This is a genomic window from Kitasatospora sp. NPDC056731, from assembly GCF_040687675.1.
Taxonomy (GTDB): domain Bacteria; phylum Actinomycetota; class Actinomycetes; order Streptomycetales; family Streptomycetaceae; genus Kitasatospora.
On record NZ_JBFBNR010000023.1, the window covers coordinates 1 to 115,343 of the forward strand.

The window sequence follows — 115,343 nt, forward strand, 5'->3', positions numbered from 1 at the left end:
GGATGTCAACATATCTGGCGTTGACTTTTGGCACGCTGTTGAGTTCTCAAGGAACGGACACTTCCTTCGGACCGCCTTCCAGCGGGCCCTCCGGGTGCTTCGTTCTTTCGTGTTTCAAGCTTATCAGATGTTTTCCGCTCCGTTTTCCGGAGTTTCATTCATCGGAATTCGCTTTCCGCTTGCCCCCGCTCTCTCGCGGCGACTCCGGAACTGTACGGGGACAGGCCCGCCACATGCAAATCGCCCCCGCCCGGGGTCTCGGGCAGGGGCGATCAGTGCGACACGGACCAGGTCAGCGGACCTCGGTGATCTCCGGACCGCGGGCGAACGGGTCGAGGGCCGCGCCGCCGAAACGGTTGTCGCCCTCGCCGGCCGCAGCCGCAGCCGCACCGCCCCCGTCGGCGACCATCTGGGCGTCCTCGGGGAGCTTCAGCACGATCGGGTCGCGGGGCGCCATCGGGCTCTCGCCCCGGACGACGACCGTCTGCTGGAAGACCTGCTCCAGGATTCCGGCCATTTCCGGCTGCACGGCGGCCTGGCCCGAGATCACACCGCGCAGGAACCAGCGCGGGCCGTCGCAACCGACGAAGCGCACCAGCTGTACGCCCTGGGTGCCGTCCGGCAGCTGCACCGGAACCTGCGCGCGGAGGTGCCAGCCGAGCGGGCCCTCCTCCTCCTCGATGAGGCCGCCCTGCGCGGTGATGCCGTTGGCGATCTCCTCCCGGACCTCCCCCCAGATGCCCTCCGACTTGGGAGCGGCGAAGGCCTGCAGCTGGATGGCGCTGTTGCCGAGGACCAGGGTCGCGGCGACGATCGCGTCACCGGCGACCTCCACCCGCAGCTCCATGCCCTCGACACCGGGGACCAGCAGACCCCCGAGGTCCACTCGCCCTTCCTCGGGGTTCTCCAGCTCGGAGTGGTCCCACGGACCGTCCGGCCGCGGGGCCGGCGGCAGGCCGACCTTGTCGGACGGGTCCAGCTCGGTCACGTTCTCGCTCTCGGCGGAACCTTCGACGTCATCGGCCGTCTCGTCGGCGCTGATGGCGTCGTCGGCGAGCTGCTCGACAGCGTCCTCGCTCTTCTGGCGACGACGGAACACGGTCACTGTCCTTCCCGGTCCAAGACCGATGCGAATACCTGCTCGGCTTCCTGCGAGGCCGCGGGAATGCTAGACCGCGGCGTGGCCGCCGGTCGACCCGAACCCGCCCTCGGCACGTGCCGACCCAGGCAGCTCGGCCACCTCGTGGAAACGGGCCTTCTCGACCTGCTGGATCACCAGCTGGGCGATCCGGTCCCCTCGGCGGAAGCTGACCCCCTCGCGCGGGTCCAGATTGACGACGATCACCTTGATCTCTCCACGGTACCCGGCATCGACCGTCCCCGGGGCGTTCACGAGGGCAACTCCGCAACGAGCTGCCAGCCCGGACCGGGGGTGGACGAAGGCCGCGTAGCCGTCCGGGAGGGCGATCGCGATGCCGGTGGGCAGGACGGCCCGCTCACCGGGGGCCAGCTCGGCGTCCACGGTGGTGCGCAGATCGGCTCCCGCGTCGCCGGGCTGCGCGTAGGCGGGCAGCGGCAACTCGGGGTCGATGCGCCTGATCAGGACGTCCACCGGCGGGCGGGGGGTGTTGCTCAAGGGTTCACCTCAAAGGCTCGTGCGCGCTTCATCAGATCCGGGTCGTCGAGGACCTTCTCGATGTCCTCGGGACGACCGTGCGTGGTGAAGTGTTCCAGCTTCACCTGGATGAAGAGCGCCTGCGCCCGCACCGCGACCGGTCCGTCGGGGCCGCCGATGCGCGCCTCGGCGGCGCTGTAGATCTTGCGGCCGTGGACACCGGTGACCCAGGCGCGCAGGTGCAGCACCGAGTCGACCGGGACGGGGCAGAGGAAGTCGGTCTCCAGCCGGCCGGTGACGGCGGGGGCGTGCAGCAGCCAGTTGAGCGTGCCGAGGGTCTCGTCCATGGCGGTGGTCAGCACTCCGCCGTGGGCCAGGCCCGGGCCGCCCTGGTGGACGTCCCGGACGGCGAACTCGGCGGTGACGTCGAGTCCCTCGCCGGCGACCGCGTCGATCCGCAGCCCGCCAGGGTGTTGCGGTCCGCAGCCGAAGCAGTGCTCGTAGTGGGAGCCGAGCCGGGTGCCGGGGGCGGGCGCCTCGGGGGCGCGCGGCGGCAGTACGGCGTCCGGCGGCGGGGTGGTCGGGGACGGCGGCAGCGCGGGCGCCGGCCGGTCGGCGGGGGCGGTGGGGGTGGTCGAACCGGTCACGGGGCCCCAGCCTACCCAGGGGTAGGCGCGCGGCCGGTGGGGGTGGCGTCCCGGTGCCGGCGTCAGGGCGCCCACAATGGGGGCATGTACGACGAACGCCTCACGGTGCCGCGCTCCTGGTGGCTGCTCCCGGTCGCGACCGGGCTCACGCTCGCCCTGATCCTGCTGCGGGTCGGCGGTCTGGCCGCGCTGGTCGGGCTGGTGGTCGGCATCGCCGCCGGCTCGGTCGCGATCAGCAGCTACGGCTCGGTCCGGATCCGCGTGGTGCAGGGCTCACTGGTGGCCGGGCCGGCCCGGATCCCGGTGGACGCCCTGGGCACCGCGCACCCGCTGAGCCCCGCCGAGGCGGTGGCCTGGCGCGGGCCGAAGGCCAACCCGCGCGCCTTCATGCTGCTGCGCAGCTACGTCCCGACGGCGCTGCGGATCGAGGTGACCGACCCGTCCGACCCGACGCCCTACCTCTACCTGTCGACCCGCTCGCCGATGAAGCTGGCGGAGGCGCTGGAGGAGGCCCGTCGCGGCGCCCGCACCTAGGGGGCTCTCCGGCCGATCGTGCCGGACAGCACCTGGCGGAGGGACCCGCGCACGCCCGGGGGCAGCCCCGGAACGCGCACAGGCCCGAAAAACGGAGAGGGACGGTTCCGCTGATGCGGGACCGTCCCTACGACTTTGTGCCGGCCGACGTGCTCATGGCCGACTCCGTCCTCCCGGTGCCGTCCGTCAGGACGGCTCCCGGACCTGCCGTCCGGCCCCGCTGCCCGGGGCCGGAAGGGGCGCTGTGCCGGCCCCGCGGAAGCCGCGGGTGCCGGGCCCTGTCCGCCGCGGTGCTCAGGCGCCGCAGTCCCGGCAGATCGGGTTGCCGTTCTTCTCGCTGTACAGCTGACTGCGGTGGTGCACCAGGAAGCAGCTCATGCAGGTGAACTCGTCGGCCTGCTTCGGCAGCACCCGGACCGCGAGCTCCTCGTTCGAGAGGTCTGCGCCCGGGAGCTCCATGCCCTCGGCCGCGTCGAACTCGTCGACGTCGACAGAGCCGCCGCCCTTGTCGTTCCGCCGAGCCTTGAGTTCCTCGATGCTGTCTTCGTTGAGCTCGTCGTCGGTCTTGCGTGGGGTGTCGTAGTCCGTTGCCATTGTTCGCTCTCCCCCTCCGGGTTTGTGCGGTGTGTGCGGTATCTCCAGCGCACGTAACGCATGGGGGGTCGGTCTTGTGCCCGACCCGAGGCGGAGATTTTGCCTTACTTCAAGCCCTGTTACTCAATCGACACTCAGCCAGGGGTCCGTTGGGGTGATCCACCAGGCTGCGGGAGGCCTCACGCTGGGCCATCGCCAGCCTCCTCCAGCATCCGCTCGGCGGCCACTCACAGTGAGCACGGGCCGCGCTGACGCTCGTCCATTCCCTTGCCCACCTGGGGTGCCGACCAATCATCCGGCCGGGTACTGACCCGAAATCCGGTCACGGACTGCGATCGGCACCCCAGCTCGGACGATCACTCTCCGAGGTCGGGTGAAGTCGCGGAGCGACACGATGTGAGCTTGGTCACGTTCAGAATCTTCCAGGGCAAACCACGGAAAATCCACCCACTTCGACTGCTCCGCCGAACACCCTACTCGGCGCTCCTGCGCGCGGCCCGGCGGGCCAGGATCGCGGCCTGGCGCTCCTCGAACTTACGCGCCTGGCTGTCCAGCCCGTCCAGGAAGACGCCGAGCTCGTTCTGCGCCAGCAGGCCCTCCGGGCCGAGGCCGCCGATCTCCATCACGCGCAGGTGGCGCAGCACCGGCTGCAGCACGTCGTCGTGGTGGATGCGCAGGTTGTAGACCCCGCCGAGGGCGATCTGCGCGGCGGCCCGCTCGAAGCCGGGGATGCCGTGGCCGGGCATCCGGAAGTCGGTGACCACGTCGGCCACGGCCCGCATGGCCTGGTCGGGGGCGATCTCCAGGGCGGCCTTCAGCAGGTTCCGGTAGAAGACCATGTGGAGGTTCTCGTCGTTGGCGATCTTCGCCAGCAGCTGGTCGCAGAGCGGGTCGCCGGCGTACTTGCCGGTGTTGCGGTGCGAGATGCGGGTGGCGAGCTCCTGGAAGGCCACGTACGCGACCGACTGCAGCATGCTGTGCGCGTTGTCGGACTCGAAGCCCTCGGACATGTGGCTCATCCGGGCCCGCTCCAGCTCCACCGGGTCGACGGCCCGGGTGGCGAGCAGGAAGTCGCGAATGGCTATCCCGTGCCGGCCCTCCTCGGCGGTCCAGCGGTGCACCCAGGTGCCCCAGGCGCCCTCGCGGCCGAACATGCTGGCGATCTCGTGGTGGTAGCTGGGGAGGTTGTCCTCGGTCAGCAGGTTCACCACCAGCGACACCCGGCCGAGCGGCGTCACCTGGGACTGCTCGACGGCCCAGGCGTCGCCGCCCAGCACGCCGTCGAAGTCGCGGCCCTGGCTCCACGGCACGAACTCGTGCGGCATCCACTCCTTGGCCACGGCGAGGTGGCGGTTGAGCTCCTTCTCCACGACCTCTTCGAGGGCCAGGATCAGCCGGGCGTCGGTCCAGCCGGTCGATCCGAGGGAGGCGCTGCTCTGCACAGGGGCGATGGTCACGGTCTTGCTCCTGGGGGACGGCACGCGCGGGACGGGCGCGTTGGGCGGGCACGTCTGCGGACGCACTTACGGTTCCGTAGGTTACGACACCGTAAGTTGCTCGGGCAGGAAATGACAAGCCGCCCCCGCCAGGCCTTATGTCGTCTTGACGGGCCTGACGGGGGCGGCGGTGAACGGTCGCTTACGGAGCGCGGCGGCGGGGAGGGCGCGGCGGGGCCGGGAGGGGCCCGGCGGGCGGGGTCAGGGGTTGGGGATCCGGACCCGCATGGTGAGGCCGCCACCGGCGCGCGCAGTGGCCTCGATGGTGCCACCGTGGGCACGCACCACCGAGCGGACGATGGACAGGCCGAGCCCGACCCCCTTGTCGCTGCGGGTGCGGTCGGCGCCCTTGACCCGGCGGAACGGCTCGAAGATGTGCTCCAACTCGTAGCCGGGCACCACCGGGCCGGTGTTGGACACCACCAGCTCGCCGCCGCCGGGCACCTCGGCGGTGGCCAGCTCGACCCAGCCGCCGGGGGTGTTGTACCGGACGGCGTTCTGCAGCAGGTTGAGCGCCAGCCGCTCCAGCAGCACGCCGTTGCCCGCGACCACGGCCGGAGCGAGCTTGGAGCGCAGCTCGACCTCGCGCCGGTCCGCCTCGGCCCTGGTCTGCTCCAGGGCTCGGGTGGCCACCTCGGAGAGCTCCACCGGGCGGCGGTCGGTCAGCTCGTTCTCGCTGCGGGCGAGCAGCAGCAGGCCCTCCACCAGCTGTTCGCTGCGCTCGTTGGTGGCCAGCAGGGTCTTGCCGAGCTGCTGGAGGTCGGGCGAGGCGGCCGGGTCGGAGAGCTGGACCTCCAGCAGGGTGCGGTTGATCGCCAGCGGGGTGCGCAGTTCGTGCGAGGCGTTGGCGACGAAGCGGCGCTGGGAGTCGAAGGACCGGTCGAGCCGGTCCAGCATGTCGTCGAAGGTGTCGGCGAGTTCCTTGAGCTCGTCGTCCGGCCCGTCCAGCTCGATCCGCCGGTGCAGGTCGGAGGAGGCGACGTCGCGGGCGGTGCGGGTGATCCGGCCGAGCGGGCGCAGCACCCGGCCGGCCAGCGCGTAGCCGGCCGCGAAGGCGATCACGGCGAGGCAGACCAGCATCGTGAGCGACTTGCGCAGCAGGGTGTTGAGCGCCGAGTTGGAGCGCAGCAGGTAGTCGCCGGCCTGCTCCTGGTTGAACTGCGCGCTGTTCATCGGGACGCCGTTGACCCGCAGGCTGCCGTCGAACTGGAACGTGCGCGGCGCCAGGTTGTTCACGGCGTCCTGGAAGAACACGTACATCAGCAGCAGCAGGACCACGCCGGCCATCAGGAACATGCCGCCGTAGAGCAGGGTGAGCCGCATCCGGATGGTCGGCCGGAAGGGCAGCCAGGCGAGCATGCCGTCGCCGGGGGTGTAGCGACCGGGCTGGGGCGCGCGCGGTGGGTGCTGGGGCTTGGGCGGTACGGCGCGCGGGCCGCCGGCGGGCGCGCCGGAGGGCCCGCCGGCCGGGGGCGGGGTGGTCATGATGGTCCTCTCGGGGCGTCCGCCGGGGCGGGCGCGGGGTGGGTGGAGTCCGACCGGGTCCGGCGAACGGATCCGGTCCGGTCCGCTCGGATCCGGTCAGGTGGTCCGGCGGGTCCGGTCAGATCCGGTAACCGGAGCCCGGGACGGTGACGATCACCGGCGGGTCACCGAGCTTGCGGCGCAGCGTCATCACGGTGACGCGCACGACGTTGGTGAACGGGTCGGTGTGCTCGTCCCAGGCCTTCTCCAGCAGCTGCTCGGCGGAGACGACGGCGCCGCCGGCCCGCATCAGCACCTCCAGGACGGCGAACTCCTTGGGGGCGAGCTGGACGGTGCGGCCCTCGCGGATCACCTCGCGGCGGCCCGGGTCGAGCGAGATGCCGGCCCGCTCCAGCACCGGGGGCAGCGGGACGGTCGCGCGGCGGCCCAGCGCCCTTACCCGGGCGACGAGTTCGCTGAAGGCGAACGGCTTCGGAAGGTAGTCGTCCGCGCCGATCTCCAGGCCCTCGACCCGGTCGCTGATGTCGCCGGAGGCGGTCAGCATGATCACCCTGGTCGCCAGGCCCTGTTCGACCACCTTGCGGCAGACGTCGTCGCCGTGGACCAGCGGGAGGTCGCGGTCCAGGACCACGACGTCGTAGTCGTTGACCGCGATGCGCTGGAGCGCGGCCTCCCCGTCGTACACCACGTCGACGGCCATCGCCTCGCGGCGCAGGCCGGTGGCGACAGCCTCGGCGAGCAACTGCTCGTCCTCGACGACGAGAACCCGCACGATCGTTGTCCCTTCTCCAGGCCGGCCCCGGAAGCGGACGCGCGGCTCCGACGGTGCCTCCATCCTGCCTGGTCCGCCGGTAAAGCAGCGATAAGCTGCCGCCCAGGCACGGAGCGTTGGCAGCGGGTGATGACCGTTCGTGTCGGGACCAGTCCGGTTGGACTGTGACACAGGCAACTTTCTCGGGCCGGAAGGTTTCCCCATCTCCCCGGCGGGGAGGACAGCTTCACACCCGCGATCTGGCTGTTGGCCGATCGCACCCACCCGCCGTGCGTTCATCCGCGCCGGCCCTGGGGCTGGGACGTCACCGGGAGCGGCCGAAGGCCGTCTCCGCGCTCGACCGGAGATTCACGACCTGCCGGACGGGGCGCTGCCGCTGGCCACACCTCCTCGGGGCGGAGAACGTACGACCGTGCACGTCCGACACAGTAAGGGGGCCCGTATGGACGCCTTCAAGGCCGGAATCCTGCAGCGCATAGCCAACGCCGAGCAGGATCTGCACCGCGCGATCGAGGCCGGGGACGAGTTCCTCGCCGAGGTGGAGCAGTCCGAGCTGGACGACCTCCGCCGGCTCGCCGCCGAGCACGGCGTGGACACCGTGCTGGAGCGCCACCGCACCGCCGCCTGATCCACCCGACCTTCCGACCCGACGCCGGACCTCCGGCACCAGCGGCCCTGCGGGGGTCGTGCGAAAACCCCAGGCCCTGGCATCCCCCGTATGCCAGGGCTCTTCGCTGTCCAGGGCCGTCCAAGGGCCCAGGGCGTGTCTTCAGTCCGCCCAGGCGCGCAGCGCGGCCAGCCGCTCCTGCAACGGCTGGTACACGCCCGGGGCGGCGGCCACGGTCAGCTCGCCGTCCGGGCCGTGCCCGGGGCGGCCGCCGACCAGGGCCCCGGCCTCGGCGGCGATCAGGCAGCCGGCCGCGCGGTCCCAGGGGGCGAGGCCGCGCTCGTAGTAGCCGTCCAGCCGCCCGGCGGCGACGTCGCACAGGTCCACCGCGGCGGCCCCGCCCCGGCGGATGTCCCGCACCTCGGGCATCAGGGACACCAGCACCTCGGCCTGGCGGGTCCGCACCGACTGGACGTAGTTGAAGCCGGTGCCGATCAGCGCCTGGCCCCACGGCGGGGCCGGGCGGGTGGAGAGCGGCCGGCCGTCGAGCCGGGCGCCGCGCCCGAGGACGGCGTGGAACAGCTCGCCGCGGGCCGGCGCGTACACCACGCCGACGACCGCCCGGCCGTCCAGCTCGGCGGCCACGCTGACCGCCCAGGAGGGCAGTCCGTACAGGTAGTTGACCGTGCCGTCGAGCGGGTCGACGACCCAGCGCACCCCGCTGGTGCCGGCCCGCTCGGCGCCCTCCTCGCCGAGGTAGCCGTCCTCGGGGCGGCGCTCGGTGATCAGTTGCAGGACGAGCTTCTCGGAGGCGAGGTCCATCTCGGTCACCACGTCGACCGGACTGCTCTTGGTGCCGGCCACCCCGAGGTCGGCGGGCCGGCCGTCGCGCAGCAGGGCGCCGGCCTGCCGGGCCGCGTCCAGGGCGACCTCCAGCAGGTCGTCGAGGAGCCGGTCGTCGGGCAGGGCGGGGGTGGGCACGGGTCTCTCCTCCGGGGGGAACGGGACGGGCGGTCAGCGCTCGGCGGCGGCCGGGCGGGGGGCTCGCGGGTTGGGGCAGCAGGCCACCGCGCACACGTCGTGGCTGGGGCCGAGCGCGCCGAGGGCGCAGCGGGTCACCGGCTCGCCGCGCTCGGCGGCGGCCCGCTCCAGGACCAGTTCGCGCACCGCGGCGGTGAACCGCGGGTCGGCGCCGACGGTCGCGGCGCGGGCCACCGGCAGGCCGAGTTCGGCGGCCTTGGCGACGGCCTCGGTGTCGAGGTCGTACTTGACCTCCATGTGGTCGGAGACGAAGCCGATCGGGACCATCACCACGGCGGGCGCGCCGTCGGCGTGCTGGGCCTCCAGGTGGTCGCAGATGTCCGGTTCCAGCCACGGCGTGTGCGGGGCGCCGCTGCGGCTCTGGAACACCAGCTCCCAGGGCCGGTCCGCGACGCCGGTGCGTTCGGCGACGGCCTCGGCGATCAGCCGGGCGACGTCCAGGTGCTGGGCGACGTACGCGCCGCCGGGGCGGCCGCGGGCCGGGTCGTCCGGGGCGCCGGAGGTCTCGGCCATGGCGTCCGGGATGGAGTGGGTGGTGAACGCCAGCCGGGCGCCGGCCCGGACGTCCTCGGGCAGCCGCGCCAGGGCGGCCAGGGTGGCGTCGACCATCGGCTCGACGAACCCGGGGTGGTTGTAGAAGTGCCGCAGCTTGTCGACCCGCAGCTCGGGCAGGCCCTCCGCGGCGAGGGCGGCCAGCGCGTCGGCCAGGTTCTCCCGGTACTGGCGGCAGCCCGAGAAGCCGGCGTAGGCGCTGGTGACGAGGACGGCGACGCGGCGGTGGCCGTCGGCGGCCAGTTCGCGCAGGGTGTCCACCAGGTAGGGCGCCCAGTTCCGGTTGCCCCAGTAGACCGGCAGGTCCAAGCCGTGCTCGGCGAAGTCCTTGCGCAGCGCGGCGAGCAGTTCGCGGTTCTGCTCGTTGATCGGGCTGACCCCGCCGAACAGGAAGTAGTGCTTGCCGACCTCCTTCAGCCGCTCCTTGGGGATGCCGCGGCCCCGGGTCACGTTCTCCAGGAACGGAACGACGTCCTCGGGGGCCTCGGGCCCGCCGAAGGAGAGCAGCAGCAGGGCGTCGTACGGCTGCGGTGCTGCCGGGGCGGCGCCGGACGGTGAGGGTTTGCGCGCGTCGGACATGGCACCGATCCTGCCATTGAGGGGCCGGAGACCCCCGTCGGGGCTGCGAGGATGTCCGGAAAATACTGTTTGCCAAGGTACGTAAGCTGTGTTCGCCAGCCTCGTTCCTTACCCCCGCGGAGCTCCCGTGCTGTCCAGCTACCGCCAGATATTCGCCTCCCCCGGCAGTCTGGCCTTCTCCTCCACCGGCTTCGTCTCCCGACTGCCGATCTCCATGACCGGCATCGGCATCGTGACCATGCTCTCCCAGCTGAGAGGCTCCTACGGGGTGGCGGGCCTGGTGTCGGCGACCCTGGCGATCTCCGCCGCGCTGCTCGGCCCGCAGGTCTCCCGGCTGGTGGACCGGCACGGGCAGCGCCGAATAATCGTCCCGGCCATGGCGCTCACCATCGTCGCCGTGGTCGGCCTGCTGCTGTGCGCCCGGTTCAAGGCGCCGGACTGGACACTCTTCGTCTTCGCGGCCGGCATGGGCGTCATGCCGAGCACCGGCGCGATGGTCCGCGCCCGCTGGGCCCACCTGTACCGCGACGACGCCCCCAAGCTGCACACCGCGTACTCCTTCGAGGCCGTCGTCGACGAGGTCTGCTTCATCGTCGGCCCGATCCTCTCGATCGGCCTGGCCACCTCCGTCTTCCCCGAGGCCGGCGTCCTGCTCGCCGGGGTCTTCCTCGCCGTCGGCGTCCTGCTGTTCGCCGGGCAGCGCGCCACCGAACCGCCGATCCACCCGGGCGCCCGGCACGTCGGCGGCTCGGTGATCCGCAACCGCGGCCTCCAGGTGCTGATGCTCACCTTCGTCGCCACCGGCGCGATCTTCGGCTCGGTCGAGGTCGTCACCGTCGCCTACTCCGAAACCCAGGGGCACAAGTCCCTCGCCAGCGTGATCCTCGCACTGTGGGCGCTCGGCTCCTGCCTGGCCGGCGTGGTGTTCGGCACCCTCAAGCTCACCGGCTCGATGGCCGGCCGCTTCTTCGCCGGCGTCCTGTTCATGGCGCTCAGCATGGCGCCGCTGCTGCTGGTCGCCGAGTCGGTGCGCGGAGTCGGCGGGCTGATCGCGGTCGGCGGCGCGCTGCTGATCGCGGGCATCGCCATCTCCCCCACCCTGATCACCGCGATGGCCCTGGTCGAACGGCTCGTCCCGGCCGCCCAGCTGACCGAGGGCATGACCTGGACGACCACCGGGCTCGCCCTCGGCGTCGCCGTCGGCTCCTCCGCCGGCGGCTGGGTGGTGGACGCCGCCGGCTCCGCCGCGGGCTACTGGGTGCCCCTGACCGCCGGGGTCTTCGGCGTGGTCACCGCGCTCGCCGGGCTCGGCCGGCTGCGCGCCGGACTCGCCGTCGACGAGCCCGCCGAAGCGGCCGAACAGACCGTAGACCTCGAACGGTGAACTGACTAATCTCTCCCTACCCGCGGGCCTACCCGCGGGTAGGGCGGCCCCCACCGCCCCGGACCGCGCCGACCCCGGTCGGCCACGGAGCAGGAGGCGGCGCCATGCCCCAGGCCAGTACCGCGACCCCCACCCGGTGGACCAACTGGGCCGGGAACCAGAGCGCCCGGCCCGCCCGGGCCGCCACCCCCGGCACCGCGGAGGAACTGGCCAAGGAGATCCTGCGCGCCGCCGAACAGGGCCGCACCGTCAAAGCCGTCGGCTCCGGCCACTCCTTCACCTCGATCGCCTCCGCCGGCGACGGCGTCCTGCTCCGCCCGCACGCGCTCACCGCCGTCCGCGAGATCGACCGCGAGGGCGGCACCATCACCGTCGAGTCCGGCCTCCCGCTCGCCCGGCTCAACCGGATCCTCGCCGCCGAGGGCCTCTCCCTCACCAACATGGGCGACATCGAGGTGCAGACCGTGGCCGGCGCCACCAGCACCGGCACCCACGGCACCGGCCGCGACTCCGGCTCGCTCGCCGCCCAGATCCGCGCCCTGGAGATCGTCCTCGCCGACGGAAGCGTCCGGCGCTGCTCCCCCACCGAGCACCCCCGGCTCTTCCAAGGCGCCCGGCTCGGCCTCGGCGCCCTCGGCGTGATCACCGCCCTGACCTTCGCCGTCGAGCCGGCCTTCCTGCTCACCGCGCACGAGCAGCCGATGGCCTTCGACGAGGTGCTGGAACGGCTGGACGACCTCACCGCGGTCAACGAGCACTTCGAGTTCTACTGGTTCCCGCACACCGACCGCTGCGCCACCAAGCGCAACAACCGCAGCCAGGGCCCGGCCGCCCCGCTGCCCCGGTTCAAGGAGTGGCTGGAGGACGACTTCCTCTCCAACACCGTCTGGGAGGGCGCCTGCCGGGTCGGCCGGCGCTTCCCCGCCAGCATCCCCGCCATCGCCTCGCTGGCCAGCCGCGCCTGGTCCGACCGCAGCTACACCGACACCGCGCACCGGGTGTTCACCAGCCCGCGCAAGGTGCGCTTCGTGGAGATGGAGTACGCGGTGCCGCGCACGGCCGTCGCCGGGGTGCTGCGCGAACTGAAGGCCCTGGTCGAGCGCTCCGACTGGAAGATCGGCTTCCCGGTCGAGGTGCGCTTCGCCCCCGCCGACGACCTCTGGCTCTCCACCGCCTCCGGGCGGGACAGCGCCTACATCGCCGTCCACCTCTACCGGGGCACCGCCGACCAGGGCTACTTCACCGGCGTCGAACAGCTGATGTGCGCCCACCAGGGCCGCCCACACTGGGGCAAGCTGCACACCCGGGACGCCGAGTACCTGTCCAGCGCCTACCCGCACTTCGGCGACTTCACCGCCCTGCGCGACGAGGTCGACCCGCAGCGCGTGTTCGGCAACGACTACCTGCGCCGGGTCCTCGGCGCCTGATCACGGGGTGGCGCCCTGGGTCGGCGCCGCGGGCTGCGGCGGGGCCACGGAGGCGGGGGCGTTGCTCGGCACCGGCGGCTGCGGGCTCGCCCCGCCGGAGGTGCCGGAGGGCTTCCCGCCGTCCGCGGTCGGCGACGAACCGGCCGACGGCGTCGCGCTCGGGCCCGCCGAGGGCGAGGCCGTACCGCCGCCGTGCTCACCGGCCCCACCGCTCGGGCTCGTGCTCGGGCCCGCGCTCGGCTCCCGGCTCGGCCGCGTCGTCGCCGGGGCCGAGGCACCGCCGGACGGCGAGGGCTCCGAGCCGTGCCCGCCGCCGGTGGAGGGCCGCTCCGTCGGCGGCGCCTCCCGCGGGGAGGGGGACTTCGGGCTCACCACGCCACCGAAGGAGGTGCCGTTGCCCGACTCGCCCTTCACCGTCGCCGACACCGGCTGCCCGGTGGCCAGTTCGAACGCCAGGATCGGCGTCATCGCCACCACGAACACCAGCCCCGACACGGCCGCGTAGGTCTTCCAGGTCCACCGCCGACGCGCCCGGACCACCTGCGGCTCGTTCCACTCCGAGGAGATCGCCGACGGCGCCGGCTCCACCGGGCGCTCCGGCACCTGGCGCAGCCCGTTCACGGCGTGGCCGGGCCCCCGGTCCACCACCGCCTCACGCAGCTGCTCGCCGGTACGCCGGAAGATGTGCTGGAACACCGCACCGCCGGTGGTGGCCCCGACACTGACCACCGCCGCACCCAGGATCGTTCCGTACACGCCGAGTTCGGAGGCGAACAGTGCCCCCACCACCGTGGCCAGCGCACTCGCCGCGACCTGAGCCACACTCAGATCGATCCGCTTGCGCTCCTTCTTGCCGCCCCCCTCGGCGGGGCTCCGCTCCGGCATCAACATCCCTCGGTCCGTACGACTGTTCCTCGAACAAGTCACTCCATCTTGCCCAAAGAAGGACACAAGGGACGAAAATGCGGTTCTCCGGCCCCGATATATGTGAAGATGATCACCGTTCACCCGTCGGTGGTCCGCCGTTGGGGGCATGCGCTCTTGAGATTCCCGTGAATCGCGGGAGACTTGAGCGGCGAGCCGCCCCTTCGGATGCCACGAATGGAGTACTGTTCGTAAAGCCTGAGCCTTGGGTCGACTTGTCGACTGCGCCCACACCGGCAGCTTGACGAAGAGCCACGGAACAGGCACGCACGGCGACGCCCGTCCCGGACCGTCGCGAACACTCCGCGTGCGAGGACGGCCGGGGCACCCAGGCGCGACGTCGACGGATGGCGTGGCAAAAAGGCAACCGTGCCACAGCGGCGTGACCGGGCGTATGCCCGACACGCCGGGGAACTCAGCAAGGTTGTGGCCAGTCGCGAGTGGGCAGGCCACACTCAGTACGGGAGCAGCGACGCAGGTGACGTCGGCAGGCACCACCCGGGAGGTAACCGTGCCCGAACTGCGGGTTGTGGCCGTCAGCAACGACGGCACACGGCTGGTGCTCAAGGCTGCCGACAGCACGGAGTACACCCTTCCCATCGACGAGCGGCTGCGCGCCGCCATCCGCGGGGATCGTCCGCGCCTCGGCCAGATCGAGATCGAGGTCGAGAGCCATCTGCGGCCCCGGGACATCCAGGCCCGGATACGAGCCGGTGCCTCCGCCGAGGAGGTCGCCCAGGCCGCCGGCATCTCCGTCGACCGGGTCCGCCGCTTCGAGGGTCCGGTCCTCGCCGAGCGCGCCTTCATGGCCGAACGCGCCCGAAAGACCGCCATCCGCCGCAACGGCGAATCCACCGGGCCCCAGCTCGGCGAGGCCGTCGCCGAGCGGCTCGCGCTGCGCGGCGCCGAGAAGGACACCGAACGCTGGGACTCCTGGCGGCGCGACGACGGCACCTGGGAGGTCATCCTCGCCTACCGTGCCGACGACGAGGGCCGCAGCGCCTCCTGGACGTACGACCCGCCCCGGCGCCTGGTCCAGCCCAACGACGACGAGGCCCGCGCGCTGATCGGCGAGAACGTCGAGCGCGAGGAGGAGTCGGTCTTCCCGTTCATCCCGCGGATCGCCCGGCTCCCCCAGGACCGGCCGCCCCGCCCGATGATCGACCGGCCCTCCGCCGACCGCATCATGTCCGCCCGCGAAGTCCGCGAGTCCCGCGAGGCCACCGCCGAGTCCAGGGACTCCCTGACCAGCCTGCTCGACGTGGTCCCCGCCTTCCGCGGCGACCTCGCCGTCGGCCCCGCCCCGATCGAACCGGTGCCCGCAGAGGTCGCCGAGGAGAGCGAGGAGGCGGCCGCGGCCGCCGCACCGGCGGTCGGCGCGGGCTCGGCCTACGCCGACATCCTGATGCCGCGGGCCGTCGCCCCGCACCGCGAGCGCCTGGTCGGCACCACCGACCGCCAGGCCGAGGCGGACGGCGTCCGGCCCGGCCGCCGGGCCACCGTGCCCAGCTGGGACGAGATCGTCTTCGGCAGCCGGCGCAAGAAGCAGGAGTAACAGCCCATACGTCAGGGGCGGGAGGCCCGGCCTCCCGCCCCTGACGTATGCCCCGGCTCAGCCCGGCTGGTCGGTCACCGCCACCGGGCGGGCCTCGTCGCTCGACCACTCGCTCCACGACCCCGGGTACAGCGTCGCCGACAGGCCCGCCACCTCCAGCGCCAGGATCTGGTGCGCCGCCGTCACCCCCGAGCCGCAGTACACCGCCGTCTCCCGTTCACCCGCGCCCAGCGCGCGGAACCGCGCCGTCAGCTCCGCGGCCGACCTGAACCGCCCGTCGGCCGCCACGTTCTCGGCCGTCGGCGCCGACACCGCGCCCGGGATGTGCCCGGCGCGCGGGTCCACCGGCTCGCTCTCGCCCCGGTAGCGGTCCCCCGCCCGGGCGTCCAGCAGCAGCGCACCGCGCGCCCAGGCCGCCGCGCCGTCCGCGTCCACCACGGGCAGCTGCCCCGGGACCGGCTTGAAATCACCCTCCGCCAGCGCCGGGACCTCCGCCGTCACCGGCAGTCCGGCCGCCGACCAGGCCGCGTACCCGCCGTCCAGCACCCGGACGTCCCGGTGCCCGGCCCAGCGCAGCAGCCACCAGGCGCGGGCCGCCGCCAGCGAGGCCGCGCCGTCGTACACCACCACCGGGCGGCCGGAGTCCACCCCCAGGCGGCGCATCGCCGCGCCGAACTCCTCCGGCTCCGGCAGCGGGTGGCGGCCGCCCCGGCCGGGGGCGCCCGGCGGGGCCGCGAGGTCCCGGTCCAGATCGACGAAGCGGGCGCCGGGCAGGTGCCCGGCCCGGTACTCCTCGACGGCGGTCGGGCCGGACTGCGCGGCACCGACCAGCCGGTAGCGCACGTCCAACAGCACCGGCGGGCGCGCGGAGGCGAGCGCCTGCACCAGCCCGGCCGCGGAGATCAGCGGGGAACCGTCGTTGTAGGTGGTCATGGCGGCCATTGTCGCGCAGCGCCGCCACCCCGCCGCTCTTTGTGCGCTCTTTGCCGGAATTTCCGCGCGGCCCGAGGGTTCGACGCGCGCCAGAGTGGAAGCATCACCCTCGCGCGCGAGGATTTCCGTGCGCCAACCACCCATTGCGCCAACCACCCATGAGGAGGCCCGCATTGCCCGCGGTGGAACTCCGACTGGCCCAGGGCACCCCCTGCTGGGTCAGCCTGCTGACCGACGACCTGGCCGGCGCCCGCGCGTTCTACGCCGACCTGCTCGGCTGGACCTACACCCCGGGCCCCGGCCAGCTCGGCGCCTACGTCCGCGCCGAACTCGACGGGGCACCGGTCGCCGGCCTCGGCGTCTCCACCGCCACCGGCTTCCCGGTGCAGTGGACCACCTACTTCGCCGTCGACGACGCCGACCACACCGCCCAACTGGTGCGCTCCTGCGGCGGAACCGTGGCCGTCGGGCCGCTCCAGGCCGAACGCGCCGGGCGGATGGCCATCGCCGCCGACGTCTCCGGCGCCGTCTTCGGCCTCTGGCAGGGCGAGGAGCACACCGGCCGGGAAGCCGGGCCCGAACCCGGCGGACCGGCCTGGACCGAACTGCTCACCCCCGACACCGACGGCGCCGTCGCCTTCTACACCGCCGTACTCGACCGCCCCGTCCGGCACGCCGACGACGAGTCCGCGCTACTCGTGCACGGGCAACCGGTCGCCGGCATCCGGCACCGCGCCGAACTGCGCGGCCATCCGCCCCGCTGGCGGGTCCACTTCGCCGTCCGCGACGCCGACGCCACCGCCCGGCACGCCGTCGGACTCGGCGGCCGCGTCCTGGTCCCACCGCACGACACCGCCCGCGGCCGCGCCGCCCGGCTGTCCGACCCGCAGGGCGGGCACTTCTCGGTGCTGGAACTCCGCTAGCGCGCCCAGGACAGGACTCAGACCTGCTGCTCGAAGGGCAGCACGTCCGGGGAGAGCACCGAGGCCCGGGCCGTCGCGGCGGTCAGCCGGCGACGGTGGTGCCGGCGGCAGAGCACCTCGTACCCGACCTCGTCCTCGTTCACCGAGATGTCGCCGACCACCACCTGGGCGCCCTCGACCACCATCACCCCGCCCACCGTCCGGGCGTTGTGCGTCGCCCGCGCACCGCACCAGCACAGCGCCTCGACCTGGAGCACCTCCACCCGGTCGGCCAGCTCGATCAGCCGCTGGGAGCCGGGGAAAAGCCGGGTGCGGAAGTCCGTGGTGATCCCGAACGTGTAGGCGTCGATGTCGAGTTCGTCCACCACCCGGGCCAACTGGTCGACCTGCTCGGCGGCGAAGAACTGCGCCTCGTCGCAGATCAGGTAGTCCACCCGGCCGCCCGCCGAGAGCCGGTGCACCACGTACGCGTGGAAGTCGAAGTCGTCCGTCACCTCGACCGCGTCCGCCCGCAGGCCCAGCCGGCTGGAGATGGTCGCCGCACCGGCCCGGTCGTGGCGGGTCAGGATGAGGCCCTGCCGGCCGCGGGCGGAGTGGTTGTGGTCCATCTGCAGCGCCAGCGTCGACTTGCCGCAGTCCATCGTGCCCGAGAAGAACACCAGTTCAGCCATGGGTGGAGCAAAGGCCTTTCACATCAGGGGAGTTCGGGCACAGAAGAGTCAAGGACCGGGCTCAGCCGCGAACTTCGAGCAGCGGCACGAACTGCTCGACCGGAGTCATCGAACCGTGCAGACCGATCATCGCGGACTCGCCCGGCTCGTTGCGGGAGGCGGTGATCGCGATGTCGTCCCGCGCCGCGGCCACCACGTCGCCGATCCGCCCGTACACCCGCTCGTCCACGACCGGACCGAACCAGCCCGCCGCGATCGCCTGGTCCCGGGTGGCCACCCACATCCGGTCGCCCAGCACCTCGCTCCAGACCGCGAACACGTCGGCCGCCGCACCGGGCACCGCGTACACGTGCCGGGCCCGGCCCTCGCCGCCCAGCAGGGCCACGCCGGCGCCCAGCTCCCAGTCCTCGTCGAAGTCGATCCGGTCCTCCGGCGCGATGTCGATCATGCCGTGGTCGGCGGTCACGTACATCGCCGACCGCGGCGGCAGCCGCTCGGCCAGCCGGCGGGCCAGCCGGTCCACCGCGTCCAGGGTCATCCGCCACTCGTCCGAGTCCACCCCGAAGCGGTGGCCCGCACCGTCCAGCTCGCTGACGTACGTGTAGACCAGCGCCCGGTCGTGCTCGGCCAGCCAGGAAGCCGCCAGGTCCATCCGCTCCTCGCCCGTGGTCCGGCCCAGGAAGGTGCCGCCGGACAGCGCCACCCTAGTCAGCGGCGTCTGCGAGAACAGCGGGGAGGACACCTGCGCGGTCGCCACCCCGGCGGCGTCCGTCCGCTCGAAAACCGTCGGGTACGGCTGCCAGACGTGCGGGTCGGTGTGCGGCTGCCAACGCAGCTGGTTCATCAGATAACCGGCGCCCGGCACCGCGACCGTGTACCCGGCCAGACCGTGCAGCCCCGGCGGGGTGCCGGTGCCCACCGAGGCCAGCGAGGTCGCCGTGGTCGACGGGAAACCAGCGGTCAGCGGGCGGCCCGAACCACCCATCGAACTCCCGGCCAGCGAGGACAGGAACGGCGCGTACTCCGGGTGCCGCAGCAGCAGCTCCCAGCCCAGGCCGTCCACCAGGAACACCACCACCCGGTCCGCCGGGGCGATCGGCAGGGTCGCGGTGAAACCCGGAACGCCCAGGCCCGCCGCCACCGAGGGCAACAGGTCGCAGAGCGAACCGCTGCCGTACGGGGGCGCGGGAGCCGCGGCCGGGTCGAGGATCTCGAAGGCGTCGAAGCCGCCGGAAGGTGCGAAGGACATGAAACCGGATTCGTAGCAGTCGAAGGCGGCGGCGCTCAGACCCGCGGGCCGTTGCTGATCGTCGCGTCGGAGAGCGCGCGGGCGAACACCAGTGCCTGGGCCACCGTCTCCGGGCCGTCACCGGCCTCGCTCACCCGCAGTGAGAGATCGTCAGCCGTCGCCGAACCGGTGTAGCCGTGGTCAGCCTCGCAGTTCGGGTCCGAACAGCCCGCGGGCTCCAGGTCCAGCCGCTGCACCGCACCCCAGCCGATCGTCAGCACCACCTCGCGCGGCAGCGTCCCCGGCGTGTACGTCTCCGGGTTCGCGACCATCCGGCTCAGCACGACCGAACCGATCCGGTCCAGCCGGACACTCTCCGTCGACGTCGTCGCGAACGGCACCGCCGGACTGCCCGCGTCCCCCGACTGCTCGTCGGTGTGGCTCACCACGAACCGCGTCGGGGTCAGCACCAGCACCGTCACGTGCCGACGCACCTCGTTGGCGTCGAAGGTCGTCTCCTGGTGCACCAGGTAGGAGCTGATCGGCTCCGGGCCCACCGCGGCCTCGACCGCCTCGGACACCAGGGCCGGGTAGTAACCGCTGCGCTCGATCGCCGAGCGCAGGTCCTGAGTGCTGGTGGTACCGGTCTTCGCCATAACTCCATCCTGGCATGGTCCGCCGACGAAGCGGGCGGCACGGCGCCGAGCTTCGGACAACAGCGCCCACAGGCAGGCGCAACCAAGGAAGGTTACAGGGTGCTCATCGCGCGCGGGCCCAGATCGCTACGGACGGGCAGCGGCGCGATCCGCACCCGAGCCCCCAGGATCGCCAGCCCGTACGGGGCCACGACCACCGGTTCGAGATCCACCGAGGCGATCTCCGGCACATCGTCCACCAACTGCGACACCCGCAGCAGCAACTCCTCCAACGCGCCGGTGTCCACCGCCTCCGCACCCCGCCAACCGAACAGCAGGGGCGCCGCCCGCACCTCCCGGACCAGCCCGGCCACCTCCTGGTCGGTCGCCGGGACCAACCGGTGCGCCACGTCGCCCAGCAGCTCGGCGGGCGCCCCCGCCAGGCCGAACGACAGGATCGCGCCGACCGCCGGATCCACCGTGGCACCGATCACGGTGTCCACCCCGCGCGGCGCCAGCCGCTGCACCACCAGCTCCGCCTGCGCCGCACCGCCCAACAGCGCGTCCAGCTCGCGGTGCGCCCGGCGCAGCCCGGGCTCGCCGGTCAGATCCAGCCGCACGCTGCCCAGGTCCGGGCGGTGGCGCAGATGCGGGGCGGTGGCCTTCAACGCCACCGGATAGCCGAGTGTCGCCGCGGCCCGCACGGCCGCCTCCTCGTCCGGCGCCGGCAGCGCCGGGAAGACGTCGATGCCGTAGCGCGCCAGCAGCTCGCGGGCCCCGGCGTCCGGCAGGGTGATCCGGGCGCCGCCCGGCTGCGTCCGCGCGGCGACCGCCGTCCGGGTGCTCAACGCCGCCTCGACCAGCGCGCGGGCGCCCGGCTCGTCGATCCGGTCCAGCTCGGGCACCCGGGCCGTCTCCTCCGCCTCGGCCGTCCGGCGCCGCCACTGCGCGTAGTGCACCGCGTGCGCCAGCGCCCGCACCGCCCGCTCCGGCGCCGCGAACGCCGGCACGCCCCCCGGGCGCAGCCGGACCGGCAGATCGGTCAACGCCAGATGGGCGAGCACCAGCGGCTTGCCCAACTCCCTTGCCCTTCGGCTGGCTTCGAGCAGCGCGTCGGCGATCTCCGGATCGTCCGAACCCATCTCCGGATCGTCCGGACCGGTCAGCCGGCCGCCCATGAAGGCGTGCGCGGACGTGCCGATCGGCGGGATCGCCACCGCGATCACCGCGTCCACCGCCGGATCGGCCAGCGCCACGTCCAGCGCGATCCGGAAGTTCTCGCCCGTCGCGGCCGTGGTCAGGTCCACCGGCGTGCGCGGCCGCAGGCCCGCGCTCAGGCAGGCGTCGTAGGTCAGCAGGCCCAGCGAGTCCGAGTTGCCGACCACCGCGACCCGGTCCCCCGGCGGCAGCGGCTGCAGGGCCAGCAGCTCCCCGGTGTCGTACAGCTCGGTGATCGTCTCCACCCTGATCACGCCCGCCTGCTCGAACAGCGCGTCCACCGTCGCGTCACGCAGCCCCGTCGCGGTCGCCGGCACCGCGTGGCCCGGCGGCAGGCTGCCGGTGTGCCGGGCGCCCTTCACCACCACAACCGGCTTCACCGCGGCCAGCCGGCGCGCGATCCGGGTGAACTTGCGCGGGTTGCCGAAGGACTCCAGGTAGAGCAGCACCACCTCGGTGGCCTCGTCCTCCGCCCAGTACTGCAGGAAGTCGTTCCCGGAGACGTCCGACCGGTTTCCCACCGAAGCGAAGGAGGACACCCCCAAGCCCCGGCGGTGCGCCGACTCCAGCAGGGCCACCCCGATCGCGCCGGACTGGCAGAAGATCCCGAACCCGCCCCGGCCCGGCAGCTGCGGGGCCAGCGAGGCGTTCAACGGGCGGTCCGGATCGGTGTTGATCAGGCCGAAGGCGTTCGGGCCGATCACCCGCATCCCCGCCGCCCGCGCCTGGCGCACCAGCGCGCGCTGGCGGTCCCGGCCCTCCGGACCGGTCTCCGCGTACCCGGCGGTCACCACCACCAGGCCCTGCACCCCGTGCGCACCGCACTCGGCGACAGCCGCCGGGACGGCCCCCTCCGGGACAGCGATCACCGCGAGATCCACCGGCCCCGGAATGTCCAGAACCGAACGGTGCACCGGGACGCCGTCCAGCCCGGTGCCCGGCGGGGCGTTGCGGTTCACCGCGTACACCGGGCGCGTGTCGTCGGCACTGCCCAACAGGTCCCGCAGGATCGCCCGGCCCACCGTCTGCGGATTGCGCGACACCCCGATCACCGCCACCGACCGCGGGGTCAGCAGCCGCTGCACCGACTTCGCCTCCGCCCGGTGCTCGCGCGCCCGCATCACCGCCAGCGAACGGTCCGTCTGCTCAAGATCGAACTCCAGGTGCACCACACCGTCGGTGAAACTGCGGCGCTGCGTGTAGCCGGCATCGGTGAAGACCTTCACCATCTTCCGGTTCTCCGGCAGCACCTCCGCCTGGAACCGGCGGATCCCACGCTCCTGCGCCACCGCCGCGATGTGCTCCAGCAGCGCCGAGGCCACCCCGCGGCCCTGATGGGCGTCCTGCACCAGGAACGCCACCTCAGCGTCCGTCCCGGCCTCGGACGGACGGCCCTGCGCGTCGATCCGGTCGTAGCGGACGGTCGCGATGAAACGGTCCCGGACCACCACCGCCAGCGCCACCCGGTCCACGAAGTCGTGGTGGGTGAAACGGCGGACGTCCTTCTCCGACAGCCGGGGATAGGGGGCGAAGAAACGGAAGTACTTGGACTGGTCCGACACCTGTGCGTAGAACTCCACCAGACGCTCCGCGTCCTCCGGCGTGATCGGCCGGATGCGGGCCGTACCGCCGTCCCGCAGCAGGATGTCGGCCTCCCAGTGCTGGGGGTAATCCGGTCCGGATTCCCCCCGGTCACCGGGGTCCTGCTCGGGCTGCGCCACTGCGGAGTCGTCCACATTCGTCAGGTTATCCGGCAGCGAGCCGAATGGCGCCGGGCGCACACTGGCAGCAGGGTGGGCAGGGCCGCTGGCCGGGCCTTATGCCCCGAAAAGAAACAATCACAAGTCCCGAACGCGGCGGCTCGCAGGGGCCGCCTGCGTGCAACACTGGTCTAGACAACATGGCCGCTTCCCCGAGCACGGCCGTAACCAGCTTCACCGGAAAGGCACGTCTCATGGCTGAGCGCCGCGTCACCATCGGTTGGGCCGAGGGCCTGCACGCCCGTCCCGCCTCCGTCTTCGTCCGGGCCGTCACGGCAACCGGCGTGCCGATCACCATCGCCAAGCCGGGCGGCAACCCCGTCAACGCCGCCTCCATGCTCGGCCTGCTCGGCCTCGGCGCCCAGGGCGGCGACGAGGTCATCCTCGCCTCCGACGCCGACAACGCCGACGACGCCCTGGACCGCCTCGCCAAGCTCGTCCAGGAAGGCCTCGACGAGCTCCCGGCCGCGGCCTGAACCAACTCGACCGACAGAAGCGCCCGGCAGTCCTAGCACTGCCGGGCGCTTCTGTTCGCGGAATCGATCGCATCCACACCATTGAGCGAACTGGTGAGCGATCGCGCTCCTTCGGCGATCGATCGCACAGATGCTCGCCGCATGACGTTCTTCGACCTCGAACGACCCGAGCACGCCTACATGTTCGCCTTCCTCCAGGCGGACGGACACCTCACCGAGCAGTCCCGCAACCGCGGCCGGCTCTCCGTGGAACTCTCCGCGCGCGACGCGCCCATCCTGGAGGAGTTCCAGCGGCTCTGCCCGTACAACAGCAGCATCCGGTACCGGACGCGCAGCACGAACTTCAAAGCGGAGCACACCTCGGCGATGTGGACCGTCTGCGCCCGCGAGTTCCGCGAGGAACTGCGGGACCTCGGCCTGCCGGTGGGGCGGAAGTCCGAGATCATCGCACCGCCGACGGTGCCGTTCTCCGAGCGCGACTACCTGCGCGGCCTCATCGACGCCGACGGCTCGGTGGGCCTCACGTCCAAGGAACTGCCCTTCGTCGGCCTGGCCACCAAGAGCGACGCGACGGCCGCCTTCACTGCCCTCTATGCAGAACGCCTCTGCGGAGCCCGGCGCAAGCTCAACCGCAACAAACGCGACAACATCTACAACATCCTCTTCCTCAACGAGGCCGCCGTGGCCCTGGCCACCGACCTCTACTACCCGGGCTGCCTGGCGCTGCTCCGCAAGCAGGCCGGTGCCGATCGAGTCAGCGGGTGGGTTCGTCCATCGACCATGGGATTCGCACCCCCTCGGCGCAGCTGGACCCCGGAGGAGGACGAGGTGATCCTCACCGCACCAAGCATGGAGACGGCCTCCGCGCACTTGGGGCGAACGCTCAAGAGCTGCAAGGTCCGTCACTGGCGACTTGTCGGCCCCAAACGTCCGAGAGTCTTTCCGCAGCGGTGAAGGCGGCCCCCGGATTCGTCGGGGGCCGCCTCATTCGATCACCCCTTGACGCAGACGACCTGCATGAGGTGGGCGATCGGCTCGACGAGATCGGTCTGCTGTGCCATGACCTTCTCGATCGACTTGTACGCGCCCGGGATCTCGTCCACGACGCCGCTGTCCTTGCGGCACTCCACGCCCTTGGTCTGCTCCACCAAGTCCTGCGTGGAGAACCGCTTCTTCGCCGCGCTGCGGCTCATCTTGCGGCCGGCACCGTGCGAGGCCGAGTTGAACGACGCCTCGTTGCCCAGCCCGCGCACGATGTACGAACCGGTGGCCATGGAGCCCGGGATGATGCCGTAGTCGCCGGTCCGGGCGCGAATCGCGCCCTTGCGGGTCACCAGCAGGTCCTGGCCGTCGTACCGCTCCTCCGCCACGTAGTTGTGGTGGCAGCTGATCTCGTCCTCGAAGGTCACCTTCGCCTTCGGGAGCTCGCGACGTACGACGTCCTTGAAGAGAGCCATCATGATCGAGCGGTTGTGCAGCGCGTATTCCTGCGCCCAGAACAGGTCCTGCCGGTAGGCCGCCATCTGCGGGGTCTCCGAGATGAACACCGCGAGGTCACGGTCGATCAGCCCCTGGTTGTGCGGCAGCGACCGGGCCACACCCATGTGGTACTCGGCCAGTTCCTTGCCGATTCCACGAGAACCGGAATGCAGCGTCAGCCAAACGCTTTTCTTATCATCGACACATAGTTCAATGTGGTGATTTCCTCCCCCGAGCGTCCCCATCTGCTGCATCGCCCGCTCGCGGCGCCACTTGACCTCCCCGGCCACGTCGTCGAAGCGGTGCCAGAAGTCGTCCCAGCCCGCCGTCCGGAGGCCGTGCAGCTTGGTCGGGTCGACGGGGTCGGTGTGGAGGCCGCGGCCGACCGGGATGGCCTGCTCGATCTTGGAGCGGAGGCGGGACAGGTCGTCGGGGAGGTCCTCGGCGGTGAGGGAGGTCTTCACCGCGCTCATGCCGCAGCCGATGTCGACGCCGACCGCCGCCGGGCAGACGGCACCCTTCATGGCGATGACGGAGCCGACGGTCGCGCCCTTGCCCAGGTGGACGTCGGGCATCACGGCGAGGCCGTGCAGCCAGGGCAGGGAGCTGATGTTGCGCAGCTGCTGCAGGGCCTGGCCCTCGACGGTGGCCGGGTCGGTCCACATCCGGATCGGGACCCGGATTCCGGGCACCTCGGTGTACGTCATGGTTGAACGACCTCCAGCGGTCGGGTGGTTCGGGGAAGGGGGTGCCGCGCGAAGAATCCCGGTGCGGCTCGGGGAAGTTCGGGGGCGGGGCTCAGGCGCCCTGGGCACAGGGGGAGGACGGCCTTGGGGAGCGTCGGCGTATGGCTCGCTCGACCCGCATGGTGACCGCCTCCCTTCGTTCGTCGTCGTTCGTCGTCGTTCGTCCGTGTGTGCCGGGGACATCTATCCACGGAACGCCGCTGGCCCGCAACGGATTTAACAACACGACGGCCCGGCGGAGCGGGTGCTCCACCGGGCCGCACGGGAACCGCGGGGTCAGCTGACGACGGTGACCTCGCCGATGCCGAGGGCCCGCACGTCGTCGGCGATGACGGAGGCGTCGCCGACCAGCACGGTGACCAGGCGGTCCGGCGGGAAGGCGGCGACGACGGCCTCGGTGGCGGCGGCGGTGGGCAGTTCGGCGAGCTGCCGGTAGACCTCGGCCTGGTAGTCGTCCGCGAGGTACTGCTCGACCTGGTCGGCCAGGGTGCCGGCGACCGAGCCCGCGGTCTCGTACTTCAGCGGGGCGACGCCGACCAGGAACTGCACGGCCTCGTCGCGCTCGGCGTCGGTGAGGCCCTCGGCGGCGAGGGTGCGCAGGATGGTCCAGGTGTCGGCGAGCGCCGGGGCGGTGGAGGCGGTGTCCACCGAGCCGCTGATGGCGAGCAGCGAGCGGCCGCTGCCGTCGGCGGCGGAGCGCAGCGGCTGGGCGAAGGAGCGGACGCCGTAGGTGTAGCCCTTCTCCTCGCGCAGGACGCGGTCGAGGCGGGAGGTGAGGGTGCCGCCGAGGCAGTAGGTGCCGAGGATCTGGGCGGCCCAGAGGGGGTCGTGGCGGTCGGGGCCGATGCGGCCGATGAGGAGTTGGGTCTGGACGGAGCCGGGGCGGTCGACGATGACGACGCGGCCGCGGTCGTCGGCGGTGACGGGGGCGTGGGCGGAGGGTTCGGCGGTGTTGCCGGTCCAGGTGCCGAGGGTGCTCTCCAGGAGGGCGGGCAGGTCGGTGCCGGTGAGGTCGCCGACCACGACGACGGTGGCGGTGGCGGGGCGCACGTGGGCGTCGTAGAAGGCCTTGACGGCGGCCCGGTCGATGGCCTTGACCGTGTCGGCGGTGCCGCTGCGGGGCCGGGAGAGGCGGTCGGCGCCGTCGAAGAGCTCGGCGTAGAGGGCCTTGGCGGCGCGCCGCGCGGGGTTGGCCTGCTCGTGGACGATCTCGTCGAGGCGGTTGGCGACGAGGCGCTCGATCTCGTCCTCGGGGAGGGCGGGGGCGCGCAGGGCGTCGGCGAGCAGGGAGAGGCCGCGCTGCAGGCGGGAGGCGGGGACCTCCAGGGAGACGCGGATGCAGGGGTGGTCGGCGTGGGCGTCGAGGGTGGCGCCGGCGCGTTCGAGTTCGGCGGCGTACTCCTCGGCGGTGAGGGTGTCGGTGCCTTCGCTGAGGGCGCGGGCGAGGATGGCGGCGATGCCGTCGAGGCCGTCGGGTTCGGCGGCGAGCGGGGCGTCGAGGAGGACCTCGACGGCGACGAGCTGCTGGCCGGGCCGGTGGCAGTGCAGGACGGTGATGCCGTTGCCGAGGGCGGCGCGCTCGGGGGCGGGGAAGGCCCAGGGGCCGGGGGTGCCGGGCTCGGGCTGGGGGTGGAACGTCATGGCGGGGACGTAGTCGGTGCTCATGCGGCGGCACCCTCCTCATCGGTGGCGGCGGGGGCGTCGGTGTCGTCGGCCGTGGTGGGCTCGTAGACGAGGACGGCCCGGTTGTCGGGGTGGAGCCGGGCCTTGGCGACGGCCTGGACCTCCTCGGCGGTGATGTCGAGGACCTTGGGGAGGGCGTCGTTCAGGAGCTTGGGGTCACCGAACAGGACGGCGTAGCGGCAGAGTTCGTCGGCGCGGCCGGCGACGGTGGTGAGCCGGTCGAGCCATTCGCGCTCGATCTGGGCCTGGGCCCGTTCGAGTTCCTCGGGGGTGGGGCCTTCGGCGGCGAAGCGGGCGAGTTCCTCGTCGACGGCGGCGTCGATCTGCTCGATGGTGGCGTCGCCGGAGGTCTTGACGTCGAGCCAGCCGAGGCTGGGGGCGCCGGCGAGGCGGAGCAGGCCGAAGCCGGCGGCGACGGCGGTGCGGTCGCGGCGGACGAGCCGGTTGTAGAGGCGGCTGGACTCGCCGCTGCCGAGGATGGTGAGGGCGAGGTCGGCGGCGTCGGCGTCGCGGGTGCCGTCGTGCGGGAGGCGGTAGGCGGCCATCAGGGCGCGGGAGGGGACGTCCTCGTGGACGTGCTCGCGCAGTTCGCTGCCGATGGTGTCGGGGAGTTCGCCGGAGCGAGGCGGCTGCTTGCCGTCGTGGGAGGGGATGCTGCCGAAGTACTTCTCGACCCAGGCGATGGTCTGCTCGGGGTCGATGTCGCCGACGACGGTGAGGACGGCGTTGTTGGGCGCGTAGTAGGTGCGGAAGAACGCGCGGGCGTCGTCGAGGGTGGCGGCGTCGAGGTCGGCCATGGAGCCGATCGGGGTGTGGTGGTACGGGTGGCCGTCGGGGAACGAGAGCGCGGTGAGCTTCTCGAAGGCGGTGCCGTAGGGGACGTTGTCGTAGCGCTGGCGGCGCTCGTTCTTGACGACGTCGCGCTGGTTCTCCATGGACGTCTCGTCGAGGGCGGCGAGCAGCGAGCCCATGCGGTCGGCCTCCAGCCAGAGGGCGAGCTCCAGCTGGTGGGCGGGCATGGTCTCGAAGTAGTTGGTGCGCTCGAAGCTGGTGGTGCCGTTGAGCGAGCCGCCGGCGCCCTGGACGAGCTCGAAGTGCCCGTTGTTGGAGACGTTGGCGGAGCCCTGGAACATGAGGTGCTCGAAGAGGTGGGCGAGGCCGGTGCGGCCCTTGACCTCGTGCCGGGAGCCCACGTCGTACCAGAGGCAGACCGCGGCGACCGGGGTGAGGTGGTCCTCGGAGAGGACGACGCGCAGGCCGTTGGCCAGGCGGTGCTCGGTGATGGCGATGGCAGCGCCATGTCCTCCGGTGGAGGCGGATGCGGGGGCCGGGTTGGCCATGCGCTCGGGTCCTTCCCGTCGTCGATGTCGGGGTTCGTGTGGCGTCCCCCATTGTGGTGCAACGCGCGGGGGGCGTGTTCGTGTCCCGCGCAGACGGGGCGTTCGCCAGGGGCGGAAGAGGGGCGCTGGCCGGGAGTGTCGGCGCGAGGGTCCACAATGGGGGCGCCGAGCCCTGTTGACGGGGGTCGGTGGATGGACGTCAGAGACTGACCGAGACACAGCAAGCGAGACGTAAGGGAGCCCCGCCGCGATGGCCCGCCGCAGTTCGCAGACCCCGCCGCCCGGAGACTTCGAGGAGCGGATCCTCGATGTCGACGTCGTGGACGAGATGCAGGGCTCCTTCCTGGAGTACGCCTACTCGGTGATCTACTCGCGTGCGCTTCCGGACGCGCGGGACGGTCTGAAGCCGGTGCACCGCCGGATCCTGTACCAGGCCAACGAGATGGGCCTGCGGCCGGACCGCGCGCACGTGAAGTGCGCCCGTGTGGTGGGCGAGGTGATGGGCCGGCTGCACCCGCACGGCGACGCGTCGATCTACGACTCGGTCGTCCGGATGGCGCAGCCGTTCTCGATGCGGCTGCCGCTGATCGACGGGCACGGGAACTTCGGTTCGCTGGGCAACGACGACCCGCCGGCGGCGATGCGCTACACGGAGTCGCGGCTGACGGCGGCGTCGATGGCGATGGTGGAGTCGATCCACGAGGACACCGTCGACTTCGGTCCGAACTACGACGGCAGCGAGCAGGAGCCGTTGGCGCTGCCGGCGGCGTTCCCGAACCTGCTGGTGAACGGCGCGACGGGCATCGCGGTCGGCATGGCGACGAACATGCCGCCGCACAACCTGTCCGAGGTGGTGGCGGCGGCCCGGCACCTGATCAAGCACCCGACCGCGGACCTGGACACGCTGATGCGGTTCGTGCCCGGTCCGGACCTGCCGACGGGCGGGCGGATCGTGGGCCTGTCGGGGATCCGGGACGCGTACGAGTCGGGCCGCGGCACGTTCAAGATCCGGGCGACCACGACGGTGGAGGCGGTGACGGCGCGCCGCAAGGGCATCGTGGTGACCGAGCTGCCGTACAACGTCGGCCCGGAGAAGGTCATTTCGAAGATCAAGGACCTGGTCAACGCGAAGAAGCTGCAGGGCATCGCGGACGTCAAGGACCTGACCGACCGCGAGCACGGGCTGCGGCTGGTGATCGAGGTGAAGAACGGCTTCGTGCCGGAGGCGCTGCTGGAGCAGCTGTACAAGCTGACGCCGATGGAGGAGACCTTCGGCATCAACAACGTGGCGCTGGTGGACGGCCAGCCGCTGACGCTGGGGCTGAAGGAGCTGCTGGAGGTCTACGTCGACCACCGGTTCACCGTGGTGCGGCGGCGCAGCGACTTCCGCCGGCGCAAGCGGGAGGAGCGGCTGCACCTGGTCGACGGTCTGCTGGTCGCGCTGCTAGACATCGACGAGGTCATCGCGATCATCCGGTCGAGTGACAACGCGGGGCAGGCGAAGGAGCGCCTGATGGAGCGCTTCTCGCTGTCGGACACGCAGACGGCGTACATCCTGGACACTCCGCTGCGGCGGCTGACCCGGTTCGACCGGGTGGAGCTGGAGCAGGAGAAGGCGAAGCTGAACGCGGAGATCGCGGAGCTGACCGAGATCCTGGACTCGGACTCCCGGCTGCGCAGCGTGGTGTCGTCCGAACTCGGCGCGGTGGCGAAGCAGTTCGGGACGGAGCGGCGGACGGTGCTGCTGGAGGCGGGGGCGGCGCCGTCGGCGGCGCTGTCGGTGCCGCTGGAGGTGGCGGACGACCCGTGCCGGGTGCTGCTGTCGTCGACGGGCCTGCTGGCGCGGACGGCGGACGGGGAGCCGTTCGAGCTGTCGGAGAAGCGGTCGAAGCACGATGTGATCGTGTCGGCGGTGCCGGCGACGGCGCGGGCGGACGTGGGTGTGGTGACGTCGGCGGGCCGGGTGCTGCGGCTGCCGGTGATCGATCTGCCGGCGCTGCCGCCGACGCCGTCGCCGACGCTGGCCGGCGGGGCCGCGGTGGGCGAGTTCCTGCGGCTGGAGGCCGGGGAGCGGGCGCTGGCGCTGACCACGTTGGACGAGTCCTCGCCGGGGCTGGCGCTGGGCACGGTGCAGGGCGTGGTGAAGCGGGTGGTGCCGGAGTGGCCGGCGAACAAGGACGAGTTCGAGGTGATCGCCCTCAAGGAGGGTGACGAGCTGGTGGGCGCGGTCGAACTGCGCACCGGCGAGGAGGACTTGGTCTTCATCGCTTCGGACGCGCAGCTGCTGCGCTATCCGGCGGGCCAGGTGCGCCCGCAGGGCCGTCCGGCGGGCGGCATGGCGGGGATCAAGCTGTCCGACGGGGCGCGGGTGCTGTCGTTCACGGCGGTGGATCCGGCGGCGGACGCGGTGGTGGTCTCGGTGGCGGGGGCATCGGGGACGCTCGCCGGCGAGGAGCAGACGTCGTGGAAGGTGACGCCGTTCGAGCAGTACCCGCGCAAGGGCCGGGCGACGGGCGGCGTGCGCTGCCAGCGGTTCCTGCGCGGCGAGGACGGTCTGACGTTCGCCTGGGCGGGCGTGGCCCCGGCCCGGGCGGCGTCCGACAAGGGCGCGCCGGTGGACCTGCCGGAGCGCGACCCGCGCCGTGACGGTTCGGGCACGCCGGTGACGGCGCCGATCGCGGTGGTGGCCGGGCCGGCGTAGGGCGCAGGCGTGGTGGAGGAGGGGTGCCGGAGTCGTCCGGCACCCCTCCTCCGTCGTTCGGGGGCGCGGCGGGTGCCGAGGGTAGCCTTGCCCGGGTGAGCACCTGTGCGACGTTGTCGCGTGAACTGTCGGAGCCGCTGACCGCCACCGCCGCGGTGGCGACCACCTGGCTGCTGGTGGAGCAGAACGGGCCGTGGGGCGCGAAGGCACTCGGGGAGAGCCATCTGGACCCGGCGACGGGGCGGGCGCTGGACGCGGCCGCGGCGGGCACCGGGGTGCGGGTGGCGCTGATCCGGCGGCCGGGGCGGCACGCGGACTGTCTGCCGACGGCGCGGCACGAGGTGGTCGTGGCGCACACGGTGCCGGGTCGCGGCTGGGTGCGCCGGGCGGAGGTGGCCGATCCGGCGGAGCTGCTGGAGCTGGACTTCGCGGCGCTGGGCGTCGGCGACCACGGCGGTTTCGGGGTGGAGCACGTCGGCGGCCCGTTGGCGCTGGTGTGCACCAACGGGCGGCGGGACCGCTGTTGCGCGCTGCTGGGCCGCCCGTTGGCGGCGGAGCTGGCGGCGGCCGGGCACAGCGAGGTGTGGGAGGTGACGCACCTGGGCGGGCACCGCTTCTCCCCCACGATGCTGGTGCTGCCGTACGGCTACGCGTACGGGCGGCTGACGGCGGAGGCGGCCAAGGAGGTGCTGGCGGCGACGGCGGCCGGGCACATGGTGCCGGCCTGGTCGCGGGGCTGTTCTGGCTGGGAGCGTCCGGGTCAGGCGGCCGAGCACGCGGTGCGGCTGGCGACCGGGGAGACCGGGGTGGACGCGCTGACGCTGTCCCAGCGGCCGGACGGCGCGGGCCGTTGGCTGGTCTCGGTGCTGCACCAGGACGGCCGGGCCTGGGAGGTGGACGTGATCGAGGCGGTGAGCGAGCCGGCGCGTCCGGAGAGCTGCGGCAAGGCGGCGGGGACGCCGTCGCGGATGGACGTGCTCTCGGTGCGGGGCCGGTAGCGGGACGGCGGCGGGACGGCAGCGCGCCGGCAGGGTCTTCAGCAGGTCGGGAGCGCGCGGGCGGCCCCGCGCCCGTGGGGGTGAGCGCGGGACCGGAGCGCGCGGGCGGCCCCGCGCCTGCTGTCCACGGAGGTGCGCGGGGCCGTCACGTCGGGTGTCGGTTCAGCCGGTGACGGCCTTGCCGACGAACTCGGTGGTGTAGGTGCGGGAGAGGTCGATGGTGCCCTCCTTGCCCTTGACGTCCGGGTGGAAGGCGGCGAGGACGGCGAGGACGGTCTTGGGGCCGTCGGCCGGCATCACCCCGTCGGTGGTGAACATCGGCAGGGTCGCCTTGATCGCGGCCGCGTACTGCTCGGCGCCGCCCTGCGCGTAGTCGGCGGGCATCTTCGCGGCGATCTCCTCGGGGCTGTGCGTGGACATCCACTTGAGGGTCTTGACGAAGGCGTTGGCGAGCTTCTGGGTGGTGTCCTTGTTCTTCTCCACCCAGTCGGTGTTCATGTAGAGCGAGGACGACGGGTAGAGGCCGCCGAGGGCGTCGCGGGAGCCCTCGGGGGTGCGCATGTCGTAGAGGATCTTGCCGAGGCCCTTGTCGAGGACGTTGGCGACGGTCGGGTCGGTGGTCATCCCGCCGTCGATGCTGCCCTGTTGGAGCGCGGCGATGAAGGTCTGGCCCGCGCCGACCGCGATCGGGCTGAACTCGCTGACGGCGGTGCCGTTCTTGACGGCGAGGTACTTGGTGAGGAAGTCGGTGGAGGAACCGATGCTGGTGACGCCGAGCTTCTTGCCCTTGAAGTCGGCGCCGGACTTGATGGCGTCGGCCTGCTTGGTGGAGACGAGTTCGACCTCGCCGGGGGCCTGGGAGAACTGCACCACGGACTCGACGATCTTGCCCTTGGCCTGGAGGTCGATGGTGTGGTCGTAGAAGCCGACGGCGCCCTGGACGTCGCCGGCGAGCAGCGCGGTGGTGGCGTTGACGCCGGCGGGCTCGCTCATCAGCTCGACGTTGACGCCGGCGTCGGCGAAGAAGCCGAGCCGCTGGGTGAGCATCGCGGGCAGGTAGATGACCTTGTCCAGGCCACCGACCATGATCTTGACCTTGGGTCCGTCGACCTGCCGGCCGGCCGGGGCGGCGGCGCCGTGGGTGGTCGTGGCGGCGTCGTTGGCGCAGGCGGAGAGCGGGAGGAGCAGGACGGCGGCGAGGGCGGCCGCGGCGGATCTGCCGATCGGGTTCGGGCGCATGGGTGGGGGGTGCCTCTCTCTGCGAGGGGGGATCAGCGGCACAAGGGGGTTCAGCGGCGCGGGGGGTTCGCGACGCCGGAGGGTGGGGTTCAGCGACGCAGAGGGTTCAGCGACGCAGGGGATTCAGCGGCCGTCGCCCGCGTCGGCGGGCTTCCAGCGGAACAGCTTCTTCTCGGCGAAGGTCAGCAGCCCCTCGGTGAGCAGCGCCACGACGGCGAGGATGGTCATGGCGGCGTACACGCCGGCCGCGTTGAAGGTGCCCTGGGCGGCGGCGACGAGCAGCCCGAGGCCCTTGGTGGCGCCGATGTACTCGCCGACGATGGCCCCGATCAGGGCGAAGCCGAAGCTGACGTGCAGGCTGGTGAAGATCCAGGTGGTGGCGGCGGGGATGACCACCTGGAGGGTGACCTTGCGACCGTCGGCGCCGAGGATGCGGGCGTTGGAGACGAGGTTGCGGTCCACCTCGCGGGCGCCCTGGAAGGCGTTGAAGAACACCGGGAAGAACACCAGGACGACGGCGGAGGCGACCTTGGAGGCCGGGCCGAGGCCGAACCAGATCAGGAAGATCGGGGCGAGCACGATCCGCGGGATCGCGTTGAGCACCTTGATGTAGGGCCCGAACACGTCGGCCAGGAAGCGGACCCGGCCGAGCGCGATGCCGAGCAGCACACCGCAGATGACGCCGATCACCCAGCCGGTGAGGGCCTCGTAGAGGGTGTAGCCGATCTGTTCGCCGAGCGAGCCCTGCGCGGTGCCGTGGGTGATCCACTGCCAGATCTGGTCCCAGATCCTCGACGGCTGCGAGAAGTTGAACGGGTCGATGACGTCGGTGCGGGCGCAGACCTCCCACAGTCCGAGGAAGGCGACCAGGACCGCGACCCGGGCCCCGTAGACGGTCAGCCTCCGGTTGCGGGCGGCCCGTTCGCGGGCCTCGGTACGGCTGGCGGGGGCGGCCGCCGGGGGCTTGCCGGCGACGGCCGATGCGGTCTCAAGCGGCACGACCCGCTCCTCTCTCCCGGGTGATGCGCACCTCTTCGCCGAGCGAGGCCCAGATCTCGCGGTACAGCTCGACGAACCTCGGTTCCAGCCGGACGGCCTCCACGGTGCGCGGTCGTGGCAGGTCGACGGTGAAGATCTCCTTGACGGTGGCCGGTCCGGCCGTCATGACGACGACCCGGTCGGCGAGCGCGATGGCCTCGTCCAGGTCGTGGGTGACGAAGACGACCGACGCGGCGTTCCCGGAGGACCTGGTCCCGGCCCACAGCTCCAGCAGCTGGTCGGACATCAGGGCGCGGGTCTGCACGTCCAGCGCCGAGAACGGCTCGTCCATCAGCAGGATGTCCGGGTCGTTGACGAAGGTCTGGGCGAGCGCGACGCGCTTGCGCATGCCGCCGGACAGCTGGTGCGGGTAGCGGTCCTCGAAGGCGGCGAGGCCGACGCGGCCCAGCCAGTCCCGGGCCCGTTCCCTGGCCTCGGCGGTGGGCACGCCGCGGAAGCGCGGCCCGGCCATCACGTTGGACAGGACGGTGCGCCAGGGGAAGACGGCGTCCTGCTGGAAGACGAAACCGACCTTGGGGTGGATCCCGCGGACCGGCTCGCCGTCCACCCGGACCTCGCCCTCGGTGGGCTCCTCCAGGCCGCTGACCAGGGTCAGCGTGGTGGACTTGCCGCAGCCGGTGGGCCCGACGACGGCGACGAACTCGCCTTGGGCGACGGTCAGATCGAGGTCACGGACGGCGGTGTGCAGGGCCCCGGACGGGGTGCGGAACCGTTTCGTCGCGCCAGTCAGCTCGATCGCCGGGGTTGTGCTCATTCAATCCTCCCGGGTCTGTGCTTGCCCCGGAAAGGTAGGAGCGGGCGGGGCCCGGGCGGGAGCCTTCTCGGCGTACTGCGGTTTCTCCGCATTGAGGGGTGTTCTGCTCCTTTTGCTTCCGCTACAACTGCGGGGACGCGGCTGACAGAAACACGCCGGAAACGTAGGGTGTCCCGACCCTGACGTACCCGCCCCCCACAGCCGCCGAGAGGAGGCCCGGATGAAGCTGCCCCGCTGGCCCCGCCGGGTCTTCGCGCAACTGCTGCTGAGCCAGACCGTCGTCACCGTCGGTGTCACCACCGTGACCGCAGGCCTGTTCCTGGCCCCGGTCAGCAGCGAGCTGGACCACGACGCGATGCAGCGGGCGCTGTCGATCGCCCAGGCCACCGCCACCGACGAGGCGATCGCCCGAGCGGCCGACGCCCGGGACTCGGCGACCGCGCAGCGCAACGCCGAGCAGATCCGGCTGGCCACCGGCACGAGCTTCGTGGTGGTCACCGACCTGGACGGGATCCGGCTCTCGCACACCGACCCGGAGCGGATCGGCCACCGGGTCAGCACCGACCCGGAGCCGGCGCTCAGCGGGCTCAGCGTCACCGCGATGCAGCAGGGCACGCTGGGCCGCACCGCGCGCGGCAAGGTGCCGCTGCGGGTCGCGGACGGCCGGATCGTCGGCGAGGTGTCGGTCGGCATCAGCGACGACTCGATCCGCCGCCGGCTGCTGAAGATGCTCACCGGGATCCTGCTGTGCGCGGGCGCGGGCCTGGCCGCGGGGACGGTCGCCACGCTGGCGCTGGCCCGGCGGCTGAAGCGCCGCACCCACAACATCGCGCTGGCCGACATCTCGGCGCTGCTGGTGGAGCGGGAGGCGATGCTGCACGGCATCCGCGAGGGCATGGTGGCGCTGGACGAGCGCGGCCGGATCCGGCTGGCCAACGACGAGGCGGTGCGGCTGCTCGGCCTGCCGGAGGACTGCACCGGGCGGCCGATCGACGCGGTGCTGCCGCCGGGCCGGCTGTCGGACGTGCTGACCGGGCGGATCACCGGCGCCGACCTGCCGGCGGTCCGGGACGACCGGGTGCTGGTGGTCAACCGGATGAGCACGGCCGAGGGCGGCGCGGTCGTGACACTCCGCGACCGGACCGAACTGGAGTCGCTGGTCCGCGAGTTGGACACCACCCGCAGCCTGACCGAGGCACTGCGCGCCCAGGACCACGAGCACGCCAACCGGATGCACACCCTGCTGGGCCTGCTGGAGCTGGGCCGCCACGAGCAGGCGGTGGCGTTCATCTCGGAGCAGTCCGGTTCGCACGCGGTGGTCGCGGCGCGGATCGCCGAGCAGGTGCAGGATCCGCACGTCGCGGCGCTGCTGGCGGGCAAGACGGCGGTGGCGGGCGAGCGCGGGGTGCGGCTGCTGCTGGCCCCGGCGGCGCACCTGCCGGACGCGGTGGTGGACGCGCGGGCGCTGGTGACGGTGCTCGGCAATCTGATCGACAACGCGGTGGACGCGCTCGCGGCGGGTGGGGGCGGCCGGCTGGAGGTGACGCTGGCGGCGGCCGGCTCCACGCTGCTGCTGCAGGTCGCGGACAGCGGCCCGGGCGTGCCGGAGGAACTGCGCGAGCAGGTCTTCGAGGAGGGGTGGACCAGCAAGGACGCGCCCGCGCACCGTCCGCGCGGGCTGGGGCTGGCGATGGTGCGGCGGCTGGTCGAACGGACCGGCGGCCGGATCGTGCTCGACGCGGGACCGCTCGGCGGCGCCCGGTTCACGGTCGAGCTGCCCGAGGCCCTGCTCACCCCTCAGCTCGTGGAGGCCTGATGATCGACGTACTCGTGGTGGACGACGACTTCCGGGTCGCGGACGTGCACGCCGCGTACGTGGCCAAGGTGCCGGGCTTCCGGGTGACCGGCACCGCGCACTCGGCCGGGGAGGCGCTGGCCGCGCTGGAGCGCCGCCCGGTGGACCTGCTGCTGCTCGACCACCACCTGCCGGACGAGACCGGCCTGGCGCTGGTGCGCCGGCTGCGGGAGCGGCAGGTGGCCTGCGACGTGATGATGGTGACGGCCGCCCGGGACGTGTCGACGGTGCACGCCGCGATGCAGCACGGCGCGCTGCAGTACCTGGTCAAGCCGTTCACCTTCGCCGGCCTGCGGGACAAGCTGGTCGCGTACGCGCAGCTGCGGCACGCGCTGGCCGGCCCGGCGGCCCGGGAGGCCGGCCAGGACGAGGTGGACCGGCTGTTCGCCACCCTGCGCAGCGCCGCCGCCCCGGCCGGCCCGCTGCCGAAGGGGCACTCGGCGCCCACCACCGACCTGGTGCTGGGGGTACTGCGCCAGGCGGGCCGCCCGCTGTCCGCGCAGGAGGTCGCGGACGCCACCGGGCTGAGCCGCTCGACGGCGCAGCGCTACCTCAAGCAGTTGGAGCGGGACAGCCGGCTGCGGCTGACCCTGCGCTACGGCGACACCGGCCGCCCCGAGCACCGCTACGGCCTGGCGGTCCGGGCCTGACACCACGCCCGGACGTGGGGGAACCCCGGCGGCCCCAGGCCCGCCGGGGTTCCCCGGGGCGCGGCGCTCAGGCCGCGCCCGCACCGGTGAGGGCGCGCACCTCCAGCTCGGCGAAGCGGTCCGCGTCGGCGGGCTCGGGCGAGGTGATCGTCCCGATCCAGCCGGCCAGGAAGCCGAGCGGGATGGAGATGATGCCGGGGTTCTCCAGCGGGAACCAGTGGAAGTCGACACCGGGGAAGAGCGCCACCTTGGTGCCGGAGACCACCGGGGAGAAGACGACCAGCACGATCGCCGGGACCAGCCCGCCGTACACCGACCAGACCGCGCCGCGGGCGGTGAACCGCGACCAGAACAGGCTGTACAGCAGGACGGGCAGGTTGCTGGAGGCGGCCACCGCGAAGGCCAGGCCGACCAGGAAGGCGACGTTCAGCTGCTGGGCGTAGAGGCTGATCGCGATCGCGGCCGCGCCGATCCCGACGGCCGCGAACCGTGCCACCCAGACCTCCTGGCGCTCGCTGGCCTCGCCCGTCGGCTCGGCCTCCGCCGGGTCCCCGGCCTCCCCCGGCCGGGAGGCCGGGACGGCGGCGCGCCGCCGGAAGGGGCGCCGCCGCGGCCGGCCGCGCCAGGCGCCGGCCCAGATGTCGTGGGCGAAGGCCGCCGAGGAGGCCAGGGTGAGCCCGGCGACCACGGCGAGGATGGTGGCGAAGGCGATCGCCGAGATCAGCGCGAACAGCACCACCCCGCCGGTGCTGCCGTTGCCGCCGCCGAGCACCAGGGCGAGCAGCGGGACGGCGGTGTTCCCGGCCGAGTTGGCGTGCCGCACCTCCGCCGAGCCGACCAGCGCGGTCGCGCCCAGGCCGAGCGCGATGGCCATCAGGTAGAAGCCGCCGACCAGGCCGATCGCCCACATCGTGGAGCGGCGGGCGGCCCGCGCGGTGGGCACGGTGTAGAAGCGGGACAGGATGTGCGGCAGTCCGGCGGTGCCGAGCACCAGGGCGAGGCCCAGGCTGAAGAAGTCGAGCCGGCTGGTGAAGGTGGCGCCGTACTTGAGGCCGGGTTCGAGGTAGCGCCGCCCGGCGCCGCTGTGCTGGGCGGCCTGGCGCATCAGCTCGCCGACGTCGCCGTGGAAGCGGACCATCAGCAGCACGGTGAGCAGCACCGAGCCGGCGATCAGCAGGAAGGCCTTGACGATCTGGATCCAGGTGGTGGCCCGCATCCCGCCGATCGTGACGTAGACGATCATCAGTCCGCCGACGGCGACGATGGTCCAGGTCCGGGCCTGGGCGCTGTTGGTGCCGAGCAGCAGGGCGACCAGCGAGCCCGCGCCGACCATCTGGGCGACCAGGTAGAGCAGGGTGACGACGACGCTGGCGCCCCCGGCCGCGGCCCGGACCTTGCGGCGGCGCAGCCGCAGGGCGAGCACGTCGGCGAGGGTGTACCGGCCGGCGTTGCGGACCAGTTCGGCGACCAGCATCAGCACCACCAGCCAGGCGACCAGGAAGCCGATGCTGTAGAGCACGCCGTCGTAGCCGTACAGCGCGATCAGTCCGGCGACGCCGAGGAAGGAGGCGGCGGAGAGGTAGTCGCCGGAGAGCGCGAAACCGTTCTGCAGCGGGGTGAAGTCCCGGCCGCCGGCGTAGAAGTCCTCGGTGGCGCTGCCCCGCCGGCCGACCCAGAGGGTGATCGCCAGGGTGACCAGGACGACGACGGCGAACAGCGCGATCGCGAGGTCGTGGTGGTCGCCGGTGGGGGCGACGGGGGGCGGGGTGGCGGTCGTCATCGCGGTCGTCACCGCGGTCGTGATCGTGGTCGTCATCGCAGCTGGTCCTGGGTGTCCCAGCGCAGGCCCAGGGCGGCGCGGTCGCGCTTGGTCCGGGCGTTGCGGGCGTAGAGCCAGGTGAGCAGGAAGGTGGAGGCGAACTGCAGCAGGCCGAGCAGCCAGGCCACGTTGAGCGGGCCGGCCACCTGGCTGCGCATCAGGCCGGGGGCGGCGGCCTGCGCGGCGACGTACATCAGGAACCAGCCGAGGAAGGCGCCGCTGACCGGGAAGACGAACGACCGGTAGCTGCGGCGGATGTCCTGGAAGGCGTCGCTGCGCTGGACGGCCCGGTACACCTCGGTGCTGTCGGTGGCGGGCGCCAGGGCCCGGGGGGCGGCCGCCGGTTCGGCGGCGGGTCGGGCGGCGGGGGCGGCGACCGGGACGGGCGCTCGCTCGGCCGGTACCGGCTGGACCGCGCGGGTGGGGGCCGACTGGGCCGGCACCGCCGGTTGGCCGGGCACGGCCGACCGGTCGGAGGCGGTGGCGGTGGCCGGAGCGGCCCACCAGTCAAATCGCTGCCCCTGTCCGGGACTGCTCGTCTGCTGCTGTGGCACAACTGCTCCTGGACCGGCGGGCACTCTGACCCCAACCATGATGGCGGCCGCCGGACAGCCCCTCTGACCATTGCCGATACCTTCACTCGATGAGGTGATCGATCATCCGACAGACACTCATCCGACTACTGCTGCGTACCGGTGATCCCGTGTCGAAAGGCGTACGAGACCGCCTGCGCCCGGTCCCGCACCGCGGTCTTGGCGAACAGGTTGTTGATGTGCGTCTTCACGGTGGCCTGGCTGACGAACAGCCGCTGGGCGATCTCGGCGTTGGAGAGCCCCTCGGCGATCAGCGCCAGCACCTCCGCCTCCCGGGCGGTCAGCCCGTCCGGGAGCTCCCCCGGCCGCCCGACCGGCTTCCCGGCCCCCGGCGCGGATCCGGCCGGAGGCCCTGAAAGCCTTTCCAGCAAACGGAGTTGGATCTGCGGCGAGAGCCCGGCCGCCCCCGCGCGGACGTCCGCGATCGCCCGGGCGATCTCCTCACCGCCGGCGTCCTTGGTGAGGTAGCCGCGCGCCCCGGCCTGCAGAGCGGGGAACAGCGAGTCGTCGTCGGCGTAGGTGGTGAGCACCACGACCTCGGTCTGCGGGTGCGCGGCCCGGATCCGCCGGGTCGCCTCGACGCCGTCGACGCGCGGCATCCGCAGATCCATCAGCACCACGTCCGGGTGACACCGCTCCACCAGGGCGACGGCCTCCTCCCCGTCCGCCGCCGCGCCGACCACCTCGATGCCGGGCAGCAGCCCCAGCAGCATCACGATGCCCTCGCGCACCACCGTCTGGTCGTCCACCACCAGCACCCTGGTGACCTCTGCCTCGCTCATGCGCCCGCCCCGCTTCGCTCGGCAGTCGCTTCGCGAAATCCGCACCTGCTGATGATGAGCTCGCCGCACTCGCTCATGCGCCCGCCCCGCTTCGCTCGGCAGTCGCTTCGCGAAATCCGCACCTGCTGATGATGAGCCCGCCGCGCTCGCTCATGCCGGCACCTGCAGCAGCACGCGCCACCCTCCGTCCTCGGGGCCCGCCAGCAGGGTGCCGCCGAGCAGTTCCGCGCGTTCGCGCATCCCCAGCAGACCGTACCCGCTGCCGCTGGCCGACAGCTCCCCGGACGGTTCGCCGCGCGGAGGGCGGGAGTTGCGCACCTCCAGCTCCACCGCCTCCGCCAGGTAGCGCAGTTCGACGGTGCACCGGGCGCCGGGCGCGTGCTTGCGGACGTTGGTCACCGCCTCCTGCGCGGTGCGCCGCACCGCGAGGGCGGCCTCGGCGGGGAGCGGCCGGGGCGAGCCGGTGACGGTGAGCGTGGCCCGCTCCCGCCCGGTCAGCTCCACCAGGAACTCGCCGACCGGGGTGAGTTCGCCGCGCAGCGCGGACAGCGCCTGCCGGGTCTCGACCAGTCCGTCCTGGGCCATCCGTCGGGCGGCGACGACCCGTTCGCGGATCTGCTCGCGGTCGGTGCCGGCGTCCAGCATCAGCCGGGCCGCCTCCAGGTGGACGAGCTGCGCGGAGAGGCTGTGCGCGAGCACGTCGTGGATCTCCCGGGCGATCCTGGCCCGTTCGGCGAGCGCCGCGCTCTCCGCCTCGGCGGCCCGGGCGGCGCGCTCCTGGGTGAGCAGTTGGCGGGCGGTGCCACGGGCCTCGACGTCCAGTCGCAGCAGGTAGCCGAGCAGGCCGAGCCCGCCGATGGTGGCGAAGATGCTCACCCAACTCGCCCAGCTGGCGGCGGTGTACGAGCCCAGCGCGGCCGCCGCGGTGAGCAGGCCGGGCGCGGCCGGCAGCCGGACCACCCCGATCACGGCCAGCCCGCACCAGACGAAGTCGGCCAGCAGGTAGGCCTGCCCCCAGTTGGCCAGCCAGGCACTGCCGAGCAGGGCGGCGGCCAGGCCGAGCGAGAGCGCCAGGCGCTGTTCCCGGGTGGCGTAGAGGTAGCCGGTGGCCAGGGCGGCGACCCCGAGCAGTCCGGCCGCCGCGACGGCCACCGCCCAGCCCGTGTACTTGCCGCCGGAGAACGTCCCCCAACAGACGACGACCAGCAGGACGGTGCGGCCGAGCAGGGCGAGGGCCCGCCGCGGCCATCTCCCGGCCTCGCGCTCCAGCCCCTCGCGGGACGGCCAGCGGGTCCAGTACCACTCGGCCACGGGTGCCTCCTCGACGTTCTCGGACAGCGGGCCCGGCAGGCCCCGGGCAAGGCGGTCAGCGCGGTCAGCGCGGTACGGCGGCCTGTTGCGGCAGGTCCAGGGCCCGTGCCCGCCAGTTCACCACGAACGAGCGGGTCAGCAGCAGGACCGCCAGTCCCAGCAGCAGCGCGCTGCCCGCCTGGTGGACGTGCAGTGCCGCGCCGACGCCGTACAGGGCGAGCCGGATGGCGAGCATGCCGACCCAGGCGGCCACCGTGGCCTTGGTGCCCTTGGCCCAGACCGAACCGTCCCCGGCCCGCCACAGCCGCACGGTCCAGCCCCAGACGGAGCCCATCGCGACCACCGCCGCCAGGCCGCACCCGACCAGGGTGGCGGACAGCGCGGTGTGCTGGTGGTCGATGAGCTGCGGGTCGCGCAGCGCGAGCGCGCCGAGGATCAGCGGCAGCAGCCAGAAGCGGCGCTCGGTGTCCAGGCGCTGGGCGCGCATCTGGCGCTGGACCACGAGGACCATCACCGCGATGATCACGACGATGTTGACGAGGGCGGTCATCGGACTTCTCCGTCCCGACAGGAGGCTTGTACTGACCTCTCCGACGTTACGGATCCGGCGCCCCCGGTTGATCGGCGCCGGGGTGGACCGCAGGTGGAACCGGCAGCACGAGGGCCCTCCACCCGTGGGTGGAGGGCCCTCGTGCCGGAGGGATCCGAAGGCCTCAGGCGTCGATGCGGGAGCGGTCCAGGGTGGCCGCCGAGTCCACGATGAACTCCTTGCGCGGGGCGACGTCGTTGCCCATCAGCAGGTCGAAGATCCGCTCGGCCTGCTCCAGGTCGCCCAGGTTGATCCGGCGCAGCGTGCGGTGGCGCGGGTCCATGGTGGTCTCGGCCAGCTGGTCGGCGTCCATCTCGCCCAGGCCCTTGTACCGCTGCACCGGCTCCTTCCAGCGCTGCCCCTTGCGCTGGAACTCCAGCAGGGTGGAGCGCAGTTCGGCGTCGGAGTAGGTGTAGTGGTACTTCTCCTGGCCGCGCTTGGGGCTGGTGAGCTCGATCCGGTGCAGCGGCGGCACGGCGGCGAAGACCCGGCCCTGCTCGACCATCGGCCGCATGTAGCGGTGGAACAGCGTCAGCAGCAGGGTGCGGATGTGCGAGCCGTCGACGTCGGCGTCGGCCATGAAGATGACCCGGCCGTAGCGGGCCTGGTCGATGTCGAAGGTGCGGCCCGAACCGGCCCCTATCACCTGGATGATCGCGGCGCACTCGGTGTTCTTGAGCATGTCGCTCACCGAGGCCTTCTGCACGTTGAGGATCTTGCCGCGGATCGGCAGCAGCGCCTGGAACTCGGAGTTGCGGGCGAGCTTGGCGGTGCCGAGCGCGGAGTCGCCCTCGACGATGAACAGTTCGCTGCGGTCGACGTCGTCGCTGCGGCAGTCGGCCAGCTTGGCCGGCAGCGAACTAGTCTCCAGCGCGGTCTTGCGGCGCTGGGCCTCCTTGTGCTGGCGGGCCGCGACCCGGGTGCGGGCGGCCGCGACGACCTTGTCCAGCACGGCCCGGGCCTGGAGCTTCTGGTCCTTCTTGGCCGAGGTGAGGAAGGCCTTGAGCTCCTTGGCGACGACGGCGGCGACGATCCGGTTGGCCGCCGAGGTGCCGAGCACCTCCTTGGTCTGGCCCTCGAACTGCGGCTCGGCGAGCCGGACGGTGACCACCGCGGTGAGGCCCTCGGTGGCGTCGTCCTTGGTGATGTCGTCCTCGGCGACGCGCAGCAGCTTGGCCGCGCGCAGCGCCTCGTTGACGGTCTTGGCCAGCGAGCGCTCGAAGCCGGTCATGTGGGTGCCGCCCTTGGGGGTGGCGATGATGTTGACGAAGGAGCGCAGGGTGGTGTCGTAACCGGCGCCCCAGCGCAGCGCGATGTCCACGCCGAGTTGCCGGGTGACCTCGGTGGGAGTCATGTGGCCGAGCTCGTCCAGGACGGGCACCGTCTCCTTGAAGGTGCCCTCGCCGTGCAACCGCAGCACGTCGCAGACCGGCTTGTCGGGCGCCAGGAACTCGCAGAACTCGGCGATGCCGCCGTCGAAGCGGAAGACCGACTCCTCGACCTGCTCGCTCTCGGTGAGCCTCTCGTCACGCACGACGATGGTCAGGCCGGGGACGAGGAACGCGGTCTGCCGGGCGCGGCTGTACAGGTGCTCCAGGGAGAGCCGGGCGTCCTTGAGGAAGATCTGCCGGTCGGCCCAGTAGCGGATCCTGGTGCCGGTGCGGGCCTTGGGCACCTTGCGGGCCCTGGTCAGGCCGTTGGCGGGCTCGAAGGGCGCGTCCGGGCTGGCCTCGGTGAAGATGCCGGGGGTGCCGCGGCGGAAGCTGATCGCGTGGGTGTGTCCGCTGCGGTCGACCTCGACGTCCAGCCGGGCGGAGAGGGCGTTGACCACCGAGGCGCCGACGCCGTGCAGGCCGCCGGAGGCCGCGTAGGAGCCGCCGCCGAACTTGCCGCCGGCGTGCAGCTTGGTCATCACGACCTCGACGCCGGACAGCCCGGTCTTGGGCTCGACGTCGACCGGGATGCCGCGCCCGTTGTCTCGTACCTCGACCGAGGAGTCCGGGTGCAGCAGGACCTCGATGCGGTCGCAGTGACCGCCCAGCGCCTCGTCGACGGAGTTGTCGATGATCTCCCAGAGGCAGTGCATCAGGCCGCGGCTGTCCGTCGAGCCGATGTACATGCCGGGGCGCTTGCGGACCGCCTCCAGGCCCTCCAGGACGAGCAGGTGCCGAGCGGTGTAGTTGGAACCGTCGTCGCCGGCCAGCAGTGCGGACGGCACGGTCGTTTCGGCACTCACGCGGCACTCTCCTCGGTGAAGTTCTGTCTTATCGGTCACATCCGGACGCATCCGGACCATCCGCCAGTGCAGCACGCCGCACCGACAGCCGTCGCCCGGTGTGCTCGCACCCCTCCGCTGGGTGCACAGCACGGCGGGCCGCTCCCGCGCAGCTTGTACGCGCTGCGCGAACAAGGACCGCTCCGGTATCCGGACCCCGGGGCGCCATCTCCTCCCGGTACCACCGGCCCTGGCGGATCGTGGGGCCTGGCACAGGCTCCGGAACTGCCGTTATGCAGGCTACCGGGGCCCGGGACGGGGCTTATGCTCCAACCCGGCAGAGGATTATGCTACGCGGACCTCGCACCCGGTCCCGATCGGGCGTTCGAGGGACGGGCGGATCCTGGGATTCGGTACGCATGAACCACCGGCCCCCGGGGCACGTCCTCATCAACACAGCAGAATCCTCAGAGAAGAAAAGCCACGAGCGGGAACGTTTTCGGCCTGGTTGGATGTTGACCCTGGTACGACAGCTCGTCGAGCTAGAGAAGAGGCGACGTGACTACTGTTCTGACACCTGCGAGCCCGCTCACCGCGGCTGACCGCTGCGACCGCTGCGGCGCCCAGGCCTACCTGCGCGTCGTACTCGCCAGCGGCGGAGAGCTGCTCTTCTGCGCCCACCACGGCCGGAAGTTCGAGCCCGAGCTCAAGAAGATCGCCGTGGAGATACAGGACGAGAGCGGCCGTCTCAGCGGCACCACCAACGCCCCGGCCGCCGAAGAAGAGCGCTGATCCAAGGCGCCACACCAGCAGTCGGCGTCGAGCTGTGTGTCCGGTCGCGCACCACGCGCGACCGGTGAGCCGGGCGACAGGTCCCCTCGGGGGCCGGTCGCCCGGCTCTGCTGTTCCCGGAGACCGGCACGCTCCGCAGCGATGTAGCTTCAGAACGTGACCAGTTGGCCACCGGCAACGGCCCGGGCGGCCCTCACAGCACCGAGCGCACCGCATCCGCGACGGACGCCACCCTGGTGTAGACGCCCGGGTGGGCCGCCTCGGCGCAACCCGTCCCCCAGGAGACCAGGCCGACCAGTCGGCCGCCGACGACCAGCGGGCCGCCGCTGTCGCCCTGGCAGGCGTCCTTGCCGCCCTTCTCCTCGCCCGCGCACACCATGCCCCGGGCGTCGAACTTGCCGTCCTGCCCGCCCGGGTAGGCCTGCGCACAGGTCTGGTCCGCGATGATCGGCACCTCCACCCCGCGCAGCGTGGGCGAGTAGTCGCCGCGCCCGGTGGTGTCGCCCCAGCCGAAGACCCGCGCGGCGGTCCCGGCCGCGTACGGCTCAGTCTCGCCCTGGCCGACCAGGTCGATCACCGGCCGGGAGTCCTGGGGGTCGGCGAGGGTGAGCACGGCGACGTCGTTCAGGTTCGCGGTGAAGGAGTAGTCGGGGTGGATCCAGACCGACCGCACGAGCACCTCGCGGCCGGCCGAGCTGCGCATGTCGTCCCGGCCGATGACGGCCTTGAGCCCCGGCCGGTCCACCTTGGCGCCCCGGGACTCGTCGTAGAAGCAGTGCGCGGCCGTCACCACCTTGGTCGGCGTGACCAGCGCTCCCCCGCAGAACTGGCCGGAGCGGCCGCTGCCGAACTGCTGGCGGCTGGACAGCGCCACCACCCACGGGTGGTCGGCGGTGGTCTCGGCGGTGCCGCCGACCACCCGGCGCTGCGCCCCGGCCGGACCGGCCGCACCGAGCGCGACCAGCGGGACGGGGACGGCGGCCAGCAGCGCCAGCACGGCGGCCCGTCGGCGACGGCCCGCACGGGCGGCCGCCGGGCTCGCCGGGGGCGGGGCGGGGGTCGGCAGGGCAGCGCGGTCCGGGTTGGGCAGCACCGTGACTCCAGTCGGCTCGGCAGCAGGCAACCGCCACAGCGTAGGTGATCGACTACGCGATGCGACCGCTTCCCGCCGCACCGCCACCCGGACGAGGGACAACGGCCACCCGGACGCTGACCCGCCCGGGCCCGGACAGCGGCGAAGGCCCGGAGCCGTGGGGCTCCGGGCCTTCGTCACACGCTTGCGACCGTACCGGCCGGATCAGTCCAGGTAGTCGCGCAGCACCTGGGAACGCGACGGGTGGCGCAGCTTCGACATGGTCTTCGACTCGATCTGGCGGATGCGCTCACGGGTGACCCCGTACACCTTGCCGATCTCGTCGAGCGTCTTCGGCTGACCGTCCGTCAGGCCGAAGCGCATCGAGACCACGCCGGCCTCGCGCTCGGAGAGGGTGTCCAGCACCGAGTGCAGCTGCTCCTGGAGCAGGGTGAAGGAGACCGCGTCGGCCGGGACGACCGCCTCGGAGTCCTCGATCAGGTCACCGAACTCGCTGTCGCCGTCCTCGCCGAGCGGGGTGTGCAGCGAGATCGGCTCACGGCCGTACTTCTGGACCTCGATGACCTTCTCGGGGGTCATGTCGAGTTCCTTGGCCAGCTCCTCCGGGGTGGGCTCGCGGCCCAGGTCCTGGAGCATCTGGCGCTGGACGCGGGCCAGCTTGTTGATGACCTCGACCATGTGCACCGGGATGCGGATGGTGCGGGCCTGGTCGGCCATGGCGCGGGTGATCGCCTGGCGGATCCACCAGGTGGCGTAGGTGGAGAACTTGTAGCCCTTGGTGTAGTCGAACTTCTCGACCGCACGGATCAGACCGAGGTTGCCCTCCTGGATCAGGTCCAGGAAGAGCATGCCGCGGCCGGTGTAGCGCTTGGCCAGCGAGACCACCAGGCGGAGGTTGGCCTCCAGCAGGTGGTTCTTGGCGCGGCGGCCGTCCTCGGCGATGATCTCCAGCTCGCGCTTGAGCTTGGGGGCGAGCTTGTCGGCGGCCGAGAGCTTGTCCTCGGCGAACAGGCCGGCCTCGATGCGCTTGGCGAGCTCGACCTCCTGCTCGGCGTTGAGCAGCGGGACCTTGCCGATCTGCTTCAGGTAGTCCTTGACCGGGTCGGCGGTGGCACCGGCGACGGCGACCTGCTGGGCCGGCGCGTCGTCCTCGTCGTCGTCGGAGAGCACGAAGCCCTGCGACTCCTCCTCGGGCTCCGCCTCCTCGCCGGCCTTGTCGCCGGGCAGCGCGACGTCCTCGAGCAGCTCCTCCTCGCCACCGAGCTCCTCGTCGCCCTTGCCCGCCTTGGCGGCGGTCTTCTTGGCGGCGGTCTTCTTGGCCGGCGCGGCGGCCTTCTTGGCGGCGGCCTTCTTGGCCGGGGCCGCCTTCTTCGCCGCGACCGTCTTCAGCTCGGAGGCGACACCGGTCGTCTCCGAGGTGATCCCGGCGGACACCGTGGGGGCGGACGCCGTGGCGGCCGCAACGGCCGGGGCCGCGACGGGCGCACCGGGCGCGATCCGCACGGGCGGCTTGGTCAGGGCCGTGGAGGCGGACGGGCTCCGGGTGGTGACAGCCTTGGTGGCGGTGCGCTTGGTGGGGCTCTTGGCAGCAACGCTCTTGCGCTTGGCGCCAGCCGGTTCGGCCGCGCTGACCATGAGATCCACCCCCTCCTCAATCAGCACCTGGTTGAGGCTGCGCATGACGTTCTTCCACTTGGTGACCGGGATCTGGTCCGCCTCGAACGCCTGGCGCACGTCGTCACCGGCGATCTGCCCCTGGGCCTTGCCCCGCTCGATGAGCGCCAGCAGAGCTGCGGACTCGGCGATCTCGGGGGGAAGTGAACGGGATGTGCTGGCCGACACGAACAACCTCTCGGACGATGAGTGGACTCGAACCCGTACCGGCCGCCCGAGCGGGCGGGGAAGGAAATCGCGCGTCGGACGCGCGGTGTCGATTCCGACCGACTCGGGCTTGAGGACTGGGTTTGCAGGACGGCAGCAGCGCCGCGGACCAACACAGCATTGTGACATGTTGAAGTATTCCGGAGCTGCCCCCGCTCAGGAGACATCGCTGCTACTCGTCAAGTGTTACGCATGGCCTTCGTGTCGCGGGTCACACCACTCGGCGCCCACGGCCACGGGGCCGGAATCCATCATCGCTCACCCACGCCGAAACCTGTTGTCATGGACTGGGCATTACGCGTCCGGGTCGGACCGCCGACGTGCAGAAGCCCTCCGGCTGCGCCGCGCGGGTGCGGCCGGAGGGCCCTGGAGGAACGGAGGACGGACGGGCGCCCGCTCACCGGAACAGCCCGCTCAGTGCTCCCGAGGGGCGGGGACGGACGGCTCGATCTCGGGGTGGACGGTGAGCAGCGCCCGCATCGCGGCCTCCCCCGCGGTGCCGTCACCGGTGCCCAGCGCGTCCACCAGCCGGGCGTGCAGGCTGACCGAGGACTCGGAGGCGCGCTCGCAGGAGATGGCCGGGCCGCCCGACACCTGCAGCGCGCCGGCGACGATCCCGGACAGGTGCTCCAGCATCCGGTTGCCGGCCATCTGGAGGATCAGGCCGTGCAGCTCGGCGTCGGCCCGGGCGTAGGTGGAGACGTCGGCCTGGGCGGCGGCGTGGCCCATGATCTCGACCAGCTCGACCAGCCGCTGCTGGACGTCCTCCCGGCCGTGGCCGGCGGCGAGCCGGGCGGCCAGCGGCTCGATCGCCCAGCGGAGCTCGAACAGCTCCCGGCGCTGCTCGTCCCGCTGCGGGCCGAAGGCGCGCCACTCGATGATGTCCGGGTCCAGCAGGTTCCAGTCGGCGACCGGGCGGACCCGGGTGCCGACGTTCGGCCGGGCACTGACCAGGCCCTTGGCCTCCAGGACGCGCAGCGACTCGCGGACGACCGTGCGGGACACCTCGAACCGCTGGCCGATCTCCTCGGGCACGAGCGGACGGTCGGCACCGAGGTCGCCGGAGACGATCATCTGGCCGAGCTGCTGGACCAGCTGGCCGTGCAGACCGCGACCGCGGCTGCTGGTGGTCTTGCGGCCGACCCGGGCGAGATCGGACTCGGCGCCCTCCCAGCGGGGCGCCGGCGGAGTCGGCCGGTCGGCGTACGAGAAGCGGTCCAGATCGCCGGGGCCGTGGATGGGTCCGTCGGCGGAACGGGCGGGGGTCATGGTGGGGTGCGCAAGGGTACTCACAGCTCCTTTGTCGGCGATCGGCAGGCGCAGCTTGAGAATTCTCGTGAAAAGCACACGAAAGGGTGATCGACCGCGACTGGATAATTGACTTCTTATCAGGAAGAACCGCGCATTACGGTCACTGCTGGTCGATCTTGATTCTTCGGCGCGACCACCCCCTCGGCGCCCGGCGTCAGAGCGCGCGCCGCCAGACCTGCACCAGGAGCGCCGCGAGCAGCAGGACGGCCGCGGGCGCCGCCACCGCCACGAGCAGGGTCGGATCCGTCAGCGCCGCACTCCCGGCCGCCGCCTCGTGCCCCCCGCGGTAAACCCAGCCGTAGGCCCATTCGACGCCGGACTGGAACGGCAGCAGTTCGGCCGCACGGGTCGGCCACGGCCTGCCGGTCTCCCGCAGCAGCAGCGCCACACCGGACTCCAGCAGCGGCGGCAGCGCGCACAACAGCAGCACCCCGACCGAGGCGCTGCGGGTCAGCGACGCCGTCAGCACCCCGGTCCAGCCCGCCACGACGGTCAGCAGGACGAAGGCCAGCAGAGCCGCCGGCACCCCGTGGCCGGCCGCCAGCCCCACCGGGGCGAACACGCCCGGCAGGTCGGCCAGGCCCGGCACGTCTGCCAGGCCGGACAGCCCGGTGGCGGCCAGCGCCTGCGACACCTGGTCCGACAAGGCCGAGGGCTCCGCCCAGGCGGCCACCGTCACCCCGCCCGGCAGTGCCAGCTGCACCGCCACCGCGTCGAGCAGCAGGGTCGCCAGCGCCAGCAGCCCCGCGACGGGACCGACCACCAGCAGCTTGGCCAGCAGCAGCCGCACCCGCCGCGGGTACGACACCCGGGAGGCCGGCAGCCCCGGGTGTCGCACCTCGTGCCCGTACGAGAGCGCGCCCAGCACGCCGGCCCCGAACGCGGCGAACGGCAGCGGGATCAGCGGCACGGCGGCGGTCAGCAACCGCACCCCGGCCGGGGCGGCCAGCGGGCCGGCCGGGGCCTGGCTCGCCAGGACGGCGGCCGTGACGGCGTCGCACAGCAGCACGGCGGCGAGCAACAGCCAGGTGGAACGCAGGCCGCGCAGGCGGCGCAGCTCGTAGGCCAGGACACGCACGGTTCACTCGCTCCGGTGGTCGTCGGGGGTTGCGGGGCTGACGGGACCGCCGGGGACCGGGGGCGCGACCTGGGCCTGGACCTGGGCCGGGCGGCCGAGCCGGACGGTGTCGTCGGTCAGCAGGTCGGCGGCGCTCTCGCGGCGGCCCCTGGCCGGGGCGGGCGCGGGCTCCCCGGCGCCGGCAGCGGGGGCGGGGACGGGGGTCGGGGCGAGGGCCGACGCGGATCTGGCCGGGACACCGGGGCCGCCACGGAACAGCCGCTCCACGGCGACGGTCGGGGTGGGCTCGGTGGACTCGGCGAGCTCGGCCTGGCGGGGGGTGGTACCGAGGGCGGACAGGGCGGTCGCGGCCGAGGCGGCCGGCAGGGCGCGGGTGGGCAGCGCCGCCTCGTCCCGGTGGTGGGCGGCCGCCGGCCGGGCCTCCAGGCGACGGGCGCCCCGGTGGCGCGGGACGGTGACGGCCGGGGCGTCGGAGGCCGGTTCCTGAGCGGGCTCGGGGCCGGATTCGGGGCCCGGCTCGGCAGCGGTGGGGCCGGACTGGACACGGAGGTGGCCGGAGCGGCCCGACGCGACCGGCAGGGCGGCCCGGGGCGCCGGCTGCTCGACCACCCGGTCGGCCAGCTCGTGCAGCAGGATGCCGTGACGATAGGCGAGTTCACCGATCTCGGTACGGTCGATGCCCGCCACCGCGAGGCCCGCGCCGCCGTCCCGTCGCACCTCTGCGCCCTGACTGACCAGCAGGTCGGCCAGCCGCGCCATCTGCGGCCCGCGGACGGCCACTTCGGGGCTGAGCCTGGTCCGGCGGAACTCCGCCACCAGCTGGTCTGCCACCAGTCGGCCGCGGTCCAGTGTGATGACCCGGTCGGCGAGCTGCGCGGCCTCCTGCGGGGTGCGGGTGGTCACCAGGACCGTCCCGCCGGCGACGCCGAACGAGCGCAGGAAGGAGTGGAACCACTCGACGTTGCGCGGGGACAGGCCCTCGGTCGGCGCGTCCAGCAGCAGCGTGCCGGGGTCGCCGAGCAAGGCCGCGGCCAAGGCCAGCCGGCGGTGCATGCCGGGCGAGAAGCTGCGCAGCCGCTGCCCGGCGACGGCGGCCAGCCGGGTCTGCTCCAGCAGTTCGTCGGCCCGCTGTGCAGGGGCGCCGACCGCCGCGGCCAGCATCCGCAGGTGGCCGTGCGCCTTGCGGCCCGGGTGGCCCGCCACGGCGGCCGCGCCCGGCCCGGGGCCGGGCAACAGCACGCCGACCTCCCGCTCGGGGCGGCGCAGCCGACGGTAGGTGCGGCCGTCGAAGAGCGTGACGCCTTGGCCGCGTTCGAGTTCGAGCATCAGCCGCAGCGCGGTGGACTTGCCCGCGCCCTCGGCGCCGAGCAGCACGGTCACCATGCCGGGCCGGGCGTCGAAGGTCAGATCGAGCACCGCGGGCGGCGCGCCCTTGCGGTAGACCTTGGTCAGTCCGGTGATCTGGATCATCGCTGCCTGCTCCCATGCCCTCGGCCGACCTGCCCGACGCGGGGCGCCCCCTGGTGTGTTGGCGCGTGCCGGCACGGCCCCGCGCCAGCACATTAGGGGCCGGTGGCGGAGATTCCGGGCATTACGGGAGCGGCGCGGGCCCGTCGGCCACCCACCTCACCCGATCAGGGGACAATCCGATCCTGCGATTCCCGGGTCGGGGGGAGTCGGCGACGGGCCGGGGCCGGGGGCGGGGGCGGGGGCGGGGGCCGGGTCAGGACTCCGGGCGCAGCATGGGCGGATTGAGGACGGTCGCGCCGCCCGCGGTGAACAGCTGGGCAGGACGGCCCCCCTGACGGGTCGTCGTGCCGCCGGAGGGCAGCAGGAAGCCGGGGGTGCCGGTGACCTTGCGGTGGAAGTTCCGCGGGTCCAGGACCACGCCCCAGACCGCCTCGTAGACCCGGCGCAGCTCGCCGACGGTGAACTCGGTGGGGCAGAAGGCGGTGGCGAGGGAGGAGTACTCGATCTTGGAGCGGGCGCGTTCCACGCCGTCGGCGAGGATCAGCCCGTGGTCGAAGGCGAGCGGGACGCCGTCGACCGGGCTCTGGCCGAGCAGTTCGCCGACCGGGGCCCAGCGGGCGCTGCTGGCGTCGCCGCCGGCCCGGGGGGTCGGCAGGTCGGGGGCGAGGACCAGGTAGGCGACGCTGACCACCCGCATCCGGGGATCGCGCTGCGGGTGACCGTAGGTGGCGAGCTGCTCCAGGTGGGCACCGGCCGCGCCGAGGCCGACCGCCTCGTGGCCGGGGGCTGAGTGCGCGCGCAGGCCGGTCTCCTCCGCCAGCTCCCGGGAGGCGGCCTCGGCCAGGCCCTCGTCCGGGCGGACGAAGCCGCCGGGCAGTGCCCAGTACCCCTGGAACGGCGGCTCGCCGCGTCTGACCAGCAGGGCGCAGAGCGCGTGGTCGCGCACCGTCAGCACCACCAGGTCAACCGTGACAGCGAACGGGGGGAAGGCCGACGGATCGTAGCGCGACATGGCGACGATCATAGTCGTCTCTCTGACGATAAGCACAGGCCCGTACACGGACCGCGCCCGGCCCGCCTGAGGTGTCGCCGGAGCCGGGCGGGCCCGGGCAGGGGTGTCAGCGGGCGACCAGTTGCAGCTCCGCAGAGGCCTCCTCGACCATCGCCACGCCGATCCGGCTCACCCGGACCGAGAAGGGCTCGCCGGCGACCCGCAGGCCGGTCAGCTCCAGCTCGCCGAGCGGAGCGGTGCTGGCCGGGCGGACCAGCACCCGGCCGCCCGGCACGTCGGGGCGGACCCCGGCGAGCGCGAACACCGCGTGCGCGGCGCCGGCCGCCGAGACCGCCGCCGGGCGGCAGGCGGCCGGGTGCGGCACCGGCGGGCAGCTGGGGATGCGCTGCTCCCCCGCGTACATCTCGGGCAGCCGCCCCTCGTAGTGGGCGGCCGCGGCGAGCAGGCCCTCCAGCAGGGCGCCGGCCTCGTTCTCGTGGCCGGCTTCGGCCAGCCCGGCGATCGCCAGCGCGGTCTCGTGGACCCGCACCGCGCCGCCGCGGTGGCCCAGCGGGTTGAAACGGGGGGACTTGGCGCTGAGCGTGCGCAGGCCCCAGCCGCTGTCCAGCTCCGGCGCGGCCAGGCGCTGGGCCAGCAGCCGGGTCTGTTCCCGGTCCAGCAGGCTCTCGTGCCGGCCGCCGTCGGCGGCGAGCCCGGTGTCCAGCAGGTGCACCAGGCAGGAGGCGACGGCCGGCAGTGGCTGGCCGCCCGGCGCCAGCGCAGCGGCGGGGCGGCCGCCGGAGAGGTCGTCGATCCAGAACCGCTCGCGGAAGCGCCCGCGCAGTTCGGCGGCCCAGCCGCGCCACTCCTCGGCGCCGGGGCGGCCGAAGGCCTCCAGCAGTTCGGCGCCGTGCAGGGCGGCGCGGTGGGCCTGCGCCTGGACCTCGGCCCGGGCGGCCACTGGGTGGGCGGTGCGGTCCTCCGCCGGACGGCTGAGGTCGGTGACGAAACCGTCGACCAGGCCCTCACGGAGGGCGGCCAGGGCCCGCTCGGCGGCCGGGAGCAGGTCGGCGATCTCCGCGCGGGGCAGGCCCCAGCGCCAGGCCTCGGCCAGCACGGTGACGAACAGCAGGGTGGCCTCGGTGGCGGTGCAGGTGGGCGGCAGTTCGGGGCCGCCGTGCCGGAGGGCGCCGGGCAACAGGCCTTCGGTGCGGCCCGGGGCGGCGGCGGGCTGCTGACGGCGGGCCAGCGCCCGGAGGGTGCCGGCGGCGAGCCGGGTGCCGAGCGGCAGGGTGAGCCGGGCGGCCCAGAGCGCGTCGGCCGGGGCGAGGCCGAAGCGCCAGGGCGCTCCGGAGGCCGGGTAGAGGTCGGTCGGGCGGTCCGGGTCGGCGAACAACAGCCCGCCGAGGGCGTCCAGGGAGCGGGTGACCAGCAGGGCTGCCCGGGCGTCGTCGCTGCGGACCTCCGGTTCGGCCCAGGGCAGCGGCACGCCCGTGCCCCGCCCGCCGGGCGGCCGCGGGCCGGGGGTGGTGCTCTCCAGTTCGGCGCGCAGCTCGACCGACCAGCGGGCGCCGGGTTGCACCTCCAAGTCCCACCGGAGCACCCCGGCCCCGGCCAGCACCGCGTGCGGGGAGGGCTTGGCGCTGACCACCGCGCTGTGCGCCTGGCCGGCCCAGCGCAGCCCGGCGGACTGCACCTGGCCCGGCAGGTCGGCCGGGCGGTGCCCGGCGGCGATCTCGGCGACCGGGCCGAGGTCGGTGCCGAGGGCGATCTCCATCGGCAGCCGGGCGGGCCGGCCGCCGGTGTTGCGCACGATGACGGTCTCCACTCCGTCCGCGTGGCGCAGCCGCTCGACGGTGAGCGCCGGGTCCGGGTCGAGGTCGCCGGGGAGCCGGACGGCGCCGAGGAAGCGGGCCTGCGCGGTGCTGGTCAGGGCGCCCTGGAGCGGCAGCGGCTCCATGCCGCCCAGGCGTAGCTCCATCCGGGCGAGCACCCGGACGCCGTTGCGGTAGAAGCCGTGCAGGCCGTGGCCGCGCAGCTGACCGTCCGGTCCGGAGGCGGCCATCGCGGGGGCGTTGACGCAGAGCACCGCGTGGTGGACGGCGGGAGGCTGCGGCCTTGGCGGGGCCGCGAGCCGACTCGGGCCGACGGACGCCCCCGCCGGTCCGGCCGTCTGGACCTGCTGGACCTGGTCGGGGCGGCCGACCGGTCTCGGCGCGCCGACCACGCTCTCGGCCGGCATGGCCTGTGGTGGCCTCATGGCGGTCACCGGACTCTCCTCCCCTCGGCGGTCCGGTGGCCTGGTCAGGCCGGTGGGCCGCGAGCACGCTCGATCGCGTGCTGATGGTGCCGGGCCGGCGGGGTGCCCCGTCGGCGGGTGTGCCGTGTCTGGCCGTACCCGGTGCCGGGCCGTGCCATGCGGTGCGCGGTACCGGGCCGGTACCGGCGCGCCGTGCCTTCGCGTCGGGCCCGACGCGGTGCCCGGCGCGTCGTCAGGTCCGGTGGCCCGGCCCGCCGGTGGCGCCCGGCCCGTGGGCCGCGGCAACAGCCGGGCCTGGTGACCCGAGCGGGCCCCGCACGCTCCGGTGCCCCGGCGCCGTGGCCACCCCGCTCGGCGGGCGGTCCGCCCGGAACCTGCCGCCGGACGGGCGTCGGCCGGTCGCCGGCCCCCCGGGGTGAACGCCGCGCACCGCCTCCAGGTCACGCCCGGCGACGGGTGCGGCCCGTCGAGCCCGGCCCGCCGGGCGGTCGTGCCGCAGCCGTCGAGCCGTCACGGTCGGGCCGTCACCGGGCTGCCACCAGGGCGGCGCGGTCTCGCCGTCGGGTGGCGGCGGCTGCGTCCCGGCCCGCGGCCTGCCGTGCAACCCGCCCCGGCCCGGCATCGTATGCCTGGCCGAGTGGGCGGTGGCCGTCGAACCGGTGCCCGACCGCGGTCAGGATACGGTGCGGGGGTCGCGGCGCCCGCACCCGGTGACCCCGTGAGCCGCGACCTGACCGCTGTGACCAGCAGAGACCGAGGAGTTGCATGTCCACCGTCAGCCGGCTGCCCGGGATTGTTACGACCGACCACGTCTTCCAGGCCCCCCTCGACCACGCCGACCCGCAGGGCGAGCAGATCGAGGTGTACGCCCGCGAGGTGGTGGCCACCGGCCGCGAGCAGGCCGACCTGCCCTGGCTGGTCTTCCTCCAGGGCGGCCCCGGCGGCAAGGCCGCCCGCCCGCTCGGCCGCGACGCCTGGCTGGAACGCGCCCTCGACGACTACCGGGTGCTCCTGCTCGACCAGCGCGGCACCGGTCGCTCCACGCCCGCGACCCGGCAGACCCTCGCCCGGCGCGGCGGTGCCCAGGAGCAGGCGGACTACCTGGCGCACTTCCGCGCGGACTCGATCGTGCGGGACGCCGAGCTGATCCGCCACCAGCTGCTCGGCGCGGACCGGCGCTGGAGCGTGCTCGGCCAGAGCTTCGGCGGCTTCTGCACCCTCACCTACCTCTCCTTCGCCCCCGAGGGCCTGGCCGAGGCCTTCATCACCGGCGGCCTGTCCGGCCTCGGCAGTTCGGCGGACGACGTCTACCGCGCCGCCTACCCGCGGGTGGTCCACAAGAACGAGGACCACTACGCCAGGTTCCCGCAGGACGTCGAGGCGGTACGGCGGATCGCCGCGCACCTCGCCGCCGCCCCCGCGACGCTGCCCGACGGCGGACTGCTCACCGTCGAGGCGTTCCAGGCCCTCGGTCTGATGCTCGGCGGCGGCAGCGGCTCCGGCACCCTGCACTACCTGCTGGAGGAGGCCTGGGTGGACGGCGCGGCCGGCCCCGAGCTGTCCGACACCTTCCTGGCCGGTGCCCAGGCCAAGCTCTCCTTCGCGGAGGGCCCGCTGTACGCCGTGCTGCACGAGTCGATCTACGGCCAGCGCTCGGTGGACCAGGGCGGCACCGCCTGGTCGGCCGAGCGGGTCCGCAAGGAGTTCCCGCAGTTCGACGCCCGGGCCGCGCTGGACTCCGGCGCACCGGTGCTGTTCACCGGGGAGATGATCTACCCCTGGATGTTCGACACCGACCCGGCGCTGCGCCCGCTGAAGGAGACCGCGGACCTGCTGGCCGCCCGCACCGACTGGCCCGACCTGTACGACCCGGCGCGGCTGGCCGCCAACACCGTCCCCGTCGTGGCGGCGGTCTACCACGACGACATGTACGTGGACACCGCCGACTCGCTGGCGACCGCCCGCGCGGTGCGCGGTCTGCGGACCTGGATCACCAATGAGTGGGAGCACGACGGCCTTCGGGCGAGCGGCGGCAAGGTGCTCGACCGCCTGATCAAGCTGGCGCACGGCGAGGCCTAGCGAAGCCCGCCCGGGCCGGGCGGCGAGGCTCCGGGCGGCCCCTGGCGGACGCCCGGCGAGGTCAGCGCGCGTGGTGGGCTCCCCTCGCCGCCCGACGGACGCCCCGGCACCGGTGGCGCCCTGCGGCCGACGGTACGGCGGCGGCCCGGGACACCGCTGCCCGACCGAGCCGCAGACCCCGGGCGGACCGCTGCCGGGGCACCGGAGCGCACCCGGGCGCCGGCAGCAGGGCGAGCGGGCCCGGACCGTCCGGACGCGGCGTCGGCTCAGCGGGGCCGACCAGGCCGACCGGGCCGCGCTCGGCCGCCGCCGTTGTGGCCTGAGCCGCCTTCGCGGCCTTCCGGCGGGCCGTCCGGCGGCGGCGTGACGCCCCCGCCGGCCCGGGCAGCCCCGACGGCCCACTGCGGCCCGCCTGGTCACCACCCGGGCCCTCGGTGGGCGCCGGCCCCTGTTCGCCGACGGGCGCCGGCACGGGCCCACCCGCCTCGCGCCGCCGACGCTGCGCCTCGACTGCCGCGAGCAGCGCGTCGGGCGTCATACCGTCGTTCAACGACTCGTACAGCAGCTCGGCCAGCAGGTAGGACGGGTCGAGCCGGAGGACGTGGCCCAGCACGACGCGGGCCGTCGCAGTGTCCCCCGCCACCCAGGAGGCCCAGGCCAGCAGGGTGAGCGGGGCCACCGCGCAGCTCTCGTAGGGCGGCACGGCGCGCCGGGCGAGGAAGCGCCAGAGCCGCTCGGCGGGCGCGAGCTCGGCGGGCCGGGTGTACTCGACGCCGCGATCCCGGGTGAGGCGGTCCCGCAGGGCGACCAGCAGCCGGGCCGCCCGATCCTCGTCGAGCTCCCGGGCCCCGGCCGCGAACTCGGCGAAGACCTGGTCGAGCAGGCCGGCGCCCTGCTCCTGGACGGCCGCGCCACCGGAGCCCCCAGCGCCGTCAGCGCCGTTGGCCTCGGCCGCCTCGGCCCGGGCGAGCGCCGCACGCTGGGCGTCCGCCCCCGGCGGGCCGATCGGGGCCAGCCCGCCGATGATCGCCTTCCGGCTGCCGCGCGGCGCGAGGCCGGCGAAGGCCGCAGCGGCGGCCGCCGGGCCCGGGCCGGGGGCACGGCGGATCGGGTTGCCCGCCGGATCGCAGCACCCGGCGCGGCGGCAGAGGAAGGACCACCAGCGGCCGTCCGAGACGCAGAGCGACTCCTTGACGGCCACGCCCCTGCGCCCGAAGGCCGCCCGGAGGTCGTCCGCCAGCGGCCGCAGGCCGTCCACCACGGGAGGGGCGTGCGCCGTGGTCGGATCCTGGCAGAGGTAGAGGAGCACTTGGACGGGCCGCTCGCCGTGCCGCTCGGAGAGGGCGACCAGCAGGGCGGCCGTCTCCTCCGCCGCGGCCGGCCACTGCTCGGGCGACTCCGGGATGTCCGCCCGGATCACTCCGCCCTGGTGCAGGTCGGGGCCCTGGAGGCCGACCGCGACGATGCTGTCGTCGGGGTAGAACCCCAGGAGGTAGGGCAGCAGCTCGGCCATGTCGGCCGGGCCGCGCATGGTGACCGGCCGGTGGCCGGAGGACGGGCCGAGGGACAGGGTGACGCGCTCGTTGTTCATGACGCTCCCGTTGTTCATGACGCTCCGGTTGTTCGCGGCGTTCATGACCGGAAGCGTGACGCAATCCGAGAGACGCACCGGATTTTTCTCTTTTCCTGTGGATAACTCCGCCCTCGTTTTCCGCTTCCCTCATTCGGAGCACACCGCGCCCACTCCCCTGGGTGATTAGTCGGCGGCCGTTCAGCTGAGGAGCTGATGAAATACATCCGGCCTCCACCTCTCCGCAGCCACGGCATTCGCCTCATGTCAGCGGCTCGGGGTTACATGGACGCCATGCAGCAGCCCGAGAACCACACCACCGCCACCGCCGACCGCGCCGAGGTCCGGGCGCGGGCCGAGGCCGTCCTGCGCGAGCTCGCCGGGCCCGGCGCCGTCCTGCGCGAGGACCAGTGGACGGCCATCGAGGCCCTCGTGGTCGACCACCGCCGCGCCCTGGTCGTGCAGCGCACCGGCTGGGGGAAGTCCGCGGTCTACTTCATCTCCACCGCCCTGCTCCGGGCCCGGGGCGCCGGGCCGACGGTGATCGTCTCCCCGCTGCTCGCCCTGATGCGCAACCAGGTCGAGTCGGCGGCCCGGGCCGGCATCCACGCCCGGACCATCAACTCGGCCAACACCGACGAGTGGGACGAGATCCAGGCCGAGGTCTCCGCCGGGAAGGTCGACGTCCTGCTGGTCAGCCCCGAGCGGCTGAACAACCCCGACTTCCGCGACCAGGTGCTGCCCAAGCTCGCCGCCTCCACCGGCCTGCTCGTGGTCGACGAGGCCCACTGCATCTCGGACTGGGGCCACGACTTCCGCCCCGACTACCGCCGGCTGCGCACGATGCTCGCCGAGCTCCCGCCCGGCGTCCCGGTGCTGGCCACCACCGCCACCGCCAACGCCCGGGTCACCGCGGACGTCGCCGAACAGCTCGGCACCGGCAGCACCGACGAGCACGCCCTGGTGCTGCGCGGGCCGCTCGACCGGGAGAGCCTCACCCTGGGCGTGCTGGCCCTGCCCGACCCGGCGCACCGGCTGGCCTGGCTCGCCGACCACCTCGACCGGCTGCCGGGCTCGGGCATCGTCTACACCCTGACGGTGGCCGCCACCGAAGAGGTGACGGCCTTCCTGCGCGAGCGGGGCTTCCCAGTGGCCTCCTACTCCGGCCGCACCGAGGACGCCGAGCGCCGCACCGCCGAGGCCGACCTGCTGGCCAACCGGGTCAAGGCGCTGGTCGCCACCTCCGCACTGGGCATGGGCTTCGACAAGCCCGACCTGGGCTTCGTGGTGCACCTCGGCTCACCCAGCTCGCCGATCGCCTACTACCAGCAGGTCGGCCGGGCCGGGCGCGGCGTCGACCGGGCCGAGGTGCTGCTGCTGCCCGGGCGCGAGGACGAGGCGATCTGGCGCTACTTCGCCTCGCTGGCCTTCCCGCCGGAGGAGCAGGTGCGCCGCACCATCGACGCGCTGGCCGAGGCCGGCCGCCCGCTGTCCACCGCCGCGCTGGAGCCCCGGGTGGACCTGCGCCGCACCCGGCTGGAGACCATGCTCAAGGTGCTCGACGTGGACGGCGCCGTCCGCCGGGTCAAGGGCGGCTGGACGGCCACCGGGCAGAACTGGGCGTACGACACCGCCCGGTACGCCAAGGTCGCGGCCTCCCGCGAGGCCGAACAGCGGGCGATGCGCGAGTACGCGGCGACCACCGGCTGCCGGATGGAGTTCCTGCGGCGCCAGCTGGACGATGAGCAGGCCCGTCCGTGCGGCCGGTGCGACAACTGCGCGGGGCCGCTGCACACCGCCGAGGTCTCCGCCGAGGCGCTGGACGCGGCCCGGGCCGCCCTCGGCCGCCCGGGCATCAGCTTCGAGCCGCGCCGGCTCTGGCCCACCGGGATGGACTCCCTCGGCGTGCCCCTCAAGGGCCGGATCCCGGCGGGCGAGCAGGCCGAGAACGGGCGGGCGCTCGGCCGGCTGTCCGACATCGGCTGGGGCAACCGGCTGCGCGCCCTGCTGGCCGACCAGGCCCCGGACGTACCGGTCCCCGGCGAGGCCGTGGACGCCCTGGTCGCGGTGCTCGCCGACTGGGCCCGCGGCCCCGGCGGCTGGGCCGGGCCCGCGACGGCGGACGGCACCCGGCTGGAGCGGCCGGTCGGCGTGGTGGCCATGGCCTCCTCGACCCGCCCCCAGCTGGTGGGCAGCCTCGGTGCGCGGATCGCCGAGATCGGCCGGCTGCCACTGCTCGGCCGGATCGAGTACGTCGACGGCCGGCCCCCGCACGGCGCGCGCAGCAACAGCGCCCAGCGACTGCACTCGCTGGCCGGCGCGCTGACGCTGCCGCCGGAGGTGGCGCAGGCGGTGGCCGAGGCCGGCGGGCCGGTGCTACTGGTGGACGACCTCGTCGACTCGGGCTGGACGGTCACCGTGGCCGCCAGGCTGCTGCGCCGTGCCGGGGCGAGCGCGGTGTTGCCCCTGGTGCTGGCCGTGCAGGGGTGACCGGGCGGCAGTGGGCCGCCATTCCACCCATCACTCGAATGGCCTAACGAAGGGAGAAAGCAGCCCCCTCGCGAACACGCGGGACGCCGGAGCGGGGAAAGGAGTGGTCACCGTGCCGATGGCGGTTCACCGGACCCCGCACACAGTCTGGATCAAGGTCCAACGCCGCCCGAACGACGCTCGGAACGCGGTGGAACATATCCGGCGGAACGTGGGCTTTCGGGTGGCGTTCATCGTTTCATCGTTGCCGCTCCACCCCGGATACCGCGAGAATTGGCGCGTACCCGAAACCCTGTCCGCTGGACCCGGCCTTCGGCGTACCCACGTACCCGCGTGCCAGTGGGTCAGGAAGGAGGATCGTGATCAACGGTATCGGCCGAGGTCAGCATCCCCTCGCCCGGAGTTCGGCGCCCAGACGGCTGCTGGACCTGGAGACCTGGACCACCTCGGGGATCCCGTTGCTGCGCGACCCGCGCGAGTTCGTCGTGGAGCTGCACCAGCGCCACCTGCCCCAGCCGGGCACGGTCGTGATCGCCGTCCTCAACGCGCTACACCACGTGTCCGCCTCGGCCTCGTTCACGCCCTGGCCACACGACACCGACGGCTGGCAGCACCGCAACGCCCTGCTCACACACCTGCGCCAGGTCACCCCGCACGACCTGCGGCTGGCCGAACCGACCCGCACGGCCGTGCTGTTGCGCTGCCGCGAGGGCGCGCCCGGCTGGACCGAGCAGGACGGCGCCTGGATGTGGGCGCTGCGGGACGCGGCCGTCCTGCACGGGCTGCGCTGCGGCTCGTACATCGGGCTGACCCCGGCGGGCTGGCACGTCCTCGGGGACGGCCGGAGCGGACGCGATCCGCACGCGGGCTCGTGGGCGGACGGGGTGGTGCACACCGTCACGGAACTGCCGCCGCGCTCGGCGCTGGACGCCCCGCGCGGCCAGCGCGCCCGGCACCAGGCGGCCGAACGGGCCCAGCACGCCCGGCAGTCCGAGCACCCGTGGCCCCCGGCGCGGGTCGCCGCCGTCCAGCCCGCCCGGCGCACCGGCACCCGCTGACACCCACGGGTCGCGACCACAGACGACGTCACGGTCGCGGACGACGCCGCAACCGGGGCCGACCCGAAGGCCCGACAGCCGACACCAAGACCAGGCACGGGCGGGCCCGGGCCCGGCCACGGGTCGGCCGCGCCCCGGACCGTACGCCCTCGCCGCACCGGGGTACGACGGACCCCGGGCCCGGCACCGTGCGGCGCCGGGCCCGGGGTGGCTCGGTCGTGGTCAGGCGCTGATCGAACGGCCGGGCGCGGTTCCGGCCGCCCCGGTGGCGACCGGGCCGGCGTCACCGCAGACCACGAGCAGCGCGGTCGTGTGGCCGAGCGCCTTGGCGTGGGCCTCGGCGGCCCGGGCGGCCGTCCCGCCGTTGACCACCAGGACGACCACCTCCCGGCGCACCGGGCGGGTCAGCGCGACGTCCGCGTAGAACACGTCCCCGCCCTCGGCGAGCTGCGCCCAGTAGCGCTCCTCGCCGAAGGAGAGTTCGTGCTGCTGCCAGGGGTGCGCCTCGCCGACCGTCAGCACCAGGATGTCGCCCGGGTTGCGGCCGGCGTCCAGCAGTCGGTCGACCGCGTCGTCCGCGCGTTCCAGCGCCTGCGCCGGGGTGGCGGCGACGCGCTGGATCTCGACCTGCGGTTCGGCGCCGCCCGAACGGCGCTGCGCCGGCGGGGGCTTGGGGATCAGTCGCGGCGGACCGGAGCGGTCGGCGCGCGGGGGTGTCGGGCGCGGCGGTGCCGGACGGGGGCCGGGCACCGGAACGGCGGCGACGGTGGTGGGTGCGGTGGAAGAAGCGCCGCCGTTGGCAGGCGCGCGGAGGGCTTGTGCGTCCGACTCGCGGGGGAAGGGAACGCCGGGGCCCGGGAGGCTCTCGTGAATCTCCGACTCCTCGGGGAAGACAGGCATACCCGGATATCTATCAAATGCCGCTCGAACACGCACGCGCACCCCACCCATTGGGCACCGCACACCCATCGCCCCACCCAGGCAATTCCAGACGGACCGTCAGAAACCGAGCGTCAACTGTTCGTCGGCGGAGCCTTCGGCCGCACCCGCGACGTCCCGGACGCGCTTCAGGTGCCGCCACTTCGGCAGCGCGTCCAGGTATGCCCAGGAGAGCCGGTGATGCCCGGTGGGGCCGAACTCCTCCAGCGCGGCACGGTGCACCGGGGACGGGTAGCCGGCGTTGTCCGCGAAGCCGTATTCCGGGCATTCCTCGCCGAGTTCGGCCATCAGCCCGTCGCGGTGGACCTTGGCGAGCACCGAGGCGGCGGAGACGCAGATGCAGGACTGGTCGCCCTTGATCACCGTACGCACCTGCCAGGGGCCGCCCAGGTAGTCGTGCTTGCCGTCCAGGATCACCGCGTCGGGCTCGACCGGCAGCGCCTCCAGCGCGCGGACGGCGGCCAGCCGCAGCGCCGCCGTCATGCCGAGTTCGTCGCACTCCTGCGGCGAGGCATGGCCGAGCGCGTAGGCGGTGACCCAGTCGGCGAGGACCGGGGCGAGCGCGCGGCGGCGCAGTTCGGTGAGCAGCTTGGAGTCGGTCAGCCCCTCCGGGGCCTTGCGCAGACCGGTGACGGCTGCGCCCACGGTGACCGGGCCGGCCCAGGCGCCGCGCCCGACCTCGTCCAGGCCGACGACGATCTTGGCGCCGGCGCGGCGGAGCGAGCGCTCGACGGAGTGCGTCGGCGGGACGATGGGCATCGCGAGTTCCGTTCGGCGAAGGGGCAGCCCGTTCAGCTGGGCAGCATCCAGCCTAAGCCCCTCCGCTCAGCCGCCCGGGCCGGCCGCAGGCAGCCCGCCCACCAGGCCGCCCGCCCGCACCGCTCACCCCGGCAGCCCGCCCGAGCCGCTCGGCACCAACCGTCGGCGCCAACCGGCCGGCAGCCCCGCCCGCGGAGCCTCAGCCGTCCTCAGGCGCGGATCAGCGGGTGCAGCACCTCGTCCAGCAGCCGGGCCCCGAAGTCCGGCCCCATGTTCTCCCGGCCGCAGATCTTCACCTGGTAGAGCAGCATCGCCGGGACGACGTCCGCGACCAGTGCGGTGGCCGCGCCGGGCCGGACGTCGCCCCGGTCGGCGCCGCGGCGCAGGATCGCCAGGATGGTCTCCTTGGTCGGCTCGATCACCCGCTGGCCGATGAAGTCCTTGAACACCTCGGCCCGTTCATGGTCGATCTCGCCCATCAGCGTCTGGATCGCGGCGCCCGTCGGGGAGTTCATCGCGCCCATGAACACCTCGATGAGCTGCCGCAATTCGAGATCGGCGGACCCGAGGTCGGGGGTGTCGTAGGGGCGTGGGAGAGTGGCGTCCAGGGCGTCGATGACCAGTTCGTCCTTGGACGCCCAGCGCCGGTAGAGCGCGGCCTTCCCGGTCCGCGCCGCGCCGGCGACGCCTTCCATCGTCAGCCGCGCGTATCCGCCGGAGGTGAGCTGGTCGATCGTGGCCTCGAAGATCGCGTTCTCCAACTCCCTCCCCCGGCGCCGCACCGGTCGCGTGAGGGCCTCGCGGGCGACCCGCATCGGGCAGTGAGCCGCCGGCTCGGGCGCCGCTCCCGGTGGCGCCGCGGGTGACGGGGGCGCGTCCGCCGCCTCAAGCGGTCGGGCGCCCGCCCGACCGGTCGCCCGGTCCGCCGTCAGACGCCGCACCAACCGATCCATCGCCACCATCCTTAGGGAACGCTTGCGTTCACAATCAGGCCCAGGATATCGTCCACATTAGTGAACGATCCCGTTCCTTCCTAGCCCGCGCCAGACCGTGGGCTCACGCCGGACCAGTCGGTCCGCAGCGTACGAAGCACGCAGCCAGGCACATAGCCAGCAGGGGGCACAATCGTGGCTATCTCCGACACGATCAGCAAGAACTCACCACCACAGAGCAGCCAGGGCCGGGGCAAGGGCATCACCCTGACCGTCATCGCGGCCACGCAGTTGATGGTGGTGCTCGACGCCACCATCGTGAACATCGCGTTGCCGCAGATCAGGGACGCGCTGAACTTCTCCACCACCAACCTGTCGTGGGTCATCAACGCCTACACGCTGACCTTCGGCGGGCTGCTGCTGCTCGGCGGGCGCGCGGGCGACATCCTCGGTCGCCGCCGGGTGTTCATCTTCGGGACCTTGCTGTTCGGCTTCGCCTCCCTGCTGGGCGGCTTCGCCCAGGACGGCGGGATGCTGCTGGCCGCCCGCGCGCTCCAGGGCATCGGCGGCGCGATCTGCTCACCGACGGCATTCGCCCTGATCGCCACCAACTTCGAGGAAGGGCCGGAACGCAACAAGGCGTTCGGCGTGTTCTCGGCGGTGGCCGGGTCCGGTGCCGCGATCGGCCTGCTGGCCGGCGGTCTGCTCACCGAGTACCTGGACTGGCGCTGGGTCTTCTTCGTCAACGTGCCGATCGCGGCGCTGATCGCGTTCGCCGCACCGCGCTACATCGCCGAGTCCGAGCGCCACGCGGGCCGCTTCGACCTTCCGGGCGCACTCACCTCGACGCTCGGCCTGGTCGGCCTGGTCTACGGGTTCATCCGGGCGGCCTCGGACGGCTGGTCGGACAGCATCACGCTCGGCTCCTTCGCGGGCGGTGTGCTGCTGCTCGCCGCGTTCGTCGTGATCGAGAACCGCACCGACCAGCCGATCACCCCGCTGCACCTGCTCGCCAACCGCAACCGCACCGGCGGCCTGGTGATGATGCTCTGCCTGGCCGCGGCCATGTTCGGCATCTTCTTCTACATCACGCTCTTCGTGCAGGGCCCGCTCGGCTACAGCCCGCTGAAGGCCGGTGTGTCCTTCCTGCCGATCAGCGTGTCGATCATCATCGCCGCGCAGCTCGCCTCCAGCCTCCAGGCCAAGTACGGCCCGAAGCCGTTCATGGCGGGCGGCGCCCTGCTGGTCACCGTCGGCCTCACCTGGCTCACCCAGATGAGCAAGGACAGCAGCTACCTGGACGGGGTGCTCGGCCCCACGGTCATCTTCGGCTTCGGCATGGGCCTGATCTTCGTCCCGGTGATGCTGCTCGCGGTCGCGGGCGTCCCCGGCCAGGAGACCGGCGCCGCATCCGGCCTGCTGAACTCCATGCAGCAGATCGGCGGTTCGCTCGGCCTCTCGATCCTGACCACGGTCTTCGCGCACTACGCCACCGCCGAGGGCAAGCTCCAGCAGCCGAAGTTCCTCCAGTCGGCCACTCCGGACCAGCTGGCCTACCTCCAGCAGCACCACGAGTTCCCGAAGGGCACCGACGCCGCCAACTCGGTCCTCACCCAGGGGATTTCGCACGGCTTCATCGTGGGCGCCGTGCTCGCCGGGCTGGCGCTGGTGGTCTCGGTCTTCGTGATCAAGGCCAAGGCCAGCGACCTGCCGAGCGGGGCCTCCGGCGTCGCGATGCACTGAGCCCGACCAGGGCACACCGCACCACACCGGGCCGGCCGGGAGCAGCACGCTCCCGGCCGGCCCGGCCGCGTTTCCCGGCCCCGGCTCCCGCCCCGACTCCGAGGCAGGCCCGGGCGTCAGGGCCAGAGGTCCTGGTACCTCATCCCGGCCCGCTCGCAGGAGGTACGCCCCTCCTCCAACTGGTCCACCAGCGGCCGTTGCGCCAGGATCTCCCGGGCCCGGGCGGCGGAGGCGCTGGTGGCGTACCAGGCCGGCCCGGGGTGGTTCTCCAGCCCGGCGCGGATCAGCTGCAGCGCGCAGGTCCGCTGGACGGCGGGGAGCCGGTCCAGGGCGGGGGCGGCGTCCGGCGAGAGGTCGCGGACGTTGCGCAGGTCGATCCGGGAGGTCCGCTCGAAGCGGGCGACGTTCTGCTCGGCGATGATCGCGTCCGGGCCCATCAGCCCGTACACCGCCGCCGTGAGCATGCCGCTGAGGACGACGACGCGGGGCAGCCAGCCCGCCGAGCGGGTCAGCCCGGCGGTGATCAGCAGCAGCAGGACGACACCGAGCCAGCCCTCGACCACCAGCACCCAGAGCCGCAGCCTGGTCAGGCCGGAGGCGTCGACGTAGAACCACATCCGGCCGAGCGCCGAGGCGACCACGACCAGGGCGAGCACGCAGAGCGCACCGAGCAGGATCCGCGCCACCCGGCGGTCGGCGGGCGTGCTGCGCGGGGCCCAGCGCTTGGCGACCGCCACCACGACCAGGGTGAGCGCGGTGATCACGCTCAGCTGCCAGAAACCCTGCCGGGCGTACTCGGAGCGGCTCATCCCGGTGTTGCGCAGGACGGCGTCGGCGCCACCGAGCACCACCAGGGCCTGGATCACCGCGAAGGCGCCGAACATCAGGTTGAGCGCGACCAGCGGCAGCGCCCACTCCAGTCGGCGGCGGGCCCGGCCCGGCCGGACGACGGTACGGTCCCAGCGGCGGGGCCCGGCCGCGATGTGGGCGAAGCCCAGGGCGGTGAGCGCCCCCAGCACGAACAGCACCGCGCGCAGCGGGAGCCCGCGGAGGTCGAGGCTGGGGCTGAGGCTGCCCAGCAGGTCCGCCATGGCGGCGTCCGCACCGGCGAACAGCAGGCCGAAGACGGTCAGCAGGACGGCGGCGACCGCGAGCGCCTTGAGCACCGGGACGATCCGGCCCCGGTGGGGCAGGCTCCGGCCGCGCAGCCCGTCCCTCAGCCAGAGCGCGCCGGGCGGCAGCTGCCAGAGGACGGCGGGCAGGGGGAGCAGGACGCCCGCCCAGCGGCGGCCGCCGTGCAGCGCGAGCGAGGCCAGGCCGAGTGCACACCCGATGGACAGCGTCACCGGCCAGCCCGCCTCCCAGAGCGCCGGGACGGCGAGCAGGGCGACGGCGAGCAGGCTCCACACCACCGTCCAGGGCCGGATCCGGCGGCCCGCCGACCGGGCGGCGAGACCGGCCGCGGCAGCGGTGGCCCCGGCGCAGATCAGCAGGTTGACGCCCACGCCGTCGAACAGCAGCCAGGCCGTCAGCAGGCCGGTGAGCAGTGCCAGGAGGAGGACCCGGGGCGTGGCGGCCGCCCTGCGCTCGGGGTCGCTCGGGCGCAGCCACCCGGGGTGCGGCGGCGCGGACATGCCGGACCCCCAATGAGGGCCTGGTCCGGGTCCGGGCGTCGCGGGTCCATGTGCCGCGGGTCCATGTGCCGCGGGTCCATGTGCCGCGGGTCCGGGCTCGGGTGGCAGGTCGGCCAGGGCGGGCGTGGACGGGCCGGACATGAGTCCCCCTCGGTGGTCGGTGGGCATGCGGAAGCCGCCCTTGGGGCAGTCCGCCGTCGGGCGCGCTCGGCGCCGCGGCTGCAGCCGACTGTAGACCATTCTGAACAGGTTCAAAACTCAGTTCTGAACAAGTTCAGAAACCTCGGCCCGCCTTCCCGCCACCGCTCCCGGAGCCCTCCCGCACCGCTCCCGCGGCCCTCCCACACCCCTCCCGGGGCCCCTCCACCACCCCTCCGCTACCCCTTCACCGACCCGGCCAGCAGGCCCCGGACGAAGTACCGCTGCAAGCTGAAGAAGACGATCAACGGGACGATGATCGACAGGAACGCCCCGGCCGTCAGCAGCTCCCACCGCCCGCCGAAGGACCCGGACAGCTGCGCCAGCCGGACCGTCATCGGCGCCACCTCCGGCGTGCCGCCCGCGAAGGTCAGCGCGACCAGCAGGTCGTTCCAGACCCACAGGAACTGGAAGATCGCGAACGAGGCCAGCGCCGGGGTGCACAGCGGCAGCACGATCGAACGGAAGATCTTGAAGTGCGAGGCCCCGTCCACCACCGCCGCCTCCATCAGGTCCCGCGGCAGCTGGGCGATGAAGTTGTGCAGCAGGAACACCGCCAGCGGCAGCGCGAACATGGTGTGCGCCAGCCACACCGGCGCGTAGCTGCCCTTCAGGTCCACCGCCGGGATCAGCGTCAGCGAGCCCAGGTGCGCGCCGCCGGAGAAGAGGCGCAGCAGCGGGATCAGCGCCATCTGGATCGGCACCACCTGGAGCGCGAACACCGCGAAGAACACCGTGTCGCTCCCCCGGAACCGCACCCAGGCCAGCCCGTACGCCGCCATCGCCGCCAGCACCAGCGGGAACAGGGTGGCCGGGACGCTGATCGCCAGCGAGTTCACCAGGAACGGCATCAGCCCGGTGGAGACGCCGGAGCCGCCCTCGAACAGCACCGTGTGGTAGTTGCCCAGGCCCAGATCCGGGTGGAGGAAGGCGTTCCACCAGCCGTTCGCCGTCACGTCCTGCTTGGGGCGCAGCGAGGTCACCAGCAGGCCCACCGTCGGGATCGTCCACAGGACGGTCACCGCGATCACGAAGACCGATGCCAGCGGGCTGCTGAAGGCCTTCCGGACCGGGCTGCCGTGCGGCGCGCTCATCGCGCGGGCCGGCCTGTCGTGCGGTGCGCTCATCGGACCGCACGCTCCTTCCGCAGCTGGACGATGTTGTAGGCCACCAACGGCAGCACCGCGAGGAAGAGGATCACCGCGAGGGCGCTGCCCCGCCCGGTGTTGAACTGCACGAAGGACTGCGAGTACATCTCGTTGGCCAGCACCTGGGTGCCGAAGTTGCCGCCGGTCATGGTGCGGACGATGTCGAAGGCCTTCAGCGTGATGATCATGATGGTGGTCAGCACCACCACCACCGTGGTGCGGATCATCGGCACCGTGACGTACCAGAACAGCCGCACCCCCTGCGCGCCGTCCAGCCGGGCCGCCTCGGTGACCTCGTCGGGGATCGCCTTGATCGCCGCCGACAGCACCACCAGCGCGAAGCCCGTCTGCACCCAGACCATCACCGCCATCAGCAGGAAGGTGTTCAACGGCTGCGAGAGCATCCAGTTCGGCGGATCGTCCCAGCCCACCGCGATGGCGAGTTGGCTCAGCAGGCCGATCTGCGACTGGCCCGGTCCACGCGACTCGTAGACGAACTTGAAGATGATCGAGGCGCCGACCAGCGAGATCGCCATCGGCATGAAGATCAGCGACTTGTACACCGCCTGGCCGCGCATCCGGTCCACCAGCAGCGCCAGCACCAGGCCCAGGCCGGTCGCCGCCAACGGCGCGACCACCAGCCAGAGCAGCGTGTTGACCAGCACCTTCTGCACCGAGTCGGTGGTGAACGCCCAGCCGAAGTTCTCGCCGCCGACGAACCCGCTGCCGTCGGCGTTCTGCAGGCTCAGATAGACCGTGCGGATCAGCGGCACGACCAGGCCCACCAGCAGCAGCACCGCGGCCGGGCCGAGGAACACCACCACCGACAGCGGGCGGGAGAGCCGGCCCCGGGCCCGGCCCGCGGCGAAGAAGACCAGCAGCAGGATGCCGAGGAAGCCCGCGACGGCGCCGAGGCTGTTGCCGAACTTGACCGCCGCGTCGCCCCAGGAGCCGGTGGCGAGCGCGGTGACCGGTGAAGGGGTTCCGGGTACGGACATCACGGTGCGTCCCTCCTGTTCTGGTGGGAAGGGGCGGGCGGTGCGGGTGGGTGGCCCCGCACCGCCCTCGACAGGTGGTCCTGAACGGCGCCCGGCCTGGCCCGGCACGAGTCCGGCTCGGCGCCCACTACGGCCAGGCGCCTACTGCGGGCGTCTGCCCACTGCGGCCAAGCGCCCACTACAGCCAGGCGCCCACTGCGGCCGTGCGGCTACTGCGGCCAGGCGGCGTCGATGTCGGCGGCGGTCTTCTGGATCGACTGCCCCTCGGCGAACCAGGCGGTCAGCGACTTCCACTCCTGCCCGGCACCGATGGCGGCCGGCATCAGGTCGGAGCCGTCGAAGCGGAAGGTCGCCGCCGGGTCGGTCAGCGCGTCCGCCGACAGCCGGTCGATCGGGTCGGTGTACAGGCTCTTGTCCACGCCCTGGTTGGCCGAGACCCAGCCCGTCGCGGTCTTCACCCGGCTGCTCGCCCAGTCCGAGCTGGACAGGTAGTTCTGCACCGCCTGCACCTCGGGCCGGCCGGAGAAGGCGGCCAGGAACTCGCCGCCGCCCTCGACCGGGTTGGGGATCGCCGGGTTCACCGCGGGCAGGTGGAAGGCGAACACGTCGCCGTCCGGGCCGACCTTGGTGTCCTTGGGCCACTGCGCCTCGTAGAACGACGCCTGCTGGAGCATGGCGCACTTGCCGGTGAGGACCGGCGCGCCCGCGTCCTGGAAGGTGGTGGTGGCGATCGACTTGACGTCGCCGTAACCGCCGTTGACCCAGGCCGGGTTCTGCATCCAGCCGGCGACGGTCTTCATCGCGGTGGTGATCTTCTCGTCGGAGAATTTCACCTGGTGGCCGACCCACTGGTCGTACACGTCACCGCCGTACGTGCCGAGCACCACCTCCTCCAGCCAGTCGGTGGCCGGCCAGCCGGTGGCCGTGCCCGAGGCGATGCCGCCGCACCAGGGTTTGGCACCACCGGACTTGGCGATCCGGTCGCTGAGCGCCATCAGGTCCGCCCAGGTCTTCGGCACCTCGTAGCCGCCCGCCTTGAAGGCCTTCGGCGAGTACCAGACCAGCGACTTCATGTTGGCGCTCATCGGCGCCGCGTAGAAGGTGCCGTTGACCGAGCCGTAGGTCTTCCAGATCGGACTCCACCGGTCCTCGTTGGTGACCGTCTGGGCCGGCGGCTTGACCACCTTGCCGCTCTTCACCATCTGCGCCAGCAGGCCCGGTTGCGGAATGATCGCGAAGTCCGGGGCGTTGCCGCCGGCCACCCGGACCGGCAGCTGGGACTCGAAGTCGTTCGAGCCCTCGTAACTGATCTTGATGCCGGTGCACTTGGCGAACTCGGCCCAGGACTTCTCCAGGTTGTCCGACTCCGGGCTGAGGATCGAGGCGAACATCGTCACCGTGGTGCCCGAATGCCCGGCGTACGGCTGGTACTTGGCGCAGTCACCGGACAGCGACGGGGCCGCCGCGTCACCACCGCCACCCGAACCGCCGGAGCTGTTGGAGCAGGCCGCGGTCAGGGCCAGCGCCGCGAGCAGGGCGGGTACGGCGGCCAAGCGGCGGCCGGAACTACGGTGACCAGAACCGCGATAGCCGGAACTCTCGGACGGCGCGGTCGGGTTGAGGGTCAATGCGGTCCTCCTCGCCAGGGCATGCTGCCGACGGTGGGCTGAACGACATCGCGCTGTACCGGAGACGGGCGTGCAGAGATCGCGAAGGGCGACGGACGAACCGATCCGATGACGTTAACGCAGCCGCCAGCCGCCGCCAAGGTCCACGTCGACCTTCATCCGCCGGCATCCCGGCCGCGACCTCCGCGACCTCCGCCTCCGCGCGACAGATACGACGGCCCCGCCCGGAAACCCTGGCGGGGCCACACCTCTTGACCGACCGTCAGTCCGGCCGGCGGTCGACGCAACCCTGGTTGACATCAGCGGTCGCCGAACCGCTCCGCCAACACCTCCTCGAAGCTCCCCCGGCCCACCGCCCGCTCCGGCGCGAGGTTCCCGCCCGCCCGCAGCGCCCGCCCCGAGGCCCCCGGCACCCGCACCGGCAGCAGCACCCGCCGCCGACCCGACGCCCGCAGGTACGCCTCGGCCAGCTCCCGGTACGGCCGCACCCGCGGCCCGCCCACCTCCGGCGCGTACCCGGCCGGCCCCTCCCCCACCAGCTCCGCCACCCGCGCGGCCACCTCCCGTACGTCCACCGGCTGGACCCGCGCGCCGCCGAGCACCGGGAACACCGGCAGCCGCGCCGACACGTCGAAGATCCTCAGCAACAGGTCGTGGAACTGCGTCGCCCGCAGCACCGTCCACCCCAGCCCCGACTCCCGCACCACCCGCTCACAGGCGAACTTCGCCCGGTAGTACGGGATCGACACCCGGTCGACCCCGACGATCGACACGTACAGCAGGTGCCGCACCCCCGCCCTCCCGGCCTCCGCCACCAGCGTCCGGACCGCGGCCACGTCCTTGCGCCCCACCGTGGTCGCGCAGTCCACCACCACCTCGACCCCCGCCACCGCCCCGGCGATCCCCTCCCCGGCCACCAGGTCCCCGACCACCCACTCGACCCCCGCGCCCCCGCTCCGCACCCGCCGGCTCAGCCCCCGCACCGCCACCCCGCGCGCGACCAGCAGCCGCACCACCTCCCGCCCCAGGACCCCCGTCGCCCCGGTCACCAGCACCGTCCCCATCACCACACCACTCCTTCCGCCGAACACCGTCACCCCTACCGACCGCCCACCGCCCCCATCCGTGACATCGGCGTCCGCGAAGTGCCCGGACAACGAGAAGAGGCGGGGCGAGGACGTGAAGTCCTCGCCCCGCCTCAGCGGTGGCTCACCCGCGCGGGGTCAGTACCGGCGGTCAGCTGCAGCCGCTGGTGGAGCCGCAGCCCTCGCAGAGGTAGCAGCTGCCGGCGCGGCGCATCTTGGTGCCGCAGGAGAAGCAGAGCGGGGCGTCGGCGTTGAGGCCGAGCTGGATCTCCATCAGCTCCGTGGAGTTGTGGGCCTGCGCCGGGGAGGCCTTGGGGGCCTTGGGCGCCTGGACGGCGGGGGCCGGGGTGGCGACCACCGGGGCCGACTGGGCGAGCGACTCGGTGTCGAGCTCCTCGGACTCCAGCGGCTCGTAGGAGCCCGTGTCCAGGTGGCGCTGGCGCTCCTCGACGGAGTGGATGCCGAGCGCCGAGCGGGTCTCGAACGGCAGGAAGTCGAGCGCCAGGCGGCGGAAGATGTAGTCGACGATCGACTGCGCCATCCGCACGTCCGGGTCGTCGGTCAGACCGGCCGGCTCGAAGCGCATGTTGGTGAACTTCGAGACGTAGGTCTCCAGCGGCACGCCGTACTGCAGGCCGACCGAGACGGCGATGGAGAAGGCGTCCATCATGCCCGCGAGGGTCGAACCCTGCTTGGACATCTTGAGGAAGACCTCGCCGAGGCCGTCGTCCGGGTAGGAGTTGGCGGTCATGTAGCCCTCGGCACCACCGACCGTGAAGGAGGTGGTGATGCCCGGACGGCCCTTGGGCAGGCGCTTGCGGACCGGGCGGTACTCGACGACCTTCTGGACCGCGGCGGCCGGGGCCTCCTCGGCCTTGGCCTCGGAGTCCTTCTTCTTCGCCGAGAGCGGCTGGCCGACCTTCGAGTTTTCGCGGTAGATGGCGAGCGCCTTGACGCCCATCTTCCACGCCTCGAAGTAGATCTCCTCGATGTCCTCGATCGTCGCGGAGGCCGGCATGTTGACGGTCTTGGAGATCGCGCCGGAGATCCACGGCTGGATCGCGGCCATCATCCGGACGTGGCCCATGGCCGAGATGACCCGCTCGCCCATCGCGCAGTCGAAGACCTCGTAGTGCTCGGCCTTGAGGCCCGGGGCGTCCACCACGTTGCCGTGCTCGGCGATGTGGGCGACGACCGCCTCGATCTGCTCGTCCTGGTAGCCGAGGCGCTTGAGGGCGCGCGGGACGGTGCCGTTGACGATCTGCATCGAGCCGCCGCCGACGAGCTTCTTGAACTTGACGAGCGCCAGGTCCGGCTCGACGCCGGTGGTGTCGCAGTCCATCATCAGGCCGATGGTGCCGGTGGGGGCCAGCACCGAGGCCTGGGCGTTGCGGAAACCGTTCTGCGCGCCGATCCGCAGGACGTCCTGCCAGGTGTCGTTGGCCACGGCCCAGACCGGGGCGTCCAGCTCGTCGAGCGAGACGGCGGCGAGCGAGGCGTCCGCGTGCTGCTTCATGACCAGCTGGTGCGGGGCGGCGTTGCGGGCGTAGCCGTCGTACGGGCCGACGACGCCGGCGAGTTCGGCGCCGCGGCGGTAGGCGGTGCCGGTCATCAGCGAGGTGATGGCGCCGGCCAGGGCGCGGCCGCCCTCGCTGTCGTAGGCGTGGCCGGTGGCCATCAGCAGGGCGCCGAGGTTGGCGTAGCCGATGCCGAGCTGGCGGTAGGCGCGGGTGGTCTCGCCGATCTTCTCGGTGGGGAAGTCGGCGAAGCAGATGGAGATGTCCATCGCGGTGATGACCAGCTCGACGACCTTGGCGAAGGTGTCCGCGTCGAACGAGTCGTCGTCGCGCAGGAACTTCATCAGGTTCAGCGAGGCGAGGTTGCAGCTGGAGTTGTCCAGGTGCATGTACTCGGAGCAGGGGTTGGACGCGTTGATGCGGCCGGACTCCGGGCAGGTGTGCCAGTGGTTGATGGTGGAGTCGTACTGGATTCCGGGGTCGGCGCAGGCCCAGGCGGCCTCGGCCATCTTGCGGAACAGCTTCTTGGCGTCGACGGTCTCGATGACCTCGCCGGTCATCCGGGCGCGCAGGCCGAATTCGGTGCCGTTCTCGACGGCGGTCATGAATTCGTCGGAGACGCGGACGGAGTTGTTGGCGTTCTGGTACTGGACGGAGGTGATGTCGTCGCCGCCGAGGTCCATGTCGAAGCCGGCGTCGCGCAGGGCGCGGATCTTCTCCTCCTCCTTCACCTTGGTCTCGATGAAGGCCTCGACGTCGGGGTGGTCGACGTCGAGCACGACCATCTTCGCCGCGCGGCGGGTGGCGCCACCGGACTTGATGGTGCCGGCGGAGGCGTCGGCGCCGCGCATGAAGGAGACCGGGCCGGAGGCGTTGCCGCCGGAGGACAGCAGTTCCTTCGAGGAGCGGATGCGGGAGAGGTTGAGGCCGGCGCCGGAGCCGCCCTTGAAGATCATGCCTTCTTCCTTGTACCAGTCGAGGATCGACTCCATGGAGTCGTCGACGGACAGGATGAAGCAGGCGCTGACCTGCTGGGGCTGCTTGGTGCCGACGTTGAACCAGACCGGTGAGTTGAAGCTGAACACCTGGTGGAGGAGGGCGTGCGTCAGCTCGTGCTCGAAGATCTCGGCGTCGTCCTTGGTGGCGAAGTAGCCGTGCTTCTCGCCGGCGGCGCGGTAGGTGAGCACCACGCGGTCGATGATCTGCTTGAGGCTCCACTCGCGCTGGGGAGTGCCGACGGCGCCGCGGAAGTACTTGGACGTGACGATGTTGACGGCGTTGACCGACCAGAAGTCGGGGAACTCGACGCCGCGCTGCTCGAAGTTGATGGACCCGTCGCGCCAGTTCGTCATGACGACGTCGCGGCGCTCCCAGCGGACCTCGTCGTACGGGTGCACGCCAGGAGTGGTGTAGATGCGCCCGATCGGCAGACCGCCCTTGGGGGCCTTGCCGCCGCCCTTGGCCGTGGTCTTGTCGGACTTCGACCCGCGTGCGGAACCGCTCGTGGTGTCTGTCACTTCTTCCTCCTCCTGGGCAAACGCCCGAAGTGCCCTGAAAAGTCCGGGCACCGCTGGTTCGTTCTTCCGGTGTGCGGGCAGGCGGAGACCTCGCCTGCTTGCGCACGGTTTGTTGTGTTCTGTGCCCTTTTTTCGGGCATGCGTGGGCCCCGTGGGACCCGTTGGTGCAGCAAGGCCCGCCAGGGGGCCGGGTGCCGGCGCCTCCTAGGGCGCGGCGGCGGCGACGGGCACGCAGGTGCCGTCCGCCTCGGGGACGGGCCGTTCGGCGCGGAGTTCCGCGATGGCGGCCTCGAAGTCTTCCAGTCCGTCGTACGCCTGGTACACGCTGGCGAAGCGCAGGAAGGCGACCACGTCGAGTTCCTTGAGCGGGCCGAGTATGGCCAGCCCGACGTCGTGGGTGGTCAGCTCGGCGTTGCCGGTGGCGCGCACGCACTCCTCGACCCGCTGGCCGAGCTGGGCGAGGGCGTCCTCGGTGACCGGGCGGCCCTGACAGGCCTTGCGGACGCCGGTGATGACCTTCTCCCGGGAGAAGGGCTCGGTGACCCCGCTGCGCTTGATGACCATCAGTGCGGCCGTCTCCACGGTGGTGAAGCGGCGGCCGCAGTCCGGGCACTGCCGACGACGGCGGATCGAGCTGCCGTCCTCATTGGTCCGGCTGTCGACAACACGGCTGTCGGAGTGCCGGCAGAAGGGGCAGTGCACCTGAGGATCCCTCCCTGGCAGGACGTGCGGACCTGTTGAGTCTATGCGATGCGACCCCGGCCTCGGCAAGCTGATCATGCGCCGTAACCACTAGTACTGGGCACGGAGAGGACTGTAACCACTAGATGTAGGTCTCCGGGGGAAGCGACACCCCTGGCGTGTCGGCACCGATTAGACTGCCGAAGTCGAGATCTGGTCGAACATTTACTCGACGCACAGTCTCGATGTACAGCAAAGCCTTGATCGAGTCAGCCAACTCTCGAATAATTCACTCGAACGTGTGTTTGGCGCAACCTTTCGATAGGAGGGGCGTTGGGCTGGAAAAGGGGAGAGGACAGCCGTCGAGAGGGGCCGCCGTGAACACCATCGAAAGCAACACCATCCCGGTGCAGGAACACTCCCAGTTCAAGGTGGGGCAGCGCACCACGAATCAGCAGAGCGTGGACATCAGCATGGACCGTAGCGAAGACCAGCGCCTCTCCGGCCCGGCCCTTTCCAGCACGGGCCGCGTTCCCGACCAGCCGATCGAACACTCCCCCGCGATCGACGACGCCCACCAGGCGCCCACCCGCGCGCTGCCCGGCCGCCCCCCCGGCATCCGTACCGACGAGGCCGGCCTCACCGAGCGCCAGCGCCGCGTGATCGAGGTCATCCGGGACTCCGTCCAGCGCCGCGGCTACCCGCCGTCCATGCGCGAGATCGGCCAGGCCGTCGGCCTGTCCAGCACCTCCTCGGTCGCCCACCAGCTGATGGCCCTGGAACGCAAGGGCTTCCTGCGCCGCGACCCGCACCGCCCGCGCGCCTACGAGGTCCGCGGCGTCGAGGTGGCCCGCCCGAACACCGCCGAGACGGCCGGCCGGCCGTCCACCTCGTACGTGCCGCTGGTCGGCCGGATCGCCGCCGGCGGCCCGATCCTGGCCGAGCAGACGGTCGAGGACGTCTTCCCGCTGCCCCGCCAGCTGGTCGGCGAGGGCGAGCTGTTCGCGCTCACCGTGCGCGGCGACTCGATGATCGAGGCGGCCATCTGCGACGGCGACTGGGTCACCGTGCGCCGCCAGCCGGTCGCCGAGAACGGCGACATCGTGGCCGCGATGATCGACGGCGAGGCCACGGTCAAGCGGCTCAAGCGCGAGGACGGCCGGATCTGGCTGATGCCGCACAACCCGGCGTACGAGCCGATCAACGGCGACAACGCGACCATCCTGGGCAAGGTCGTCGCGGTCCTGCGCCGCCTCTGACGCCTCGCGCGCACTCAGCGGGAAGGGGCTCCACCGCGTGGTCGCGGGGAGCCCCTCCGGCGTCTCCAGGGGGCTTCCGGGCCCCGCCTCGGCCCCGGGGGGGGGTGGACGGAGCCCCGGATCACCGCACCACTCAGCCCTGGATCACGGCACCGCTCAACCCCGCTTCACCACCGGCTTGACCGGCGGCGCCGAGGCATCGATCGCCGCCAGCGAGCGGCGCACCTGGTTGCGGTCCGTGGTGTACCAGAACTCGGGCATCGAGGAGCGGAAGAAGCTCCCGTACCGCTTGGTCTCCACCCGCGGGTCGAGCACCGCGACCACGCCCCGGTCCTCGGCCGCGCGCACCAGCCGGCCGGCGCCCTGCGCCATCAGCAGCGCCGCGTGCGTCGCCGCGACGGCCATGAAGCCGTTCCCGCCGCGCTGTTCGACGTCCTTCTGGCGGGCGCTCATCAGCGGGTCGTCCGGCCGGGGGAACGGGATGCGGTCCATCACGACCAGCTGGCAGGCCGAGCCGGGCACGTCCACGCCCTGCCAGAGCGAGAGCGTGCCGAACAGGCAGGTGGACGCGTCCGAGGCGAACTCCCGGATCAACTCGCCCAGGGTGTCCTCCCCCTGGAGCAGGATCCGGTTGTCCAGCCGCTCCCGCAGCGCCTCGGCGGCCGTCTGGGCGCCGCGCATCGAGGAGAACAGGCCCAGCGTGCGCCCGCCGGCCGCGCCGATCAGCTCCGCCAACTCGTCCAGCATGTCGGGCCGTTCGGGATCCCGGCCGGGATCGGCGAGGTGCCGGGCGACGTACAGGATGCCCTGCTTGGGGTACTTGAACGGCGAGCCGACGTCGATGCCGCGCCAGTGCGGCACCGCGTCCTCGCCGAAGCCGGACCCGGACCCGGACCCGGACCCGGACCCGGCCGAAGGATTGTCCCCGGGGGTGCGCTGGTCCGGCAGCCGGGAGTCCGAGGGCAGGCCGACGGAGGCGGCGACGCCGTTGAAGTCCCCGCCGAGCTTGAGGGTGGCCGAGGTGAGCACCACCGAGCGCTCCTTGTAGAGGCCCTCGCGCAGCAGCCCGGAGACGCTGAGCGGCGCGACCCGCAGCGAGCCGGTGCCCATGCCGAAGCGGTCGCTGCGCTCGATCCAGACCACGTCGTACTCGGAGCCCTCCAGCAGCCGCTCGGCGGTCTCGTGCAGCGACTCGGCGGAGGCCATCGCCTGCTTGCGGACGGCGTCCTCGTCGCTGAGCCCCTTGTCGCGGGTCTCGCCGAGCGAGCTGATCACCTGGCGGGCGGCGTCCCGGATCGAGGTGACCGCGTACGCCAGATACTCGGGCAGTTCCTCGACCCGGCCGGGCTGGGCGGTCTCCATCAGGCCGTGGTAGTTCTCGGCGGCGGCCTGCAAGGCGTCCACGGCCTTCTCGTTGGCGAGCCGGGCGGCGCGCTTGACCGCCCGGTTGACCGCGCCGACGGTCAGCTCGGCGGTGGCCGCGCCGGTGACCCGGTTGACCAGTTCGTGCGCCTCGTCGACGATCAGCAGCCCGTGCTCGGGCAGCACCGGCGCGCCCTCGATCGCGTCGATCGCGAGCATCGCGTGGTTGGTGACCACGACGTCGGCCAGCTTGGCCCGCTCCCGGGCCTTCTCGGCGAAGCACTCCTGCCCGTACGCGCAGCGGGTGGCGCCCAGGCACTCCTTGGAGGTGACCGCCAGCTGGGCCCAGGCCTTGTCGGAGACGCCGGGGCTGAGGTCGTCCCGGTCCCCGGTGTCGCTCTCGTCGGCCCACTCGCGCAGCCGCAGCACGTCCTGCCCGAGCTTGCTGGCGGGCCCGCCGAGCGCCTCGGCCGCGTCGAACAGGCCCTCGCCCTCGTCGCTCGGGGTGCCCTCGTTGGCCCGGTGCAGGCACAGGTAGTTGGAGCGGCCCTTGAGCATCGCGAACAGCGGGCGGCGGCGCAGCACCGGGTGCAGCGCCTCGACCGTGCGCGGCAAGTCCCGTTCGACGAGCTGGCGTTGCAGCGCCAGGGTGGCGGTGGCGACCACCACGCGGTCCCCGTGGGCGAGCGCGGGCACCAGGTAGGCGAGGGACTTCCCGGTGCCGGTGCCGGCCTGGACGAGCAGGTGCTCGGCGTTGTCGACGGCGTCGGCGACGGCCTCGGCCATCCGGACCTGACCGGGGCGCTCGACGCCGCCGACGGCCGCCACCGCGGCGTGCAGCAGGTCGGGGATGCGGGAGCGCGGAACGGCGACGGCTTCCTCGACGTCGGCGGCGGCGCCGCCGTCCTCGCCAGGGAGCTCGGTCTCGCCGGGGAGCTGGGTTTCGGAGTCGTTCGTCATGACCCTCCCAGCCTACGGGGCTGGGGTGACAATCCGGCTCCGTCGCCCGGGAAGATCCGCCTCCAGGGTCACCAGGGCGTTGGGGACGGTCCCGTACCGGGCGGCGTGCGGGCGGTGCGGGCGGTCCTGGTAGCCGTCGAGCAGCAGCCGGTTGCGGTTGAGGCAGAGCCGGTCGATCCGCGGCCGGAACAGGTCGAACAGCTCGAAGCGCTCGCCCAGGCCGGGGAAACGGTCCTGGTAGCGGCGGATCTCGGCCCGCAGCAGGGCCCAGAACTCGGCCTCGGGCAGTCCGGTCTGCGCCTCCAGCAGCGGGGCGAGGTAGCGCAGGACGCCGATGAACAGCCCGGAGTGGAGGAACTGGCAGAGCCCCTGCGGGCCGTCCCGCAGCAGGACGTCGTCGACCTCGGCGGGCAGGTCGCGCAGTTCGGGCAGGTCCTGGTCGCTGAGGTTGACGTCGTCGACGAAGTCCTTGACCGCGAGCCGGGTCGGCGCGTCGTGCTCGTCGAAGACGACGATGGCGTTCTCGCCGTGCGGGGAGAAGACCAGCCCGTACCGGTAGAGGAAGTGCAGCAGCGGCGGCAGCACCGCGCCGAACAGCCGGCCGGTCCAGGCGGCGGGGGTGAGCCCGGAGCGGGCGATCAGTTCGGCGGCGAGCGCCCGGCCGTCGGAGCCGGTCTGCAGCAGGGCGGCCAGGGTGCGGGCGCGTTCGCCGCCGGCCAGGAAGGGGCCGAGCGGTTCGCGCCAGATCGCGCCGAGGAGTTCCTTGTACTGGTAGGGCGCCTCGGGCAGCTCGCGGTAGAGCGGGTGGTCGACGGTGACGGAGGCGATCTCGCCGAGCAGGATCACCCGGCACTCGTCGCGCAGGTACGGGTCGGCGTCGCGCAGGCCGTGGATCCAGGCGGTGACGGCGGGCGCGGCGAGGGTGCGTTCGGTGGGCAGGCCGCGCCAGACCAGGGTGTTGAGGACGGACAGCGGCAGTTTGACGGTGCAGCGCTCGGGGTGGGCGGTGTTGAAGAAGGAGCGGATGGACTGCTGGGGCAGCCGTGGGTCGCCGTCGGAGGGCAGCGGGACGATCTCGCCGGAGGCGATCCAGGGCGCGAACAGCGGGACGATCGTCTCGTCCCACTGCCAGGGGTGGACGGGCAGCAGCAGGTAGTCGGCGGCGGCCGGGCCGAGGGCGGCGCGCAGCGCGTCCGGGTCGTCGAGTTCGCGGGCGTACAGCTGCTCGGGCCGCTCCAGGCCGGGCACGCCGCGGTACTCGGCGAGCCGGCGGTGGACGGCGATCCAGGGCAGCGGGCGCGGGGTGCGGGCCTCCGGGGCCCAGCGGGCGGCGTCGGTGGCGGAGAAGCCGATCCGGCCCTTGTTGGGGACGATCCAGGGGTGGCCGTCCTGGCGGCCCTCCAGGGCGGGGTGGTCGAGGTCGGCGAGTTCGGCGGCGGTGAGCGCGGTGGCGAGCTGGTGCGCGTCGGCGGTCAGGGTGGCGGTGAGTTCGCGGATCAGGTGGCCGGTGGTCTCGCCGCGCAGGCCGAGGGCGTGCCGGGCGTGCGGGAGGAAGCGCAGCGGGTCGAGGCCGTCCGGGTCGGAGCAGCGGACCGACTCCGGGTCGACCCGCCAGCTTCCGTACGCGCCGCGGCGGGCGGTGAAGCGGTACTCGGCCTCGGGCAGCCAGAGCAGGTACTCGCCGTCGGCGGCGGCGCGGACGGGGGTGAGCAGTTCCTCGTAGGCGAACTCGCCGAGCATCTTGGCCAGCAGGGTGCGCCCGGCCCGCCGCCAGTGCCCGGCGGTCAGGTGCGGGGGCAGGTACAACGGCGGTTCAGCGGCCGACGGTTGCGGCACGGGTCAGCTCCTGGGGACGGGGGATGGCGGGGGTGCTCTCGGTGGGGGTGCCCTCGGCAACAGCCGCGGCGGCGCCCGCGGCAGCGCCCGCCGGGGCGGGGGCGGTCCCGGGCGGCGCGAAGCCGGTCCAGGCGGTGCGGGCGGGCAGCCGGTGGACGGTCCGGCCGGTGACGGCATTGAGGATCACGGCGGCCCGGTGGGCGCCGAGCCCCAGGTCGGGGGCACCGACGCCGTGGGTGTGCAGTTCGGCGTTCTGGACGTAGAGGCCGCCGGTGAGTTCGGGCCGGGTGGCGACCCGATGGTCGAGGTCGACCCGGTAGCGCCCGTCCCCGTCCCAGTCGATCAGCCGGGCGAGCGGTTCGAGCGCGGTCGGCCGGGCGGCCCGGTAGCCGGTGGCGAGCACCACGGCGTCGGTGCGCAGGACGTGTTCGACGCCGGAGTCGCCGTGCCGGCAGTGCAGTTCGAGGCCGCCACAGGGGCCGGGGCGGGCTTCGGTGACGGCGGTGCCGGGGGTGATGTCGACCGGGGCGGTGTCGATCGGGCGGCCGATGGTGCGTTCGTAGAGGTGGTCGTGGATCTCGGCGAGGGTTTCGGCGCTGGCGGCCTTGTGCAGTTGCCACTGGGCGGCGACCAGCGCGTCCCGGACGGCTTCGGGCAGGCTGTGGAAGTAGCGGGTGTAGTCGGGGGTGAAGTGCTCCAGACCGAGCTTGGAGTACTCCATCGGCGCGAGCGCCCTGGTCCGGGTGAGCCAGCGCAGCCGGACGCCGTCGCCGTCGTGGCGCCGGAGCAGGTCGAGGAAGACCTCGGCGCCGGACTGCCCGCTGCCGACCACGGTGATGTCCCGGGCACCGGCGAGGTCGCCGCGGCGGTCCAGGTAGTCGGCGGAGTGGAAGGCGCGCGGGTGGCCGTCGAGGGCGGTGAAGGCCTCGGGCAGGACGGGCCGGGTGCCGACGCCGAGGGCGAGGTTGCGGGCGTGCACCTCGGTCCGCCGCCCGGTCGCGGTGTCGGTCAGCTCGGCCCGGAAGTGCGGGGCTTCCCAGTGCAGGGCGGTGACCTCGGTGCCGAAGCGGCAGTTGGCGAGCCGTTCGGCGGCCCACCGGCAGTAGTGGTCGTACTCGCGGCGGGGCAGTTGGAAGCGCTCGGCGAAGTAGAACGGGAAGAGCCGGTCCTGGTCGCGCAGGTAGTTGAGGAAGGACCAGGGGTTGGTCGGGTCGACGAGGGAGACCAGGTCGGCGAGGAACGGCACCTGCATCCGGGCCCCGTCCACCAGCATGCCGGGGTGCCAGCGGAACTCCGGGCGCTGGTCGCAGAAGAGCGTGCGCAGGCCGGGGACGGGCGCGGCGAGCGCGGCGAGCGAGAGGTTGAAGGGGCCGATGCCGACGCCGAGCAGGTCGTACGGCGGCTGGGGTGCTGGGGTGTCCACGGGGGTGTCCTAGGCGACGAAGGGGACGCGGGCACGGACCATCAGGGCGGCGCGCTTGTCGGGCAGGTCGAGTTCGGTGTCCAGCCGGAATCCGGCCTGTTCGAAGGCCCGGACGGAGCGCCGGTTGCGGACGTCCGGTTCGGCGACGACCCGTTCGCAGCGGGGCCGTTGCCGCAGGATCCGCTCGGCGAGGGCGGCCAGCAGGACGGCGCCGAGGCCCCGGCCGCGGCTCTCGGCGGGACCGATCAGGAGGTGGACGCCGGTGTCGTGCGGCCGGGCCGGGTAGTGCCGGGCGAGCGGGTCGAGGTCGGCGCGGTAGACCTCCCAGTAGCTCGTCGGGACGCCGTCGAGCAGGCCGAGGCAGGGCACGCTGCGGCCGTCGCCGTCGAGTTGGGCCCGGAGGTGCCGTTCGGTGGCGTCGGGCGGCCCGGCGAGCTGCCAGAAAGCGGCGATCTCGGGGTCGTTCATCCACCCGGCGAGCAGGTCCAGGTCGGTGGGCAGCCGGACCGGGCTGAGCCGGAACTCGCCGGCCGGGGTGGGGATCGCGCCCCATCCCGGCGGGTCGTCGAGCAGGCTCATGCGCCCGCCAGCGGGTTGGGGATGTCCACGTAGACGGACTGGGTGGCGACCGGGCCGACCAGTTCGTCCAGGCCGTTGATCCGGGTGAGCAGGTTGGCCTTGCAGGGCAGGGTGGGCGCGTCGAGCAGCAGCCCGGGCAGCGCCGAGCCGGTGGCGGCGGCCCGCGGGCCGGCCAGGAAGCGACGCAGCCCGGCCAGCAGCACGGTCTCGTCAGCGAGCCCCTGGCTGCCGAAGGCACCGACCAGGCCGAGGACGTGGTTGATGCCGAGGTAGTAGGCGAAGTGGTGGTCGATCACCTCGTCGGGCAGGAAGGTGTCGCTGTGCTCGCCGAGCCCGGGCAGCCGCGCGGTGAGCCGGTCGGCGGCGCTCTCCCGGTAGTAGTAGCCCTGGTTGTCGCGGTAGCGGCCGCCGCTGGGCCAGCCGTCGGCGTCGAGCAGGACGAGGCTGTTCTGCTGGTGCGCCTCCAGGGCGATGCCGGCCGTGCCGTCCAGCCAGAGGACGGGCAGCACGACGGCGTCCAGGTAGCGCAGGAACCATTCGGCGGCGACGGTCCGCAGCGGGCGGCCGCAGCGGACGGCGAGCGCCCGCAGGGTGTCGCCGAGCCGGGACGGCACGGTGTCGCCGGTGCCGAGCGGCTGTTCGGCGACCAGCCCGGCGACGCACAGCGCGCGGTCGGCGGGGGCGAAGGGCTGGGCGCGCAGCACGGTGTCCAGGCCGCCCGGGTCGCCGAGGGCGGGGTGGTCGACGCCGATCCAGGCCGGGTCGCGGACGATGTCGAAGCCGGGGTGGGCGCGGTGCCATTCGGCGGCCAGGCCGCTCTCCAGCAGCCGGTGCACCTCCAGGCCGCGGTGGAGTTCCTTGCGCAGGTTCTCCCGGCGGGAGTTGGTGATCCGCAGGCCGAGCGAGAGCTTGAGCATCCAGGGGGTGCCGGGGCGGTAGACGGTGCGCACCGAGGAGGTGGGGTGCCAGGGTTCGCCGGCCGGGCCGAGGTCGTGCAGCAGCCCGTCGGCGAGCAGGGCGGCGACGGCCGGGCGGTGGGCGAGTTCGCGGGCCTGCCAGGGGTGCAGCGGCAGGGCGGCGGTGCCGGGCGGCAGGGCGGCGTGGTCGCCGAGCAGGTCCGCGGTGATCCGGTCGGCGCTGTCGGTGAGGGCGGAGCCGGCGGCGAGCAGGTCGCGGTGGACCGCGTACCAGTGGAGTTGGAAGGAGCCGTGCAGTTCGGGCGAGTAGGCGGCGCTCTGGGCCGGGCCGAGGCCGTCGCGGCTCTTCGGGGTGGGGTGCAGCGGGTGGCCGAGCAGCAGGGACTGTTCGGCGGCGAGGAAGTGCGAGCGTTCCGGGCCGCCGACGGGGGCGGTGGTGCGCCGGTGGGCGAGGATGTCGGCGGTGCGGACGACCGAGTCGGCGACCCGGGCGGCGAGGTCGGCGACCTGCCCGGGGTCGGGGCGGTCGGCGGCCGCGGCGGCGAGCAGCGCGGCGGTGGTGACGGCGTCCACGGGGGCGTCGGCGGTGCCCTCCCCGGCGGAGAGGACGGCGGGGCCGAACCGGTGCCAGCCGCCGGGCGACCAGTAGCGGACGGGGGCGGACAGCCGGGCGGCGCCGCCGAGGACGGCGATCCGCAGCCGGCCGTCGGGGCCGGGGCGGGCGCCGGTCTCGCGCGTCCAGCAGCGCAGCAGGGCTTCCAGGGCGGCCTGTTCGGCGGCGACGGCGGGGTCCGGGTGCAGCAGCGGATCGGGCTCGGCCGGCCGGTCCGCGTGCAGCAGCGGGGCGGGCGGGGCTCCGGTGAGGGCGGTGCTCAAGGCTGCTCCTTGGGGCGCGTGGGGGTGCGGACGCGCGCGGGTGGTGGAGAGGATCGGCGGGCGCTCGCACCGTCGCGTCAGGTAAGGGTTACCTATCCCTGACGGGTGATCACAAGGTCGGCTCACTCGTCCGGGTGAAGATCGGGGATTGTCCGCGTCCGGCGCGCGGGGCCCTGCTGGGTCGGCGGGCCGATCGTGGCCACGTCACGGATCGGTGACCTCCGGTCAGGGCCGCAACCCGGGGGGCGGCCGCCGCCGTCCTGGTGACCGGTGGAAGACTCCACAGCGGCGAGTCGCCGCACGACAGCCCGATCGAGCACAGGGGGAAGCGCACACATGCCATCGATCCACCGGTCAGCCATGGCCGTCGCCCTCGTCACGGGGACGCTGCTCGCGGCGAGCGCCTGCGGGCCGGACGGTCCGGCGGGCGACGGAGGCGGCAGCGCCGCGCCGCCGCCCGCGTCCAGCACCGCCGCCCAGGGGGGCGGCGTGATCGGCGGGATCACCCTCCCGTCGGGCATCCCGACCAGCCTGCTGGAGGGCCTGCCGAAGTCCTGGGACGACCTGAAGAAGTGGAAGTTCGAGGACTGGGACTCGTGGGCGTCCAAGCACGTCTTCAACAACCCGGTGGTGAAGGACTTCTGGAACCCGGACAAGATGGGCGACTCCAAGCCCGCCGATCCGGCCCCGCCCACCGCCAAGCCGGCCGCCGACAACGGCGTGACGGACCCGGACCCGCCGGTGGTCAAGGCCGTGCCGGTGCCCCGCCCGTACACCAAGCAGCCGTCCGGGAAGGTGTTCTTCAGCGCCCAGGGCGGCCGGGGCAACTGCTCGGCGACGGTGATCACCGACCCGCAGCACCCGGGCAAGAGCAATCTGGTCTGGACCGCCGGCCACTGCGTGCACGCGGGCAAGGGCGGCGACTTCTTCAAGGACCTGGTCTTCGTGCCCGCCTACAACAACTCGGGCGCCTCCAGCGGCGGCAAGAAGGCCCCGCTGTCCGAACTGGCCCCGCTGGGCACCTGGTGGGCCGACCTGGTCACCACCTCGCCGCAGTGGATGGTCGAGGGCGGCGGCACCGGTGACGCCGCGAACCAGTACGACTTCGCCGTCATGCGGGTGCACAACCAGAACGACTCCGGCAAGTCGCTGGAGGAGACGGTCGGTTCGGCCGTCCCGGTCTGGTTCGACGCCCCGCGCGACAAGATGTCCGTCGCGGCGGTCGGCTACCCGCTCTACAAGCCGTTCGACGGCCAGGAGCTGTACAAGTGCGACGGCGGCAAGCCGACCCGGCTGTCGTTCGACGCCAAGCGCCCGTCGATGCTCACCATCGGCTGCAACATGACCCAGGGCTCCAGCGGCGGCGGCTGGTTCGCCACCATGCCGGACGGGAAGACCGCCCTGGTCAGCAACACGTCCATCGGCACCGAGGACCACACCTCGCTGAGCGGCCCGTACCTGGAGACGGTCGCCAAGCAGGCGCTGGACTGGATCTCCAAGAAGCCGTAGGCCCTTTCCGGTCGGACCGGACCAAGCCGTACGGGCGGCGGAGGCCGCCCCCGGGGGACGATGCAGCATGCCGAAGCACACCGGCCGCGGACCGCGGCGCCGATCCGGGCCGACCGGCGCCGCGGTGCTCGCCGTGCTCGCGCTCGCCGCAACCGCCTGCGGGCCGGACGGCTCCGGCGCCACGGCGGCCGCACCGCCGCCCGCCCTCCCCACGTCGGCCCCCACCAGCCTGGGCGACCTGACGGGCTGGAAGGTGGAGGACTGGGCCCGGTTCGTCTCCGGCAGCGGCTTCGCCAACGAGGTGGCCCCGGGCTTCTGGTCGACCACCCGGATGGCCGCCGCCAAGGGTCGGCCCACCCCGGAGTACCCGCTCACCGCCGCACCGGACGACGGCCGGCCGGACGCCCCGCCCGCAGCCGTCGCGGCCACGCCGCAGCCGCACCCGTACGGCCCGGCCACCGCCGTGGTCGGCCGGCTCTTCGTCACCACGCCCCAGGGCGACGCGGCCTGCTCCGCGACGGTGGTCTCCGACCCGGCCAACCCGGGCCGCAGCAACCTCGTCTACACCGCCGCGCACTGCCTGCACGACGGCAAGGGCGGCGGCTGGCTGCGGAACATCACCTTCGTGCCCGGTTTCAACCGGGACGGCCAGGCGGCCCGCGGCAAACCGCTCACCGAGCAGCAGGCCGCCCCGTACGGCCGGTGGGCGGCGGTGCGCGCACTGGTGTCGCCGACCTGGCTCGGGGAGGGCGGCGTCGGCGCCCACCACCAGTACGACTACGGGATCATCCGGGTGCGCGGCGAGGGCGGCTCCGGCGCGTCGCTGGAGGAGGCGGTCGGCGGCTCGGTCCCGGTCTGGTTCAACGCCCCGCGCGAGCAGATCGGCTCGGCGGCCGCCTACGGCTACCCGACCGATCGGCCGTTCGACGGCCTGGAGCTCTCCCGCTGCGAGCCCCCGGTCCCGCCGGCCAGGCTCTCCCCCGACCGGAGCCGCCCGCCGATGTACGTCACCGGCTGCACCGTGACCGGCGGCTCCAGCGGCGGCGGCTGGTTCATCACCAAGGACGGCAAGCCCAACCTGATCAGCGTCACCGCGATCGGCAGCCGCAACCCGCCCGGGTACCTGGCCGGCCCCTCGCTGCAGGACCAGGCGAAGCAGGCCTTCGACTACTTCGCCAAGAACGTGAAGTAGCCCGCACGCCCACACGGCCGCACGCCCGCAGGCCCGCACGCCCGGACGAGCCCCCGGGCGGACCCCGGAACGGACGCCCCGGCACCCCGGACGGGCACGCGAAGGGCCCCCGGACGCTCGCGCGATGCCCAGCGGCATCACGGTCACGTCCGGGGGCCCTTCGTCGGCCCGACGCCTCAGACCTGCAGCGCCACCGCGTAGCGCTCCAGCTCGGCGGCCAGCTCGGCCGGCACCTTGGCGTGCAGCAGCGTGCCCTCGCCGGTGTGCTCGGTGCCGAGCAGCTCGCCCTCGGCGTGCACCCGGGAGACCAGCCCGCCCTGGGTGTAGGGCACCAGGGCCCGCACCTCGATCGCCGGGCGCGGCAGCTCGTCGTCGATGAGCTTCAGCAGCTCCTCGATGCCCTCGCCGCTGCGGGCCGACACCACGATGGCGTGCGGCTCGCGGCGCAGCAGTCGCTGCAGCACGTGCGGGTCGGCGGCGTCCGCCTTGTTGATCACCACGATCTCCGGCACGTTCTGCGCGTCGACCGAGACGATGACCTCGCGGACGGCGGCCAGCTGCGTCTCCGGCTCGGGGTGCGAGCCGTCGACCACGTGCAGGATGAGGTCCGCGTCGGCGACCTCCTCCATGGTCGAGCGGAAGGCCTCGACCAGGTGGTGCGGCAGGTGCCGAACGAAGCCGACGGTGTCGGCCAGGGTGTAGAGCCGCCCGCTCGGGGTCTGGGCCCGGCGCACGGTCGGGTCCAGGGTGGCGAACAGGGAGTTCTCCACCAGGACGCCCGCCCCGGTGAGCCGGTTGAGCAGGGACGACTTGCCGGCGTTGGTGTACCCGGCGATGGCCACCGACGGCACCTGGTGGCGCTTGCGCTCCTGGCGCTTGGTGTCGCGGCCCTTCTTCATCTCGGCGATCTCGCGGCGGAGCTTCGCCATCTTCTCGCGGATCCGGCGCCGGTCGGTCTCGATCTTGGTCTCACCGGGACCACGGGTGGCCATGCCGCCGCCGGACGAGCCGGCGCCGCCACCACCCATCTGCCGGGACAGCGACTGACCCCAGCCGCGCAGGCGCGGCAGCATGTACTGCATCTGCGCGAGCGAGACCTGCGCCTTGCCCTCCCGGGACTTGGCGTGCTGGGCGAAGATGTCCAGGATCAGGGCCGTCCGGTCGACGACCTTGACCTTGACCACGTCTTCCAGGTGGATCAGCTGGCCGGGGGTGAGCTCACCGTCGCAGACCACGGTGTCGGCGCCGGTGGCCGCGACGATGTCGCGCAGTTCCTTCGCCTTGCCGGAGCCGATGTAGGTGGCCGCGTCGGGCTTGTCGCGGCGCTGGATGACGCCGTCCAGCACCTGGGAGCCGGCCGTCTCGGCGAGGGCGGCGAGCTCGGCCATCGAGTTCTCCGCCTCCTCCAGGGTGCCGTCCGTCCAGACGCCGACGAGCACCACGCGCTCCAGGCGGAGCTGGCGGTACTCGACCTCGGTGACGTCTTCGAGTTCGGTGGAGAGGCCGGCGACGCGGCGCAGGGCGGCACGCTCGCTGCGGTCGTACTGGTCGCCGTCGTAGTGGTGGTGGCCGTGGCCGCGGTCCTCGTCGATGGCCGCGAGGTCCTCGTCCATGAGGGCTTCCGCCCGCAGACCGTTCAGGCGGCGCGGGGCGTCGGCGTGGTCGCGGGTGTCGGACGTGGAGGTCATTCTGTCCTTTGGTCGCTGGTGCGGATGGCCTGTGGGGACCGCCTTGTGCGGTCCCACCCGGAGTCTGCCCAGCTGCCGCCCCGGTTACCGCCGGGCGAGGTGAGCTACCCCTCAGGTCCTCGAGTGCCGTCGGGGCTCCTGTGCCCTGAGAACGCCGTGGACCGGCCGTGAATTCCCCATGATGGTCCCACGCCCGGCGCGGACCGGTCATCCCCATTTTCCCCGGGGTGGCGGGCCCCGCCGGTGTCCGGGGCCTGCGGCCGGCTGACGTCGTACACCCCGGAGACCTTGAGCATGGCCCGCATCAGCGCGGGCAGCGCGGCCGGCTCGGGCAGTTCGACGGTGTAGGTGTGCCGGACCCGCAGCTCCTGCGGCGGTTCGACCTCGGCCGAGACGATGCCGACGTCCTCGGCGGAGATGGCCGCCGTGAGGTCGGCGAGCAGCCGGGGCCGGTTGAGCGCCTCGGCCCGCAGGGTGGCCCGGTGGCCGGCCGCCGGGGTGCCCTCCGGCCGCCAGCGGACCTCCAGCTCGGCGCGCCCGGCCGCGCGCATCCGCTCCCCGGCCGGGCAGCCGGTGCGGTGCACGGCGACGGCTCCGCCGCGGATCGGGTAGCCGGCCACCTCGTCCGGCGGCACGGGCGTGCAGCAGCGGGCCAGCCGGACCGGCGCCCCGGGCCGGCCGGCCACCGCGACCGGGGCCGGCCGGCGCTCGGTGGTGCGGTGCGCGGGCGGGGCGGGCTGGCCGCTGGAGGGGCCGGTACGCACCGGCGGGAGCCGGGCCGGGTGGTCGGCGAGCCAGCGTTCGATGGCCAGCCGGGCGGCCGGGGTCCGGGCGTGCGCGAGCCACTCGGGCGCGGGCCCGGAGGGTTCGGCGGGGCGCGGTCCGTCCTCGGTGAGCACGGTCCCGGTGGGCACGGCCTCGGTGAGCACGGCGAGCAGGTCGCCGTCCTGCAGGACGGTGGAGAGCGCGGTGAGCCGGCCGTTGACCCGGGCCCCGATGCACCGGTGGCCGGTCTCCTCGCCGAGCAGGTAGGCGGCGTCCACGCAGGTGGCGCCGGCCCTCAGCTGAAGCGTTTCGCCGCTCTCCGTCACGACGGTGATCTCGCGGTCGCCGGCCAGGTCGGCGGTGAGCGCGGACCAGAAGGCGTCCGGGTCGGGCGTCTCCTGCTGCCACTCCAGCAGCCGGCTGAGCCAGCCGGGCCGGGCCGGGTCGGTGCGGTCGAGTTCGTCGGCGTCCTGGACGGCGCCGGCCGGCTCCGGGTCGCCGAGCGCGACCACCCCGGTCTCGGCGACCTCGTGCATCCGCCGGGTGCGCACCAGCACCTCGACGACCGTGCCGCCGCTGAGCGCCACGGCGGTGTGCAGCGACTGGTAGAGGTTGAACTTGGGGGCGGCGACGAAGTCCTTGAACTCGCCGGGCAGCGGCGTCCAGCAGGTGTGCAGTTCGCCGAGCACGGCGTAGCAGTCGGCGTTCTCCTCGACCACCACCAGCAGCCGCCCGAAGTCGGCGGGCTGCGGCCGCTGCGGCCGCCCGTCCGGGCCGGGCGCGGCGGCCCGCTTGAGCAGCACCCGGTGCAGCGACACGCAGTGCCGGGGCCGGACGGTGACCTCGGCGGTCACCCCGGTCTCGGACAGCTGGCGGGCCAGCAGCCGGGCGAAGGGGGCCAGCTGGGTGTCCGGCTCGCCCTCGTGACCGGCCATCAGGGCCCGGGTGCGGGCGTGCTCCTCGGGGTGCAGGGTGGCGAAGACGATGTCCTCCAGCTCCGCCTTGAGCACCTGGATGCCGAGCCGTTCGGCCAGCGGGATCAGCACGTCCCGGGTGACCTTGGCGATCCGCACCTGGCTGGCCGGCTTCATGTGCCGGATGGTGCGCATGTTGTGCAGCCGGTCGGCGAGCTTGATCACCATCACCCGGACGTCGTCGCCGGTGGCGACCAGCATCTTGCGGAAGGTCTCGGCCTCGGCGGCGGCGCCGAAGTCGACCTTCTCCAGTTTCGTCACCCCGTCGACCAGGTAGGCGACTTCGGGCCCGAAGCCGGCGCTCACCTGATCGAGCGTCAATTCGGTGTCCTCGACGGTGTCGTGGAGCAGCGAGGCGACCAAGGTGGTTGTCCCGGCGCCGAGTTGGGCCAGGATCATGGTGACGGCGAGCGGGTGGGTGATGTACGGCCCGCCGCTCTTGCGCTTCTGGCCCCGGTGGCTGGCCTCGGCGAGCCGGTAGGCCCGGGCGAGCAGGCCGAGGTCGGCCTGCGGATGGTGCTCGCGGTGGACTCGGACGAGCGGTTCGAGGGCGTCCGGGACGGGCGGCCGGCCGGTGGCCAGCAGGGCGGCCCGCCCGGCCCGGCCGAGCGCGGCCCGGCCGAGCTCCCCCAGGGGCCGCCTGGCCCCGGCTTGCCGTGCGGACGTCGGCTGCCCCGTCAGGGACTGCCCGGCTTCGATGGTCATCGGCGCACCTCCGGCAGCGATCACCGGCCGCCACCCCGCCGAGGGGCGCCTTCCCGGTGGTCCATGCTACCGAGCAGAGCACGTTCCGCGATGCCTTGCTTCCCGTCCGCGACACGCGTCACTCGAACGGGCGGATTCACCGCCGCGCGAAATGGGCAAACCGGGCCGTCAGCTGCCCGAGCCGCGCCCCAGACGTGTCAGACACGCCCCAGTTCGGCCCACCAGCGGGCGTCGATCTCACCGGCGGCCACGATGACCGCCGGGCCGGTCTTCTCGATCCGGCCGTCCGGGTGCTCGGTGATGACCAGTCGGCCGCCCGGCACGTCCACGGTGTAGGTGGCCGGCTCGCCGGTGACCGCCGGGTCGACGCCGTCCCGGCGGATGGCGGCCACCGCGACGGCGCAGGTGCCGGTCCCGCAGGAGCGGGTCTCGCCGGAGCCGCGCTCGTACACCCGCATGGCGACGTGCCGCGGCCCGCGGTCCACCACGAACTCGACGTTCACGCCCTCCGGGTAGGCCCCTTCGGGGCTGGTCAGCGGCGCGGCGAGCAGGTCCCCGGCGTGGTCGAGGCTGTCCACGAAGGCCACCGCGTGCGGGTTGCCCATGTTGACGTTCAGCGCGGGCCAGCGCCGCGCGCCGACCGCGACCTCGACGCCGTCCGGCCCGGGCAGCCGGGCCCGGCCCATGTCGACGGTGACCTCGCCGGGCGTCCCGTCCCCGGCGTCCTCGGCGACCCGCACCGTCCGCACCCCGGCGCGGGTGGCGACCGCGAACTCGCCGGGCTCGGCCAGGCCGGCCTCGACCAGGTAACGGGCGAAGACCCGCACGCCGTTGCCGCACATCTCGGCGATGCTGCCGTCGGAGTTGCGGTAGTCCATGAACCACTCGGCCCGGTCGGCCTGGTCCGCGGCGGCCGGCTCGGCGGCGGAGCGCACCACGCGCAGCAGCCCGTCCCCGCCGATGCCGGCCCGCCGGTCGCACAGCGCGGCGACGGCCGCGGGGCCGATCTCCAGCGCGCCGTCCGGGTCCGGGACGATGACGAAGTCGTTCTGGGTGCCGTGCCCCTTGAAGAAGGGGACGCCGACCGGCTGCGGGGAGGATGCGCTCACCCTCCCGATGGTACTGAACGGGCGCACCGGCCACCCGGGCGGTCCGACCGGTGGATCGGCGCGGGCAGCCGAGGGGCCGGCAGGGGCGGCCGACGGATCAGCGCAGGTAGGCGACCCGCCAGACGGCCAGCGCACAGGCCACCAGCGCGATCAGGGTGTACAGCGCGATCGCCTTCCAGCCGGCCCGCTGCCCGGAGCCGCGGCGCGGCAGGCCCGGCCACTTGTACCCGGCGTGCCGGGCGGCCATCGCGCCCCAGCCGACCGAGGCGGCGGTGAGCAGCAGCCCGAGCATGCCGACCATGGTGGCGCGCGCCCCGGCCGAGCCGAAGGCGAGCGGGAAGGCGAACATCAGCGAGCCGAGGATGCCCAGCAGGGCGATCGGCAGGGTCTGCCACCAGCGGAGCCGGCGCAGCGGTCGGATCTCCCGCTCGTGCACCGCGCCCGCCGGGGTGCGGGTGTCCAGGGCCGGCAGTGCGACCGCATAGGAGGTGGGCGCCTCCAGGCCGGTCAGCACGGGGAGGTCGCCCATCGTCGACTCGTCGGCCGGTGCGGTGACACTCCCGCTCTGGCCGGGTTCGGGGCCGGTACCCGTCGACACGCGGCCTCCCCTGACAGTTCGACACGAGCGGACTCGCGGTCGGGCACGGTCGGCCCGCGCGGCCGACCCCTACGCCTTCGATGATGGCATGTCCAGACGGGCGTTCCGGGCCTGACCGGCGTCGACGGGTGATCCGTGGCCATCACGTGATCGGGCCGTGACCGCCGGTTCGTCCTGCACGGCCACCTGCGCGCGCAGGTGCACCGCCGGATTGGCCGGAACCCGCCTACCCGGCCGGACGCTCCTGACGGTCGATCAGCTCCAGGGAGCGTTCCAGCAGCTCGACGGGGTCGGTGCCGGCCGGCCGGGACAGCCAGTGGATCCGGCCGTCGCGGCGGAACCAGGACTCCTGACGGCGGGCGAAGCGCTTGGTGGCCCGGACGGTCTCGGCCCGCGCCTCGTCCTCGGTGCACTCGCCGGCGAAGTGGTCCAGCACCTGCTGGTAGCCGAGCGCCCGGGAGGCCGTCCGCCCCTCCCGCAGCCCGAGCCGCTCCAGCGCGCGCACCTCGTCCAGCAGTCCGGCCCGCCACATCAGGTCGACCCGCAGCGTGATCCGCTCGTCCAGTTCGGGGCGCGGCAGCGCGACCCCGATCTGCACCGCGTCGTAGACGGCGGTGTTACCGGGCAGGTTCGCGGTGAACGGCTGCCCGGTGATCTCGATGACCTCCAGCGCGCGGACGATCCGCCGCCCGTTGCCGATCAGGATCGCCTCCGCGGCCGCCGGGTCCAGCTCGGCCAGCCGCCGGTGCAGCGCGTGCGGGCCGGCCTCCTCCAGCTCGGCCTCCAGCCGGGCCCGGACCACCGGGTCGGTGCCGGGGAACTCCATCTCGTCGATCGCCGCCCGGACGTACAGCCCGGAGCCGCCGACCAGGACGGGCGTGCGCCCGGCCGCGAGCAGCCGGTCGATCTCGGCCCGGGCCAGCCGCTGGTACTCGGCGACGCTGGCGGCCTCGGTGACGTCCCAGACGTCCAGCAGGTGGTGCGGTACGCCGCCGCGCTCGGCGGGGGTGAGCTTGGCGGTGCCGATGTCCATGCCCCGGTACAGCTGCATCGAGTCGGTGTTGATCACCTCGCCGCCGAGGCTGCGGGCGATGGCGACGGCCAGGTCGGACTTGCCGGCGGCGGTCGCGCCGACGATGCAGACCACTCGGGGCTGGGCGGCGCGGGACTGGTCGGTACGGGAGCTGCTCACCGCTCCAGTCTCGCAAAACCGCCGCCGCACCGGTGACCGGGCTGCCCGTCGGCCCCGACTGCGCGACGATGTGACTGTGTCCGGCCGTCTCCGGCCATCTCCGGCCGTTTCCGCAGTTGAGCCGGTTTGCGAACGGTTCGGCGGTGACGGACGTTGGGCAGGAGACAGGGACGAAAGGGTGAGATCGCCATGGGTCTGATGGACAACCTCAAGGGCAAGGCCGAAGAGCTCAAGGGCAAGGCCAGTGAGCTCGCCGGCAAGCACAGCGAGCAGATCGAGCACGCGGTGGACAAGGCCGGCGGCGCGATCGACAAGGCGACCAAGGGCAAGTACAGCGAGAAGATCGAGCACGGCGCCAGCAAGGCCAAGGGCGCGGTGGGCGACTTCGCCCACAAGCCGAAGCCGGGCGAGGAGGGGCCGGCCGGCGGCAACGGCCAGGCGCCGCAGGCCTGACGCCCCGCGCTTCGATCAGCTCCAGGACGCCACGACGTAGCCGACCCCGTACGGGGCGTCCTGGTAGCCGAGCCGCGCGGTGAGGCCGGCGCCCTCCGCGGCGCCGGCCAGCACCTGCCAGGGCGCCCGGCCCTCGGCCTTGAGCTCGGCGGCCAGCCCGGCGTCCAGGGCGGCGAGCGCGGGCAGGTCGGCGGAGCCCAGGGCGGCGGCCAGGGCGGCGTCGAAGCCCTCGGCGCGCTCGTCCAGGTAACCGGGGGCCTTCACCGAGCGGCAGGCGCTGCCGTCGCCCACCACCAGCAGGCCGACCCGGTCGGCCAGCTGGGCCAGGCCCTGGCCGAGCCCGAGCATCCGGTCGGCGGGCGCGTCGGCGGGCACCGCGCAGGCGTGCGTCGGCAGCGTCACCCCGGCGCGCTCCAGCAGCCAGGCGCCGACCGTCAGCGAGGGCGCCAGCTCCGGCCCCTCGACCCGGCCGCCGGGCAGCTTGGCGACCAGCGGCACCCCGTAGCGGTGGAAGGAGCCGGCCCCGCCCTCGGTCCACACCTCGGCCTCCGGCCCGGCGCCGACCACCACGACCAGCTGCGGCCCGGCCGCGACCAGTGCCGCCAGGGCCTCGTCGCAGGCGGCCCGCAGCGGGTCCAGTTCGGCGGCCGCCCCGGCGGCGACCTCGGGGACGAGCAGCGGCGGACAGGGGCACACGGCGGCGGCTACCAGCATGCGGATCACTCTAGCCAAACGGCGACGGCGGCCCGGCCGGACTCGAAGTCCCGCCGGGCCGCCGTTCGAGGACCGGGCCACCGTTCGAGCAGCGGACCCGTTCGAGAAGCAGGCCCCGTTCGAGGAGTGGGCCGTCAGTCGCCGCAGCAGGCCCCGCCCGCCGGAGCGGCCAGGGGCAGCGCGGCCGGGGCACCGATGCCCGGCAGGCCGAGCATCACCCCGGCCGGCTTGGCCACGGGCTTGGCCTGGCGCTTCTCCCAGGCGTCGCCGGCCCGGGTGCGGCGCACCGCGAGCGACGGGCCCTCGGCGAGCAGGTGGTGCGGGGCGGCGTAGGTGATCTCGACGGTCACCACGTCGCCCGGGCGCACCGGCTCCGTCGGCCTGCTGAAGTGCACCAGCCGGTTGTCGGGGGCGCGGCCGGAGAGCCGGTCGGTCTTGTCGTCCTTCTTGCCCTCGCCCTCGGCGACCAGGATCTCCAGGACGCGGCCGACCTGCTTCTTGTTCTCCTCCCAGGAGATCTCCTCCTGGAGGGCGATCAGCCGGTCGTAGCGGGCCTGCACGACGGCCTTCGGCACCTGGTCCGCCATCTCGGCGGCCGGGGTGCCGGGGCGCTTGGAGTACTGGAAGGTGAAGGCGTTGGTGAAGCGGGCCTCGCGGACGGCGTGCATCGTCTGCTCGAAGTCCTCCTCGGTCTCGCCGGGGAAGCCCACGATGATGTCGGTGGAGATCGCCGCGTCCGGCATGGCCTCGCGGACCTTCCGGATGATCCCGAGGAAGCGCTCCTGGCGGTAGGAGCGGCGCATCGCCTTGAGGACGGTGTCGGAGCCGGACTGCAGCGGCATGTGCAGCTGGTGCATCACGTTCGGCGTCTCGGCCATCGCGGCGATCACGTCGTCGGTGAAGTCGCGCGGGTGCGGCGAGGTGAAGCGGATCCGCTCCAGGCCCTCGATCTGGCCGGCGGCGCGCAGCAGCTTGGAGAAGGCCTCGCGGTCGCCCAGGTCGGAGCCGTAGGCGTTGACGTTCTGGCCGAGCAGGGTCACCTCGATGACGCCCTCGTCCACCAGCGCCTCGATCTCGGCGAGGACGTCGCCGGGGCGGCGGTCCTCCTCCTTGCCGCGCAGCGCGGGGACGATGCAGAAGGTGCAGGTGTTGTTGCAGCCGACGGAGATGGCGACCCACGCGGCGTACGCGGACTCGCGGCGGGTCGGCAGGGTGGAGGGGAAGGTCTCCAGCGACTCCAGGATCTCGACCTGGGCCTTGCGCTCGACCGCGGCCCGCTCCAGCAGCGCCGGCAGGTGGCCGATGTTGTGGGTGCCGAACACCACGTCGACCCAGGGGGCCTTGCGGACGATGGTGTCGCGGTCCTTCTGGGCGAGGCAGCCGCCGACGGCGATCTGCATGCCCTTGTGGCGGGTCTTGACCGGCGCCAGCTGCCCGAGGTTGCCGTACAGCTTGTTGTCGGCGTTCTCCCGCACCGCGCAGGTGTTGAACACGACCAGGTCCGGGTCGCCCTCCTGCCCGGCCTTGACGTAACCCGCGTCCTCCAGCAGGCCGGACAGCCGCTCGGAGTCGTGGACGTTCATCTGGCAGCCGTACGTGACGACCTTGTAGCTCTTCAATCCGCTCTCACCGCTCACCAGACCAGGGTACGGGCAGCCGCGAAGCGCTTTTCCCCCACCGTTTCCCCTCCCGTTCCGGCGGAGCGCCTGGCAGTATCCCTGCATGACCCCCACCACCCCGTCCCGTCTCGGCGCCGCCGTCCGCACCGCGGCCCGCAGCCCGCTGTGGCGGACGGTGCTGGTGCTGGTGCTGCTGGTCGCGGGGCTGGGCGGCTGGTGGCTGTCGGCGGGCCGCTCGCCCGGCTACCCGCGCGGCGAGACGCGTTTCGCGACCGGCGTGCAGCGCGGTGTCTACGACCGGTACGGGCAGTTGCTGGAGGCCCACGTCGCCAAGGCCATGCCGGGGGTGCGGCTGGCCCTGGACAACACCGAGGGCTCGATCGACAACCTGGCCCGGGTGACCAGCGGCCAGGACGACTTCGCGATCGCCACCGCCGACGCCGTCGCCGACTACCAGGGCCCGGGCAAGGACCGGCTGCGGGCGATCGCACGGCTGTACGACGACTACCTCCAGCTGATCGTCCCGTCCTCCTCGACGGTGCACCGCACGGCCGACCTCAAGGGGCTGCGGGTCGGCGTGGGCCTGCCGCAGTCCGGGGTGAACCTGGTGACCAGGCGGCTGCTGGCCGCGGCCGGCCTGGACCCGGACCACGACATCGTCCCGGTGTCGGCGGGCGTCGGCGACGCCGCCGACCAGCTGCGCGAGAACAAGCTCGACGCCTTCTTCTGGTCCGGCGGCCTGCCGACCAGCGCCCTCACCGACCTGTCCGACCACATGCGGATGCGGGTCGTGCCGCTGGGGGACCTCGCCGGGGCCATCCACAAGATGGAGGGCGGCGGCACCGACGCCTACCGGGCGGCCACCATGCCCAAGGGCACCTACCCGAACGCCGACCCCAAGGACGCCGTCGCCACCGTGGCCGTGCCCAACCTGCTGATCACCCGGGACGAGGTGGACCCGGGCCTGGTCGAGGGCATGACCAGGGCGGTGATCGACAGCCGCGACCAGATCGGCTCCCAGGTGCACGCCGCCCAGCTGGTCGACCTGCGCACCGCCGTCTACACCGACCCGCTCCCGCTGCACGAGGGCGCGGCCCGCTACTACCGCTCGGTGAAGCCCTGAAGGTCCTGAAGGTGGAGCCCTGAAGGTGAGGCCCTGAAGCCCGGAAACCGTACGGGCGCTGCGGGCCCGTACGGGCTACCGCTTCTCCGGCCGCGGCACCGCCAGCGTCACCGCGAGCCCGGTCGGCTCGACCGGGGCGAAGGCGAGCGAACCGCCGCCCGCCGCCAGCAGGGTGCGGGCGATCGACAGGCCGAGCCCGGAGCCGTCCACGTTCTGGTGCCGCGGGCTGCGCCAGAAGCGGTCCCCGGCGCGGGGTAGCTCGTCCTCGGCGAGGCCGGGCCCGGCGTCCGTGACGGTCACCGCGACCTCGTCCCGGCGCACCGAGACCTTCAGCCGCACCCCGCTGCCGGCCGGGCCGAACTTGAGCGCGTTGTCCAGCACGGCGTCCAGGGCGGAGCCGAAGCCGATCGGGTCCGCCATGCCGACGGCGAGCGCCGGGCCCTCCCAGCGCAGCTCGATCCCGCGCTGCTCGGCGACCGGCCGCCAGGCGTCGACCCGGGCCAGGGTGAGCGCGGCGAGGTCGGTCTGCTCGGGTTCGGGGCGGGCGTGCTCGGCGGTGGCCAGGCCGAGCAGGTCGTCCAGCACCCGGGCCAGCCGGAGGCCCTCCTCCCGGACGCCGCCGAGCTCCTCCTCGTGCCCCTCGGGCAGTTCCAGCCCGAGCACCTCGACCCGCAGCAGCAGGGCCGCCAGCGGGTTGCGCAGCTGGTGCGAGGCGTCCGCGACGAAGGCCTTCTGCTGGTCCATGGCGAGCACCACGTGGTCGGCCATCTCGTTGAACGAGCGGGCCAGCCGCTGCAGCTCGGGCGGGCCGCCGCCGGGCGCGACCCGGGCGGCCATCCGGCCGGTGGCGATGTCGTGGGTGGCCCGGTCGAGGGTGCGGACCGGGCGCAGCACCCACTCGGTGAGCCGGCCGGCCAGCAGCACCGCGACGATCATCGCGGCGGCCTCGCCGGCGCCGATCACCAGCCAGCTGTGCAGGATCCGGGTGCGCAGCGCCCCGGTGGGGGACTCGCTGAGCACCACCGCGACCACGTCGCCGTCGCGCACCACCGGGGTGGCGACGGTCAGGGTGCGGTCGTCGGTCCACGGCCAGACCTGGGGCGGGTTGTGGCTGCGCCGCCCGTCCAACGCCTCCTGGAAGGCCTGCGCGCCCCAGCCGCGGGGCACCCGCCAGTCGGCGGGGGCGGCGGCGATCGGCACGCCGTCGCGCTGGAAGATGCCCAGCCGCACGCCGTACAGGTCGTGGTAGCGGCGGACCTCGGCGTCGATCGCGCGCCGGCGGCTGACGTCGCCGGGGGCGGGCTCCGGGTCGCCCTTGAGCGCGGACTCCACCGCCGAGGGGCCGGAGGTGGGCAGGTCCTGGGCGAAGCGGGCGGCGTCGTCGAGCCGGTCGACGACCACCCTGCTCTGCTCGGCCGCCGCGACCGCCGCCGCGAGCGGCAGCCCCAGGGCGGCCAGGACGCAGAGCATGAGGGCGATCAGGATGCCGAGCAGGCGGGTGCGCACGTGCGGTCAGCGCTCCGCGGGGGCGGGCGGGGCCGGGTCCGCGGCGGGCGCCGGGGACTCCGGGATCAGGCGGTAGCCGACGCCGCGGACGGCCTCGACCAGGCCGGGCAGCGCGAGCTTGTTGCGCAGCGAGCCGATGTGCACCTCCAGGGTGCGCCCGTTGCCCTCCCAGCCGCTGCGCCAGACCTCGCTGAAGATCTGCTCGCGCCGGTAGACCACGCCGGGGCTCTGGGCGAGCAGGGCGAGCAGGTCGAACTCCTTGCGGGTGAGCGGCACGTCCCGGCCGTCCACGCTGACCCGGCGGCGCTCCCGGTCGATCCGGATGCCGCGGGACTCCAGCGGGCCGCGCTGCTGCGGGACGGCGTCGGGCGCGGGCACCGCCACCGAGGCGGGGGCGGCGCCGCGGCGGGCCACCGCGTGGATGCGGGCGAGCAGCTCGCCCATGTCGTAGGGCTTGGTGACGTAGTCGTCGGCGCCCAGGTTGAGGCCGTGGATCCGGGAGCGGATGTCGGCGCGGGCGGTGACCATGATCACCGGGACGCCGCTGCCGGCCCTGATCCGGCTGCACACCTCGAAGCCGTCGCGGTCGGGCAGCCCGAGGTCGAGCAGCACCACCCGGTACGGGTCGTTTCCGTCCGGCACCAGGGCGTCTAGCGCCTCGTGCCCGCTGCGGGCGTGCCGGACCTGGAAGCCGTGCCGGCCCAGTACCGCGACCAGCGCGGCGGCCACGCGTTCGTCGTCCTCGACGAGCAGCAATCGCATCCTGTTCTCCTCCTTCCCCCACCTGATCGCCGGGATCGCCTGGTCGGGCCCCGGTCCTGCGCAGTATGAGCCAGTGGGCGGCCCGGCGCCAGGCTCGGTCGCCCGACGGCTGCCACGGGGCGGGGCTCGCCGGCTGCCACGGGGCGGGGCGCGCCGGCGCGGGCGCCCGCTGTCACATGCCCCGTTGGCGCCCCGGCGAACAGCCCGCGAGCAGCGTGTGGCCGTTTCGTGATCCTCAAGTTCCGCTCAGATCGGCTGACGGCACGTCGTCATCACTCCTATGGTCGGCCCACCGGGGGCTGCGGCTCCGCCGGTCGCGGCTCCCGGATTTCGTACCACCATTGCCGCCCAAGGGAGTTCAGACTTTCACGGGCCGACACGAGGGAGCAGGCGCGATGGCCGAGAATCCGGTCGAGGACTCCACCCCTGCAGCCGCCCCCCTGGTCGTGCTGAGCAGCGTGAACAAGCACTACGGAGCGCTGCACGTCCTCCAGGACATCGACCTGAAGATCGTCCAGGGCGAGGTCGTGGTCCTGATCGGGCCGTCCGGCTCCGGCAAGTCGACGCTCTGCCGGACGATCAACCGGCTGGAGACCATCGACTCCGGCACGATCACCATCGACGGCCGCCCGTTGCCCGACGAGGGCAAGGAGCTGGCCCGGCTGCGCGCCGAGGTCGGCATGGTGTTCCAGAGCTTCAACCTGTTCGCGCACAAGACGGTGCTGGAGAACGTCGTCATCGGCCAGGTCAAGGTGCGCGGGATCGCCCGGGCGCAGGCCGAGAAGACCGCCCGCGGGCTGCTGGAGCGGGTCGGCGTCGGCGCGCAGGCGGACAAGTTCCCCGCCCAGCTCTCCGGCGGCCAGCAGCAGCGCGTGGCGATCGCCCGGGCGCTGGCGATGAAGCCCAAGGTGATGCTCTTCGACGAGCCCACCTCGGCCCTCGACCCGGAGATGGTCAACGAGGTGCTGGAGGTCATGCGCCAGCTGGCCGCCGACGGCATGACGATGGTCGTGGTCACCCACGAGATGGGTTTCGCCCGCTCCGCCGCCAACCGCGTGCTGTTCATGGCCGACGGTCGGATCGTCGAGCAGAACACCCCGGACGCCTTCTTCACCGCGCCGCGTTCCGACCGTGCCAAGGACTTCCTCTCGAAGATCCTCCACCACTGACGCTTCGAGACCACGCGGGGCCGCCGCCGGCAAGGACGCCGGGCGGCCCTGCCCGTGCACGCACCTTCCAGACGCCAGAGCCCGGTTAGCCGTGGCCCAGCTCCCAGGAGAACAACCCTCATGAGGACTCGTCGCACCCTCGCCGTCGCGCTCTGTGCCGTCGCGCTCACCGCCACCGCCGCCTGCGGCAAGGACGGCTCCCCCGGCGCCACCGCCGCGAGCAGCGGCAACGCCCCGGCGCTGCCCACCTACACGGTCAAGACCGACGTCAAGATCGACTCGTCGATCCTCGCCGAGGCGAAGAAGCGCGGCCAGCTGATCATCGGCGCCAAGGCCGACCAGCCGGGACTGGGCTTCGAGGACGTCGCCAGCGGCGACCGCAGCGGCTTCGACATCGAGATCGCCAAGATGGTCGCCGCCGACTTCGGCTTCAGCCCGCAGCAGATCAAGTGGCAGACGCTGGTCTCCTCGCAGCGCGAGCCGGCCATCGCCAAGGGCCAGATCGACTTCTACGTCGGCACCTACAGCATCAACGACGAGCGCAAGAAGACGGTCTCCTTCGCCGGCCCGTACTACATCGCGGGCCAGGACTTCCTGGTGAAGGCCGACAACACCTCGATCACCGGCCCGGAGAGCGTCGGCGGCAAGAACATCTGCACCGCCACCGGCTCCACCTCGATCAAGAACATCCAGCAGTACAACCCGAAGATCACGCAGTTCGACACCTACTCGGCCTGCGTCGAGAAGCTGCTGTCCGGCGAGGTCGACGCGGTCACCACCGACGACGCGATCCTCAAGGGCTACGCCTCCAAGTACGCCCCCAAGCTCAAGGTGGTCGGCAAGCCGTTCACCAAGGAGAACTACGGCGTCGGTCTCAACAAGGACGACGCGGTCCTGCGCAACGCCATCAGCGACGCGCTCAAGGCCCACGAGGACAACGGCGACTGGAAGAAGGCCTACGACGCGACCCTGGGCGCGTCCGGCTCCGCCGCGCCGGCCGTGCCGGCCCTCGAACGCTACTGATCCGGTCCACGCCCGACCATCCGTCCTGACCATCTGATGAGAGGAGGGCCGCCGGATGGGGTTCCTGTTCGAGCAGGACAACTTCGCGTTGTTCCGCGACGGCTTCCTGCAGACGATCGAGCTGAGCGCGCTCAGCGCCCTGCTCGCCCTGCTGCTGGGCACCCTGCTGGCGGCCTTCCGGGTCTCCCCGGTGCCGGTCCTGCGTGCCTTCGGCACCACCTGGGTCACGCTGTTCCGCAACACGCCGCTGACCCTGCTGTTCTTCGCCGTCACCTTCGGCCTGCCGCCGCTCGGGGTGCACTTCAGCCACCTCACCTTCGCGGTGCTGGCGCTCGGCGGCTACACCGCCTCGTTCGTCTGCGAGGTGATCCGCTCGGGCATCAACACCGTGCCGCTCGGGCAGGCCGAGGCGGCCCGCAGCCTCGGCATGAACTTCGGTCAGACCCTCACCCTGATCATCCTGCCGCAGGCCACCCGGACCGTCCTGGCCCCGCTGAGCAGTGTGTTCATCGCGCTGCCGAGGAACTCGGCGATCGCCGGCGCCTTCAGCGTCAGCGAGCTGTACAGCGTGCAGCAGACCCTCTCCGAACGCGGCTACGCGATCTTCGGGATCTTCTTCTGGGTGGCCTGCGCCTACCTGGTGATCAGTGCCACGGTCGCCACGCTGTTCCGCGTCCTGGAAACCCGACTGGCGGTGGCCCGATGAGCAACCTCTTCACCCGCACCCCCACGGCCAGCGTCCTCTACGACGCCCCCGGCCCGCGGGCCCGCACCCGGTACCAGCTGCTCGGGGTGCTGGCGCTGATCGGCGTCGCCGCCCTGCTCCAGTACGTCTTCACCGCGCTCTCCGACAACGGCCAGTTCGACCCTCATCTGTGGGACGCGTTCCAGTACAACACCGTCCAGCAACGCATCGCGGACGGCCTGCTCTCCACCCTGGAGGCCTTCGGCCTGGCCGCACTGTTCTCGCTCACCCTGGGCGGCCTGCTCGCCGCCGGACAGCTCTCCGACCACAAGCCGGTCCGCTGGGCGGCCGTCGGCTTCGTCCAGTTCTTCCGGGCGATGCCGCTGCTGATCCTGATCGTCGCGCTCTACTACGCGTTCTTCGCGAAGGAGCCGATGTGGGCGCTTGTCATCGGCCTCACCCTCTACAACGGCTCGGTGCAGGCCGAGATCATCCGCAGCGGCGTCAACGCCGTCCCGCGCGGCCAGGCCGAGGCGGCCTACGCGCTCGGCATGCGCAAGACCCAGGTGATGGCCGGCATCCTGGTGCCGCAGGCGATCCGCTCGATGCTGCCCTCGATGATCGGCCAGCTGGTCGTCACCCTGAAGGACACCTCGCTCGGCTTCGTCATCACCTTCAACGAGCTGCTGTTCGTCGGCAAGGCGATCGCCAGCCAGCCGATCAACGCCGCGGGCTTCCCCTACATCCCGGTGGTGCTGGTGATCGGTCCGATCTACATCGCCATGTGCCTGCTGCTGACCGCCCTCGCCCGGTGGATCGAAGCGCGCGGCCGTCGCGGCGCGAACCGGCGCACTTCAGCTGCTGCTTGACGCACACGCAGGTGAACTGTTGCATTGCTCTTCGTGACACCTCCCGGGAGCATCCACGCGGCATATGCGGCAGCGGTAACTGACGCCGGCCCATCGGCCGGTTCGTGCCCGGAGGTCACCGCATGGACCCGGTGATCGTGGTCGGGGCCGGACCGGTCGGTCTGGCCCTGGCCCTCGCCCTCGCCCGGCACGAGGTGCCGACCATCGTCCTGGACGAGGGCTCCGGGCTCTGCCCCGAGGGCCCGCGCAGCGTCGTCCTCGGGGCCGACACCGCCGCCTTCCTCACCCGGATCGGCTACCCGCGGGCCGTCTCGGACTCCGCCCTCTGGGACTCCTTCACCGTCTGGCGCCGCCGCCAGGAGGTGCTGCGGATCGACCTCACCGACTCCCCCGCCTTCCACCTGCCCCAGCACCGCCTCCAGCGCGGCCTGCGCGACGCCCTCACGGGCACCCCGCTGGTCCGGCTGGTCCCGCTGAGCCGGGTCGTCGAACTCGAACAGGACCGCGACGGCGTCAGCGTCCGCACCCACGGCACCCAGGACGGCTCCAGCACCTGGTGGCGCGGCAGCCACCTGGTCGGCTGCGACGGCGCCAGATCCGCCGTCCGCAAGCTCCTGAAGATCCGCTTCCCCGGCCGCCCCGCCGTCGACCGCAACGCCATCGCCACTGTCCGGGTCGACCTGCCCTTCCACGAGGCCCGGCTGCACCGCGAGCCCCCGTGGCGCGGCGACCGCGAGGCCTCCGCCCGCCCGCTGCCGGACGGCGTCTGGCGGCTCGACTGGCGGCTGCCCCCCGGCCGGCCCGCCCCCACCGAAACCGTCGACCCGCACGCCACCTGGCCCGGCGTCGTCACCGGCGACACCCTGCTCACCCGGGTCACCGCCACCCTCACCGGCTGGTGCGGCGAACTCCCCCGCTTCGACCTGCTCGCCGCCGCCGACCACACCGCCCAGCAGCGCCTCGCCGCCCGGTTCCGCAGCGGCCGCTGCTTCCTCGCCGGCGACGCCGCCCACCTGCACGGCGCGCTCGGCATGCAGAACCTGGCCGACGGGCTGCGCGACGCCGACAACCTCGCCTGGCGGCTCTCCCTCGCCTGGCACCTCCACTCCGGCGGCCCGCAACCCGGCGGCTCCCTGCTGGACGGCTACGAGGCCGAACGGCGCGGCGCGGTCGGCGCCCGGCTGCGCGCCGTCGACCAGTCCATGCCGCTGCTGCGCCCGCTGCGCGGCTGGCAGCAGACCCGGCGCTCGCTGCTGGTCGGCGGCTTCCGCAAGCACGCACCGCTGCTCGCCGACGGACAGCTCGGCACCGGCCGCTTCGGCGGCGCGCCCGCCTACCCGGCCGCGCCCTCGGGCGTCCCCGGCCGGGTACCGGTCCAGCGCGGCGCCCGCGGCACCACCTCGCTCAGCGAACTGCTGCCGGCCACCGCCCCCGGCGTGCTCGTCCCGGACCTGCCGGTGCTCGCCGCCGACGGCACCCCGGACCACCTGCACGCCCGGCTCGGCGTCACCTTCCTGCTGCTGCTGGTCGCCCCCGGCACCGCCGTGTGGTCCGCCGAGCACTGGCTGGGCGCCGGCCTGATGCCCCGGCTCGCCGAGGTCGCCGCCGCGCTGCCGGTGCCCGCCGAAGTGCTGGTCACCGAGGAGTACCCGGAGGCCGGACCGCACACCGTGCTGCTGATCCGGCCGGACGGACACCTGGTCGGCGCCACCCAGGGCGCCGCCGCCGAGGACCTGCTGGCGCTCGCCGACCGCGCCCGGGGCGGGCCGGCCCCGCTCGCCGGCGCACCCGAACCCGAGCCCGACCAGAGCCCAGCGCCGGAGCCCACCACCCGCCAGGCGCCCCAGCAGGTGGACTCCCCCAGCGCGTAGGGCCTGGCGCGATCCCCGGGCGTGCACCCCTGCGCGCGCCCCGGGCGTGCGCCGGACAGGGCCTAACTCTTGGCCTAACTCGCCACCGCGATGGCCCGGCTCTCCCGGACCACCGTCACCCGGATCTGGCCCGGATAGGTCAGCTCCTCGGAGACCTGCCGGGCGACCTCCCGGGCGATCAGCTGCGCCCCGAGGTCGTCCACCTCCTCCGGCCGCACCATCACCCGCACCTCGCGCCCCGCCTGCATCGCGTACACCTCGGCCACGCCCTCGTGCGCGCGGGCGATCTCCTCCAGCCGCGCCAGCCGCCGCACGTACACCTCCAGCGACTCCTTGCGCGCCCCGGGCCGCCCACCCGAACAGGCGTCCGCGGCCTGCGTGAGCACGGCCTCCACGGTGCGCGGCTCCACCTCGCCGTGGTGCGCGGCAATCGCGTGCACCACCTCCGGGGACTCCCCGTGCCGGCGGGCGAAGTCCGCGCCGACCGCCGCATGGCTGCCCTCGACCTCGTGGGTGAGCGCCTTGCCGATGTCGTGCAGCAGCGCCGACCGCCGCACCGGCTCCGGGGCCACCCCGAGCTCGGCGGCCATCATCCCGGCCAGGTGCGCGGACTCCAGCAGGTGCCCGAGCACGTTCTGCCCGTACGAGACCCGGTAGCGCAGACTGCCCAGGGTGCGGACGAGCTCGGGGTGCATCCCGCCGACCCGGGCGTCCAGCAGGGCGTCCTCACCGGCCCGGACGCAGCACTGCTCGACCTCCTCGCGGCTGCGCTCGTGGACGTGCTCGATCCGGGTCGGGTGGATCCGGCCGTCCTCGACCAGTTGCTCCAGGGTGAGCCGGGCGGTCTCCCGGCGGACCGGGTCGAAGCAGGAGAGCTGCACCGTCGCGGGGGTGTCGTCGATGATCAGGTTGACGCCGGTGACCGCCTCGAAGGCACGGATGTTGCGGCCTTCGCGGCCGATGATCCGGCCCTTCATGTCCTCGCTCGGCAGCCGGAAGACGGTGACCGCCGTCTCGGCGGTCTGCACCGATGCCAGCCGCTGGATCGCCCCGGCGACGATGCCCCGGGCCCGGCGCTCGCCCTCCTCCCTGGCCTCGCGCTCGATCTCCCGGACCGTGACCGCGGCCTCCCGCCGGGCCGTGGTCTCGGCCTCGCGCAGGAGTTCGGCGCGGGCCTGCTCGGCGGAGAGTCCGCCGGCCCGCTCCAGCACCGCCACCCGGCGGGTCACCAGCGCCTCGGCCTCGCCCCGGGTGCGCTCCAGCTCGGCGGAGCGCGCGGCGAGTTCGTCCTCCCTGGTCCGGACCCGGCGCAGCTCCTCGGCCAACTGCTCCTCGCGCCGGGCGAGTTCGGCCCGCTGCCGGGAGGTCTGCTGCTCGGCCCAGCCGCGGACGCGCTCGGCCTCGACGCCGGCGCGCCGCTGGGCGGCCCGGAGCCGCTTGGCCAGCAGCCCGACCAGGACGGCGAGGAGCAGCAGGACGGTGCCGGCAGACCCGGCGAGTGGCAGCAGGGAGGCGTCCGGTCCGGTGCCCGCAGAGATCCTCATGCCGCCCACTCCCCGTCACCGCTGTCCGCCGCCCGGCGTGGACCGCCGTCCGGAAGCGCCCCCGCACTGAGTGCGAGGCTAGGTGCGGGTCACGAAACGGTCAAGACTCGACCTGGACTGGACCAAGAAGCGTACGCAATGGCTACCAGACGGCCACTAGTCCCTCCCGGTTCCTGACGGTTCGCCCGGCTCCTCCTCGTCCAGCGCGCTCCGCACCACCCGGAACGCCAGCCCCTCGGAGTAGCCGCGCCGGGCCAGCACGCCGACCAGCCGCCGCATCCGGACCTGCGGGTCCAGCCCCCGGGTGGACCGCAGCTTGCGGTCGACCAGCGCCCGGGCGGCCTCGGTCTCGTCGTCGTGGTCGAGCTGGGCGACGGCCTGTTCGACCAGGTCCGCGGCCACGCCCTTGGTGCGCAGTTCCTGGGCCAGCGCCCGCCGGGACAGGCCCCGGACGGCGTGCCTGGACTCCACCCAGGCCGCGGCGAAGGCCGCGTCGTCGATCAGCCCGACCTCTTCGAGCCGGGTGAGCACCTCGTCGGCGACGTCGTCCGGGATCTCCCGCTTGCGCAGGGCGTCGGCGAGCTGTTTGCGGCTCTTGGCGGCGCCGGTGAGCAGCCGCAGGCAGATGTCGCGGGCGCGGGTCTCGGGATCGGCCGTCTCCTCGGCCCCGGCCCGCTTCCGCGCGGTTCGGCCGGTACGGGCCGAGGGGTCGTGCTCGTCACCCGGAGCGCCCGCCTCGTCCGAGGCGTGCCCGGCGGAGCGCCCGGCCGCAGCGCGCCGCCCACGACGCGCGCCGGGACCGGTGCTCGGGGCCGGGGCGGTCACACCCCCGTGACCGACCGCCCCGGCCTCGCTCCGGCCCTCGCCCGCCGCCGCGGAGCCGGCCTCGTCGAACTCCTCGGCCGCCAGTGCCGAGCGCCGCCTGCGGTGGCCGGTGGGCAGTTCTGAGGCGGAGACCAGCCCGAGCTCGCCGACCGACGGCTCCGCCGGTGCCGGCCCGGGCGCCGCGCCGCGCACCGCCTGAGCTGGCTCCCGGTCGAACTCCGGCTCCGAACCGGATGCCCACTGTGCGGCGGAGGACCGCTCCCGCCGCCGCCCCTTCCGGGACTGCGACCGCGCCCGGGGCGTCGCCTCGAACGGCGGCTCCGGCTCCCCCGCCACGGCGGCGAACCAGTCCGGCGGCCCGTAGTCGTCGCCGTCCGGACCCGCCGGGCCGCCCTCACCCACTGCGTCGTGCTGCGTCAACGGTTCAGGCCTTGGCGGCCGCCGCCGTCTTCTTCGCCGCGGCCGTCTTGGCGGCGGTCGCGGTGATCGGCTTCGCGGCGCCGTCGGCGGCGGCCGCCGCCGCCTCGCCCTCGGCCGGCTCCTCGGTCTTCGGGCCGATGCCGAGCTTGCCCTTGATCTTCCGCTCGATCTCGTCGGCGAGCTGCGGGTTGTCCCGCAGGAAGTTGCGGGCGTTCTCCTTGCCCTGGCCGAGCTGGTCGCCCTCGTAGGTGTACCAGGCGCCGGACTTGCGGATGAAGCCGTGCTCGACGCCCATGTCGATCAGGCCACCCTCGCGGCTGATGCCGATGCCGTAGAGGATGTCGAACTCGGCCTGCTTGAACGGCGCGGCGACCTTGTTCTTGACCACCTTGACGCGGGTGCGGTTGCCGACCGCCTCGGTGCCGTCCTTCAGGGTCTCGATCCGGCGGATGTCCAGCCGGACCGAGGCGTAGAACTTCAGCGCCCGGCCACCGGTCGTGGTCTCCGGCGAGCCGAACATGACGCCGATCTTCTCGCGCAGCTGGTTGATGAACACCGCCGTGGTGCCCGACTGGTTCAGCGCACCGGCGATCTTGCGCAGCGCCTGGCTCATCAGCCGGGCCTGCAGACCGACGTGCGAGTCGCCCATCTCGCCCTCGATCTCCGCGCGCGGGACGAGCGCCGCGACCGAGTCGATGATGATCAGGTCGACCGCGCCGGAGCGGATCAGCATGTCGGTGATCTCCAGCGCCTGCTCACCGGTGTCCGGCTGGCTGACCAGCAGGGAGTCAGTGTCCACGCCGAGCTTCTTGGCGTACTCGGGATCGAGCGCGTGCTCCGCGTCGACGAAGGCGACCGTGCCGCCGGCCCGCTGGGCGTTGGCCGCCAGGTGCAGGGTCAGGGTGGTCTTGCCGGAGGACTCGGGGCCGTAGATCTCGACCACCCGGCCGCGCGGGATACCGCCGACACCGAGGGCGACGTCCAGGGCGGTGGACCCGGTGGGGATCACGTCGATCGGCTCGTTGGCCTTCTCGCCCAGGCGCATCACCGAGCCCTTGCCGAACTGCCGCTCGATCTGAGCGAGTGCGTTCTCAAGGGCCTTCTCGCGGTCCGTACCTGCCATGGCTTCCACCCTCGGGTTCTGTGCTGTGCGCTTCATCGTCCTCGACGCTAGCGCGTCCCACTGACAAACGAGCCCGACCCGGCTCCGCCTGTGGAAAACTCCTCGCCGGAGCGTACAGAGAACAAATGTTCGATTCAAGCTTCGCACGTCCGAACGGTGCCGCCGCCGCCGGCCGGGTCACCTCCCGTCGCCGCCGACCATCCGCCGCAGCCGCCGTGCCGCCTCCCGGCGCAGCTCCCGCCGGGCCCGCCGCTGCTCGCCCCGGTCGATCCGCGGGTCGGTGGCCACCTCGTACCGCCGCACGTACGTCCCGACGAAGCCCTGCAAGGTGGCCGCCGCCGGGATGGCGATCAGCGCGCCCACCGCGCCGAGCAGCGCCGCGCCCGCGATCACCGCGCCGAACGCGACCGCCGGATGCACGTCCACCGTCCGCGCGGTGATCCTCGGGTGCAGCAGGTAGTTCTCGACCTGCTGGTAGACCACCACGAAGATCAGCACCCAGAGCGCGTCCACCGGTTGCACGGTGAGCGCCACCAGCACCGGCAGCGCGCCGGCCAGGTACGTCCCGATGGTCGGCACGAACTGCGACATGACGCCGACCCAGACCGCCAGCGCGGCCGCGTACGGCAGGTCGAGCAGCGCGAACATCACCCAGTGCCCGGCCGCGGAGACCACCGCGAGCAGCGCCCGGGAGTACAGGTAGCCGCCGGTCTTGGCGAGGGCGATCTCCCAGGCCCGCAGCACCTCGCCCTGCTTGGCGGGCGGCAGCATCGAGCAGACCGTCCGGCGGACCCGCGGGCCCTCGGCGGTGAAGTAGAAGGTGAACAGCCCGACCGTGAAGGCCTGGAAGAGCCCGCCGATCACGGTGGAGGAGAGGCCCCAGACGTTGTCGGCGGCCTGCTGGGCGTAGCTCTCGATCGCGCCGGAGTCCTTGAGCAGCTTCTTCTGCAGTTCGCCCAGCGACAGGTCCTGATGGAACGTCCGGTTCACCCAGTTGATCAGGTTGTCGACCAGGTGCGGCAGGTCCCCGGCGATCTTCGCGACCTGATCGACCAGCAGCGTGCCGAGCGCCGCGAGGAACCCGATCACCGCGATCCCCACCGCGACGAACACCAGGAAGGTGCCGATCCCGCGACGCACCCCGCGCGCCGCCATCCGGTCGACGGCCGGCTCCAGCGCCAGCGAGAGGAAGAAGGCCACCAGCAGCATCACGAAGAGGTCGATCAGCTGGTGGAAGGCCCAGTCGGCGAGCTGGAACAGCCCGACCAGCACCAGGGCCAGCACCATCGCCCGGGGCAGCCAGCGCGGCATCCCGCCGCCCCAGAGGCCGCCGGCCGCGCCCTCCGGCAGCCGCGGTTCGGGCGGCGGGCCCGGAGCCTCGTCGGCGACCCGCGCCGTCCTGTCCGAATTCTGTGCTTCTGCGCTGCTTGTCACTCCGACAGTCTCACCCATCCCCCGGAGCCGCCCGAGCACCGGGCACCCCGCCAGGGGCGGGGTCGGTCCCGCGGGCGGGCGGTGGTCAGCGCAGCACGCCGGAGACGCCCTGGGTCTCGCAGACCACCCGCCAGACGTCCTTGGCCTCCCAGCCCGACTCCAGCGCCTGCCGCACCGTCCGCCCGCCGAGTTCGCTCATCACATGGTCGGAGGCGAAGGACTCCGCGTACGTCTCCCCGAAGTGCGCGTGCATCCGTCGCCAGAACTCCGTCAGCCTCATGGCTCCAGTATCCCGGACCGCGCGGCGCCGTCCGGGGCCCGCCACTGCCCGGCCGTCAGCGCGTACTCGACCTCGCCGTGCTCGCTGCCGGGGATCGCCTCCGGGTAGTCCTCGTGGAAGGTGCGGACGAACGACAGCCCGGTCTTCTCCATGACCCGCCGCGAGCCCGCGTTGACCGTCATCGTGTACGCCACCACCCGCCGCACGCCCAGTTCGGTGAAGCCGCGGCGGACCAGTGCCCGCGCCCCCTCGGTCGCGTACCCGAGCCCCCAGGCGGCCCGGCGCAGGCGGTACCCCAGCTCGACCTCGGAGCGGTCGCCGTCCCGCGTCGGCCGGAACTCGAACCAGCCCAGGAAGGCCCCGCCGGCCCGCTCCTCGGCCGCCCACCAGCCGAGGTCGCCGTACCGCCGGTAGTGCGCGAGGTACAGCGGCAGCAGTTCGCCCTCGACCTGCTCCCGCGCGGTCGGCCGCCCGCCGGTGAGGTGGCGCATCACCTCCGGGTCGCCGTCCAGTTCGACCAGGTGGTCGACGTCCGCTGCGGTGAAGCGGCGCAGCACCAGCCGCTCGGTGGTGAGGAAGACGGTCACGCCCCGATCCTCACCGACCCGCCCGGGCGGCGTCACCCGGTTTTCCGCCCGCCTCAGCGCGGCAGCGCGAGCAGCCCGGCACCGAAGTACTGCCGGGCCCCGCAGGCGTACGGCCCGGGCGGGCAGGCGGCCGCCGCGGTGCCGGCGAGCAGGGCGGCGAGCGGGCCGGAGCCGTAGTCCGGGTGCAGCGCGGCGGCCACCGCGACCGCGCCGGTGACGTGCGCCGCCGCCATCGAGGTGCCGGCCAGTGCCGCGTACTGCCCGCCCGGCCAGTCGGAGACGATCGCGCCCTGCGGCCCGCTGTCCGGGTCGCCGCCGGGGGCGGCCAGCGAGACCCGGCCGCGGCCGTAGTTCGAATAGCCGGACGGGCGGCCGTCCCGGTTGACGGCGGTGACGGTGACGACGCCGGGCAGTTCGCCGGGCAGCCGGATGCACTCGGTGCCCAGGTAGCGGGAGCGGGCCGGGCCGGAGACCCGGTCGTTGGGGCTGCGCTCGTCCGTCCGGGTGGCGCCGAGGTCCTGCCCGTCGTTGCCCGCCGAGGCGACCACGACGGCACCCTTGCGCTGGGCGTAGCCGGAGGCCCGGCCGACGGCGGCGATCAGCGCGGCCTGGTCCTGGTCCTCCGGGCAGTTGTACTTCCACGGGTCGGCGAAGTAGCTGTTGTTGATCGC

The 115,343-nt window shown here is 73.2% G+C and carries 93 protein-coding genes (1 of these 93 running past the window's edge); 27 read left to right on the plus strand and 66 right to left on the minus strand.

Annotated elements, in window-relative coordinates; all coding sequences use genetic code 11:
• Positions 1-292 precede the first annotated feature (292 nt).
• From AB0R04_RS23410 to AB0R04_RS23420, 3 genes are all read right to left on the minus strand, one after another.
• Complete coding sequence (locus AB0R04_RS23410; RefSeq protein ID WP_363374242.1) at positions 293-1,099, minus strand: DUF3710 domain-containing protein; 807 nt, start codon at positions 1,097-1,099, stop codon at positions 293-295.
• Positions 1,100-1,168: 69 nt separating this feature from the next.
• A complete protein-coding gene (gene dut, locus AB0R04_RS23415; protein ID WP_363374244.1) occupies positions 1,169-1,636 on the minus strand; it encodes a dUTP diphosphatase in 468 nt (155 codons plus the stop codon).
• Positions 1,633-2,211 (minus strand): PaaI family thioesterase, encoded by a 579-nt coding sequence (locus AB0R04_RS23420; protein ID WP_063351415.1) that lies wholly within the window; start codon positions 2,209-2,211, stop codon positions 1,633-1,635. The genes dut and AB0R04_RS23420 overlap by 4 nt, the downstream gene beginning before the upstream one ends.
• Before the next feature lie 135 nt (positions 2,212-2,346).
• On the opposite strand from AB0R04_RS23420, the gene AB0R04_RS23425 reads away from it, so the two are divergent.
• Positions 2,347-2,796 (plus strand): DUF3093 domain-containing protein, encoded by a 450-nt coding sequence (locus tag AB0R04_RS23425; protein ID WP_363374245.1) that lies wholly within the window; start codon positions 2,347-2,349, stop codon positions 2,794-2,796.
• A gap of 294 nt (positions 2,797-3,090) precedes the next feature.
• On the opposite strand, the gene AB0R04_RS23430 is transcribed toward AB0R04_RS23425, so the two are convergent.
• From AB0R04_RS23430 to AB0R04_RS23445, 4 genes are all read right to left on the minus strand, one after another.
• Positions 3,091-3,390, minus strand: a complete 300-nt coding sequence (locus AB0R04_RS23430; protein ID WP_030057692.1) for a DUF4193 domain-containing protein — start codon at positions 3,388-3,390, stop codon at positions 3,091-3,093.
• Between the two features lie 473 nt (positions 3,391-3,863).
• Entirely contained in the window at positions 3,864-4,847 is a 984-nt protein-coding gene (locus tag AB0R04_RS23435; protein ID WP_363374247.1) for an acyl-ACP desaturase, read from the minus strand.
• Positions 4,848-5,087: 240 nt separating this feature from the next.
• A complete protein-coding gene (locus AB0R04_RS23440) occupies positions 5,088-6,371 on the minus strand; it encodes a HAMP domain-containing sensor histidine kinase (RefSeq protein WP_063349385.1) in 1,284 nt (427 codons plus the stop codon).
• A 118-nt stretch (positions 6,372-6,489) separates the two neighbouring features.
• The gene (locus tag AB0R04_RS23445) at positions 6,490-7,143 is read right to left on the minus strand and encodes a response regulator transcription factor (protein ID WP_063349384.1); all 654 of its coding nucleotides are present in this window, start codon (positions 7,141-7,143) and stop codon (positions 6,490-6,492) included.
• A gap of 442 nt (positions 7,144-7,585) precedes the next feature.
• Between AB0R04_RS23445 and AB0R04_RS23450 the strand changes: the two genes are divergently transcribed.
• Positions 7,586-7,771, plus strand: coding sequence for a hypothetical protein (locus AB0R04_RS23450; RefSeq protein WP_030057688.1), 186 nt, complete (start codon positions 7,586-7,588; stop codon positions 7,769-7,771).
• A 141-nt stretch (positions 7,772-7,912) separates the two neighbouring features.
• Here the strand turns inward: AB0R04_RS23450 and AB0R04_RS23455 are convergent, their stop codons facing one another.
• A complete protein-coding gene (locus AB0R04_RS23455) occupies positions 7,913-8,731 on the minus strand; it encodes an inositol monophosphatase family protein (RefSeq protein ID WP_363374250.1) in 819 nt (272 codons plus the stop codon).
• A 33-nt stretch (positions 8,732-8,764) separates the two neighbouring features.
• Positions 8,765-9,922 (minus strand): ferrochelatase, encoded by a 1,158-nt coding sequence (locus AB0R04_RS23460; RefSeq protein ID WP_363374252.1) that lies wholly within the window; start codon positions 9,920-9,922, stop codon positions 8,765-8,767.
• A gap of 127 nt (positions 9,923-10,049) precedes the next feature.
• On the opposite strand from AB0R04_RS23460, the gene AB0R04_RS23465 reads away from it, so the two are divergent.
• Positions 10,050-11,306, plus strand: a complete 1,257-nt coding sequence (locus AB0R04_RS23465) for an MFS transporter (RefSeq protein ID WP_363374254.1) — start codon at positions 10,050-10,052, stop codon at positions 11,304-11,306.
• A 104-nt stretch (positions 11,307-11,410) separates the two neighbouring features.
• Positions 11,411-12,733 carry a D-arabinono-1,4-lactone oxidase gene (locus AB0R04_RS23470; protein ID WP_363374257.1) on the plus strand — a complete coding sequence of 441 codons (1,323 nt, stop codon included), beginning with the start codon at positions 11,411-11,413 and terminating at the stop codon, positions 12,731-12,733.
• Here AB0R04_RS23470 and AB0R04_RS23475 read toward each other — a convergent pair whose 3' ends face one another.
• Positions 12,734-13,618 (minus strand): hypothetical protein, encoded by an 885-nt coding sequence (locus AB0R04_RS23475; protein ID WP_363374259.1) that lies wholly within the window; start codon positions 13,616-13,618, stop codon positions 12,734-12,736. It lies immediately after the preceding gene.
• Between the two features lie 517 nt (positions 13,619-14,135).
• Here AB0R04_RS23475 and sepH point away from each other — a divergent pair.
• Complete coding sequence (gene sepH, locus AB0R04_RS23480; RefSeq protein ID WP_079135886.1) at positions 14,136-15,212, plus strand: septation protein SepH; 1,077 nt, start codon at positions 14,136-14,138, stop codon at positions 15,210-15,212.
• Between the two features lie 57 nt (positions 15,213-15,269).
• Here the strand turns inward: sepH and AB0R04_RS23485 are convergent, their stop codons facing one another.
• The gene (locus tag AB0R04_RS23485) at positions 15,270-16,145 is read right to left on the minus strand and encodes a sulfurtransferase (protein ID WP_363374262.1); all 876 of its coding nucleotides are present in this window, start codon (positions 16,143-16,145) and stop codon (positions 15,270-15,272) included.
• Between the two features lie 182 nt (positions 16,146-16,327).
• Between AB0R04_RS23485 and AB0R04_RS23490 the strand changes: the two genes are divergently transcribed.
• Complete coding sequence (locus AB0R04_RS23490) at positions 16,328-17,068, plus strand: VOC family protein (protein WP_347878564.1); 741 nt, start codon at positions 16,328-16,330, stop codon at positions 17,066-17,068.
• 17 nt (positions 17,069-17,085) lie between these two features.
• On the opposite strand, the gene AB0R04_RS23495 is transcribed toward AB0R04_RS23490, so the two are convergent.
• The 4 genes from AB0R04_RS23495 to AB0R04_RS23510 form a co-directional block, all read right to left on the minus strand.
• Positions 17,086-17,739, minus strand: a complete 654-nt coding sequence (locus AB0R04_RS23495) for a thymidine kinase (protein ID WP_063349376.1) — start codon at positions 17,737-17,739, stop codon at positions 17,086-17,088.
• Between the two features lie 61 nt (positions 17,740-17,800).
• Positions 17,801-18,988 (minus strand): nucleotide pyrophosphatase/phosphodiesterase family protein, encoded by a 1,188-nt coding sequence (locus AB0R04_RS23500; RefSeq protein ID WP_063349375.1) that lies wholly within the window; start codon positions 18,986-18,988, stop codon positions 17,801-17,803.
• Positions 18,989-19,023: 35 nt separating this feature from the next.
• Positions 19,024-19,623 (minus strand): DUF5998 family protein, encoded by a 600-nt coding sequence (locus tag AB0R04_RS23505; protein ID WP_063349374.1) that lies wholly within the window; start codon positions 19,621-19,623, stop codon positions 19,024-19,026.
• A 92-nt stretch (positions 19,624-19,715) separates the two neighbouring features.
• Positions 19,716-22,541, minus strand: coding sequence for a GNAT family N-acetyltransferase (locus tag AB0R04_RS23510; protein ID WP_363374422.1), 2,826 nt, complete (start codon positions 22,539-22,541; stop codon positions 19,716-19,718).
• Positions 22,542-22,774: 233 nt separating this feature from the next.
• Here AB0R04_RS23510 and AB0R04_RS23515 point away from each other — a divergent pair, with 233 nt between their 5' ends.
• On the plus strand, positions 22,775-23,056 hold the full coding sequence (locus AB0R04_RS23515; RefSeq protein ID WP_063349373.1) for an HPr family phosphocarrier protein: 282 nt from the start codon (positions 22,775-22,777) through the stop codon (positions 23,054-23,056).
• Between the two features lie 141 nt (positions 23,057-23,197).
• Positions 23,198-24,010, plus strand: coding sequence for an LAGLIDADG family homing endonuclease (locus AB0R04_RS23520; protein ID WP_363374267.1), 813 nt, complete (start codon positions 23,198-23,200; stop codon positions 24,008-24,010).
• A 38-nt stretch (positions 24,011-24,048) separates the two neighbouring features.
• Here the strand turns inward: AB0R04_RS23520 and AB0R04_RS23525 are convergent, their stop codons facing one another.
• From AB0R04_RS23525 to AB0R04_RS23535, 3 genes are all read right to left on the minus strand, one after another.
• A complete protein-coding gene (locus AB0R04_RS23525; RefSeq protein WP_363374270.1) occupies positions 24,049-25,242 on the minus strand; it encodes an RtcB family protein in 1,194 nt (397 codons plus the stop codon).
• Positions 25,243-25,557: 315 nt separating this feature from the next.
• Positions 25,558-26,922, minus strand: a complete 1,365-nt coding sequence (locus tag AB0R04_RS23530; RefSeq protein WP_063351412.1) for a pitrilysin family protein — start codon at positions 26,920-26,922, stop codon at positions 25,558-25,560.
• Positions 26,923-26,942: 20 nt separating this feature from the next.
• Entirely contained in the window at positions 26,943-28,304 is a 1,362-nt protein-coding gene (locus AB0R04_RS23535; RefSeq protein WP_063349371.1) for a pitrilysin family protein, read from the minus strand.
• A gap of 250 nt (positions 28,305-28,554) precedes the next feature.
• Between AB0R04_RS23535 and AB0R04_RS23540 the strand changes: the two genes are divergently transcribed.
• Both AB0R04_RS23540 and AB0R04_RS23545 read left to right on the plus strand, forming a co-directional pair.
• Complete coding sequence (locus tag AB0R04_RS23540; protein ID WP_063349370.1) at positions 28,555-31,005, plus strand: DNA topoisomerase IV subunit A; 2,451 nt, start codon at positions 28,555-28,557, stop codon at positions 31,003-31,005.
• Between the two features lie 95 nt (positions 31,006-31,100).
• Positions 31,101-32,003: a sucrase ferredoxin gene (locus AB0R04_RS23545; RefSeq protein ID WP_363374274.1), complete on the plus strand. Its 903-nt coding sequence runs from the start codon at positions 31,101-31,103 to the stop codon at positions 32,001-32,003.
• 162 nt (positions 32,004-32,165) lie between these two features.
• On the opposite strand, the gene AB0R04_RS23550 is transcribed toward AB0R04_RS23545, so the two are convergent.
• The 3 genes from AB0R04_RS23550 to AB0R04_RS23560 form a co-directional block, all read right to left on the minus strand.
• Positions 32,166-33,242 (minus strand): ABC transporter substrate-binding protein, encoded by a 1,077-nt coding sequence (locus AB0R04_RS23550; RefSeq protein WP_063349368.1) that lies wholly within the window; start codon positions 33,240-33,242, stop codon positions 32,166-32,168.
• Positions 33,243-33,365: 123 nt separating this feature from the next.
• Positions 33,366-34,241 carry an ABC transporter permease gene (locus AB0R04_RS23555; protein WP_363374277.1) on the minus strand — a complete coding sequence of 292 codons (876 nt, stop codon included), beginning with the start codon at positions 34,239-34,241 and terminating at the stop codon, positions 33,366-33,368.
• Positions 34,231-35,055, minus strand: coding sequence for an ABC transporter ATP-binding protein (locus AB0R04_RS23560; RefSeq protein WP_063349366.1), 825 nt, complete (start codon positions 35,053-35,055; stop codon positions 34,231-34,233). The genes AB0R04_RS23555 and AB0R04_RS23560 overlap by 11 nt, the downstream gene beginning before the upstream one ends.
• A gap of 220 nt (positions 35,056-35,275) precedes the next feature.
• Between AB0R04_RS23560 and AB0R04_RS23565 the strand changes: the two genes are divergently transcribed.
• On the plus strand, positions 35,276-36,871 hold the full coding sequence (locus AB0R04_RS23565) for a sensor histidine kinase (protein ID WP_363374280.1): 1,596 nt from the start codon (positions 35,276-35,278) through the stop codon (positions 36,869-36,871).
• Positions 36,871-37,560 carry a response regulator gene (locus AB0R04_RS23570; protein ID WP_063349364.1) on the plus strand — a complete coding sequence of 230 codons (690 nt, stop codon included), beginning with the start codon at positions 36,871-36,873 and terminating at the stop codon, positions 37,558-37,560. Before AB0R04_RS23565 ends, AB0R04_RS23570 begins: the two co-directional genes overlap by 1 nt.
• A gap of 67 nt (positions 37,561-37,627) precedes the next feature.
• Here the strand turns inward: AB0R04_RS23570 and AB0R04_RS23575 are convergent, their stop codons facing one another.
• The 6 genes from AB0R04_RS23575 to AB0R04_RS23600 form a co-directional block, all read right to left on the minus strand.
• Complete coding sequence (locus AB0R04_RS23575) at positions 37,628-39,340, minus strand: cation acetate symporter (protein WP_063351411.1); 1,713 nt, start codon at positions 39,338-39,340, stop codon at positions 37,628-37,630.
• Between the two features lie 32 nt (positions 39,341-39,372).
• Positions 39,373-39,933 (minus strand): DUF485 domain-containing protein, encoded by a 561-nt coding sequence (locus AB0R04_RS23580; protein WP_363374283.1) that lies wholly within the window; start codon positions 39,931-39,933, stop codon positions 39,373-39,375.
• A 125-nt stretch (positions 39,934-40,058) separates the two neighbouring features.
• Positions 40,059-40,754, minus strand: a complete 696-nt coding sequence (locus tag AB0R04_RS23585) for a response regulator transcription factor (protein WP_363374286.1) — start codon at positions 40,752-40,754, stop codon at positions 40,059-40,061.
• A gap of 150 nt (positions 40,755-40,904) precedes the next feature.
• Entirely contained in the window at positions 40,905-42,065 is a 1,161-nt protein-coding gene (locus AB0R04_RS23590; RefSeq protein WP_363374288.1) for a histidine kinase, read from the minus strand.
• Positions 42,066-42,129: 64 nt separating this feature from the next.
• Positions 42,130-42,615, minus strand: coding sequence for a CcdC protein domain-containing protein (locus AB0R04_RS23595; RefSeq protein WP_063349361.1), 486 nt, complete (start codon positions 42,613-42,615; stop codon positions 42,130-42,132).
• 163 nt (positions 42,616-42,778) lie between these two features.
• Positions 42,779-44,890, minus strand: a complete 2,112-nt coding sequence (locus AB0R04_RS23600; protein WP_063349360.1) for a DNA topoisomerase IV subunit B — start codon at positions 44,888-44,890, stop codon at positions 42,779-42,781.
• A 537-nt stretch (positions 44,891-45,427) separates the two neighbouring features.
• Between AB0R04_RS23600 and AB0R04_RS23605 the strand changes: the two genes are divergently transcribed.
• Positions 45,428-45,661: a hypothetical protein gene (locus AB0R04_RS23605; protein WP_363374291.1), complete on the plus strand. Its 234-nt coding sequence runs from the start codon at positions 45,428-45,430 to the stop codon at positions 45,659-45,661.
• Between the two features lie 193 nt (positions 45,662-45,854).
• Here AB0R04_RS23605 and AB0R04_RS23610 read toward each other — a convergent pair whose 3' ends face one another.
• The 7 genes from AB0R04_RS23610 to AB0R04_RS23640 all read right to left on the minus strand — a co-directional run bounded on the left by AB0R04_RS23610 (position 45,855) and on the right by AB0R04_RS23640 (position 55,745).
• Positions 45,855-46,784, minus strand: a complete 930-nt coding sequence (locus tag AB0R04_RS23610) for a serine protease (protein WP_363374294.1) — start codon at positions 46,782-46,784, stop codon at positions 45,855-45,857.
• A 174-nt stretch (positions 46,785-46,958) separates the two neighbouring features.
• Positions 46,959-48,596 carry an RNA polymerase sigma factor gene (locus AB0R04_RS23615; protein WP_363374297.1) on the minus strand — a complete coding sequence of 546 codons (1,638 nt, stop codon included), beginning with the start codon at positions 48,594-48,596 and terminating at the stop codon, positions 46,959-46,961.
• Between the two features lie 453 nt (positions 48,597-49,049).
• Entirely contained in the window at positions 49,050-49,982 is a 933-nt protein-coding gene (locus tag AB0R04_RS23620) for a FadR/GntR family transcriptional regulator (RefSeq protein ID WP_363374300.1), read from the minus strand.
• Between the two features lie 118 nt (positions 49,983-50,100).
• A complete protein-coding gene (locus AB0R04_RS23625) occupies positions 50,101-51,024 on the minus strand; it encodes a hypothetical protein (RefSeq protein ID WP_363374303.1) in 924 nt (307 codons plus the stop codon).
• A 3-nt stretch (positions 51,025-51,027) separates the two neighbouring features.
• Positions 51,028-52,494 (minus strand): ATP-binding cassette domain-containing protein, encoded by a 1,467-nt coding sequence (locus tag AB0R04_RS23630; protein WP_363374306.1) that lies wholly within the window; start codon positions 52,492-52,494, stop codon positions 51,028-51,030.
• A gap of 253 nt (positions 52,495-52,747) precedes the next feature.
• Positions 52,748-53,506 (minus strand): NUDIX domain-containing protein, encoded by a 759-nt coding sequence (locus AB0R04_RS23635; protein WP_363374309.1) that lies wholly within the window; start codon positions 53,504-53,506, stop codon positions 52,748-52,750.
• Between the two features lie 106 nt (positions 53,507-53,612).
• Entirely contained in the window at positions 53,613-55,745 is a 2,133-nt protein-coding gene (locus AB0R04_RS23640) for a glycogen debranching N-terminal domain-containing protein (protein ID WP_363374425.1), read from the minus strand.
• A 765-nt stretch (positions 55,746-56,510) separates the two neighbouring features.
• On the opposite strand from AB0R04_RS23640, the gene AB0R04_RS23645 reads away from it, so the two are divergent.
• Positions 56,511-57,824 carry an alpha/beta fold hydrolase gene (locus AB0R04_RS23645; protein ID WP_363374312.1) on the plus strand — a complete coding sequence of 438 codons (1,314 nt, stop codon included), beginning with the start codon at positions 56,511-56,513 and terminating at the stop codon, positions 57,822-57,824.
• A gap of 61 nt (positions 57,825-57,885) precedes the next feature.
• Here the strand turns inward: AB0R04_RS23645 and AB0R04_RS23650 are convergent, their stop codons facing one another.
• Entirely contained in the window at positions 57,886-59,460 is a 1,575-nt protein-coding gene (locus AB0R04_RS23650; RefSeq protein WP_363374314.1) for a DUF4192 domain-containing protein, read from the minus strand.
• A 228-nt stretch (positions 59,461-59,688) separates the two neighbouring features.
• On the opposite strand from AB0R04_RS23650, the gene AB0R04_RS23655 reads away from it, so the two are divergent.
• Both AB0R04_RS23655 and AB0R04_RS23660 read left to right on the plus strand, forming a co-directional pair.
• The gene (locus AB0R04_RS23655; protein ID WP_363374317.1) at positions 59,689-61,884 is read left to right on the plus strand and encodes a RecQ family ATP-dependent DNA helicase; all 2,196 of its coding nucleotides are present in this window, start codon (positions 59,689-59,691) and stop codon (positions 61,882-61,884) included.
• A gap of 359 nt (positions 61,885-62,243) precedes the next feature.
• Positions 62,244-62,942 (plus strand): hypothetical protein, encoded by a 699-nt coding sequence (locus tag AB0R04_RS23660; RefSeq protein ID WP_363374320.1) that lies wholly within the window; start codon positions 62,244-62,246, stop codon positions 62,940-62,942.
• A gap of 222 nt (positions 62,943-63,164) precedes the next feature.
• Here the strand turns inward: AB0R04_RS23660 and AB0R04_RS23665 are convergent, their stop codons facing one another.
• From AB0R04_RS23665 to AB0R04_RS23675, 3 genes are all read right to left on the minus strand, one after another.
• Positions 63,165-63,842: a hypothetical protein gene (locus AB0R04_RS23665; protein WP_363374323.1), complete on the minus strand. Its 678-nt coding sequence runs from the start codon at positions 63,840-63,842 to the stop codon at positions 63,165-63,167.
• 99 nt (positions 63,843-63,941) lie between these two features.
• Entirely contained in the window at positions 63,942-64,640 is a 699-nt protein-coding gene (locus tag AB0R04_RS23670; protein WP_063349349.1) for a ribonuclease HII, read from the minus strand.
• Between the two features lie 209 nt (positions 64,641-64,849).
• Positions 64,850-65,401 (minus strand): TetR/AcrR family transcriptional regulator, encoded by a 552-nt coding sequence (locus tag AB0R04_RS23675; protein ID WP_363374326.1) that lies wholly within the window; start codon positions 65,399-65,401, stop codon positions 64,850-64,852.
• A 372-nt stretch (positions 65,402-65,773) separates the two neighbouring features.
• On the opposite strand from AB0R04_RS23675, the gene AB0R04_RS23680 reads away from it, so the two are divergent.
• Positions 65,774-67,315, plus strand: coding sequence for an MFS transporter (locus AB0R04_RS23680; RefSeq protein ID WP_363374426.1), 1,542 nt, complete (start codon positions 65,774-65,776; stop codon positions 67,313-67,315).
• Between the two features lie 116 nt (positions 67,316-67,431).
• Here the strand turns inward: AB0R04_RS23680 and AB0R04_RS23685 are convergent, their stop codons facing one another.
• The 7 genes from AB0R04_RS23685 to nrdR all read right to left on the minus strand — a co-directional run bounded on the left by AB0R04_RS23685 (position 67,432) and on the right by nrdR (position 77,742).
• Positions 67,432-68,949, minus strand: a complete 1,518-nt coding sequence (locus AB0R04_RS23685) for a DUF4173 domain-containing protein (protein ID WP_363374329.1) — start codon at positions 68,947-68,949, stop codon at positions 67,432-67,434.
• A gap of 377 nt (positions 68,950-69,326) precedes the next feature.
• Positions 69,327-70,274 (minus strand): carbohydrate ABC transporter permease, encoded by a 948-nt coding sequence (locus AB0R04_RS23690; protein ID WP_363374331.1) that lies wholly within the window; start codon positions 70,272-70,274, stop codon positions 69,327-69,329.
• Positions 70,271-71,293 (minus strand): sugar ABC transporter permease, encoded by a 1,023-nt coding sequence (locus AB0R04_RS23695; protein ID WP_063349345.1) that lies wholly within the window; start codon positions 71,291-71,293, stop codon positions 70,271-70,273. The genes AB0R04_RS23690 and AB0R04_RS23695 overlap by 4 nt, the downstream gene beginning before the upstream one ends.
• 209 nt (positions 71,294-71,502) lie before the next feature.
• On the minus strand, positions 71,503-72,846 hold the full coding sequence (locus AB0R04_RS23700) for an ABC transporter substrate-binding protein (protein WP_363374333.1): 1,344 nt from the start codon (positions 72,844-72,846) through the stop codon (positions 71,503-71,505).
• A 374-nt stretch (positions 72,847-73,220) separates the two neighbouring features.
• Entirely contained in the window at positions 73,221-73,985 is a 765-nt protein-coding gene (locus AB0R04_RS23705) for an NAD(P)H-binding protein (protein ID WP_363374428.1), read from the minus strand.
• A gap of 172 nt (positions 73,986-74,157) precedes the next feature.
• Positions 74,158-77,040, minus strand: a complete 2,883-nt coding sequence (locus AB0R04_RS23710) for a vitamin B12-dependent ribonucleotide reductase (RefSeq protein WP_363374336.1) — start codon at positions 77,038-77,040, stop codon at positions 74,158-74,160.
• Positions 77,041-77,244: 204 nt separating this feature from the next.
• Positions 77,245-77,742: a transcriptional regulator NrdR gene (gene nrdR, locus AB0R04_RS23715; protein WP_063349343.1), complete on the minus strand. Its 498-nt coding sequence runs from the start codon at positions 77,740-77,742 to the stop codon at positions 77,245-77,247.
• A gap of 524 nt (positions 77,743-78,266) precedes the next feature.
• Between nrdR and lexA the strand changes: the two genes are divergently transcribed.
• Positions 78,267-78,980 carry a transcriptional repressor LexA gene (gene lexA / locus AB0R04_RS23720; protein ID WP_244293672.1) on the plus strand — a complete coding sequence of 238 codons (714 nt, stop codon included), beginning with the start codon at positions 78,267-78,269 and terminating at the stop codon, positions 78,978-78,980.
• Positions 78,981-79,136: 156 nt separating this feature from the next.
• On the opposite strand, the gene AB0R04_RS23725 is transcribed toward lexA, so the two are convergent.
• Genes AB0R04_RS23725 through AB0R04_RS23745 form a run of 5 tightly spaced genes read right to left on the minus strand, consistent with a single transcriptional unit; the run spans position 79,137 to position 86,897 of the window.
• Complete coding sequence (locus tag AB0R04_RS23725; RefSeq protein ID WP_363374339.1) at positions 79,137-81,302, minus strand: ATP-dependent DNA helicase; 2,166 nt, start codon at positions 81,300-81,302, stop codon at positions 79,137-79,139.
• A gap of 12 nt (positions 81,303-81,314) precedes the next feature.
• Positions 81,315-83,138 carry an IucA/IucC family siderophore biosynthesis protein gene (locus AB0R04_RS23730; protein WP_363374342.1) on the minus strand — a complete coding sequence of 608 codons (1,824 nt, stop codon included), beginning with the start codon at positions 83,136-83,138 and terminating at the stop codon, positions 81,315-81,317.
• Positions 83,116-84,561 carry a SidA/IucD/PvdA family monooxygenase gene (locus tag AB0R04_RS23735; protein WP_363374344.1) on the minus strand — a complete coding sequence of 482 codons (1,446 nt, stop codon included), beginning with the start codon at positions 84,559-84,561 and terminating at the stop codon, positions 83,116-83,118. Before AB0R04_RS23735 ends, AB0R04_RS23730 begins: the two co-directional genes overlap by 23 nt.
• A gap of 9 nt (positions 84,562-84,570) precedes the next feature.
• Positions 84,571-85,140, minus strand: coding sequence for a GNAT family N-acetyltransferase (locus AB0R04_RS23740; RefSeq protein WP_363374346.1), 570 nt, complete (start codon positions 85,138-85,140; stop codon positions 84,571-84,573).
• Positions 85,137-86,897, minus strand: a complete 1,761-nt coding sequence (locus AB0R04_RS23745; RefSeq protein WP_363374431.1) for an IucA/IucC family protein — start codon at positions 86,895-86,897, stop codon at positions 85,137-85,139. The genes AB0R04_RS23740 and AB0R04_RS23745 overlap by 4 nt, the downstream gene beginning before the upstream one ends.
• Before the next feature lie 372 nt (positions 86,898-87,269).
• Here AB0R04_RS23745 and AB0R04_RS23750 point away from each other — a divergent pair, with 372 nt between their 5' ends.
• A complete protein-coding gene (locus tag AB0R04_RS23750) occupies positions 87,270-88,442 on the plus strand; it encodes a hypothetical protein (RefSeq protein WP_363374349.1) in 1,173 nt (390 codons plus the stop codon).
• A gap of 67 nt (positions 88,443-88,509) precedes the next feature.
• On the plus strand, positions 88,510-89,634 hold the full coding sequence (locus AB0R04_RS23755) for a hypothetical protein (protein ID WP_363374350.1): 1,125 nt from the start codon (positions 88,510-88,512) through the stop codon (positions 89,632-89,634).
• A gap of 176 nt (positions 89,635-89,810) precedes the next feature.
• On the opposite strand, the gene hflX is transcribed toward AB0R04_RS23755, so the two are convergent.
• The 5 genes from hflX to miaA form a co-directional block, all read right to left on the minus strand.
• Complete coding sequence (gene hflX, locus AB0R04_RS23760) at positions 89,811-91,322, minus strand: GTPase HflX (protein ID WP_363374353.1); 1,512 nt, start codon at positions 91,320-91,322, stop codon at positions 89,811-89,813.
• A gap of 104 nt (positions 91,323-91,426) precedes the next feature.
• On the minus strand, positions 91,427-93,766 hold the full coding sequence (locus AB0R04_RS23765; protein WP_363374355.1) for an HD domain-containing protein: 2,340 nt from the start codon (positions 93,764-93,766) through the stop codon (positions 91,427-91,429).
• A gap of 197 nt (positions 93,767-93,963) precedes the next feature.
• A complete protein-coding gene (gene dapF / locus AB0R04_RS23770; protein ID WP_363374358.1) occupies positions 93,964-94,875 on the minus strand; it encodes a diaminopimelate epimerase in 912 nt (303 codons plus the stop codon).
• A gap of 97 nt (positions 94,876-94,972) precedes the next feature.
• The gene (locus AB0R04_RS23775) at positions 94,973-95,473 is read right to left on the minus strand and encodes a hypothetical protein (RefSeq protein WP_363374361.1); all 501 of its coding nucleotides are present in this window, start codon (positions 95,471-95,473) and stop codon (positions 94,973-94,975) included.
• 226 nt (positions 95,474-95,699) lie between these two features.
• Positions 95,700-96,665 (minus strand): tRNA (adenosine(37)-N6)-dimethylallyltransferase MiaA, encoded by a 966-nt coding sequence (gene miaA / locus AB0R04_RS23780; RefSeq protein WP_363374364.1) that lies wholly within the window; start codon positions 96,663-96,665, stop codon positions 95,700-95,702.
• A 189-nt stretch (positions 96,666-96,854) separates the two neighbouring features.
• Between miaA and AB0R04_RS23785 the strand changes: the two genes are divergently transcribed.
• A complete protein-coding gene (locus AB0R04_RS23785) occupies positions 96,855-97,118 on the plus strand; it encodes an antitoxin (RefSeq protein WP_063349333.1) in 264 nt (87 codons plus the stop codon).
• A gap of 15 nt (positions 97,119-97,133) precedes the next feature.
• On the opposite strand, the gene AB0R04_RS23790 is transcribed toward AB0R04_RS23785, so the two are convergent.
• Positions 97,134-97,832 carry a class III extradiol dioxygenase subunit B-like domain-containing protein gene (locus AB0R04_RS23790; RefSeq protein WP_063349332.1) on the minus strand — a complete coding sequence of 233 codons (699 nt, stop codon included), beginning with the start codon at positions 97,830-97,832 and terminating at the stop codon, positions 97,134-97,136.
• Between the two features lie 134 nt (positions 97,833-97,966).
• On the minus strand, positions 97,967-99,469 hold the full coding sequence (miaB, locus tag AB0R04_RS23795) for a tRNA (N6-isopentenyl adenosine(37)-C2)-methylthiotransferase MiaB (protein ID WP_363374367.1): 1,503 nt from the start codon (positions 99,467-99,469) through the stop codon (positions 97,967-97,969).
• An 85-nt stretch (positions 99,470-99,554) separates the two neighbouring features.
• Between miaB and AB0R04_RS23800 the strand changes: the two genes are divergently transcribed.
• Positions 99,555-100,574 carry a TAXI family TRAP transporter solute-binding subunit gene (locus AB0R04_RS23800; protein WP_363374369.1) on the plus strand — a complete coding sequence of 340 codons (1,020 nt, stop codon included), beginning with the start codon at positions 99,555-99,557 and terminating at the stop codon, positions 100,572-100,574.
• A 75-nt stretch (positions 100,575-100,649) separates the two neighbouring features.
• On the opposite strand, the gene AB0R04_RS23805 is transcribed toward AB0R04_RS23800, so the two are convergent.
• Both AB0R04_RS23805 and AB0R04_RS23810 read right to left on the minus strand, forming a co-directional pair.
• Entirely contained in the window at positions 100,650-102,080 is a 1,431-nt protein-coding gene (locus AB0R04_RS23805) for a HAMP domain-containing sensor histidine kinase (RefSeq protein ID WP_363374372.1), read from the minus strand.
• 6 nt (positions 102,081-102,086) lie between these two features.
• Positions 102,087-102,842 (minus strand): response regulator transcription factor, encoded by a 756-nt coding sequence (locus tag AB0R04_RS23810; protein WP_350880177.1) that lies wholly within the window; start codon positions 102,840-102,842, stop codon positions 102,087-102,089.
• Between the two features lie 395 nt (positions 102,843-103,237).
• Between AB0R04_RS23810 and AB0R04_RS23815 the strand changes: the two genes are divergently transcribed.
• The 5 genes from AB0R04_RS23815 to AB0R04_RS23835 all read left to right on the plus strand — a co-directional run bounded on the left by AB0R04_RS23815 (position 103,238) and on the right by AB0R04_RS23835 (position 108,459).
• Complete coding sequence (locus tag AB0R04_RS23815) at positions 103,238-104,011, plus strand: amino acid ABC transporter ATP-binding protein (protein ID WP_063349329.1); 774 nt, start codon at positions 103,238-103,240, stop codon at positions 104,009-104,011.
• A 120-nt stretch (positions 104,012-104,131) separates the two neighbouring features.
• Positions 104,132-105,034: a glutamate ABC transporter substrate-binding protein gene (locus AB0R04_RS23820; RefSeq protein ID WP_363374376.1), complete on the plus strand. Its 903-nt coding sequence runs from the start codon at positions 104,132-104,134 to the stop codon at positions 105,032-105,034.
• Positions 105,035-105,089: 55 nt separating this feature from the next.
• Positions 105,090-105,740 (plus strand): amino acid ABC transporter permease, encoded by a 651-nt coding sequence (locus AB0R04_RS23825; protein ID WP_363374378.1) that lies wholly within the window; start codon positions 105,090-105,092, stop codon positions 105,738-105,740.
• On the plus strand, positions 105,737-106,588 hold the full coding sequence (locus AB0R04_RS23830) for an amino acid ABC transporter permease (RefSeq protein WP_363374382.1): 852 nt from the start codon (positions 105,737-105,739) through the stop codon (positions 106,586-106,588). Before AB0R04_RS23825 ends, AB0R04_RS23830 begins: the two co-directional genes overlap by 4 nt.
• A 122-nt stretch (positions 106,589-106,710) precedes the next feature.
• Positions 106,711-108,459, plus strand: coding sequence for an FAD-dependent monooxygenase (locus AB0R04_RS23835; RefSeq protein WP_363374384.1), 1,749 nt, complete (start codon positions 106,711-106,713; stop codon positions 108,457-108,459).
• A 74-nt stretch (positions 108,460-108,533) separates the two neighbouring features.
• Here AB0R04_RS23835 and rny read toward each other — a convergent pair whose 3' ends face one another.
• The 7 genes from rny to AB0R04_RS23870 all read right to left on the minus strand — a co-directional run.
• Positions 108,534-110,003, minus strand: coding sequence for a ribonuclease Y (gene rny, locus AB0R04_RS23840; RefSeq protein ID WP_363374387.1), 1,470 nt, complete (start codon positions 110,001-110,003; stop codon positions 108,534-108,536).
• Positions 110,004-110,159: 156 nt separating this feature from the next.
• Entirely contained in the window at positions 110,160-110,912 is a 753-nt protein-coding gene (recX, locus tag AB0R04_RS23845; RefSeq protein WP_363374433.1) for a recombination regulator RecX, read from the minus strand.
• 340 nt (positions 110,913-111,252) lie between these two features.
• Positions 111,253-112,371 (minus strand): recombinase RecA, encoded by a 1,119-nt coding sequence (gene recA / locus AB0R04_RS23850; protein ID WP_363374390.1) that lies wholly within the window; start codon positions 112,369-112,371, stop codon positions 111,253-111,255.
• A gap of 177 nt (positions 112,372-112,548) precedes the next feature.
• Positions 112,549-113,682 (minus strand): AI-2E family transporter, encoded by a 1,134-nt coding sequence (locus AB0R04_RS23855; RefSeq protein ID WP_079135874.1) that lies wholly within the window; start codon positions 113,680-113,682, stop codon positions 112,549-112,551.
• A 208-nt stretch (positions 113,683-113,890) separates the two neighbouring features.
• Positions 113,891-114,085: a DUF3046 domain-containing protein gene (locus AB0R04_RS23860; protein WP_063349322.1), complete on the minus strand. Its 195-nt coding sequence runs from the start codon at positions 114,083-114,085 to the stop codon at positions 113,891-113,893.
• Positions 114,082-114,672, minus strand: a complete 591-nt coding sequence (locus AB0R04_RS23865) for a GNAT family N-acetyltransferase (protein ID WP_363374392.1) — start codon at positions 114,670-114,672, stop codon at positions 114,082-114,084. The genes AB0R04_RS23860 and AB0R04_RS23865 overlap by 4 nt, the downstream gene beginning before the upstream one ends.
• A 53-nt stretch (positions 114,673-114,725) precedes the next feature.
• Positions 114,726-115,343 carry the end of a S8 family serine peptidase gene (locus AB0R04_RS23870; RefSeq protein WP_363374395.1) on the minus strand. It continues 984 nt past the right edge of the window, so only the last 618 of its 1,602 coding nucleotides appear in the window; its start codon lies beyond the right edge, outside the window; its stop codon occupies positions 114,726-114,728.

What these genes read in the sequence shown, in the direction of transcription:
- AB0R04_RS23835 (WP_363374384.1), top strand. Translation starts at nt 106,711, where the DNA reads ATGGACCCGGTGATCGTGGTCGGGGCCGGACCGGTCGGTCTGGCCCTG.
- AB0R04_RS23800 (WP_363374369.1), top strand. Translation starts at nt 99,555, where the DNA reads ATGACCCCCACCACCCCGTCCCGTCTCGGCGCCGCCGTCCGCACCGCG.
- AB0R04_RS23635 (WP_363374309.1), bottom strand. Translation starts at nt 53,506, where the DNA reads ATGTCGCGCTACGATCCGTCGGCCTTCCCCCCGTTCGCTGTCACGGTT.
- AB0R04_RS23630 (WP_363374306.1), bottom strand. Translation starts at nt 52,494, where the DNA reads ATGATCCAGATCACCGGACTGACCAAGGTCTACCGCAAGGGCGCGCCG.
- AB0R04_RS23830 (WP_363374382.1), top strand. Translation starts at nt 105,737, where the DNA reads ATGAGCAACCTCTTCACCCGCACCCCCACGGCCAGCGTCCTCTACGAC.
- AB0R04_RS23655 (WP_363374317.1), top strand. Translation starts at nt 59,689, where the DNA reads ATGCAGCAGCCCGAGAACCACACCACCGCCACCGCCGACCGCGCCGAG.
- AB0R04_RS23540 (WP_063349370.1), top strand. Translation starts at nt 28,555, where the DNA reads ATGGCCCGCCGCAGTTCGCAGACCCCGCCGCCCGGAGACTTCGAGGAG.
- AB0R04_RS23665 (WP_363374323.1), bottom strand. Translation starts at nt 63,842, where the DNA reads ATGCCTGTCTTCCCCGAGGAGTCGGAGATTCACGAGAGCCTCCCGGGC.
- rny (WP_363374387.1), bottom strand. Translation starts at nt 110,003, where the DNA reads ATGAGGATCTCTGCGGGCACCGGACCGGACGCCTCCCTGCTGCCACTC.
- AB0R04_RS23460 (WP_363374252.1), bottom strand. Translation starts at nt 9,922, where the DNA reads ATGTCCGACGCGCGCAAACCCTCACCGTCCGGCGCCGCCCCGGCAGCA.
- AB0R04_RS23450 (WP_030057688.1), top strand. Translation starts at nt 7,586, where the DNA reads ATGGACGCCTTCAAGGCCGGAATCCTGCAGCGCATAGCCAACGCCGAG.
- AB0R04_RS23595 (WP_063349361.1), bottom strand. Translation starts at nt 42,615, where the DNA reads ATGACCGCCCTCGTCAACATCGTCGTGATCATCGCGGTGATGGTCCTC.
- AB0R04_RS23785 (WP_063349333.1), top strand. Translation starts at nt 96,855, where the DNA reads ATGGGTCTGATGGACAACCTCAAGGGCAAGGCCGAAGAGCTCAAGGGC.
- AB0R04_RS23430 (WP_030057692.1), bottom strand. Translation starts at nt 3,390, where the DNA reads ATGGCAACGGACTACGACACCCCACGCAAGACCGACGACGAGCTCAAC.
- AB0R04_RS23495 (WP_063349376.1), bottom strand. Translation starts at nt 17,739, where the DNA reads ATGGCTGAACTGGTGTTCTTCTCGGGCACGATGGACTGCGGCAAGTCG.
- AB0R04_RS23575 (WP_063351411.1), bottom strand. Translation starts at nt 39,340, where the DNA reads ATGACGACCGCCACCCCGCCCCCCGTCGCCCCCACCGGCGACCACCAC.
- AB0R04_RS23650 (WP_363374314.1), bottom strand. Translation starts at nt 59,460, where the DNA reads ATGAACGCCGCGAACAACCGGAGCGTCATGAACAACGGGAGCGTCATG.
- AB0R04_RS23585 (WP_363374286.1), bottom strand. Translation starts at nt 40,754, where the DNA reads ATGAGCGAGGCAGAGGTCACCAGGGTGCTGGTGGTGGACGACCAGACG.
- AB0R04_RS23485 (WP_363374262.1), bottom strand. Translation starts at nt 16,145, where the DNA reads ATGACCACCTACAACGACGGTTCCCCGCTGATCTCCGCGGCCGGGCTG.
- hflX (WP_363374353.1), bottom strand. Translation starts at nt 91,322, where the DNA reads ATGACCTCCACGTCCGACACCCGCGACCACGCCGACGCCCCGCGCCGC.
- AB0R04_RS23670 (WP_063349349.1), bottom strand. Translation starts at nt 64,640, where the DNA reads ATGCCCATCGTCCCGCCGACGCACTCCGTCGAGCGCTCGCTCCGCCGC.
- AB0R04_RS23500 (WP_063349375.1), bottom strand. Translation starts at nt 18,988, where the DNA reads ATGTCCTTCGCACCTTCCGGCGGCTTCGACGCCTTCGAGATCCTCGAC.
- AB0R04_RS23645 (WP_363374312.1), top strand. Translation starts at nt 56,511, where the DNA reads ATGTCCACCGTCAGCCGGCTGCCCGGGATTGTTACGACCGACCACGTC.
- AB0R04_RS23530 (WP_063351412.1), bottom strand. Translation starts at nt 26,922, where the DNA reads ATGACGTTCCACCCCCAGCCCGAGCCCGGCACCCCCGGCCCCTGGGCC.
- AB0R04_RS23790 (WP_063349332.1), bottom strand. Translation starts at nt 97,832, where the DNA reads ATGCTGGTAGCCGCCGCCGTGTGCCCCTGTCCGCCGCTGCTCGTCCCC.
- AB0R04_RS23815 (WP_063349329.1), top strand. Translation starts at nt 103,238, where the DNA reads ATGGCCGAGAATCCGGTCGAGGACTCCACCCCTGCAGCCGCCCCCCTG.
- AB0R04_RS23685 (WP_363374329.1), bottom strand. Translation starts at nt 68,949, where the DNA reads ATGTCCGCGCCGCCGCACCCCGGGTGGCTGCGCCCGAGCGACCCCGAG.
- AB0R04_RS23705 (WP_363374428.1), bottom strand. Translation starts at nt 73,985, where the DNA reads ATGGGGACGGTGCTGGTGACCGGGGCGACGGGGGTCCTGGGGCGGGAG.
- AB0R04_RS23755 (WP_363374350.1), top strand. Translation starts at nt 88,510, where the DNA reads ATGCCGAAGCACACCGGCCGCGGACCGCGGCGCCGATCCGGGCCGACC.
- AB0R04_RS23810 (WP_350880177.1), bottom strand. Translation starts at nt 102,842, where the DNA reads ATGCGATTGCTGCTCGTCGAGGACGACGAACGCGTGGCCGCCGCGCTG.
- AB0R04_RS23765 (WP_363374355.1), bottom strand. Translation starts at nt 93,766, where the DNA reads ATGACCATCGAAGCCGGGCAGTCCCTGACGGGGCAGCCGACGTCCGCA.
- AB0R04_RS23440 (WP_063349385.1), bottom strand. Translation starts at nt 6,371, where the DNA reads ATGACCACCCCGCCCCCGGCCGGCGGGCCCTCCGGCGCGCCCGCCGGC.
- AB0R04_RS23825 (WP_363374378.1), top strand. Translation starts at nt 105,090, where the DNA reads ATGGGGTTCCTGTTCGAGCAGGACAACTTCGCGTTGTTCCGCGACGGC.
- AB0R04_RS23725 (WP_363374339.1), bottom strand. Translation starts at nt 81,302, where the DNA reads ATGACGAACGACTCCGAAACCCAGCTCCCCGGCGAGACCGAGCTCCCT.
- recA (WP_363374390.1), bottom strand. Translation starts at nt 112,371, where the DNA reads ATGGCAGGTACGGACCGCGAGAAGGCCCTTGAGAACGCACTCGCTCAG.
- AB0R04_RS23505 (WP_063349374.1), bottom strand. Translation starts at nt 19,623, where the DNA reads ATGGCGAAGACCGGTACCACCAGCACTCAGGACCTGCGCTCGGCGATC.
- AB0R04_RS23565 (WP_363374280.1), top strand. Translation starts at nt 35,276, where the DNA reads ATGAAGCTGCCCCGCTGGCCCCGCCGGGTCTTCGCGCAACTGCTGCTG.
- AB0R04_RS23560 (WP_063349366.1), bottom strand. Translation starts at nt 35,055, where the DNA reads ATGAGCACAACCCCGGCGATCGAGCTGACTGGCGCGACGAAACGGTTC.
- AB0R04_RS23550 (WP_063349368.1), bottom strand. Translation starts at nt 33,242, where the DNA reads ATGCGCCCGAACCCGATCGGCAGATCCGCCGCGGCCGCCCTCGCCGCC.
- AB0R04_RS23470 (WP_363374257.1), top strand. Translation starts at nt 11,411, where the DNA reads ATGCCCCAGGCCAGTACCGCGACCCCCACCCGGTGGACCAACTGGGCC.
- AB0R04_RS23820 (WP_363374376.1), top strand. Translation starts at nt 104,132, where the DNA reads ATGAGGACTCGTCGCACCCTCGCCGTCGCGCTCTGTGCCGTCGCGCTC.
- AB0R04_RS23475 (WP_363374259.1), bottom strand. Translation starts at nt 13,618, where the DNA reads ATGCCGGAGCGGAGCCCCGCCGAGGGGGGCGGCAAGAAGGAGCGCAAG.
- AB0R04_RS23525 (WP_363374270.1), bottom strand. Translation starts at nt 25,242, where the DNA reads ATGACGTACACCGAGGTGCCCGGAATCCGGGTCCCGATCCGGATGTGG.
- AB0R04_RS23855 (WP_079135874.1), bottom strand. Translation starts at nt 113,682, where the DNA reads ATGCCGCGCTGGCTGCCCCGGGCGATGGTGCTGGCCCTGGTGCTGGTC.
- AB0R04_RS23750 (WP_363374349.1), top strand. Translation starts at nt 87,270, where the DNA reads ATGCCATCGATCCACCGGTCAGCCATGGCCGTCGCCCTCGTCACGGGG.
- AB0R04_RS23520 (WP_363374267.1), top strand. Translation starts at nt 23,198, where the DNA reads ATGACGTTCTTCGACCTCGAACGACCCGAGCACGCCTACATGTTCGCC.
- AB0R04_RS23515 (WP_063349373.1), top strand. Translation starts at nt 22,775, where the DNA reads ATGGCTGAGCGCCGCGTCACCATCGGTTGGGCCGAGGGCCTGCACGCC.
- AB0R04_RS23740 (WP_363374346.1), bottom strand. Translation starts at nt 85,140, where the DNA reads ATGAGCCTGCTCGACGACCCGCCGGGATGGGGCGCGATCCCCACCCCG.
- AB0R04_RS23570 (WP_063349364.1), top strand. Translation starts at nt 36,871, where the DNA reads ATGATCGACGTACTCGTGGTGGACGACGACTTCCGGGTCGCGGACGTG.
- AB0R04_RS23690 (WP_363374331.1), bottom strand. Translation starts at nt 70,274, where the DNA reads ATGAGCGCACCGCACGACAGGCCGGCCCGCGCGATGAGCGCGCCGCAC.
- AB0R04_RS23425 (WP_363374245.1), top strand. Translation starts at nt 2,347, where the DNA reads ATGTACGACGAACGCCTCACGGTGCCGCGCTCCTGGTGGCTGCTCCCG.
- AB0R04_RS23695 (WP_063349345.1), bottom strand. Translation starts at nt 71,293, where the DNA reads ATGTCCGTACCCGGAACCCCTTCACCGGTCACCGCGCTCGCCACCGGC.
- AB0R04_RS23535 (WP_063349371.1), bottom strand. Translation starts at nt 28,304, where the DNA reads ATGGCCAACCCGGCCCCCGCATCCGCCTCCACCGGAGGACATGGCGCT.
- AB0R04_RS23640 (WP_363374425.1), bottom strand. Translation starts at nt 55,745, where the DNA reads ATGAGGCCACCACAGGCCATGCCGGCCGAGAGCGTGGTCGGCGCGCCG.
- AB0R04_RS23860 (WP_063349322.1), bottom strand. Translation starts at nt 114,085, where the DNA reads ATGAGGCTGACGGAGTTCTGGCGACGGATGCACGCGCACTTCGGGGAG.